Consider the following 87048-nt stretch of genomic DNA (forward strand, 5'->3'; position numbering starts at 1 on the left):
CCCCCGGGCGTGATCTGCCTCACTGCCGCCCGGTGCCGCCCGCCTCCCCGTCACGTACGCACGGCTACGACGACGACCTCGGCACCAGTTGCGTGGGGAGCATCAGCTGTGGCTGGGGCGGGCGCGGGGCGCCCACCGGGAGGGCGGGGCGGGCGATTTCGGCGAGGAGGGTCTGCGCCATCACGCGGCCCATCTCCTCGATGGGCTGGCGGACGCTGGTGAGCGGCGGGTCCATGTGGCGGGCGATGGAGGAGTCGTCGAAGCCGACCAGGGCGATGTCCTCGGGGACCCGGACACCGCGGGCCCGCAGCACCTGGCGGGCGCCGGAGGCCATGACGTCGGAGGCCACGAACACCGCGTCGGGGGCGGGGACCCGGGTGAGGAGGGTTTCCATGGCGGCCCGGCCGCTCTCCTCGGTGAAGTCCCCGGGGACGACGAGGGACTCGTCGAGGGGCAGGCCCGCTTCGGCGAGGCCGTCGCGGTAGCCGGTCAGTCGGCACTGGGCGCCGTAGATGTCCAGCCGGCCCGTGATGGCGGCTATCCGGCGCCGGCCGCGCGCGGCGAGGTGGGCGACGGCCTGGCGGGCGCCGGAGACGTTGTCGGCGTCCACCCACGGGAGGGGCTCGTCGGCGGAGCGCCGGCCGCTGATGACGGCGGGGATGCCCAGCTCGGTCAGCAGGTCGGGGAGCGGGTCGTCGGCGCTCAGGGAGACGACGAGGACGCCGTCCACGCGGTGTCCCGCCAGGTAGTTCGCGAGCCTGCCGCGCTCGCGGTCGTTGCCGACGATGGTCAGCAGGAGCTGCATCTCGGTGTCGGCGAGGGCGGCGCCGACACCGCGCAGGATGTCCGAGAAGTACGGCTCGACGAAGAAGCGGTGCTCGGCCTCGGGGACGACGAGGGCTATCGCGTCCGTGCGGTTGGCTGCCAGTGCGCGGGCCGCCCGGTTGGGCACGTAGCCGAGTTCGGCGACCGCTGCTTCGACGGCGGCTCTGGTGCGTTCGCTGACTCTGGGCGAGCCGTTGACCACCCGGGACACCGTGCCCCGGCCGACGCCGGCGCGTGCGGCCACTTCTTCGAGGGTGGGGCGGCCCGCGCCGCGTCCGCCGCGGGTGACCCTCGGGCCACCCGTTTCCCGTATCGCCATTGAATCGACCCCTCCCAGCACGTCCACGCGTCCGTACGCACGCTTCATTGCATTCGTACACACGCTTATGACGCCAAGTCTCGCCGTCCGGTGCCTTGACACCCGCGCGGGGAGCCACGAACCTTCAACACATCACACATGGGAGCGCTCCCACCGTACCTGACCCATCGGGCTTCAGGAGGACGCTATGCAGATCACCGCTGTGCGCAGGACAAGCTCCAGGTCCCGTTCCAGGACCGCCATCACCCTCTCCACGACCGCCGCTCTGCTGGGCGGCGTGCTGCTCTCCGGCTGTGCGTCGGACGACTCGCCGTCCGGCAGCAGCACGGGCAGCGCCGCCGGGCAGAAGGGGAGGACCGTGCTGCGGATCGGTGTCTTCGGGGCCTTCGGCATGAAGGAGGCCGGGCTCTTCGACGCGTACATGAAGGCCCACCCGGAGATCTCCATCGAGCAGAACTCGATCGAGCGCAACGAGAACTACTACCCGCAGCTGCTGAATCACCTGACCAGCGGCAGCGGCCTGTCCGACATCCAGGCGGTCGAGGTGAACAACATCGCCGAGATCACGGCCACCCAGTCCGCCAGGCTGATGGACCTGGGGAAGGTCGCAGGGGTACGGAAGGAAGCGTTCCTGCCGTGGAAGTGGGCGCAGGGGACGGCCCAGGACGGCAAGACGGTCGGGCTCGGCACGGACGTCGGCCCGATGGGCATCTGCTACCGGAAGGACCTCTTCCAGAAGGCCGGGCTGCCCACCGACCGCGAGGCGGTCGGGAAGCTGTGGGCCGGGGACTGGAAGAAGTACCTGGAGGTCGGCAAGCAGTACAAGGCGAAGGCGCCCGAAGGGACGAAGTTCCTGGACTCGGCGTCCGGGCTGCTGGCCGCGGTGATGGGCGGCAACGAGAAGCGGTTCTACGACACCGACGGGAAGGTCGTCTACAAGTCGAACCCGGCGGTGAAGGAGGCCTGGGACATCGCGGCCGAGTCGGCGACGGCCGGGCTGACCGCCAAGCACCAGCAGTTCCAGAAGGGCTGGGACCAGGGCTTCGCCAACGGCCAGTTCGCCACCGTGTCCTGCCCGCCGTGGATGCTCGGCTACATCCAGGACAAGGCGGGTGCCGCGGGGAAGGGCAAGTGGGACGTGGCCGCCGCGCCGAAGCCCTCCAACTGGGGCGGTGCGTTCCTGACCGTCCCCGAGGCCGGGAAGAACAAGGCCGAGGCCGCGAAGCTGGCGGCCTGGCTGACCGCCCCCGAGCAGCAGGCGACGCTGTTCGCGAAGCGCGGCAGCTTCCCGAGCGCCCAGACGGCGTACGCGGACCCGGTCGTCTCCGGGGCGAAGCACCCGTACTTCGCGGGCGCCCCCATCGGGCAGATCTTCTCGCAGGCCGCGAAGGGGGTGCCGGTGCAGATCCTCGGCCCGAAGGACCTCGTCATCAACACCAACATGGCGGACATCGGCATGCTTCAGGTCGACCAGAAGGGCCGCTCGCCCGAGGATGGCTGGAACGCAGCGGTGAAGGCGATCGACAACGCCCTGGACCAGTGAGCGGAATCGGCCACGGCGGCGGGAACGGTGACGGGATCGGTGACGGGGTCGGGAGCGGTGACGGCTGATGAGCAGTGTGAGCAGTGAGTCCGTGCCCGCCCCGCCCCCCGCCCCCGGCGAGGAGGCCGGGGGCGGGGCCCTGCGGACCGGAGAGCGGAAGCCGGCCCGTGCGGTGTCCAAGTGGCGCAGCCGCCGCTACCGCTGGGACATGAGGTTCAGTCCTTACGCGTACGTGGCGCCGTTCTTCCTCTTCTTCCTCGCCTTCGGGCTCTTCCCGCTCCTCTACACCGGCTGGGCGTCCCTCCACCAGGTGGAGCTGACCGCGCCGACCGACATGAGCTGGGTGGGCCTGCGGAACTTCAGCCGGCTGATGAGCGACGAGTTCTTCTGGAACGCGCTCCGCAACACCGTCACCATCGGCGTCCTCGCCACCGTCCCGCAGCTCGTGATCGCCCTGGGCATCGCGCATCTGCTCAACTTCAAGCTGCGCGGTTCCGCCTTCTTCCGGGTCGCCGTCCTCACCCCGTACGCCACGTCGGTGGCGGCGGCGACCCTCGTCTTCGTGCTCCTCTTCGGACGCGACTACGGAATGATCAACTGGGCGCTCGGTCTGGTCGGCATCGACTCCGTCGACTGGCAGAACGGCACCTGGACCTCGCAGCTCGCCGTCTCCACCATCGTCATCTGGCGCTGGACCGGCTACAACGCGCTGATCTACCTGGCGGCCATGCAGGCCATCCCGCACGACCTGTACGAGTCGGCGGAGCTGGACGGGGCGTCCCGCTGGCAGCAGTTCCGGCACGTCACGATCCCGTCGCTGCGGCCGACGATCCTCTTCACGGTGATCGTCTCGACGATCGGCGCGACCCAGCTGTTCGGCGAGCCGATGCTCTTCAGCGGGAGCGCGGGCGCGACGGGCGGCTCGGAGCACCAGTTCCAGACGCTGGGGCTCTACCTGTACGAACAGGGGTGGGTGAACCTGCACCTGGGGCGGGCGTCCGCCATCGCCTGGACGATGTTCCTGATCCTGCTGCTGATCGGGCTGGTCAACTGGCTGATCTCGCGGCGGCTGCTCAAGAGCGAGGAGGGCCCCCGGTCATGAGCACGACGACGGCACAGGACGTACGGAAGCCGGAGCGGGAGGTGCGCGGACCGGGGCGCGCCCGAGGGGTCCGGCGGGCCGGACGGCAGCGGCACGGCGGGAGGATCACCTACGCGATCCTGATCGTCTTCACGGTCGGCTCGCTCTTCCCGCTGGTGTGGACGGCGATCGCCGCGTCCCGCGACAACACCCGGCTGGCGCAGACCCCGCCGCCCTTCTGGTTCGGCGGGAACCTCTTCAAGAACCTGGGCATCGCGTGGACCGACGCCAACATGGGGACGGCGCTGCTCAACACGACGGTGGTGGCGGGGACGGTGGCCGCGGGCACGGTCCTCTTCTCGACCTTCGCCGGGTTCGCCTTCGCCAAGCTGCGGTTCCGGCTCAAGAGCCTGCTGCTCCTGCTGGTCATCGGGACGATGATGGTGCCGCCGCAGCTCAGCGTCGTACCGCTCTACATGATGGTCGCGAAGCTGCAGTGGACCGATCAGCTCCAGTCCGTCATCCTGCCGACGCTGGTGGGCGCCTTCGGTGTCTTCTTCATGCGGCAGTACCTGATCGAGGCGCTGCCGACCGAGCTGATCGAGGCCGCCAGGGTGGACGGGGCGAGCAGCATCCGGGTGATGTGGCACATCGTCTTCCCGGCGGCGCGGCCCGCGATGGCGGTCCTCGGCATGCTGACCTTCGTCATGGCGTGGAACGACTTCTTCTGGCCGATCATCGCCCTCACCCAGAACGGCAGCCCGACCGTGCAGGTCGCACTGACCGGGCTCGGCCGCGGCTACATCCCCGACCAGGCGGTGATCATGGCGGGCGCCTTCCTGGGCACGCTGCCGCTGCTGATCGCCTTCGTCGCCTTCGGCAAGCAGATCGTCGGCGGAATCATGCAGGGCGCGGTCAAGGGCTGAGCCGGCCCCCTCCATTTCCAGTGATGCTTCATCACTTCTCTTATCCACTACGGGAGTTGACGCATGCCTTCTGCGAGCTTTCCGCCTGCCCGCTTTCCGGGTGACTTCCTCTGGGGCTCCGCGACCGCCGCCTACCAGGTCGAGGGTGCGGTGCGCGAGGACGGCCGCACGCCGTCCATCTGGGACACCTTCAGCCACACCCCGGGGCGTACCGAGAACGGCGACACGGGGGACGTGGCCTGCGACCACTACCACCGCAGGGCCGCGGACGTGGCGCTGATGGCGGACCTGAACCTGACCGCGTACCGCTTCTCCGTCTCCTGGCCGCGCGTCCAGCCGACCGGCCGCGGCCCGGCGGTCCAGCGCGGCCTGGACTTCTACCGCGGCCTGGTCGACGACCTCCTCGACCACGGCATCACCCCCTCCCTGACCCTCTACCACTGGGACCTCCCCCAGGAGCTGGAGGACGCGGGCGGCTGGCCCGCCCGGGACACCGCCTACCGGTTCGCCGAGTACGCGGGGCTGGTCGCGGAGGTCCTCGGCGACCGCGTCGAGCTGTGGACCACCCTCAACGAGCCCTGGTGCAGCGCCTTTCTGGGGTACGGCTCGGGGGTGCACGCCCCGGGCAGGACCGACCCGGTCGCCGCCCTGCGCGCCGCCCACCACCTCAACCTCGCACACGGGCTCGGTACGCAGGCACTGCGGGCGGCGCTCCCGGCCAGGGCCCGTACCGGCATCAGTCTCAACCCCAGCGCGGTGCGCCCGCTGGACCCGTCGTCGGCGGCCGACGTGGACGCGGCCCGCCGGATCGACGCGCTCGCCAACCGGATCTTCAGCGGTCCGCTGCTCCAAGGGGCCTACCCCACAGACCTGTTGGCGGACACGGCCGCGCTCACCGACTGGTCGTTCGTCGAGCCGGGCGACGAGGCCACCGCCCACCAGCGCCTCGACATGCTGGGCATCAACTACTACACCCCGGCGGTGGTGTCGCACGCGCCGGACGCGGACGCCCCGCGCTCGGACGGCCACGGCTCCAGCGACCACTCCCCCTGGCCGGCCGCCGGAACCGTCGCCTTCCACCAACCGCCGGGCGGGCGTACGGAGATGGGCTGGTCGATCGACCCCTCCGGCCTCTACGAGCTCCTCGTCCGGTACGGGCGCGAGGCTCCGGGCGTCCCTCTCTACGTCACCGAGAACGGCGCCGCGTACGACGACAAGCCGGGCGCGGACGGCACGGTCCACGACCCCGAGCGGATCGCCTACCTGCATGCCCATCTGGCCGCTGTCCAGCGGGCGTTGGAGGTCGGCGCGGACGTGCGCGGCTATTTCCTGTGGTCGCTCATGGACAACTTCGAGTGGGCGTACGGCTACGGCAAGCGCTTCGGCGCGGTGCATGTGGACTTCACGACGCAGGCACGGACGCCGAAGTCGAGTGCGCGGTGGTACGCGGAGGTGGCGAGGACCGGGGCACTGCCGGACCTCTGAGCGGGGTGCCCCCTGGCGGTGGCCGGCGACCGTGCCCACCGGCACCGGTCACCGGCCGTGCTCACCGGCACTGCTGGTCGGCACTGCTGGTCGGCACTGCTCACCAGGTCTGCTTGCCGGTCCTACTGTCCGGTCCTGGCCGCCTTGCCCGTCATGTCGGCGGTCTCGGCGGCCGGGGGTGCCTTGACGTCGACCTTCGTACCGAAGTCGGAGAGTTCAAGGACCGTCCGCACGGTGACCTTCTTCGGGGTGCTGGAGTCGGCGCCCGTGCCCTTGGGTGCGCTGATCGTCATGTCGGTCTGCTGGCGGCGGATGCGGTTGTCCTCGTCGAGCCAGACGTCCATCGGGAGGGTCGGGCCGATCTGCTTCTTCAGCTGTTCGCCGTTGGCCAGCTTGGCGACGTCGACGTTGACGCGGTAGTGGGTGGTGTCGGTGTCGCCGATCTCCTCGGTGCCGAGCTTGCGGACGTCCTTGTCGGTGACGCCCTTCGCGAAGGCGGCCGTCTCGGCGGGGTTGCCCGCAGGACCGCTGCCGCTGCCGCCCTGCTGCTGTCCGGCCTTCTGCAGGTCGATCCTGATCCACGGCTTCTTGCCCGGCACTCCGGAGCGCTGGGACGCCGGGACCTTCTGGTAGAGGACCTGGTCGACGACGCGCTGTTCGACCTTCTCGCCCCCGACCCCCAGGGTCATGTCGCTGTTGCCGCCGACGAGGTCGACGACGCCCCGGCCGTCGACCGCCACGGACTTGCCCTCGGCGGTGGTCTGGACGCGCAGCACCATGCGGGCGGTCTTCTCGTCGTTGGTCTTCTGGTAGGCGGCGCGTACGGCGGGGGCTTCCTCGCCGCCGGAGGACTTGGCAGCGGCGGGCGACGACTTGCCGGGGCCCGCGTCGGGTTCGCCGCTGCCGCAGGCGGTCAGGGTCGTCACCATCGTCGTCATCGTGAGGACTGCGGCGCCGGCGACGGCCCGGTGTCGTAGGCGGAACATGTGAATCCCTCCCTTGTGGCCCCCCTGCGGCGGCCGGTAGGGACTCCGAGTGCCCGGCGAAGTGCGGATTACGCGGGTAATCGGGCGAGGGGAATCGGGTAGGCGCCACCGTGACACCGGAACACACCCGTCCCAAGGAGGATCCGCAGAATGTCGTCTTCGATCGTCGAGACCATTGACGTCAATGCCCCCGTGGCGGACAGCTGGGCGCTGTGGAGCGATGTCACGCTGTGGCCCACCTTCCTGTCGCACGTCGAGCGGGTGGACCCGATCGACGCCAACACCTTCTCCTGGTGGCTGCGGCTGCCGGGCGCGGACAAGGCGTTCACCGCCGAACTGACGGAGGTGGTGGCGGAGGACCGCATCGCGTGGCGGACGACGGCGGGCGTGCAGCACGCGGGCGTGGTCACCTTCCACCGGCTGAGCGACACGACGAGCCGGGTCGCGCTGCAGATCGAGTACGCACCGCACGGGTTCGTCGAGCACCTGGGGGCGCTCACCAACCTGGACAAGACCCTGGCCAACTACGACCTGGGCCAGTTCAAGAGGGTGGTCGAAGAACACGCCACCCACCACCTCACCTCCTGAGAAGCCCTCCTGGGGCTTCCCGGCTCGCGCCGGTGGGGCGGGCGTCCCGGGCTGCGCCCGGTGCGCGGCTGCGCCGCTTCGTCCTCGCACACCGGACGGGCGGAGGTGCGTACCTCGAACGCCGCACGGGCGGAGGTGCGTACCTCACACGCGGACGGGCCGAGGTGCGTACCTCACACGCGGACGGGCTAAAGTGCCGCCCGCCGCCTCCGCGCCACCCTGTGCCCCCTCCTCCCCGTCCGCACCGTGCGCCCCCCGTGCAGCGCCAGCCAGATGCGGATTTCGGTTCCGCCGAGTACCGAGTGGCCGATGCGGACGTCGCCGCCCGTGGATTCGGCGACGCGGCGCACGATGTCCAGGCCCAGGCCTGTCGATCCCGCCCGCTCCCCGCTGTTGCCACGGGCGAGCGCCGCCTCCGGGTCGGCGATGCCCGGTCCTGCGTCCGAGACCAGGACGATCACCGCGTCCTCCCCGTTGTGCACGTCCAGGGAGAAGGGGGTGCCTTCCGGCGTGTGCCGGAAGACGTTGCCGAGCAGTGCGTCCAGTGCCGCCGCGAATTCGGGGCGGCCCACCGGTATGCGGACCGGCCGGTCCACGCCCGCGAGGCGGACCTCGCGGCCCTCGTCCTCCGCCAGCGCCGACCAGAATTCCATGCGTGCGCGTACGACCTCGGAGGCGTCGCAGCCCGCCCCTGGGCCCGGGACGGGCTGGGTCTGCGGGCGTTGTTCCCGTGCCGTACGGATGATCGTGTCGACCTCGCGTTCCAACTGCTCGACGGCCGCCCGCGTCTGGTCGGCGGCCGGTCCTTCCCCGAGCGAGGCGGCGTTGAGGCGCAGGACCGTGAGGGGGGTGCGCAGGCGGTGCGAGAGGTCGGCGGCCAGTTCGCGTTCGTTGGCGAGGAGTTGGACCACCTGATCGGCCATCGAGTTGAAGGCGACGGCTGCTGACTTCAGTTCGGTGGGGCCCTCCTCGGGGACCCGCGCCCCCAGCTTGCCCTCGCCCAGGTCCTGGGCCGCGCCCGCCAGTCGCTGGGCCGGCTGGACCATGCGTACGCCCAACCGGTCCGCGACCGCGACCGAGCCGACGATCAGGGCGAGCCCGACCCCCGCCAGGACGAGCCACGCCGTCGCGACGCCGTTGCTGACGTCCTCCTCCGGGACGAAGACCTCGACGATGGCGATGTCACCGCTCGCGAGGGCCGTCGGCTGAAGCAGGACGGAGCCGCCCGGGGCCTTCGCCGTGTACGCGCGGCCGATCCGCCGGGTCGCCTCGACGTCCTCGACCGACGCCCTGCGGATGCCGATCTCCTGCGCCTGCCCTGCGGCCCCTGGCCCGTCGGAAGCGGGGACGTGGATCGCCATCCAGCCCTTGCTGCCGGGTTCGGTGATCGCCATCGCACGCGTCAGCTGCTCGCGGTCGGTGGTGATGGAGAGGGTGGGGCCGATGGAGGCCGCCTGGCGTTCCGCGCCGGAGAACGCCCGGTCCCCCGCCATTTCCCGGATGACCAGACCGAGCGGCACCGCGAAGGCCACCACGACCATCGCCGTGACGGCCAGGCAGACCTTGACGAGGGCCCACCTCATGCGGGCGGCGCGGGGGGTTCGAGTTTCACTCCGACACCCCGAAGGGTGTGCAGATAGCGGGGGTTGGCTGCGGTTTCACCCAATTTGCGGCGGAGCCACGACAGATGCACATCAATAGTCTGGTCGTCGCCGTAGCTCTGCTGCCAGACCTCTGCAAGGAGTTCCTTGCGCGGTACGACGACTCCGGGCCGCCCCGCGAGGAAGGTCAGCAGGTCGAACTCGCGCCGGGTGAGGTCGAGTCGGGCCCCGTCCAGCTCCGCCTGCCTGCGCAGCGGGTCGATGGCGAGCCCGCCCACGCTGATGACCCGCGACGGCGGCTCCACGCCCGCCGAGGCACGTGAGCGGCGCAGCACCGCGGCCATCCTGGCCGACAGGTGTTCCACCGAGAAAGGTTTCGTCAGGTAGTCGTCGGCGCCGTCGTTCAGCAGCCGTACGATCTCGGCCTCGTCGTCCCGCGCGGTCGCGATGATCACCGGTACGTCGGTGATTCCGCGCAGCATCTTGAGCGCTTCGGCCCCGTCCAGATCGGGCAGACCGAGGTCCAGGACGACCACGTCGAAGCGGAAATGAGCGACCTCGCGCAACGCCTCCAGTGCCGTCCCGACGCTCCGCACGGTGTGGGAGGCCTCGGTCAGGTGCCGGATGAGGGCGGAGCGTACGAACTGGTCGTCCTCGACCACGAGCACACTTGCCATGGAACGGCACCGTACGCCATACGGCGGACGCTCATCCCCGGGGGACAGCAGTGGGACGGGTGGTGCAGGATGGCCCGGATGCGACGAGGACTCATACATGCCGGGGCGTGGCTGCTGGCCACCGGTGCGGCGGTCACCTTTTCGTGGTGGGGCGTCCACACCGTGATGGCGGGCACGGCGTACGACCCGCCGCGCGCGCTGCCCATCCCCGGCTCGCCGCCGGAGCCGGGCCCCACCGCGCAGGCGTCCCGCCCGCAGTCCTCCTCGACGCACCGGCCCTCGCATGCGCAGACCCCGTCGCCGAAGAAGCCCTCGCCCCCGGGCCGAAGCCGCCGCTCCCCCTCCTCCGCGCCGCCCGCCACCGGGACCCGTCCGCCCGCCAAACCGCCCAGGTCCGCCCAGCCGTCCGGCGTCCCGAAGTCGGTCAACACGGAAGCGGGCCGGGTGGTCTTCTCGATGGGGAAGGACTCGGCGACCCTGGTGTCCGCGACGCCCGCATCGGGGTGGGCGATGCAGGTGTGGAAGGACCCGTCCTGGATCCGGGTGGAGTTCACGGCGGGCGGGTCCAAGCTGTCGGTCTTCTGCACCTGGTACCACCACGAACCGATGATCGAGATCATCAAGTCCTGATCCCCGCACCCTGTTCGCGGTTCCGCTCGGAGTGCTACTTGAAGACGGCGGCCGGCGGGCTCGGGGACGGCTGCGCGCTCGCGTCCGTGACCGGCGCCGCTCCCCCGGTGAAGTCCGCCAGGTCCCGCCCGTGCTCGACCCGTCCCGGGTGCGGGTCGGTCGCCACCCGGCGGGTCCAGTCGGCGATCGGGAGGGCCAGTTCCGAGCCGAGCAGCACCGCGTTCCCGAACCGCTTGCCGCGCAGTACGGCAGGGTCGGCGGCCAGTGCGAGGTGCGGGAAGACCGCGGCTGCGGTCGCGATCTGTCCGCGCAGGTGCGCGAGCGGCGGCCCGTCGGCGAGGTTCGCCGCGTAGTGCCCGCCGGGTTTCAGTACGCGCCGTACGTCGGCCAGGAATTCGGCGCTGGTGAGGTGTGCGGGGGTGCGGGCCCCGCTGAACACGTCCGCGATGATCAGGTCCGCCCAGCCGTCGGGGAGCTTGGCCAGGCCCTCGCGGGCGTCCGTGCCCCGCACTCGTACCCGGGCATTGGGGTCCAACGGCAGCTCCCTGCGCACCAGTTGGGCGAGCTGGGTGTCGATCTCGACGATCTGCTGCGTGGAGCGGGGGCGGGTGGCGGCGACGTACCGCGCCATCGTGAACGCGCCGCCGCCGAGGTGCAGGACCTGGAGGGGCGCTTTGGCCGGGGCGATCAGGTCGACGATGTGACCGAGCCTGCGCTGGTACGCGAAGTCGAGGTGCGCGGGGTCGTCGAGGTCGACGTGCGACTGGGGCGCGCCGTCGAGCAGGAGGGTCCAGCCGCGCGGGCGGTCCCGGTCGGGTATCAGTTCGGCGAGTCCGCCGTCGACCTTCTCGACGACGGACTCGGGGGCGCCGGTGCGCTCGCGCCGCCTGCCGCTGTGGGACCGGGCCGCCGACGTCGAGGCCGAAGCCTGGGATTTCTTTGCCACCCGGCCAGTATCGGCGTACGGGCGGACATCGGCGCACCGGCCGGTGCGGGACCTGCCTCCGCGCGTCAGCGGCAGCGGTCGGCCGCCTCGATCAGGCGGGCCGCCTCGCCGAGCGCCCTGCGCAGCACCGCCGGGTCGGTGACCGGGACGGTGTCGTCGGTGGGAGGCAGCAGCCAGCCCGTGCCGGTCACGGGGGGCTCGGGGACACGCGGGGCGGCAGGTGCCTCGACGTGCACGCAGGGAGCGGCGGGCGCGGAGGCGGCGGGTCCGTCGGCGCCGCCGCCCGTGCCCTGCCCCGGGATGTCGAAGGAGACCCCGCGCCCCAGCGTCTGCGTACAGGCACTGCCCGGCATGTCCCAGCCGTCGGCGGTGCCGGGCGGCACCAGGAAGCCGACCGTGTCGCACGGGCCGTCGTGCAGCACGGGCCCGACGGCGGACGGACCCGATCCGGCCGCGCCCGTACAGGCGGCGGCGGAGGCACGGCGCAGGATGTCGACGGCTTCCAGCCCCTGCCGGGCGGGGACGGTGACCAGATCGAGCGGCTCCGGACCCAGCAGCTCCGGACCCAGCAGCTCCGGACCCAGCGGCTCGGAGCCGGAGGAAGCGGCCGGGAAGGCGGACACCTCGGGCGCGGTGCTGCACTCGGCAGTGGGCCACTCCTGGGCGCTCGCGTGGGACGCGGGGGTGGTCGCGGGGGTGAATGCGGGGGGCGCGGGGGTGGATGCGGGGGTGGCGGTCACCGCGGGGGCGGTCGCCGGGGGGCCTGCGGCGGTCGCGGTCGCGGTCGTGCGTGGTGCGGACCCGGGCGTCCCGCAGACTCCTGCGGTTTCCGAAACGGCTTCCACGGTCTCCATGCCGGCCTCCAACAAGGGAACCCTCCTCGCTCGGGAGGGAGTCGCACCCCCTCCGTTCCCTGCTCAACGCGGAAACGGCGTCAACGGCTACGGCGGCTCGCCGCCGCAAAGGATGGCAGTTCATGGCAGATCGTGGGTGAGATATCCGGTTTGTAGGCAAACTCCGTGTGTCGATGTGGTGACAGCCGGTACGTTCATGCCCCGTCCGGGGTGCACGCATCCGCCCCGGCACAGCACCATCGCACCATCCGCCAGAGAGGGCACCGGCCATGGCGTCGTCATCAGCGAATCACCGGCCGTTCGATCCCAACCACGCCTTCCGGGCCCTGCGGGGACACCGCTCACCGGGGGAATTCGCGGCGGCGGTGCGCCGGGCCGCCCGCGAGATCGGCGAGCAGGTGGCGTGCGACGCCCGGTACATCGGACGGGTGGAGGCCGGCGAGATCCGCTGCCCCAACTATGCGTACGAACGGGTGTTCCTGCACATGTTCCCCGGTCTGACGCTGACCGATCTGGGCTTCACGGCCAGGGAGGCGGTACGCGGCCGGAGAGCGCTTCGTGGTGCGCACGCGCCGGCGCGTGCGCAGTCCGGTCCTGCCGGACCCGAACCACATGTTCCCCACAGCGACGAGGAGAGCGACGTGCTGCGTCGCGCGTTCATGACGAGCGGTTCCACCACGGTGGCGGTCGCTGCGACTCTCGGTCTCGGGTCCCTGGGGACCGCGTTCGCGAGTACGCCTGAGGGCCCGGCAGGCAGAGTCACCGGCACCCTCCCGGGCCGGCCGGGCGCGAACGACGCCGCCGCCCTGGAGGAGGCGGTGCGGCAGATCAGGCTGCTCGACGACCGGCACGGCGCCGACGCCCTCTACCGGCACGGGGGCAAGCCCCTGCGCACCGCCTACGCCCTGCTCGACGCGGGGACGGTCCGGCGCACGGTGTCGGACCGGCTGTACTCGGCGGCCGGTGAACTGGCCCTGACGGTGGGCTGGTTGGCGCACGACTCGGGCCGCTTCGACGAGGCCCGCTCGCACTACGCGGAGGCGCTGGCCACCTCGCGGGTCGCCGGGGACCAGGGGCTTGAGGCGCACGCGTTCTGCAACACGGCGTTCCTGGCCAGGGACGCGGGCCGCCCCCGCGAGGCGCTGCGGGCGGCGCAGGCCGGGCAGCGGGCGGCGGGCGGGCTCGGCTCGATGCGGCTGATGTCGCTGCTGACGCTGCGCGAGGCGGCCGGCTGGGCCGCGCTGGGCGATCGTACGGGCTGCATCGAGGCGCTCGTACGGGCCAAGTCGCTCTTCCAGTGCGGGCCTTGCGGGGAGGACCCGGAGTGGATGTCCTTCTTCGGGCCCGCCGAGCTGGCGGGTCTTGAGGCGCAGTGCTGGTCGGCGCTGGGCGACTGGCGGCGGGCGGCGTTGTACGCGCACCGGGCCGCCACCCTCCAGGACCCGCACTTCGCCCGCAACCTCGCGCTCTACCACGCCGAACTGGCCGACGACCTCGCCAGGGCGGGCGTGCCCGACGAGGCCGCGGCCGTCGGCCAGAAGGTGCTCGACCTGCTGGAACAGGTCCAGTCGTCGCGGGTGAGCGCATTGCTGGCCGGGACGATCCGGACGCTGCTGCCGCACCGGCGCTCCCCGAGCATCGGGGAGTTCCTGGAGCGGCACGCGGGCACGGCGCGGCGGGGGTGAGACCGGCTGCGGGGCCGCTATCCGTCCAGGTGGCCGGTGTCGTTCCACCGCTCGACGGCGGGTTCGCCGTACGCCCAGCCCAGTACGGACAGCGAGGTCGGGTCGAGCCGGATGTGGGCGCCGAAGCCGATGCCGAGGCCCAGCCAGCGGGCGCCGAGCGAGCGCAGGACGTGGCCGTGCGCGAAGACGAGCACGTCGCGGTCCTCGGAGCGGACCCACTCGATGATTCCGTCGACGCGGGCGGTGACGTCGGCGAGGGTCTCGCCGTCCGGGGCGCCGTTGCGCCAGATCATCCAGCCCGGCTGCTGCGCGTGGATCTCGTCCGGCTTGAGGCCCTCGTACGCGCCGTAGTCCCACTCCATGAGCGCGTCCCAGTCCTGGGCGCGGTCGCCGAACCCGGCGAGGTCGCAGGTCTCGCGGGCGCGGAGCAGGGGGCTGGTGCGGACCGTGACGTCCGGAAGGCCGTTCCACGGGGCGCGGTGCAGTCGTTCGCCGAGCACCTTCGCGCCGTGCCGGCCCTCTTCGAGCAGCGGGATGTCGGTGCGGCCGGTGTGCTTGCCGGACAGCGACCACTCCGTCTGACCGTGCCGGGCCAGCAGGATGCGGGGTGCCATGTCGATCTCTCCCTGGACGCTGAGCGAAAAAATGGGCCATGCGGAAATGGGCCATGCCATACAGAAATGGTCCATACAGAAATATGGCTTACGGCCCGGAATGGGACCGGCCCGTTCCATCATCGCTCACGGGGTGCGAGTACGGATGCGGGGGTGTTGTCGGTGGCGGTACGGAGGTGTTGTCAGTGGCGGATGCGAGACTTCCGAGGGTGAACGCAACCCTGGGCAGCGGACCCGAACCCACACCTCCGCCCGTACGGCGCGAACCGGCTGCTTTGGCGGCTGTTCCGGTGCGGCAGCGGCTTGCCGAGCTGCGGGGGGCCGCGGTCGCCCCGCACCCGCTGGACGCCCGCGCGCTGGCCGCACTGGCGGCGAACCCGGGGTGCGAGCGGCGGACGCTGCTGGACGGGGCGGGGGTGAACAAAGCGGTGCTGGCGCAGGCGTTGGGGTCGCCGGCCGCTTTCGGGCAGTCGCAGTTCGCGTTCATGCGCGGCAATGCGTTCGAGGCGCGGGTGAAGTCGGACGGCGGGACCGAGCTGCTGCGGCTGCTGGGGGTGGAGGATCCGTCCGGGGCGCTGACCCCGGACGTGTCGGCGGCGGGGCCCGAGGGGCGTACGGCACGCACCGCGCTCGCGCTGCGCGAGGCGACCGCGGCGAAGGCGTGGACGCTGCTCGACCATCCGATGCTGGCGCTGGAGGTCGCGGGCACGCCCGCGTATCTGGAGCCGGACGCGGTGGTGGTGCATCCGGACGGCCACTGGACGGTCGTCGAGATCAAGTCCTTCCCGATGCTGGACGGTTCGGCCGACGCGGCGAAGGTGGGGGCCGCCGCCCGGCAGGCCGCTGTGTACGTGCTGGCGCTGGAGCGGGTGGCGGCGAAGGTGGCGGGCGCGGAGGTCGGGCACCGGGTGCTGCTGGTCTGCCCCAAGGACTTCTCCAACCTGCCGACCGGTGCGGCGGTGGACGTACGGAAGCAACTGTCGGTCACCAGACGGCAGTTGTCCCGGATGCACCGCATCGAGGACCTGGCGGCGGCGCTGCCGCAGGGGACGACCTTCGACCCGTCGTCGTGCTCGGCGGACGAGCTGGCCGAAGCGGTCGAAGCGGTGGAAGCGGCGTACGCACCGGAGTGCCTGGCCGCGTGCGAACTGGCCTTCCACTGCCGGGAACGCTCGCGCGGGGCGGGCGCGGTGGAGACGCTGGGGCGGAGCGTGCGGGGTGAGCTGGGCGGGCTGACCACGGTCGACGCGGTACTCGACGCGGCGGAGGGGCGGGCGGGGGATCCTGCGGATCCGACGGTGGCGGCGCTGCGGAGGGCGGCGGCGTTGCGGGCGGAAGCGCTGGGGGCTGGAGGGTGAGGTGGGTCGGGTCCGGGGTGATCGTCGTGCGGGTGCGTCGTGGCTGGTCGCGCAGTTCCCCGCGCCCCTAAATGCCCTCCCCTGAGCTCCCTTGGGCAGCGGAGCCGCCCCCGCCCCGTGCTACCGCCACCCCTCTCTGAAAGGCAAGCCGACATCCCATGTCGCTGATCGACACCCTCGCCCGGCTGGAAGCCACCCGCAGCGGTCGTGCCCAGCCCCTCGCCACCGTCCGCCACCGGCACCTCACCGGGCGGCCCATGGTCGTCGTGCCCCTCACCACCGCCGGTGAGGCGGGGGCGCCCCTCGGGGCCCTCGTCGGGACGGACCGGGACGCGCCGCTGCTCCTCTCCGTCGCGCAGCCCCGCGACCGCGACCTCCGGTTCGCGTTCCTCGCCGAGCTGGCCGACGCCGTACTGCCGTACATCGACTCGTACGCCGACGACACCGAGCCCGCCGAGCGGGCCGAGACCGACCCGGGGACCGGCAAGCGCGTGAAGGTGGAGGTCGAACTCTGCCGGGACGCACCGCAGTTGATCGTGCCGAGCCGGGCCGGCATCGAGTACGTACGGCTGCTCGGGCGGTCGATGCGGTTTCGCCGTACCGCCGAGCAGGACCCGGACACGCCCTATCCCGCCCCGCCGCACATTCCCCTCCTGGGCCGCTGGCTGACGCACTACGGGGAGCGGGCCCGGGTGCCGGGATCGTCGCTGCTCCTCTCCGCGACCGACCTGCTGGGCCGGCACTGGGCGACCGGGCAGAGCAGCCTGGAGGACCAGCACCTGGGGGCGCTGCTCGCCTGGATCGACCCGCCGCAGGGGGCGGGCGGCGGGGCGGAGGCCGCGCTGCGGGCCGAGGCTGGGCGGGACGCGGGCGGGCAGTTGGTGTGCCCGCCCGCAGGACCTGCCACCGACCCCGCGTTCGACAACGCGCTGCTGGCCCCCGCCATCGACGCGTACGACCTGGCCAGGCAACAGTTCGCCGCCGCCGAGGACGGGATGAGCGCGGACACGGGGCTCGGCGCGCTGTCGGCCGCCGAGCGCCGCGTCCGGGAGCTGCTCGCCACCCAGCTGCGGCCCACCTGGGACTCCGTGTGGCGGGCCCTGGACCTGGTGCGGGCCCTGCCCGAGGGGGTGCGGGCGGGTGAGCGGTGGACCAGGGACCGCTGGTCGTACACCGGTCACCGGGACCGGGTGCGCGCCGGGGAGCCGCCGCAGCCGCGCCTGGACAGCGCGGTGGGCGCCGCCCAGAAGCTGGCCTCGCGGGAGACGGAGCAGGCGCGGCTGGAGGCGCAGGAGGCACTGGACGACCCGCTCGCCATGGCGGCCAGACGGCTGTCGGGCGAGGCGTTCACCAGCGAGGTGCTCGGTGTCGAGATGAGCTGGAGCGAGGGGAAGCGGCCGGGTCCGCGTCCGCTGGTGACCGTGCGGACGACGGATCTGCCGCAGCTGGGCGGCGGCGACGAGCGGGTGAAGGTGTACCGGTCGGTGGAGGGGAAGGCGCAGGCCGCGGAGTTCGTGGAGTGGGTGGGCGAGGGGGTGCTCGTGCTCCGCGTCGTCAACGGAATGGGCCGCTCCAAGGAGCCCGCGCCGGGGACGGTGCCGGCGGCCGGGGACCGCGTCTGCTGGACCCTGTTCGAGCACGACCAGCGCGGCGGACCGCAGCTTCCGGACCCGGAGGAGACGCCCTGGACGCACGGGGGGCCGCCGGGTGCGGAGGGCGATGCGGCGAGGGGCGGCGGCCCGACGCTGGCGGAGGCTCCGGATCCGGTGACTCCGGAGGATGTGCTGTGAGCATCTCGGCCCGTCCGGCGTTCGAGGACGCGCGGCGCAGCCGTGCACCGGACGCAGCCGTGCACCGGACGCAGCCGTGCACCGGACGCAGCCCGGGACAGCCGCCCCCTCCGGCGCCGACCGTGAAGCTCCCCAGCCCGCGGCAGCGGTTGAGGTGAAGGGGCGGGGGGCCTGCGCCGCAGGCAGGCTCAGCCACCCGCCAACCCGCACGCACACCGCCCCGCCCCGACCGTGCCCGAGCGACCCGCCCCGAAGGACCACCCGTGAAGCCCCACTCCCCGCACCCCGACCCCGGTTTCGACCCCTCCGCCGAAGCCGCCCGCGCCACCGCCGCGATCCTCCACGACACGCTCCACGGCACCCACCGGGGCGTCGTGGTGGACTCCCCGCCGGGTGCGGGAAAGTCCACCCTCGTCGTGCGCGCGGCACTCGAACTGGCCGCCGCGGGACGCCCGTTGATGGTCGTCGCGCAGACCAACGCCCAGGTGGACGACCTGGTGCTGCGACTCGCCGAGAAGCAGCCCGACCTCCCCGTCGGCCGACTGCACAGCTCCGAATCCGATCCGTACGACAAGGCCATCGACGACCTCGCCCACGTCAAGAAGTCGGCGAAGGCGGCGGACCTCGCCGGGATCGACGTCGTCATCTCGACGGCCGCGAAGTGGGCGCACGTCAAGGGCGTCGAGCCGTGGCGGCACGCGATCGTCGACGAGGCGTACCAGATGCGCTCCGACGCGCTGCTCGCCGTGGCGAGCCTCTTCGAGCGGGCGCTGTTCGTGGGCGACCCGGGGCAGCTCGACCCGTTCTCGATCGTCGGCGCCGACCAGTGGGCGGGGCTGTCGTACGACCCGTCCGCGAGCGCCGTCTCGACGCTCCTGGCGCACAATCCGGAGCTGCCCCAGCACCGGCTGCCGGTGTCCTGGCGGCTCCCGGCCTCCGCCGCACCGCTCGTCTCGGACGCGTTCTACCCGTACACGCCCTTCCGCAGCGGTACGGGCCCGGCGGACCGGAAGCTCACCTTCGGCGTGCCCTCGGACGGCTCGGCCGCCGACCGGGTCGTGGACGAGGCGGCGCACTCGGGGTGGGGCCTGCTCGAACTGCCCGCCCGGCACACGCCCCGTACCGACCCGGAGGCGGTGGGCGCGCTCGCCCAGGTCGTACGGCGGCTGCTCGACCGGGGCGGCGCCGCACTCAGCGAACGCTCCCTCGACCCCACCCCCCTCACCGCGGACCGCATCGCGGTCGGCACGGCGCACCGCGACCAGGCGGCGGCGGTACGGGCCGCGCTGGCCGCCCTCGGCGTGACGGGCGTCGCGGTGGACACCGCGAACCGGCTCCAGGGGCGGGAGTTCGACGTGACGGTGGTCCTGCACCCGCTCTCCGGCCGCCCCGACGCGACCGCCTTCCACCTGGAGACGGGCCGCCTGTGCGTACTGGCCTCCCGCCACCGGCACGCGTGCATCGTGGTGTGCCGCGAGGGCGTCGCGGACCTGCTCGACGAGCACCCGTCGACGGAGCCGGTGCAGCTGGGCGTGACGGTGAAGTTCCCCGACGGGTGGGAGGCGAACCACTCGGTGCTGGCACACCTGGCGGAACACCGGACCCGATGGACACCCTGACCACGGGACGCCGGACGGAGTCCGGCCGGCCGCCCGAAGCCTGCGAAGCAGTGCAAGGGCGGCAGCGAAAGAGGTGCCCCGACGGGTGGGAGGCGAACCACTCGGTACTGGCACACCTGACGGAACACCGGGTGCGCGGGCCCCACTGACACCGCCGGTGCGGCGGGCCGGCCCCACCGACCACCTGCGCGGTGGGCCCGGTGAGGCCTACTTGCGCGCACCCGGACAATGGATGGTGGCCATCTGCCCCCCGGGATGGCCGCGAATGGGAGGAAGCACATGGCGGAAACCGAGCCGAACGCGCGGCGGCTGCGCCCCGCACCGCTGCTCTTCGAGCCTGCGGAGGCGTCCGCCGATCCCGAGCACTTCTTCGACCTGGAGTCGATCGAGGACCCGAAGGAACTGCTGTCCCGGGCCACCGAGCTGACCCACGCGTTCCGCGCGGCGACGGACCGGGCGGTGGAGTTCCAGGCCGTCGCGGCGGCGCAGCTGGCGGACCCGAAGAGGTTCGACCGGCTGACCGCCGCGGACATCGCGGAGCGGGCGGCGTGGACCGAGGACTACGCGAAGAAGATGGTCGACTTCGGTCGGGGACTGCTGCGGGACGGGGCAACCGGACAGTAGGCCGGGCCGCCTGCGGGGCGGGGATCGCCCCGCAGGCCGGAGATTCACCCGCAGGCCGGGGATCGGTCGCAAGCCGGGGATCAGCCGCAAGCCGGAGATGCGCCCGCAGGCCGGAGATCGCCCCGCAAGCCCGAGATGCGCCCGCAGGCCGGAGATGCGCCCCCAGGTCGGGGATCAGCCCGCGAGCCCGAGATGCGCCCTCAGGAGGTGGAGCGCCGCGTCGATCCCCGGACGGGGATTCGCAGTTGGCATATGCGTCGGCGGCAAGATACTCCCCTCATGGGCACCCTGTCCCGGTTTCCGGCAACTCTCAGAAACGGAACGCTCACCCCCGGTAGACCTGTCACATGACCACCCACGCCCCCACACCCCTGCGTTCCCCGCTCCCCTCCCCCTCGCAAAGCCCCGCGCTCGACCGCGTCACCGCCTCCGGTGCCGCCTGGCTGGTCTCCGCCTCCTCGTACCCGCGCAGCACGCTCTCCACCTGGGAGGCGCGCCCCACCGCGCCCGCCGTGCTGCCCTGCGGTACCGCCTTCGACGTGGTCAACGTCCCCGCCGTCTTCGGCCGCCGGATGCTCGACGCGCTCTGGGCGGAGGGGCCGGGGTCGGGCCCGGTGGCCGGTCAGCGCGGGCGGATGCTGCTGTTCGCGACGCCCGGCACGGCCCAGCGGCTGCCCGCGCTCCTGGAGTGGGACCATCGCGCCGAGGACGTACCGCCGCTGCTCTGTCACGGGACGGGCGACGCGGTGACGGTGCCCGCGCTGGCACCCGGCCCCGGGAAGGGGCCCCGCTGGGTGGTCGCCCCCGATGTGCGGCACCCCTGGCTGCCGGCCCCCGAGGTGCTGTTCTGGGCCTGTGTGCGGGCCTCGCGGTTATCGATTTTTCCTCCCGCCGATCAGGGTGCTAATGTCTACGACGTCAGCAGGCGCCGCTAGCTCAGTTGGTTAGAGCAGCTGACTCTTAATCAGCGGGTCCGGGGTTCGAGTCCCTGGCGGCGCACAGACGGGAAAAGTCCCCCGAGCTTCGGCTCGGGGGACTTTTTCGTGCACCGGCCCACCCCTGCCCACGAAAACACGAGGTCACGAGGTCACGGGGCCTACGCGCGCGCCGGCGCCCGCGGACCCGTCGTGACCTGCACCGTCCAGCCGCCGGAGCCGGTCCGGTCCGCGACCTCCACCCGGGTGCCCTGGTCCGCCACCGTGTACGTCTCGCCGACGCCCAGCGGTGCGTCCGCGAGCGGCGGGTACACCGAGCGGTCCGCGCACGCCTCGGTGCGCGGGTGGGTGTCGACGACCTCGATCGGGCCGCCGCCGGAGGCCGCGCCGTTGCGCACCCGGTAGATCAGGACGCCCTCGACGCAGGCGCCCCGGTCGTTGCCGGAGCCGCCGCGCGCCTCGACGGCGAGGGCGGTGTTCTCTCCCGTACGGATGACGGCGAGGCGTGTGTTGCCGCGCTGGCCGCCGGCCGGGGCGGGGGCCGCCAGCGGGTCCAGGGTGAGCCGGGTGGTGGTGCCCCAGGGGACGCAGGCGACCTGGCCGGCGTCGAGCCAGCCGAGCTTCCACTTGTGCCAGCCGAAGGGCTCGGGGGCGAGCCCGAACTGGCTGCCCATGACGTCCCAGTCGCCGACGTGCGTGTCCCAGTCGCCCTTGCCGTCGGACGGCCGGTGGTAGAGGTCGGGGAGGTCGAAGACGTGGCCGGTCTCGTGGGCGAGGACGTTGCGGTCCGGCGGGTGCTTCTCGAAGACGGTGACGATGCGGCGGATGTCCTTGCCGTCGGCGCGCAGCGGGACGTCGAGGTTGACCACCTTGGTGGCGTCGGAGTCGACGCCGGGGGCGTCCGGGTCGGCGACCAGGTAGACGACGTCGTACCGGGAGAAGTCCACCCGGCCGTCGGCGGCGGCCACCGCGTCGCGCAGATAGGCGCTGCGCCGCTCGGCGCTCCAGTCGCGCTGTATGGCGTACGAGGCGGAGTCGGCCGGCATCCGCACCCAGTCGCGCATCGGGTGCGGCTTGAGGCGGAACTTGCCGTACGAGGCGCGGTGGAAGAAGTCACTGGTCGCCGGGAAGTGGTCGGAGGCCAGTTCGCCGGGGGTGACCAGGGGTTCGGAGTCGGGGAAGGACAGGAAGATCATCACGGCGTTGAGGGTCTGGACCGGGCGCGGGTAGCTCTCGTTCCAGCTGTCGAGGCCCAGCGAGTGGTGGGCGGAGGTGCGCGGCAGGGCGCACAGTGCGGCCGACTGGCCGGCGGCGGCTGCCGGGCCCGCGACGAGGCCCGTCGCGGCGAGCGCCGCGAGGGAGGTCACGAAGGCCGCCGTGCCGCGCAGCCGCAGCCGGGACCGGTCCGCCCCGCCGGACGTCCCCCCGGCCACCCCCTGCGGCGGCCCCTCGGGCACTCCCCCGGGTGTCAACTGGTCCAGCACATCGACCTCCGGGCCCTCCGCTGCGGAATTCGGAACACCTCACCCACATTGTTCTGTTTTGTGGGGGAATGCCCTGTTCCAGTGCGCCACTCGGGTACGCGGGGCGGCCTGCGGCGACACCCCGACAGATCACAGAAAGTCACAAGCGATCAGGAGGGTGGCAGGTCAAGGCACACCCGTGCAGAAACGATCGGCCAGTGGGGTGGGCCACCCGGGCGACCCGGTACCGGACCGGGATTGGGGGGCGAAGGAGCTGGATCGCCCGTCGGGGCAGCCTCTATGATCGGCACACTTTCCCGCCTGGGATCCGCATCAAGGCCGCCGACATCAGGACCCCCCGACATCGCCCGACGAAACCTGTACGACTCCATCGCCCTGCGGGAGCACACCGTGAGCGGAATCCCCGAAGAGTCCGGATCAGGCCCCGACCCCGCCTCCCTCGCCCCTCTCGTCCCGCCCTTCGTCACGGAGCGTCATCCGGAGTACGGCGAGTACGACGACGCACACGCCCGCGACTACCGGGCCGCCTTCCGGGCCGCCCCTCTCGCGATGGCCCTGATCACCCCCGGCGGCGCCGTCCTCGCCGCGAACACGTCGCTCGGCGCGCTGCTCGGCACCGACGCCGGACGGCTGGCAGGCACGGAGGCCGCCGACCTGGTGGACCTGGCATCGGACGCCCGCACCTGGAACGCGTACCGCGAGGTCCTGGACGGGCGGCGGACCAAGTTCCGCTGCACCCGCCGGCTCAAGCACCGCGACGGGCACGCCCTGTGGGTGGAGGTCGCGCTCGCCCCCGTACCGGACAGTGCGAACGTGCTCCTGTCCGTCGCCGACATCAGCGACTGGCGCGAGCTCCAGGCGCGGCTGCGCCACCTCCAGATGCACGACCCGGTGACCCGGCTGCCCAACCGCGCGCTGTTCTTCGAGCGGCTCTCGGCCGCCCTGGAGACGTCGACGTACGCACGCGGCGGGACCGGCCGGGTCGGGCTCTGCTATCTGGACCTGGACGGCTTCAAGGCGGTCAACGACACGCTCGGCCACCGGGTCGGCGACCGGCTGCTGACCGCGGTGGCGACCCGGCTGACCCGGTGCGCGGACCAGAGTGGCTACGGCCCCGGCGGCGGGTTCCTGGTGGCGCGGCTCGGCGGCGACGAGTTCGCGCTGCTCGTGGAGGACTCGACCGGCACCGAGCAGCTGTCGGAGCTGGCGCAGACGGTGCTGACCGCGCTGCAGCAGCCGTTCGACCTGGCCGGGCAGCGGCTCTCGGTGTCCGCGTCGATCGGCGTGGTCGAGCGGTCGGCCGCGGGCACGACGGCGACGGGGCTGATGCAGGCCGCGGACACGACGCTGTACTGGGCGAAGGCGGACGGCAAGGGCCGCTGGACCCTCTTCGACCCCGAGCGCAACGCGCACCGGATGACCCGCCAGGCCCTGTCGTCGACGCTGCGGCCCGCGCTGGAGCGGGGTGAGTTCGTGCTGGAGTACCAGCCGCTGGTGGACCTGGAGGGCGGTCTGGTGCGGGGCGTCGAGGCCCTGGTGCGGTGGCGGCATCCGCAGTTCGGGACGCTGGCGCCGAATCGGTTCATCGGAATCGCGGAGGAGGACGGGTCGATCGTCCACCTCGGGCGGTGGGTGCTGCGGACGGCGTGCCGGCAGGCGCGGCAGTGGCAGAAGGACCACCCGGAGACCGAGCCCCTGTTCGTGTCGGTGAACGTGGCGGTGCGTCAGGTCTGGGACTCGGACCTGGTCGCGGATGTGGCCGAGATCCTCGAAGAGACGGGCCTGGCACCGGAGTTGCTGCAGCTGGAGCTGACCGAGTCGGCGGTGATGGGCTCGGCGGGACGGCCGTTGCAGGCGCTCCAGGCGCTGAGCGACATGGGTGTGCACATCGCGATCGACGACTTCGGTACCGGCTACTCGAACCTGGCGTATCTGAGCCGGCTGCCGGTGTCGGTCCTCAAGCTGGACGGCGCCTTCGTACGGGGCTTCCAGGACGAGGCGCATGCGAACCCCGCCGACGAGACGATCGTCGAGGCCCTGGTGCAGCTCGCGCACCGCCTGGGCCTCACCGTCACCGCGGAGTGCGTGGAGACGGCGGGCCAGGCGGCACGGCTGCGGCGGATCGGCTGCGACACGGGCCAGGGCTGGCTGTACTCGCGGCCGACGGCGCCGGACCGGATCTCGGCGATGCTGTGCGAGCGGACGGCTTCCTAGTTCCCCGTACCCGAGGGGAGTTGGTACGCGTCGGCGATCAGTTCGTACGAGCGGAGGCGGGCCGAGCCGGTGTGCGCGTTGGCGGTGAGCATCAGCTCGTCGGCGCCGGTGCGCTTGGCGAGGTCGTCGAGGCCGGTGCGGACGGCGTCCGGGGTGCCGTGGATGACGTTCGCCAGCCAGCCGTCGACGAACTCCCGCTCCAGGGAGCTGAACGGGTAAGCGGCGGCCTCTTCGGGGGTGGGGATGAGACCCGGGCGGCCGGTACGCAGCCGGAGCATGCTGAGCGCGCCGGTGAGGACCTGGCGGCGGGCCTCGGACTCGTCGTCGGCGGCGAGGGCGGAGACGCCGATGACCGCGTACGGGGCGTCCAGGACCTCCGACGGGCGGAAGGACTCGCGGTAGAGGTCGAGGGCCGGGATCGTGTTCTGCGCGGAGAAGTGGTGCGCGAACGCGAAGGGCAGCCCGAGGGAACCGGCCAGACGGGCGCTGAAGCCCGAGCTGCCCAGGAGCCAGACCTGCGGGGTGTTGCTGTGGCCCTGCACCGGTCCCGGGACGGCGTGGATGCGGGCGTACGGGTGGCCTTCCGGGAAGTCGTCCTGGAGGAACCGGGTCAACTCGGCGAGCTGGCGCGGGAATTCGTCCGCGCCCTCGTGGGGGTTGTCGCCGCGGCGGAGCGCCGCGGCGGTGGCGCCGTCGGTGCCGGGGGCGCGGCCGAGACCGAGGTCGACGCGGCCCGGGGCCATCGCCTCCAGCGTGCCGAACTGCTCCGCGATGACGAGCGGGGCGTGGTTGGGCAGCATCACACCGCCCGAACCGAGCCGGATGCGGTCGGTGTGGGCGGCGAGGTGGGCGAGGATCACGGCCGGCGACGAGCTGGCGACGCCGGGCATGGAGTGGTGCTCGGCCACCCAGTAGCGGTGGAACCCGCGGGCCTCGCCGAGCTTCGCGATCTCGACGCTGGTGCGGAGGGCGTCACCGGGGGTGGCGCCGACGCCGACGGTGGCGAGGTCGAGGACGGAGAGGGGGGTGGGGGCGAGGCCGGTGGCGCTGGCACGGATGGGGTGAGGGGTGGGTTCCACCGGGGGTCCTCCTGGGGCGGGTGGGGCGTGTTCCGTACTTCCGTGTACGGAACGGGAGGGTGGCTCCGGTTATTCCCGGCGGGATGGGGAGGTGGGGAGGGTGATCTTCGTGCGGGTACGTCGTGGCGGGTCGCGCCCACGCGGCGGAGCCGCAGATCCGGTACAGCCCCGCGCCCCTGAAGGGGCGCTAGCCGCCGAACAGCACGCCCAGTCCCGGCGCCCGCACCCGCCGCTCCGCCAGGCGGAGGCCTTCCCAGACCGTGACCTGGTTGGCGGTCAGGACGGGTTTGCCCAACTCCCTTTCCAGGTCGGTCAGACAGGCCGCCGTGTGGAGCGCCGTGTCCGGCAGGAGGACCGCCTCCGCCGCGGGATGGTCGCCCTCGCGGGCCAGTGCCAGGACCTCGGCGTGACCCCAGGTGCCGACCTCGGCCGCCGTGACGATGCCGCTGCCGCGGGTCGAAACGACCTCCGTACCGTCCGACTTGAGGAAGTCGTGGAAGAGTTCCGCGACGTCCGACGGGTAGGTGGCGGCGACCGCGACGCGGCTCGCGCCCAGTGCTCGTACCGCATGGGCGAAGGCGAAGGACGTGGAGGAGGCGGGGAGGCCCGCGGTGCGGGCCAGGCGGCGGATCTGCTCGTGGGCCCCGTCCCGGCCGAACACGAAGCTGGCGCTCGTACAGGCCCAGACGATCGCTTCGGCGCCCGCGAGCCGCAGCTCCTCGACGCCCGCGGCGAGGCGGGCGTCGGAGCCCATCTCCAGGAGTGCGTCGACGCGGTGGGCGTCGGTGCCGATGTCGGTGTGGACCAGCGGCAGGCGGATGTCCGGGGCGGCGAGCATCATCTCGATGCGGGGGTAGTCGTCCTCGGCGGAATGGCCGGGATAGAGGAATCCGATCGCTGTCATGTCAGGTCAGACCTTCCTGCTCGGGGAGCGGAGGGGGATCCTGGAACGCCGCCGGCAGCGCGGGCGGCAGCAGCTCCACCGGCGGCAGCAGCTCCACGGGCTGCGGCACCTCCGCGGAGGGCAGCAGGTCCGCGGGCGGTAGCAGCTCCGCCGACTGCGGCTGCGGCTGCGGCTGCGACTGCGACTGCGGCCCGGAGGCCATCAGGAGCTGCTGGTACGGGCCGACCGCGTGCGCACCGAGGCACCGCAGCGCGGACCACATGGTGACCTGGTTCGCGGAGAGGACGGGCATCCGCAGCTCCGCCTCCAGCTGGGGGATCACGTCGTACGTGGGGAGGTTGGTGCAGCTGATGAAGAGGCAGTCGGCCGCGCCGACCACCGCCTGACGGGCCATGTCCACCACGTCCCGGTACGGAACCTTCCAGATGTGCCGGGTGAGGCCCAGGAACTCCCTTCCCGTGACGACGATGCCCGCTTCCGCCAGGAACTCCTCCAGCGACCGCGTCACCGATTCCGTGTACGGGGTGACCAGGGCGATCCTTCGTGCGCCCAGCTCACCCAGCGCCTCCAGGAGCGCGCCGGACGTGGTCACCGAGGGCAGGTCCCCGGCCTGTGTCTCGCCGGCCCGGGACATCGCCTCGCACATGGCGCGTTCCCCGTCGGTGCCGCCGACGAAACTTCCAGAGGTGCAGGCGTACGCGACGACCTGCGGTTCGACCGCGATCAGGGCCCGGACCGCCTCGCGCAGCGTCTGGTGCTCACTGACCAGCCGGGCCAGGTCGAGGCTGACCTCGACGGGGACGAAGGGGGTGCGGGTGAGGTGGAGGGAGATGCCGTCCGGCACCCACCGCCAGAGCTCCCGGTCGAGTGCGAAGTCGAAGGGGGCCACCACTCCCACGCCGCGTTGCGGCTGTGGCCCACCGAGAAAGTCAATGTCCAATGCGGCCCCCAGGTACGGGTGTTGACGACCGTAAGGTGCGGGTACGAGTGTGGTCAATCCGTACACCATCTGCGTATGTCAGACGTTACGAAACGGTTTCTCCGCCATGACTGATGTGACCCTTCTTGTCCTCGACGCCGAACCGCTGCCGCGTCTCGGCAGCCTGACCGGACGGACCCGCATTCTGCACGGTGACGATGCGACGATCCGGAGTCAACTGCCACAGGCGGATGTGCTGCTGGTGTGGGACTTTCATTCGGATGCGGTGCGGCGTGCGTGGCCGGGCCCCGGCGCACGCCCGCGCTGGGTGCACACCGCGAGCGCCGGGGTGGACCACCTGATGTGTCCGGAACTCGCCGCTTCGGACACGGTCGTCACCAACGCGCGCGGCATCTTCGATCAGCCGATCGCGGAGTACGTCGCCGGCCTCGTCCTCGCCTCCGCGAAGGACTTCCAGGGCACGAACGAGCTGCAGCGGCAACGCCGTTGGCACCACCGGGAGACGCGCCGGGTGGCCGGTACGCGGGCCGTGGTGGTCGGTTCGGGGCCCATCGGGCGGGCCGTCGCCCGCACGCTGGAGGCGCTCGGGGTGAGCGTCGCCCTCACGGGCCGCACCGCCCGGCCCGGCGTGCACGGCCCCGACGACCTGCTCCCCCTCCTGGCCCGCGCGGACTGGGTGGTGTGCGCGGCGCCGCTGACGGACGCGACCCGGGGCATGTTCGACGCGCGGGTCTTCGACGCGATGAACCCGTCGGCGTACTTCATCAATGTGGGACGCGGCCGGCTGGTCGTGGAGAGCGACCTCATGGCCGCGCTCGCCAAGCGCTGGATCGCGGGCGCCGCGCTCGACGTCTTCGCCCAGGAACCGCTCCCTCCACAGAGCCCGGTGTGGGACGTGCCGGGCCTGACCGTGTCCCCGCACATGAGCGGCGACGTGGTGGGCTGGCGCGAAGAACTCGCCGTGCAGTTCCTGGAGTTGTACGACCTCTGGGAGAGCGGGAAGCCGCTTCCGAATGTAGTGGACAAGAATGTTGGGTACGTCCCCATGCATGACCTCACAGAGGAATGAGCCGACCGCACTCACCGAATTCACCGCCCACCGGCTGCTCGCCGCCTACCAGAAGGGCGAGCTGTCGCCCGTGGAGGCGGCCCGTGCCGTGCTGGAGCGGGCCGAGGCGATCCAGCCGTCCCTGAACGCCTTCGTCTCGATCGACCACGAGGGCGCGCTGGCGACGGCGCGCGCGTCCGAGGAGCGGTGGCGCAGGCGGGAGCCCCGGGGTCTGCTCGACGGTGTGCCGGTCACGGTCAAGGACCTGCTCCTGACCGCGGGCACCCCGACCCTGCGCGGCTCCCACGCCGTGGCGGACACCGGGAAGTGGGAGGAGGACTCCCCCGCGGTGGCGCGGCTGCGGGAGCACGGGGCCGTACTGGTCGGCAAGACGACCACCCCCGAGTTCGGCTGGAAGGGCGTCACGGACTCGCCGCGCTTCGGCATCACCCGCAATCCGCACGATCCGACGCGGACCTCGGGCGGCTCCAGCGGCGGGAGCGCGGTGGCCGTGGCGGCGGGCGCCGGGCCGCTGTCGGTCGGAACGGACGGCGGGGGCTCGGTCCGCATCCCGGCCTCCTTCTGCGGGATCTTCGGCATGAAGCCCACCTACGGCCGGATCCCGCTCTACCCGTCGAGCCCGTTCGGCACGCTCTCGCACGCCGGGCCGATGGCCCGGGACGCGGCCGATGCCGCCCTGATGCTCGACGTGATGGCCGGGGCGGCGGACTGGCGCGACTGGTCGCAGTCGGCGGTGACGGCCGACACGGAGACCCGGGCCGGCCTGCGGGACGGGGTGCGCGGGCTGCGGGTGGCGTACTCGCCGACGCTGGGCGGACAGGTGAAGGTGGCGCCGGAGGTCGCGGCGGCGGTACGGGGCGCGGTGGCGAAGCTCGCCGATCTCGGCGCGTACGTGGAGGAGGCGGACCCGGACTTCGCGGACCCGGTGGAGGCCTTCCACACTCTGTGGTTCAGCGGGGCGGCGCGGGTGGCGCAGGGCTTCAACCGCCGGCAGCGCGAAGAACTGGACCCCGGCCTGCGCGAGATCTGCGGGGCCGGAGCGCGGACGAGCGCGCTGGACTACCTGGCCGCGGTGGACGCGCGCATGGAACTGGGCCGCCGGATGGGCCGCTTCCACGCGACGTACGACGTCCTGGTGACGCCGACGCTTCCGGTGACGGCCTTCGAGGCGGGGGCGGAGGTTCCGAGGGGGTCGGGACTGCGCAGGTGGACGGGGTGGACCCCGTTCACCTACCCGTTCAACCTGACGCAGCAGCCCGCGGCGACGGTGCCGTGCGGGACGGACGGGGACGGGCTGCCGGTGGGGGTGCAACTGGTCGCCGCCAGGCACCGGGACGGCCTGCTCCTGCGGGTGGCTCAGGCGCTGTACTCCGGCCCGTCCGGCGCCTGAGGGCGCACGGGGCGCGGCCCGGGACATCGGCCCCGCCCCACGCCGAGCGCCCCGTGCTCCGCGCCCCGCCTCCGCTCCTTCTCGAAGCCGTGATCGAACTCCTTCTTGAAGCCGTGGTCGAGCTACTTCTTGAAGCCGTGATCGAGCAGCCTGCCCGCGTCCTTCGCCCGGTTCACGTCCGAGGACGAGGCCAGCAGGGTCCCGTAGAGGGTCTTGCCGCCGCGCTTGGTGGCGAAGACCAGGCAGTACTTGGCGTTCGGGCCCGACCCCGTCTTGATGCCGAGGGTGCCCCGGTAGCTGTTGAGCAGCGGGTTCGTGTTGGTCCAGGTGACGAAGCGGTGGCCGCCGGACCCCGTGACGGTGCGCTGCTTGGTGGACCTGGTGGCGACCACGGCCCGGAAGGTGGCGTTCTTCATCGCGCTCACCGCGAGCTTCGTCAGGTCACGGGCGGTGGAGTAGTTGCCCCTGCCGCCGCCTCCGTCGAAGGAGTCGAAGTGGGTGTTCTTCAGGCCGAGCGAGCGCGCGGTGGCGTTCATCTTCCCGATGAAGGACTTCACCCGGGCGTCACGCGTCCTGCCCGTACCGAACTTGTCGGCCAGCGCGTACGCCGCGTCGCAGCCGGACGGCAGCATCATCCCGTACAGCAGCTGCCGGACGGTGACCTTGTCGCCGACGATCAGGCGGGCCGACGAGGCGGTGTTCCTGACGATGTAGTCGCTGTACGCCTTCTGGACGGTGACCTTGGCATCCAGGTTGAGGCCCTTGTCGGCGAGGACCACCTTCGCCGTCATGATCTTGGTGGTCGAGCCGGTGGGCAGGCGGGTGTCCGCCCCCTTCGCGAACAGGGTCCTCCCCGTGCCCGCGTTCATCAGGAAGGCACCCCTGGCGGTGACGGTGGGTGCCTTGGGGGCGGCGAGGGCGGGGGCGGCCGTACCGGCGGCCACGGGGGTGAGGGCCTGCGCCGGGGCGAGGGCCGCCCCGGCGACCAGGACGGACCCGGCGGTGGCCGCGGTGACGGCGACGGCCGACACGCGGCGCGCCCGAGCCTTCGTGTTCCGCCCGCCGGGCCCGGTTCTGGTGATGTCGTTGAGTACGTTCTTCACGCTGAATGCTCCAAATGCCCATATCGTGCGGCCACATGAGGATGTCGCCTACCCGCCTGACGAACGAGGCGGCACGGGGGCACGGGTTCCACCGGAATTTCCCACCGGAAGGTCACTTCCACGGTCGCCTTCCGGCCGGTTCCACGTCTCGCGGGAGCGCAGTGCGCCGAGGAGTCCCACCGCGCTGAACGCGACGGGCAGCAGCAGTGCCGGCCGGTACGCGTCCGGTGCGGGCGTACCGGAACCGGCCTGCCCGGTCAGGTCGACGATCCAGCCGAAGAGGGGCTGGATCATGGCCGAGGCGGCGAACACTCCCGTGTTGGCCACGGCGAGTGCGGTGGCCGCCAGGTGTCCGGGGACCAGCTCCTTGAGCGCGGCGAAGGACACCGTGACCTGCGCCGCGGCAAGCCCGACCAGCACGTACAGGGCCAGCCCCGACCAGCCCGGCCGCCAGGGTGCCAGAGCCAGCAGCAGCCAGCCGGCCAGCGCAGCCGCCGAGGACGCCAGCAGGAGGGGCTTTCGCCGTCCGAGCCGGTCGGAGACGAGACCGATCAGCAGGGCCCCGGTCCCGTAGGCGGCGAGGGCCAGGGTGGTGTAGAGCGTCGCGTGCGCGTTGGACAGGCCGAAACCGTCCGTGAGCACGGGCACGCCCCACAGTCCCGAGAAGGCGTAGAAGGTGCCGTTGGTGCCGATGGTGCACCAGAACACCGGCCACATCTCCCGTCGGCGCAGTACGTTCCTGACGCTCTGCCAGGCGCCTTCGCCGGTGCGCGCGGTCCTGGGCGGCACGGCGAGGAGCCCCTGCTCGCCGGGGCCGTTGCGGACGAGTGCGAGAACGGCCACGGCCAGGGTCAGGGAGACGACCGATGCCGCCACGAAGATGGTCCGCCAGGACATGTGCGAGACGAGGACCGCCGAAGGGCTGCCCGCGAGGATGCTGCCCAGGTTCGCCAGCAGCATGGTGAGGCCGGTGATCGTTCCGTAGTGCCGGGGCGCGAACCAGACGGCGTTGTTCTTCATGACACCGACGAACACCACGGACAGTCCGAGACCGGTGAGGAGCGGCCCCATGGAGGCCTGGACGAGACCGCCCGCGGTCGCCTGGGCGAAGGCCCCGATCGCGGTCACCAGTGTCCCGGCCGCCACGCACAGCCTGGTTCCCAGGCGGTCCACGAGGATTCCGGCCGGTATCTGGGCTGCGGTGTAGACCCAGAAGTGCCATGCGGCGAGCATTCCGAGCTGCGCCGCCGAGGTCCCCAGCGAGGCGCTGAGGGACTGGGCGAAGGTCGCCGGCGCGAAGCGGTAGAAGAACCCGGAGAGGAAACAGGCGGTCAGCACGGTGTAGCCGGACCAGCGGAAGAACCGGTGCCGGCGTGCGGCCGCCGCCTCGTCCGTCGTCCCTGCCGTGGTCTCAGTCGTCATCGAGGACCTGGTCGAGGATCCAGTTGTCGAGGCGGTGCACCACGTGTTCCTCCGGCAGGTAGCAGCCGGGCCCGGAGGCGTGCAGCCCCTTCTGCTGGTACTCGGTGATCCAGTCGTCCTCCGCGATGACCTGCTTGAGCCGCTGGTGGTAGCGCGGGGACACCTCGTCGAAGTCCGGGCGCGCGAGGGTCGAGGCGGGGAAGGCACAGCCCACGCGGACCCGGGTGCGGGACGCGGAATCGGGAATCTTGTGAATCCACCACATGACGTCCTGGGCGGTCACGAGAAAGAAGCCGGGCAGCAGGATGGAGAAATGGGCACCCTTGGCCGCGGCCCCGGTGAGTCCACCGGTGTGCGGAAACCCTTTGTCGCGTTCGCCCGGATGTAATGCGGGGGTGTGCTCCGACTCGTGGTAAACGCCGATCCAGTTTCCTTCGGAGGCAGCCGAGGTCACCGGCTGTTCGCCGATCGAGCCCCGGTGGATGTGTTTGGTGTGCAGCGTCTCCATGTCCACCTCGACATAGAGCTTCCAATTGGATTCGAGGACGTATTCGCGTTCCTCCACCGGAACCATCTGCACGGTCCGGTGCGGCACGGCGACGGAGGAGAGGTAGTTGCCGAGCCAGTCGTCCAGCGTCGGGGATTCCTCCTGGTTCCCGAGGTGGACGAAGATCAGCCCCTCCCGGACGCCGGAGGGCACCTCCAGCAGGTTCCTGCCGATCCCGGCCAGGTCTTCGCGGCGGTGGCCGTCCAGTCCCGGGGCGTGCTTCAGGACGCCTTCGGAGCTGTACGTCCAGGAGTGGTAGGGGCAGCGGAAACCGCGGCAGGTGCCCGAGGGGTCCTCGACGACCAACGCGCCACGGTGCCGGCAGGAGTTGCGGAACACCCGTACTTCCGAGTCGTCGCCACGCACCGCCAACAGCGGTTCGTCCAGCAGCCGGAGGGTGAAGAAGTTTCCGGGTTCCGGTATCGAGGAGGCAAGTCCCGCGAAATGCCATGCGGGGCGGAACATCGTCTCCATTTCGCGCTCGAACCACGACTCGTCGGAATAGACCCAGTGCGGCAGTGTTTCGGCCTGCGCGCGAGGAAGCCGAGTGCCTGCATAGAGGTTCGGATCAAATATGTCGTGAGGTTTTCGCATGACAAAACAACCCCTCTGTTGTCCTTCCTGCTCACTCACGCTAACCAAGACCATTCCGGCCCGTGTGCCCAAAAGGTGTAGCTGCTGTGTGAAATCATCCATCGCCGACGGCGTGGGAATGGCCGAGGATCGCCTTTCCCGTGCCGACCGCACCGTGTTGCGATGCACCCCATGGATCACTTCGTGCGCAAGGGATACGGGGGCACGGGCCCCGGAGCGATCACGCCCGACGGATGCGCGGTGGAGCTGTACCGGCGGCTCCCCGTCCTCGACGAACCGAAGTGGCTGGCGCTGGCCGCCCCTGCCCGGCCGGGCGCCCGTCTCCTGGAGCTGGGCTCGGGCGTCGGCCGCCTCACCCGCCCCCTGACCGAACAGGGCTTCACCGTCACCGCGGTCGACGAGTCCGCCGAGATGCTGGCGGAGATACGGGAGTGGCTGCCCCGCGTACGTACCGTACGCAGCCCCATCGAGGCCCTCGACCTGCCCGGCGAGCGCTTCGACGTCGTGGTCCTCATGTCCTTCCTCGTCCACGCGGGCACGGAAGGGATGCGCGAGGGCCTCCTGCGGACCTGCCGCCGCCATGTCGCCGACGACGGCGTGGTGGTGATCCAGCGGGAGGCGGCGGGCCGGCACGAGGGGCTGCCCGTCGAGCGGCGTTACGCCGGCGGGGAGCTGGTCCGCATCGTCTCCTCGGAACCCGCCCGGGGCGAGGGCCGCCCCGGGGCCCGGTCCCTGCACGTCGAGTACGAGTTCCCCGACGCGCGCTGGACGCAGACCTACCTCTCCTGCCCGCTGACGGAGCAGGAGTTCGAGACGGCGCTGGAGGAGGCGGGGCTGGCGGTGGACGCCTACCTGGACCCGGACCGGACGTGGGTACGGGCCGTGCCGGTGGGCGCCGGGCCCGCCTGAGTCAGCCCTCCTGCGGCGGGGTGGCGGTCAGTGCGGCGAGGCGGGCCTCCAGCCGGTTCTGGCGGGCCTCGACGCGCGCCGCCACGCCGAACGGGGAGGCCAGGTAGCCGCCCGCGGCGAGCAGCGCCACGCTGAACAGGACGTTCCCGGCGAGGAACTGCAGGAGCGCGATCAGCAGCGCCGCCGCGACGAGGACGGGGCGCGCCCACCCCGCCCCCGCCTTCTTGCTGTTCTGCAGCTTGATCAGCCGAACCATCGCGTGCCGGGCCACCGGATCGTTCGGTATCTGCTCCCGCCGGGAGAGCCTCATCACCGCCGCCAGTCGGCGGTGCGGGAGGCCGGTCTCGGAGCTGAGCCGGTTCAGCGCCCTGGTGTTCAGCCAGATCAGGAGTCCTGCCAGCGCCAGGGGGACGACGATCACCCGGATTCCGGCCCAGGGGCTGAACACCTGAGCCACCCCCGACGCGGCGCAGGCCAGGGCGAGGATCGCCGTGTTGCCGGCCCACCTCGCGTCGTGCCAGCGCCACTCCGCCTCCCAGTCCACGTCGCTGCCGCCGCTCTCGTACTCGGGTCTCGCGTCCACTGTCCGTTTCCGTCCTTCCGGTCCTGCCGGTCCTGCACCGGGGGCGGATGGTACGGAGCGGGCGCGCGGACGCCAACCGGGCGGCGATGTCGGACTTGTGGGACTCAGGCCGCCGTTGCCCGCCGGAAGCTCAGCGTCTCCCCCACCGCGCCCGCCCGCCACAGGTCCTGGCAGGCGTCGGCCATCCGGTCCAGGCCGTCGACGACCGCGCCCCAGACGATGCCCGGGACCCAGCCCTGGTCGCCGTTGAGGAGCAGGTTGTTGCGCTCGTAGAAGAGGGCGAGGTCGACGATGGCGGGGCGGCCCCGGTGGATGTGGTCGGCGGAGTAGCCGTGGGAGCCGGTGGCCAGTTCCGTACCGGCGAAGGTGAAGTAGCAGAGGTCGCCGGGGATGGGGGTGACGGTGGGGTTCTCCAGTGGGGGTTCCGTGGCGGCGAAGGACGGGAAGAGCGCGTAGATCTCGTTGCGCGCGTACTTCGCGTGGTAGACGTCGCCGCCGAGCGGGAGGGCGTCCCAGACTGCCCGGCAGGTCATCGGGGCCAAGTCGTCGAGGAGTTTCGCGGTGCAGTGCACACCGCGCTTGTCGAGCGAAACATCCACGAATCGGTCGGTCATCCTCCCATCGTGCTCAGAGGTTTGCTCCCGTCAAGGGGGCATCTGCGGCCCCGCGGGCCGGAATTGAGTGGAGTAATCCGTGCGGTCTCGGGTAGCCGCGCGCCCATGGCTCCAACGAGGAAAAAACAAGCCAGGAAGACTCGAACGCAAGACAGACGGCCGATAGCCAGGCGCTCGCTCCTGGCGGGCGGTGCGGCGCTGGGCGCGGCGGGGGCGCTCGGGGTCGCGGGGTGCAGCAAGGTTCCGACCGGGAACACGCTCGCCCGGCTCAAGTCGCAGGGCATCGTGCGGATGGGCATCGCCGGTGAGGCCCCGTACGGCTTCATCGACGACCAGGGGAACTTCACCGGCGAGGCGGTCGAGCTCGCCAAGGTGATCTTCAAGCGGCTCGGGATCGCGAAGGTGCAGCCGGTCGCCACCGACTTCTCGTCGCTGATTCCGGGGCTCAACTCCCAGCAGTTCGACGTCGTTTCAGCCGGTATGTACATCAACAAGGACCGGTGCGCGCAGGTCATCTTCGCCGATCCCGAGTACCAGATGCTGGACTCCTTCCTGGTCAGGAAGGGCAACCCGAAGAAGCTCCACACCTACCAGGACGTCAAGAAGGCCGGGGCCACGATCGCCACCGGCACCGGGTACGCGGAGATCGACTACGCCGTCGCCGCCGGAATCCCGGAGAAGGAGATCGTGATCCTCCAGGACGCGGTGGCGGGCCTGAACGCCGTCGAGGCGGGTCGCGTGGACGTCTTCGCCGGTACGGCACTGGCCGGGCGCGAAGTGGTCAGGAAGAGCAGGAAGGCGGAGGCCACCGCGCCGTTCGCACCGCTGGTCGACGGCAGGAAGAAGATCGACGGCGGCGGCTTCGCCTTCCGCAGGCTGGACGGTGAACTGCGCGACGCCTTCAACGTGGAGATCCACAAGATGAAGAAGAGCGGCGAACTGTTCCGGATCCTCCAGCCGTTCGGCTTCACGAAGTCGGAGATGACGACGCTGACGGCCAAGGAGTTGTGCCGATGAGCGCGGGACTGTGGCAGCACTGGATCCTGCCCGGGATCTGGACGACCGTTCAACTCACGGTCTACTCGGCCCTGTTGGCGGGTGTCGTCGCCTTCGTGATCGGAATCGCGCGGACCAACCGGCTGTGGATCGTCCGCTTCCTGGCGGGCGTCTACACGGAGGTGTTCCGCGGGACCTCGGCGCTGGTGCTGATGTTCTGGCTGTTCTTCGTGGTGCCGGGGCTCATCGGGTGGGCGTTCGTGCCCATGTGGGCCGCCGTGCTCGCACTGGGCCTTTCCTACGGTGCGTACGGTGCGGAGGTCGTGCGCGGTGCGCTCGCCTCGGTCACTCCCGCACAGCGCGAAGCGGGGGTCGCGCTGAGCTTCACGCCGTGGCAGCGGATGCGGCTGATCATGCTGCCGCAGGCGGTGCCGGAGATGATCCCGCCGTTCAACAACCTCTTGATCGAGCTGCTGAAGGGCACCGCGCTGGTGTCGCTGCTCGGCATCGGCGACGTGTCGTTCGCCGCGTACCTGGTGCGGCTCGCCACCCAGGAGAGTGCGCAGATCTACTCGATCACCCTCGTCATCTACTTCGTGATCGCGTTCCTCCTGACGCGCGGCATGAAGGCGCTGGAGCGCAGGTCCAAGGCCGGGATCGGGATTGACGTGAAGGCGCAGATCTCCGGGGGGACGCGATGAGCAACTGGGACTGGTCCGCAGTCGCGGACTTCATGCCGCGCTTCTGGGACGGGGTGCTGCTCACCCTCCAGGTGCTGGCGCTCGGCTCGCTGCTCTCGTTCTCGCTGGGTCTGGTGTGGGCCTTCGGGCTCAGGTCGGCCTCGAAGTTCGTACGGTGGCCGGTGAACGTCGTCACCGAGTTCATCCGCAACACCCCGCTGCTCGTGCAGCTGTTCTTCCTGTTCTTCGTGCTGCCGGAGTGGGGGATCCAGTTCTCGGCGATCACCACCGGCACCGTCGCGATCGGGCTGCACTACTCGACGTACACCGCGCAGGTCTACAAGGCGGGCATCGACGCCGTACCGGTCGGCCAGTGGGAGGCGGCGACGGCGCTCAGCCTGCCGACGCACCGCACCTGGTTCGCGGTGATCCTGCCGCAGGCGATCCGGCGCATCGTGCCCGCGCTGGGCAACTACGTCGTCTCGATGCTGAAGGACACGCCGCTGCTGGCCGGCATCAGCGTGCTGGAGATGCTCCAGCAGGCACGCCTGGAGAGCGCGGCCACCTTCCAGTACACCGAGCCGCTGACCGTCGTCGGCATCGCCTTCATCCTCATCGCCTACCCGGCGTCCCTTCTGCTGCGAGCCCTGGAGCGTCGTCTTGTCCGCTGAAACCGCTGATTCCGTCCGGGCCCCGGCCGCCGCCGACGAGCTGATCAAGTTCGACAACGTCACCAAGCGGTTCGGGAAGAACACCGTCCTGGACAACCTCTGCTTCTCGGTCCTGCCGGGCAAGCACGTCACCCTGATCGGGCCCTCCGGGTCCGGCAAGACCACCATCCTGCGGCTGCTGATGACGCTGATGAAGCCCGAGGAGGGCACCATCCACGTCAACGGGCAGCAGCTCTACCCCTCGCAGGGCGAGAAGCAGTTGCGGGAGGTGCGCAAGAACATCGGGATGGTGTTCCAGCAGTTCAACCTCTTCCCGAACATGTCCGTACTGCGCAACATCACCGAGGCACCGGTACGCGTCCTGGGCCTCTCCAAGGACGAGGCCGAGCAGCGGGCCCGCGACCTGCTGGACATGGTCGGGCTCGGCGACCGGTGCGACGCCAAGCCGACGCAGCTGTCCGGCGGGCAGCAGCAGCGGGTGGCGATCGCGCGTGCGCTGGCCATGCGGCCGCAGGTCCTCCTCCTCGACGAGGTGACGTCGGCGCTCGACCCGGAGCTGGTGGCGGGCGTCCTCGACGTGCTGCGCGACATCGCCCGTACGACCGACATCACCATGCTCTGCGTGACGCACGAGATGAACTTCGCCCGGGACATCTCGGACGACGTCCTGATGTTCGACTCCGGGCGGGTCATCGAGTCGGGGCCGCCGGAGAAGATCTTCGGCGACCCGGAGCACGAGCGCACCCGCGAGTTCCTGGGCGCGGTGCTCTGAGCCCCGCAGGGCCCCGTACGGCGCTGTGACACCAGCTGTCGCACGGCTGACACCGGCTGTCGCACCGGCCGAAACGCGACCTGCCTCCGGCATGTGCCAGAGGTGCGCAGGCCCAGCTCACGACCCTCGGGCCCGAATGCCCGCGCGAGCCAGTTTTGTCAACCCCCGCCCTTCCGGCGGGGGTTGACGGCTATCGTGGCTCGAAGGCACACGAACGACGCAGCGAACGCCACAGAGAACGACACGACGAACGACACCGAGCAGGACGACGCAGCGCAGCAGAGCTGGGGGAAGACCGTGGCACTGAAGCCCGAACCGACCACGCCGCGGCAGCCGCGGCACTCGGTGCAGCACGCACTGCGCGTGCTGGAGTCGGTGACCCGGCACAGTGACGGCGTCACCGACACCCAGCTCGCCCGCGAGACCCGCCTGACCCCCGCCGAGCTGCGCCCGCTGCTGCTGATGCTGCGCCGCGAGGGGTACGTGGAGCAGGTGTCCGACGGCGCGTATGTGACGGGTGAGGCGCTGGAGCTCGTCGGGGCCCCCGGCACCACCCGCCGCGAGCTGGTCGAGCTGCGCCTCCAGCAGACCCTGGACCAGCTGCGGGACTCGGTCGGCGCCGCGATCTACCTCAGCCGGTACGTCGACGGGGAGATCAAGGTGACCCGGGTCGCCGAGGGCCCGCTGACCCCGAAGGTCAACGAGTGGGTCGACTTCCGCTCCTCCGCGCACGCCAGCGCGATCGGGAAGTGCCTGCTCACCCAGCTCGACCAGAACGGCCGCCGGGACCACCTGTCCCGGCACAGGACCGCCCGGCTGACCTCGCGGACGATCACCGACGAGCGGGTGCTGTTCTCCAAGCTGGACAACCAGCCGCCGACCGTCCCGGTCCTCGACCTCCAGGAGTACGCGCTCGGCACGGTCTGCGCGGCCGTACCCCTGACAGCCGGTGCGGCCGTGGGCTGCCTCGCCCTGTCCCTGCCGGTCGAGCACGCGCACCGGCTGCGGGAGGCGGCGGACGCCCTGAACCGCCGGGCCACACCGATGGCGCTCTCCCTCTCGCTGTAACGGCCCGACCACCCCGCGTACCTGGTCGCGAGCACCCCCTCGGACCAGGTACGATTTACGAGTCAAGCGCCGCTAGCTCAGTTGGTTAGAGCAGCTGACTCTTAATCAGCGGGTCCGGGGTTCGAGTCCCTGGCGGCGCACAGGACGAAGGAAGGCCCCCGAGCGGAAGCTCGGGGGCCTTCCTCATTCCCCGCGGCCTGCCGCCCGGTACCACTCCACCGTCTGCGCCAGCCCCTCCTCGAACGGCACCTGCGGCGCGTACCCCAGCTCCTCCCGGATGCGGGTGTCGTCCAGCGCGTACCGCAGGTCGTGCCCCAACCGGTCGGCGACGTGCTCCACGAGGCCGGGCGGGGCGCCCGTCAGCCCGATCAGGAGGCCGGTCAGCCGGAGGTTGGTGAGGGCGTTCCCGGTGCCGACGTTGTAGACCCGGCCGGCCGTGCCCTTGGTGAGTACCAGGTGGACGGCGCGGCAGTGGTCCTCGACGTGCAGCCACTCGCGGACGTTCTCCCCCGAGCCGTAGACCGGGACGGGGCGGCCCGCGAGGAGCAGGGCGGTGAAGCGCGGGATCAGCTTCTCGGGGTGCTGGCGGGGGCCGTAGTTGTTGGAGCAGCGGGTGGTGCGGACGTCCAGGCCGTGGGTGCGCCAGTAGGAGCGGGCGATCAGGTCGGCGCCCGCCTTGGACGCGGCGTACGGGGAGTTCGGCGCGAGCGGGGACTCCTCGGTCCAGCTGCCCTCGGCGATCGACCCGTAGACCTCGTCGGTCGAGACGTGGACGACGGGGCCGACTCCGGTGCGCAGGCATGCTTCGAGGAGGCTCTGGGTGCCCTCGACATTCGTACGCACGAAGGCGCCCGCGCCCGCGATGGACCGGTCGACGTGCGATTCGGCCGCGAAGTGCACGACGGCGTCGTGGCCCGGCAGCAGCTCCAGGAGCAGCGGCAGGTCGCGGACGTCGCCGTGGACGAAGTCCAGGCGGGGGTGGTCCAGGGGCAGGTGGTCGGTGTTCCCCGCGTAGGTGAGCAGGTCGAGGACGGTCACCCGGGCCTGTTCGTGGCCGGGGAGGCGGCCGTCGAGAAGCATGCGGACGTACGAGGAGCCGATGAACCCGGCGCCGCCGGTGACGAGGATCTTCACGCCGTGAACCGTACCCGCGACCCGCTGCCGCCCCGGTGAGGGGCGCGGGGCCGTACTGGATCCGCGGCTCCGCCGCGTGGGCGCGGTCGGCCACTGCGGGGCCGCGGGCGGCCGGCCGCACCGCGCGGCGCACCCGGCGGAGCGCTCAGCAGCAGCCGCCCTCGCGCATCAGCGCCGTCACGGCCGCCCAGTCGCCGCCGGGGGCATCGGCCCGTTGCCGCGTCGGGCTCTTCTTCCCGTACGGCGCCTCCAGCCCCGCCCGCTCGTGGACGCGTCCGCCGACCAGTACGCCGGTGACCTTCACCAGGTCGTCGAAGTCGGCGAGCGGGTTGCCGTCGACGAGGGTCAGGTCGGCGATCTTGCCGGGCTCGACCGTGCCCAGTTCCTCTGCCGCGCCGAAGAGTTCGGCGGGCGAGGTGGTGACCGAGTGCAGGGCCTCCGCCGCCGTGAAGCCGTGGCGCACCATCGCCCGCAGCACCACGTGCAGGGTCAGGCCGACCGGGGTGATCGGGGTGTCCGTGCCGATCGCCATCCGTCCGCCGTCGTCGACGAGTGTGCGGTACGTGCCCATCTCGCGCCGCAGTGCGAGACGTTCGGTGGCGGTCGGGGTCCTGGCCGCTGCCGCGCGGACCGTCGCCGTGTCCCAGGGCGGCATCATGGCCGTCACCCTGGGGTCGTCGGCGAGGGCGGGGAAGTCGCCGATGAGGGGGAAGGCGACGAAGGGCGTGGCGAGGAGTTTCAGGCCGCCGCTCGTGTAGTGGGCGAGGGTGTCCTGGTAGGTGAAACCCTCACTGGTGGCGCCGTGTCCGCGGTCGGCGCGTTCGGTGGCGACGAGGTGGCTGGTCAGGTCCTGGCCGCTCTGGAGGCCCTGCGAGACGAGGTGCGAGCCGGAGAGGACGCCGAGGCGGTCGTGGCCGAAGCGGGCGGCCTGTTCCATGTACGCCATCGGGGCGCGGACGTACGTCTTCACGAAGTCCCAGTCCAGGGCGGCCCCGCGGGCGAGGGAACGCCGCAGGCCCTCCTCGGTGCGGTGGGCGCGGCCCATGCTGTAGGCGACGCGCGGCCCGTCGAGGAGTTCGCCGGTGGTGAGGAGGCGCGGTCCGGCGAGGTGCCCGGCGACGACGGCCTCCCGGATGCGGGCCTGTTCGTACGAGAAACCGGCGAGCGAGACGGTGGTGGTGATGCCGTACGCGAGGGAGACCGAGGTCTGGCGGGCGCCGTAGGTGTACTGCCAGGGGTGGGTGTGGGCGTCCCAGAGGCCGGGGAGGACGGTCCGGCGGGAAGCGTCGACGTGGCGGGCGGCCCGCCGTCCGGCCCGGTGCGGTTCGATGCCGGTGATGCGGCCGTCGCGGATCAGGATGTCGACGTCGGTGCGCAGCCGGCCGTCGGCGGCGGTGCCGTCCCAGAGACGGCCGGCGTGGACGACGGTGTCGACGGGGGTGGAGCGGCGGTATGCGAGGCGGACGGGAATCTCCCGGCCGGGGCCCGAGCCGCCGGATCCCGTCCCGGCGTTCCCCTTCCCGGCGTTCCCCTTCGCGTCGAGGGTGGTCAGCCGCACCTTCCCCTCCGCCAGGTACAGGAGCGTCCGCGAGTCGGCCGCCCAACTGGGGTGGTCGGCACCGTAGTTCGAGAGCTGTCGCGCCTCGCCCGCCGGGCTTCCGTCGTCGCCGACCGGCAGCACCCACAGTGCGGACTCGCTGACGCAGGCCAGCCACTTGCCGTCCGGCGACCAGGCGGGTCCCGACGCGTACCGGTCGGAGAGGGAGGCGAAGGCGGCGAAGGGGTGCAGGGCCGAGGCGCCGGTGGCCGTGTCGACGACGCGGATGAGGTTGTAGCCCTCGCGGTAGCGGAAGTTGAGCCGGTTGCGGTCGCAGTAGGCGAGGTGGCGGCCGTCCGGGGACCAGCTCGGCGGGCCCGGCAGTCCGCCGCCGCCGAGCGGGGTGGCGAGCACCTTCTCGACACCCGAGGCCAGGTCCCGTACGACCAGCCCGCCCGCCATGTCGATGCAGGCCAGTCGCTTGCCGTCCGGGGACAGCGCGGGGTGTGTACGCCCGCCGCCCGCCAGCAACTCGTCCTTCCCGGTGGCGAGTTCGAGGCGGCGCACCCCGTTCAGGCCCTCGCGGTCGTCGACGTACAGCAGCCAGCGGCCGTCGCGGCTGAAGGACGGGCCCTGGAGGTAGCTGGACGGCGTGGCGCGCACCACCCGACGGGGAGTGGGACGGCCCGAAGTCGGCTGGATCCAGAGGGAGTTGAGGGCGACGAACGCGAAGGAGCGTCCGTCGGGGGCGAGCACCGGCTGCTGGATGCCGCGCACCTTCCGGGTCCGCTTCGGCTCCAGCTCGTACCTCTTGATCCGGTACGAGGGCCGCTCGACCGGCAGTGTCGCGTCGAAGGCGACGACCTGTCCGGTGCGCGCGCGGTGCGGGCGGACGACCTGGAAGCGGCCGTCGAGGGTGACCAGCATCCGCTCGTCGTCGAGCCAGCGCGGCGGCGAGTCGGCGAGCGAGCCTTCGACCGGGGCCGGTGTTCCGTCGACGACCAGGGCGACGGGTTCGTACCGCTGGCCCGTGGCCGTGGTGCGCAGCCAGGCGGTGCGGCCGGCCGGGGAGACGGCGGGGGCGAGCAGACCGCCGGGCGGGGCGGTGTCCGGTTCGGCGTGGACGACGGTGACGGGGCCGGTCCCGTCGGCGGCGACGGCGGCGATCGTACGGGACTTGAGGGCGGTGCCCTCGACCGTGCCCCTGACGAACAGGACCCGGGCGCCGTCGGCGCTCCAGGTGGGGTCGAAGTCCTCCCAGCGGCCGCCCTGCCCCGGCCCGGACCGGCCTGCCAGGCCGGTCAGTCGGTGGAGCTTCCCGGTGCGTACGTCGACGGTCCAGATGCGGTACGGGCTGCCCTTGACCGGGTCGCCGCCGCGCTCGGAGGAGAACGCGACGCGGGTGCCGTCCGGTGACCAGGCGGGGGCCCGGTCGTCCCATGGGCCGTCGGTGAGGCGGCGCAGCCCCGAGCCGTCCGCGTGCATCACCCAGATGTGGAACTGGCCGCCCCTGAAGGCCGCCATCGCGACCTGCCGCCCGTCGGGCGACAGGACGGGGCGGTTGGGTTCGAGGTCGGGCGGGGTCAGGGCGGTGGCGGGTCTGCCGTCCTCGCCGAAGGACCACAGGACGTTGTGGACCTCGGCGACGTAGCGGCCGGCGTGGCCGCTGCCCGCACCGTTGGTGGCGGTGGTCAGGCGCAGCAGCCGCTCGCCGGGGGCGACGGCGGAGGCTCCACCGGGGGCGGCGAGGGAGGCGGCATCGGAAGCGGTTGAGGCGGGGGCCGCCTGGGCCCGGCCCGTCACCCCGCTCCCGACGGCCACGGTGGCTGCCGTGACGGAGGCTGCCTGAAGGAAGGTGCGGCGCGGCATGGACGGCAAGGTGCTCCCCCTGGGTTCTCACGTACGTACCTGGGCCCCCTCAGGAAACCGCCGCCCACCCCGCCCCGTCCACGGCAACGCGCCCGTCCCGTCGCTTTCCGGCCGACAATTCACGCTGCCGCAAAGCTGGTTGACCTGGCCGTGGCATCGGGGAAATCCGCGGATCCGCCCGGCGCCGGCGGAGCCCTCAGCCCCTGCCGAGCACCCCCAGCACGGAACGCGCCTGGTGGTCCGCGCCGAGGCGGTTGGGGTGGAACGGCACGGCGAGCCCCGGCGGGTTCGTCGACATCGGCAGGACGCCCTCGACCCACTTGGTGCCGGAGGCCTGGCAGACGTCGTGCCCCGTGCTGCCGCTGTAGGTGTCGACCAGCTCGGCGCCCGTCCCGGCGGCGACCTCGGCGAGCATCCCGTTGAGCTCCTTGAGCCGGGCGCCGAACCACTTCAGGTCCTCGTCGTACATCTGGACGTACGGGAAGCAGCCGCGGTCGGGGACGGCCCCGGCGAGGTAGTCCACCAGCAGGACCCGGGCCTTCGGGGCGCGCGACGTGATGCCCCGGACGGCCGCGGTGACCAACGGCCGCGACTCGGCGATGCGCTTCGACATGAGGTCGCTGCCGTCGGGGGCCGTCCACCGCGGCCGGCAGGAGACGCCGAGCGGCTCGGGCAGCAGGTTGATGCAGCTCGTGACCGCGCCCGCGAGCCCGGCGTCGTTGCCGCCGATGCCGAGGGTGACCAGGTCGGTGGTGGGCGTGAGCCGGTCGAACTGGGGGGCGTTGGTGCCCGTCGCGACGGGCGGGAAGACGTTGACGTCCTGTGCGGCGGTGAGGTGTTCGGTGGTCGCGGCCCCGCAGGTGGCGTCCCGGAAGGTGGGGATCGAGAGCTGTTTCGCGACCTGCTTGGGGTAGTTCCAGCTGCTCTGCGCGCAGCCGCTGGGCGCGTGGGTGGAGTCGATGCCGACGACGGTGACGTCGGCGGACCAGGAGTCGCCGAGCGCCACGTACTCCTTGTACTGCTGCGGCGCAGCGGCGGCGTGGGCGGTGGGGACGGCCAGTGCGCAGGAGGCGAGGGCGGCGGCAGCGGCGAGCGGATCTCACGGGGGACCTCCGGTGCGGCGGAAGGTGAACGGGGTTCAGCTTTGTCCTCCCGTACGCGTCCGGGCGCCGCCGCGCGCTCTTTCTCCGCACCCCGCCCGTGGATTCACCCGTACGGAGCGAGCCGCCCCGTCGGCGCCGGGGCGGCTCACTTTCCGTGGAAACGGATCAGAACTTCACGTCCGAGCAGGCGTAGAACGCGTTGGCCGTGTCGTAGACGTTCCACACCGCCAGCACGACGTGCTTGCCGGACTTGCCCGTGGGGATCGTTCCCTGGTGGGTCAGCGTCGCGGGCGGCTGCTGGCCGCCGTACGGCACGTTCAGGAACGGCTGCGGGTCGAGCGAGGCCCGGGTGATCGGCTTGGTCGGGTCCCAGCCCTGCTTGGTGATGTAGTAGCGGAAGTCCGACGTGCGGTGGCGCGCGGTGAACTGCCAGCGGAACGAGTAGCTCTGACCCGAACTCACCTGTGTGGCGGGCCAGTTGCCGCCGCGCGGGTCGTCGAGCTGCGCGAAGCCGCCGTTGCCGCCGGAACATATCTTGCCGTCGGCGGGTCCGGACGCCGGGAAGCCCTTGGGCCCCTCGACGCTCTGCGGCTCCCACTGGATGGCGCCGCAGCCGGTGACCGTGCCGTTGGCGCAGAGCTTCTGGCGGCTGATCGGGGAATCGGTGTAGCCGTGGCTGCTGGCACTGCCGGTGGCGACCACCGTGCTGCCCGCCATCGCGAGACCGATGACGGCAGCACTCATTGCCTTTTTTCGCATGCTTCGCTCCAGGAGAACGTGGGGGAGTCCGTCGAACTGTGAGCTGTGCCGGCACATGTGCGCGTGGGTGGTGCGCACGGGTAGAGCGGTGAGGCGGTGAAGCAGAACTTCCGGTCTAGACCAAGACACAATGTAGGGACGGCAGTTGAACATGTCCAGACCAATGTCCCAAGTAGGGAAGACTTGAGGAAACTCACCTCCCGCCGAGGTACGCCACCGTCAACTCCCGCACCAGTGACTTGCGTTCGTAATCGTCCAGCTCTCCCACGAGACCGCGCGCGGTCAGCCGCCGCACCGTGTCCTCCACCGCGTCGACCACCGAGGACAGCGCCCGGTCCCGGTCCCTGGCGTCCAGCGCGGCGAGGTTCCGGCGGCGCATCGCCTCGGCGACCTCGGGCGCGTACTCGATCCGTACCGGCTGCACCGAGAAGACCTCGATCCCGGCAGCCGCCGTCCGCGCCGACACCTGCCGGGTCAGCTCGTCCCCGACCGCCGCCGTGTCCCGCAGCGTCCGCGTCCCGCCGCCTCCCGGCGCGGCGCACGGCGCGTCCACCGGCAGCCGGGACGACGCCCGCGCGAGGGCCGCCTCGACCTGGCCGCGCAGATGTCCCGTGTGGTCGGCCACCGTGAGCGTCGCCCGCGCCGTGTCCGCGACCCGCCACACCACGAGGACGACGACCCGCAGCGCGATCCCGTTGCGGTCCACGGCCGGCAACGGCTCGCTCCGCCAGTGCTTCAGCCGTACGTCCACCCGCCTGCGCACCAGCAGCGGGCTCAGCCACACCAGCCCCGTCCGCCGCACGGTCCCCCGGTACGCCCCGAAGAGCGTGAGCACCGTCGCGCAGCCCTCACGCCCCCGCACCAGACCGCCGAACGCGCACAGCCCCACCACCACCAGAGCCGCGAGCGCACCCCCTCCCGCGGTCCCCATCCCGTCGTACGTACGCACCGGCAGCCCGAGCAGCACCCGCGCGGGACCCGGTACGAGACCCACCCACCACAGCACAGCACCGCACCCGGCCACCGCGCCGATCCCGGTGGCCACCGCGGCCCAGCCGGACCCGGCAGGGCCGGGGCGCTCGGCGGGCCCCTGCGCGACGGGAACGGAGGCGGGGGCAGGGCCCTCGGGGGCTGCGGCCACCTTCCGCTGCTCGCCCGTCCCCCTGCGCCGGCCGACGACGGTGGCCCCGGACGGCACCGACGAGACCCCGGCCTCGTCACGGAAGAGGAGGTGCACGGGAATCTCGGTCGTCGACTCGTTCTTGATCACGGGATGGCGCACCACGGGACCGTTCATCGCCATGGGACCGCTCATCGCCACGGGATCATTCATCGCCACGGGACCGTTCGTCACCACGGGACCGTTCATCGCCACGGGATCGTTCATCGCTGGGTCCCCTCCGCCACGACGGTCGTGAACAGCCGGCGCCAGGTCTCCGGCCCCGGATAGCCGTCCGCCTCCTTGCCCCGCCAGCCCTGGGCCCGCTGGAACGCCTCGACGTTGCGCCGGTCCGCCTCGCTCCAGCGCGGTCCCGGCCCCACCGTGTAGTGCGTGCCGAACCCCCGCTGCACGAGCCGCCGCCCCAGCTGTTCCACGTACGCACTGGAGCTGCCCGGCCGGAAGTGCCGCGTCCCCGGGAACACCGCCGCACCCGGCGCGCCCTGGACGACCGCGCCGCCGACGAGCCCCCGGTACCGGTACGCCACATAGCGGTCGGCGTTGTTCCAGTAGCCGATCGGGGTGGCCTGCTTGCGGGTCTTGGGGCGGGTCTGCTCGTAGGCGAGGTAGTGGCCGCGGGTGTAGTCCGTCCAGCCGCCGAAGATCGTCACGTGCGAGCCGTCGTGCGGGTCGGCCGTGTTGTGGAAGAGGAGGATGTCGCCCGGCTCCAGCTGGTCGCGGCTCACCTTCACCCCGTAGTCGGCGAGGCTGCCGGTCCACTCGTTGCCGCCGAGCCCCCAGGCCATCGAGACGTACCCGGAGCAGTCCTGCCGGTATCCGTCCGTCCAGAACCTGTCCATGCTGTACGGGACGCCGGCCGCGACCCACCGCTTGGCCCGGTTGATGATGTCGGCCCGGGTGGCGGGCTTGAACTTCGGCGCCGCGGCGACCCCGCCCGGCCCCGGCGCACCTGCCGCGCCCGATCCCCCGGGGACTCGGGGACCGCCGTGCAGCGGAGCCGTCCGGCCCTGCGGAGCGGGAACGTCCAGCAGCTCGTCCCCCTCTCCCCTTCTCCCCTTCTTCTCCGCCTTCTCCGCCTTCTCCGCCTTCTCCGCCTTCTCCGCCTTCTCCCCCGGCCTCTCCCCTGCCTTCTCCTCCACCCGGTGGGTGCCGTGCTCGTGGTGCCTCTCCCCGTCCGGGCAGTGGCCCGCCGCCCCGGCCGCTCCCCCGCTGCCCAGCACCACCCCGGCGGCGGTGACCAGCAGCACGGCACGCCGTGCGCCGTGCGCCGCCGCGTGACCTCCGTCACGCGCCGGAAGAGACCTCGTCCTGCGGACCCGGCGCCGGTCGGCGCATCCGGCACAGGGACAGTCGACTGCGGGCTGAATCTCCTGGAACTCGATCACGGCCACAGTGTCCCAACTACCCGGACATAACGCATCTTGACGGTTCGAATGATGAACAAATGGACATCACGGGCGGCCACTGGTTCAAACCACTCCGGAGAGTCCGGTAGAGTTCTCCGAGTCAGCAGGCGCCGCTAGCTCAGTTGGTTAGAGCAGCTGACTCTTAATCAGCGGGTCCGGGGTTCGAGTCCCTGGCGGCGCACGCGCAACCGAGACCCTTCCACCACCGGTGGGAGGGTCTCGGTCATTCCCACGGTTCCGGGCCCTCCCCGGGACCGCCCCGGGACTCCGGCAGCCCTGCGATCAGCGACCCTTGCGATCACATGAAGAGTCGGGGAACCTATCCTGGAGCCCATGGCTCCAATGGGGCGGACGGTACGACGAGTTGAGACTCGGAGGGCCGACGAGGGGACGGCAGGGCCATGCGGGGTGCGTGAAGCACCTCACGGGTGGGGCCCCTTTCACCGGCAAATGTCGGGACGGGCATCATGCAACCGGAAGGTTGCCGTCCTGTGTCTGTGGTGATGGCGGGCCGACCAATGATGCGTTCGGGACGGTCGAGGGGGACCGCCAGCGAGCGACCAGACCTACGAACACACGCAGCCAGCCTTGCGTGCGGGGGGATGACTCATGACGTCGACGCCGAGCGGCGCCGGGCAGTACCACGACCCTACCCATGACCCCACCCAGACGACGCAGCTCCGGGTCCCCCCGCAGCCTGGGTCCGACGGCCAGGGTCGCCGAAAGCAGAAGGCGCTGCCCAGGTACGACTACGAGCACTACAGCCGGCTGGCGGGACCGCTGACGCAGCCGGACCCCAGCAAGCCGTACAAGGTCCAGTACAGATCCCTGATCTCCCAGGAGCCGCACCGCATCAGAGCGGCCCTGCTGCTGGGTGCGGCGCCGCTGCTCTCGCTGGCCCTGTTCATCTGGCTGATGCAGCCGAGCCACTGGACCGACCGCGACCCGAACCTCCAGGACGACCTCCTGCGTGCGCTCGACGTCGTGATGCTGGTGTCGATCGGTCTCATCGAGCTCTTCCGCACCATGAACGTGCTCTCCAACGCGCACGCCACGCTCGTCGCGCGCGACCCGATCCCGGTCGTCCCCGAGACCGGCACCCGGGTCGCCTTCATGACCTCCTTCGTGCCCGGCAAGGAGCCGCTGGAGATGGTCACCAAGACCCTGGAGGCGGCCGTCAAGATCCGCCACCGGGGCCTGCTGCACATCTGGCTGCTCGACGAGGGCGACGATCCGGCCGTCAAGGCCGTCTGCGAACGCCTGGGCGTGCACCACTTCTCCCGCAAGGGCATCGCGAAGTGGAACCAGAAGAAGGGTCCGCACCGCGCGAAGACCAAGCACGGCAACTACAACGCCTGGCTGGACGCGCACGGTGACGACTACGACTACTTCGCCTCGGTCGACACCGACCACATCCCGCTCCCGAACTACCTGGAGCGCATGCTCGGCTACTTCCGCGACCCGAACATCGGCTTCGTCATCGGCCCGCAGGTCTACGGCAACTACGACACCTTCGTCACGAAGGCCGCCGAGTCGCAGCAGTTCCTCTTCCACGCCCTGATCCAGCGCGCGGGCAACCGCTACGGCGCCCCCATGTTCGTGGGCACGTCCAACGCGGTCCGCATCAAGGCGCTGAAGCAGATCGGCGGTCTGTACGACTCGATCACCGAGGACATGGCGACGGGCTTCGAGATCCACCGCGCCAAGAACCCGGCCACCGGCAAGAAGTGGCGCTCGGTCTACACCCCGGACGTGCTGGCCGTCGGCGAGGGCCCGACCGCCTGGACCGACTTCTTCACCCAGCAGCTCCGCTGGTCGCGCGGTACGTACGAGACGATCCTCAAGCAGTACTGGAGGGGCTTCGGCACGCTGCCCCCCGGCAAGATGTTCAACTACACGATGATGATCATCTTCTACCCGATGTCCGCCATGAACTGGATCCTGGCCGCGCTCTCCTGCGCGCTGTTCCTGGGCATGGGCGCCTCGGGTGTCCAGATCGACCCGGTCATCTGGATGATGCTGTACGGCAACGCCTCCGCCCTCCAGATCGGCCTCTACATCTGGAACCGCCGCCACAACGTCTCGCCGCACGAGCCCGAGGGCTCCGGCGGTCTGGCCGGCATGGCGATGTCCGCGATGTCCGCACCGATCTACGCGCGCTCGCTGATGGACGCCGTGCTGCGCCGCAAGTCCAGCTTCGTCGTGACGCCCAAGGGCGACTCGTCCAGCCCGGACACGCTCACCGGCACCTTCCGCATCCACATGTTCTTCATCCTGATCTTCGGCGGGTCCATCGGAGCCTCGTTCGCCCTCGGCCACATGCACCCCGCGATGGTCCTCTGGGCCTCGCTCGCCCTGCTGGTCACGGCGGCGCCCATCATCGCCTGGCGCCTCGGCATGCGGGACGAGAAGAAGAAGGGCAAGCCGGGCCCGCAGCAGGGTCCTGGCTCCGCGGGCAGCACCCCGGAGTACGACGACCCGGCCGCCTACCCCGGACAGCACCCCGAGGGCCACACCCCGCAGCAGAAGCCGAGCTGGGCCGCGGCCGACCAGACCATGCAGATTTCTTCCCTTGGGGGACGTAAGAAATGAGTTTCCGTCCGAGCCGCCGGGCCAAACGACTGTCCATCACGGCCGCGGTGGTTGTTGCTCTGGCGGCGTTCAACGGGCCGGCGCTGTACCGCTTCGGTTCGGAGCAGTACCACGAGTACAAGATCAACCGCCCTGAGTACAAGGCGGAGAACGGCCACTGGGACTTCCTCGACGTCCCGACGGACAAGAAGATCAACACGATCCACTCGGCGCTGCTGCACACCGGCAAGGTGCTGATGATCGCGGGCTCGGGCAACAACCAGAAGAACTTCGACGCGGGCAAGTTCGAGTCGATCCTCTGGGACCCGAAGGCCAACACGTACAAGATGATCGCGACCCCGAAGGACATGTTCTGCTCGGGTCATGCGCAGCTGCCCGACGGCAAGCTGCTCGTCGCGGGCGGTACGAAGCGGTACGAGAAGCTCGAAGGTGACGTCACCAAGGCCGGTGGCCTGATGGTCGTCCACAACGAGAACCCCGACAAGCCGATCACGCTGCCCGCGGGCACGGTCTTCACCGGCAAGAAGAACGGCAAGACGTACGTCACCAAGGACCCGGTGCTCGTCGAGAAGGCCAAGAAGGTCTTCGACAAGAGCACCGGGAAGTTCCTGCGCAACGACCCGGGCCTGGGGCGCATCTACGTCGAGGCCAGGCAGTCGGGCAAGCAGTACGAGTCGGGCACCGAGGACAACTACAAGATCGCCGGTCTGAAGCCCACCGACGCCCGCAACACGTACGGCATAGCGCAGAAGCTGGCCCTGGACAAGAAGGACTTCCAGGGCATCAGGGAGGCCTACGAGTTCGACCCGGACACGGAGAAGTACGTCCCGGTCGACCCGATGAAGGAAGCCCGCTGGTACCCGTCGCTGACCACGCTCAAGGACGGCAAGGTCCTGGCGACGTCCGGTCTCGACGAGATCGGCCAGATCGTCCCGGGCAAGGACGAGATCTACAACCCGAAGACGAAGACCTGGAAGTACACGGGCTTCGAGCGGCGGCTGCCGACCTACCCCTCGCTGTTCCTGCTCGACGACGGCAAGCTCTTCTACTCGGGCTCCAACGCCGGTTACGGCCCGGCCGACGTCGGCCGCGAGCCCGGCATCTGGAACCTCGACAACAACAGCTTCAAGAAGGTCCCGGGCATGAGCGACCCGGACCAGCTGGAGACCTCGGCCTCGGTCATGCTGCCGCCCGCGCAGGACCAGAAGTTCATGGTCATCGGCGGTGGCGGCGTCGGCGAGTCCGAGAAGTCCTCGGAGAAGACCCGGCTGGTCGACACCAAGATGCCCAACCCGGCCTTCAAGGACGGGCCTTCGCTGGACAAGGGCACCCGCTACCCCAGCGCCTCGCTGATGCCGGACGACACGGTGCTGGTCACCGGCGGCTCCGAGGACTACCGAGGGCGCAGCGACTCCAACATCCGCGAGGCGCGTACGTACGACCCCAAGTCCAACCAGTTCAAGCGGCTCGCGGACCCGAACGTGGGGCGCAACTACCACTCGGGCTCGGTGCTGCTGCCGGACGGACGGGTCATGATCGCGGGTTCCGACTCGCTCTACTCGGACAAGGCCAACACCCGGCCGGGCGTCTTCGAGCAGCGCATCGAGATCTACACCCCGCCGTACCTCTACCGCGACTCGCGGCCCAAGCTCTCCGACGGGCCGAAGAAGATCGCACGGGGCGCCTCCGGCACCTTCAAGTCGCAGCACGCGGCGTCGATCAAGACGGCGAAGCTGATGCGGCCGAGCTCCGTCACGCACATGACGGACATGGACCAGCGCAGCATCGCGCTGGACGTCAAGAAGACGGCCGACGGCATCACGGTCACCGTCCCGGCGAACCGCGCGCTGGTGCCTTCCGGGCACTACATGCTGTTCGTGACGGACGACCAGGGCACGCCTTCCGAGGCGGTCTGGGTCGAGGTTCCTTAACCACGGCACACCACGCACCGCGCACATGAGTAAGGGGCACCCTCCTGGGAGGGCGCCCCTTACTCGTTCTGGTACGGAGATCGTGCTGGTACGGAGATCTACTTGGCGTTCTTCGCCAGCTCCAGCGCGTAGTCCGCGAACCAGCGGCCGGCCTGCGGGCCGCCCTTGCACTCGCCGTCGGACTCACCGGGGCGCTTGACCCACAGGAAGGCGTGCACCTGCTTGTCGCCGGTGTTCGTGGTGGGGGCCTCGCCCAGCGCCCGGCCCGGCGGGTTGCACCAGCGTTCCTTCGGGTCGCCCTGGGTGTAGGGCCCGTTGCCGTTGCGGCTGGTGTCGATGACGAACGGCTTGTTGCCCACCTTCGCGGAGAGCTCCTTGCCGTACTTCTTGCTGTCCTCGGTGGAGTAGAAGTTGGAGACGTTCACCGAGAAGCCGTCGGCCTGCTCGATGCCCGACCACTTCAGCGGCTCGAAGATCTGGTCCGGCTTGCCCCAGCCCGCGTTGCCCGCGTCCAGGTAGACCTTGGTCCTCGGCTGCTGCTTCAGCGTCTTGATGGCGCCCTTGAGGAGGTCGTAGCGCTCCTCGTGGAACTTCTCCGGGGTGCACTGGTCGACCAGGTGCAGCACCGCGTCCGGCTCCAGGATCACGGTGGCCGGGCGGTCGCCGATGCCCTCGGCGACCTCCTTGATGAAGGCCCGGTACGCGTTGCCGTCGGCGGCGCCGCCGCCGGAGAAGTTGCCGCAGTCGCGGTGCGGGATGTTGTAGACGACCAGGATCGCCTCGCGGTCGGCCTTCGCGGCGGCCTCGGTGAAGCCCTTGGCCTGCTCCTTGGCGTTCTCCGGGATCAGCCATTCGCCGGCCGGCTGCTGGGCGATCTTCTTGATCAGTTCCTGCTTGCCCGATTCGCCCTCGTCGGCGAGTGCCTTGGCCGCCTTGGCGTCCGGGTTGACCCAGTACGGGTCGTCTCCCTTGGGCAGCTGGGAAACCGGCGGATTCTTCCCCGCGGTCCCGCCGTCGCCCCCTTCGCCCCCCGAGGTGCAGCCCGTCAGGAGCAGCGCGGCCCCCACCGCGACCGCTCCCACTGCTCGCACACGTCCGCTGTAACTGCCGTACATCGACTCCCCCTTGGGCGCCTTTTGCGAAGACCGACCTTCTCGAAGACCTCTCGAAGGTGACCGTCTCGAAGTGGAAAGGAATTCCGAGGCAGCCCCCCAGGCGCCCCTGCCCGGACAGATCCGGTCGAATCCAATCCTGACACACCGGCCCCCGGCCCCACGAGGCGTGCCCTGCTTCGTGGAAATCCTGTGGCACCGCGTTCAGTCAGCTTGTTCGAGGACACACGGATACGATGAGACAGCCTTGCCGACACACTTCAGACCTCGTTGCAGCACACTTCCATCACACTTCGTAGCGCCCCGCACAGAGCACTTCAGGAGGAGGGCGTGGTCAGCACCCGCTTGACCGCCCTGCTCGACGAGCTGGCGGTCCGCCACACAGCCGGACTCGACGAGTTCTTCGCCCGCCACTGCGCCGACGTACTGGGAGTGGACGGGCTGGCCGTCACGCTCTCCGGCGGTGTCCCTTCGGAGCAGAACGCCGGCGGCGAGCCCGTCTGGTTCTCCGGTCCGGTGGGCGTCGCCCTCGAAGACCTCCAGTTCACGCTCGGCGAGGGTCCTGGCACGGACGCGCTGCGCACCGGCCGGCTCGTCCTGGAGAGCGACCTGGTGCAGGTGCCGCGGGAGCGCTGGCCGGGTTTCCTGCCCGGCGCCGAGAAGCTCGGGGTGCGGGCGGTGTTCTCCGCACCGCTGCAGATCGGTGCGATCCTGGTGGGGTCCCTGACCTGCCACCGGGCCGAGCCCGGCCCACTGGGCGGGCGGGCGTTGGCCGATCTGCTGGTGTTCGCGGACGCGCTGACCCTGACCCTGCTGGGCAGTGCGGAGTCCGCCGCGCCCGGCTCGGGCGGCTGGCTCGCGACGGACGCCACGCTGTACCGGGCGGAGGTGCACCAGGCCACCGGAATGATCTCGGTACGGCTCGGGGTGCCCCCGGCGGCAGCTCTCGTACGACTGCGCGCATATGCATACGCCGCCGAAGAGCCCATCCTGGAAGTGGCCAGGGATGTGGTGGCGCGGCGGCTGCGTTTCACCCCCGACGGAGCACTGCGCGAGGGCGACGGATCGGGAACGGCACGATGACTCATGGGAAGCGCTCCGGGCGCCCCACCCGGCAGCACGACAGATGTAGGTGACAGGCATGGACAGCAGCGTGCGCGAACGGAAGATCGCGACGGCCTTCGTCGAGCTCGCCGACACTCTGGTCGACGACTTCGACGTGATCGAGTTCCTCCAGCGGCTGGCCGCCCGCTGCGTGGAGCTGCTCGACGTGTCGGCCGCCGGGCTGATGCTGGTCGACCAGCGCGGCCGGCTGCAGACCGCGGCCTCGTCCGACGAGCGCGCCTGGCTGCTCGACCTGCTGGAGATCCAGCACGACGAGGGCCCCTGCCTGGACTGCTTCCGCAGCCGTACGGTCGTCCTGCCGGTCTCCCTGGACACCCCGGAGGTCCTGGAGCGCTGGCCGGTGTTCACGCCGCGCGCCCGGGAGTACGGGTTCCTCTCCACGTACGCGATCCCGCTGCGGCTGCGCGAGACGGTGATCGGCGCCCTGAACCTGTTCGTCACCACGCCCAGGCTGGAGCTGAGCCCCGGCGACGTCGAGCTGGCCCAGGCCCTCGCGGACGCCGCGACCATCGGCATCCTCCAGCAGCGCACCGTCCGCCAGGGTGAGTTGCTCGCCGGGCAGCTCCAGTCGGCGCTGACCAGCCGGGTGCGCCTGGAGCAGGCCAAGGGGATGCTCTCCGAACGGTGGACGGTCTCGATGGACGAGGCGTTCAGCGAGATGCGGGCGTACGCGCGGCGCAATCAGCTGGCGCTGTCGGAGATGGCGCTGGACATCGTACGGGGAACGCTGGACTCGGAGGAGATCCGCACGAAGCCGCGCACGAAGTCCCGTAAGGAAACCCCCGCGACGCCCCTCGCCCTGGACAAGGACGGAAAAATGGGTCCACTCTGACCCGACCGCGACCACCGGGCGACACCCGTAGCTACTTTGCTGTGACATTGCGTCAATTACCCTCTGGAGAACGGAGCTTCACCCCTCTAGAGTGGTGATGCGGCCCCAGCCCCCGGCCCGCAATCCGAGTTGGTTTTCCCAGAACCTCCCGCGACTGCGCCGGGCTTCTCCCGCAGTTCGTGCGCGCGCGGTCGAGGACCAGCCCGGCCGACGGCTCCGGGGGGAGCGAGCAGTCGGCCGGGCCAGGTACTTCCCCGCCGCCGCAGCCCTCTTGGGCCTGTTGACAGTGCACAGCCGGACTGGGACTCTCCGGAGGACAACTCCACACTTCGAGGCGACGGTGAACAGGAACTCCGGTGCGATTCCGGGGCGGTCCCGCCACTGTGACCACATCCCCCACAAGGGTGTGGAAGTCAGGAACTGACCCGTCGTCCTCCTGCTTCGGGGCGTGGAAACCCCAGAAGGAGGCTCACCCGACATGTCTGCGTCTGCCCAGCAGTCCGCACGGTCCACCGACCTGGCGTCGGCGACCACCCGCACCCGGGATCTGCTGATCCTGGCCGCTGCCGTGATCGTCGCGCTGATCGCGCTGTACGCCGTGTTCATGGACAACGGCCACATCATCTCCGCGACCGGCAGCTACCTGCACGAGTTCTCGCACGACGGCAGGCACCTCTTCGGTGCCCCTTGCCACTGATCGGGGACGCGCGCACCATGAGCAACCCCACTCTCACCCTGCTCGGCCGCGGCGTCGCGGCGGGCGGGGTCGCCGGCCTGGTCACGGGCCTCTTCTCGCTGCTGCTCGCGGAACCGGTGATGGACCGGGCGATCGTCCTCGAAGAGGCGCGCTCGGCCAAGGAGGAGGCCGCCGAGCACGCCCACGCGGCGGCCGGTGCGGTCGCCGAGCACCACGAGGAGCTCTTCACGCGCGGCCAGCAGCACTTCGGCCTCGTCATCACGGCGATCGTCGCGGGCCTGGCACTGGGCGCGCTGTTCGCGGTCGCGTACGCGCTGGTCCACCGTCGTACGGGATATCTCGTACGGGCCTGGCCGCGCGCCCTCGCGTTCTGCGCGGCGGCCTTCGTCGCGGTGGCCCTGCTGCCGGGGCTGCGCTACCCGGCGGCCCCGCCCGGCGTCGGTGACGCCAACACGGTCGGCGAGCGGCAGCAGTTGTGGCTGGCAGCCGTCGTGATCGGCATCCTCGGCATGCTGCTCGCCTGGCAGTGGTACGTACGGCTGGCCCGGAAGCCGGAGCCGCTGCGGCACGGTGCGGTGTTCCTGACCGGGGCCGCCACGCTCGCCGTGCTGTTCCTGCTGCCGGGCAATCCGGACGAAGTCCCCGTACCCGCAACGCTGTTGTGGGACTTCCGGGTGCTGTCGCTCGGGTCGCAGCTACTGCTGTGGGCCGTGTTCGCGGCGGTCTTCGGCGGGCTGGGGCTACGTGCCGCGAAGAAGGCAGACTCCCCTGCCCCCGCTCATGACTTGGCGGCTGCCGGGGCCTGAGTGACGCCCGTCAGATAGGCGGAGACGACCACATTGGCCGTGTAGGAGCGGGCGTTGTGGTCGTAGGTACCGCCGCAGGTGATCAGTCGCAGTTCGGCGCGGCCGGCCTCGCGCGGCCCGTACGCCTTCTTCGCGTCGAACTTGTCGCGGCTGAAGACCTGGACGTCCTCGATGGTGAATTCGGTGACCGATCCGTCCGACCCGGTGATCTTGACCTGCTCGCCGGGGCGGGCGGAGCTGAGGCCGTAGAACACGGCCGGCTTGCTCCTGGTGTCGACGTGTCCCACGAGCAGCGCGACGCCGCTCGCTCCGGGGCGGGCGCCGTCGCGGTACCAGCCGACCTCTCGCGGCTGGTCGTACGGCGGCGGGTCGACCGCGCCGTCGGCGTCGAGGCCGCGCGGGCCGACCGGCGCCCCGATGCCGAGCGAGGGGACGTCGAGGCGGCCGGGGCGCACGCCCGCGACCGGTTCGTGCGCGTCGGGCAGTTCGACCTGTAGCAGTGGGCGTCCCACCGCGGCCACGTCACCGGTGGTCGGAGCGGCATTGCCGCTCGGGCCGTTGGTGATGTCGCGGCCCCACAGCCACAGTCCGAGGAGCAGCACCGCCCAGGCGATGCCGGTGAGCATCCGGCCCTTGCCGGAAGCGGGGTGGTCGGTGCTCAAGGTGGTGTGCTCCCGTCGTGCTTCGCGCGGGTTCGTTGTGGCTGGGCGCGCAGTTCCCCGCGCCCCTTACGGGGCGCCTCCTGAGGGGCGCTCCTCTAGCGGGAGGAGTTGCGGCGGCGTACCGAGCGTCCGGCGATGGCGATGGCTGCCGCACCCGCGAGGCCGAGGCCGATCAGGGTGTGCGAGGTGCCGGGGCCGTCGGACTCGGCGGCCAGGGCGGTGCCGCCGCCGCCCGCGCGGACGGGGGCGGTCGGTTCGGTCCTGTGGTGGACGACGGTGACGTTGCCGTTGGCCTGGCCCGAGCCGTCCTCGCACTTGACGTGGATGCTGTAGTCGCGGCCCTGGGCGTCGGAACGGATCCGCGCCTCGGCGAACAGACCGCCGCCGCCGTTGCCGGGATTGAAGTACACGGGCGAGGAGAACGCCTCCGACGTGCCGACGGCCTTCTTGTGCTTCTCGCACACGTCGATCCGCAGTTCCACCTCCCCGCCGGCCGCGATGGTGGACGGGGTGACGGTGACGTTGCCGCGGGACTCTTCGTTGTCCGTGACGGCGACCGGCGCGGGGGCTGCCGGTGGGGCGGCGAGGGCGGCGGGCGCGGGGAAGAGTACCGCCGCGAGTACCGCACCCGCACACAGAGTGAGCTCTGATGAGCGCATGGTGAACCTCCTGGTACTCCGAAGATTCACCCGGGCGCGAGGTTCCGCATCCGCAGGGGCCCGTCACTGCGCCGTACGGGCCCCTGCCGGGCCTCTGCCGGGCCTCTGCCGGGTTCCTGCCGGGTTCCTCAGATGCGCTCGACGAGGTCCGCGATCGAGTCGACGACGGTGGACGGCCGGAACGGGTACGTGTCGATGTCGTCCTTGCCGGTCAGCCCGGTGAGCACCAGGAACGTCTCCATGCCCGCCTCCAGGCCCGCCAGCACGTCGGTGTCCATCCGGTCGCCGATCATCGCGCTGGTCTCGGAGTGCGCGCCGATGGCGTTGAGGCCGGTGCGCATCATCAGCGGGTTGGGCTTGCCCGCGAAGTACGGCTTCTTGCCCGTCGCCTTGGTGATCAGCGCGGCGACCGCGCCGGTGGCGGGCAGCGGGCCCTCGGCGGAGGGGCCGGTCTCGTCGGGGTTGGTGCAGATGAAGCGGGCGCCGCCGTTGATCAGCCGGATCGCCTTGGTGAGGGCCTCGAAGGAGTAGGTACGGGTCTCTCCCAGCACCACGTAATCGGGCTCGTGGTCCGTGAGGACGTACCCGATGTCGTGCAGCGCGGTGGTCAGCCCCGCCTCGCCGATGACGTACGCGGTGCCGCCGGGGCGCTGGTCGTCCAGGAACTGGGCGGTGGCCAGCGCGGAGGTCCAGATGTTCTCCACCGGCACGTCCAGGCCCATGCGCGCGAGGCGTGCGTGCAGGTCACGGGCGGTGTAGATGGAGTTGTTGGTGAGCACCAGGAAGGGCTTCCCGGTGTCCCGGAGCTTCTTGATGAAGGAGTCGGCGCCGGGGATCGGGACGCCCTCGTGGATGAGGACTCCGTCCATGTCGGTGAGCCAGGATTCGATCGGCTTGCGCTCTGCCATCTGGTGGGACTCCCGCCGTACGTACACACATGAAGACAAGGGGCGCGCACAACCCTGTGCACGCCCCCAGCCTAGTGTCAGGAGGTGATGTTGACGCCGTCGATCGTCCAGTACCAGTTGTTCCCGCCGGTGTAGCGGAAGCGGACCCGGGCGGTGGTGGCCCCGGCCGGGACCTGGAGGCGGACGCTCTCGACCCGGGAGGAGCTGTTCGCGGTGTACGTCTTCACGGAGACCGGCGCCCCTTCCCCGTACGAGACGAGGACCTCGGCCTTCTGCGGGGCCTCGTGGCGGTAGTACGAGGTGTACGTGAGCGTGGCGGCCTGCCCCGCCTTCACCGGGAACGCCGGGCTGACCAGCGTCGAGTCGAAGGTCCCGGTGAAGGTCTTGTCGGACCACTCGTCGCCGTCGCACACCGCGAAGACGTTCCGGGCGCGGACGTTCAGCTCGCGCTCCTGGCCCTTCTCGGCCTTGGTCCAGAACTCGTCGGTGGTGAAGGACCAGCCGCGCCACTCGGTGACGCCGCCGGTGCCCATCTTCGAGTTGTCGACCGACCAGCCGGCGGGTGCGGCGTGGGTGAAGCCGAGGACGTCGGCGCCGATGCCGCTCTCGTCGACGGCCTTCCGGAGCTGGCCGCGCAGCGGGTCGAAGGAGTCGGTGACGGGCTGCTGCACGGCCCGTCCGTCGAGCTTCCAGGCCGGGTCGACGGTGATGCCGAGGTGGACGAGGGCGGAGACGGCGACGTCCGGCATCAACACGTCGTACCGGGTGACGCCGGCGGGCAGCCCCGCCCCGGTGGCGATCAGGAAGGTCTGGCGCTCGTCCCAGGAGTTGCCGCCGTGGCCGCCGGTCGCGGTGTGCCCGTGGTCGGCGGTGACCATGACGAGCCAGTCCTCGTTCCCGTACGTGGCACGGGACTTGACGGCGGCGAGGATCTCACCGACCTGGGTGTCGACGCCGTGCAGCGCGTCGAGGTACGCCTGGCTCGCGTGGCCGCTCGCGTGGCCCGCGTGGTCGACGTTGTCGAGGTGGACGAAGACCGCGTCGACGTCCGCCTTGACCCTGGCGACCGCGCGCTTCGTGGTGCCGACGTCGTACTCGGCCCCCGGGGTGGAGACGCGCTCGTCGACCTTCGCGGAGAAGATGATGTCGGTGATGGGGTTCCAGGACGCCACCGCGTACGTCTTGAGGGCCGGCTTGGCGGTCTCGACGCGGGTGAGGAAGTCGGGGTACGTGGCGAAGTCGGCGCCGGTGAACTCGTTGTTGACGACCTTGTGCTTGTCCGGCCACACGCCGGTGATCAGCGTGGACCAGCCGGGGCCCGAACTCGTCGGCGCCATCGGGTTGGTGTAGATCGCGGAGGGCGCGGTGACCCCGGCCGCCATGAGCGCGTCCAGGTGCGGGGTGTCGGCGTCCTTGATGCGGCGCACCATCGCCCCGTCGACTCCGACGACCAGGACCTTCGGGGTTCTGGCCGCACGGTCCTGCCGCTCGGCGGCGGAGGCGCGGGTGACGGAGGCGAGGGGGCCCGCCGCGGTGGCGACGGCGGCGGCGCCGAGGAGCACGGCGCGACGGGAGATGCCGGAGGACATGTCTCTCTCCAAGGGGCAGGTGGTGTGGGGAATGGGTGTCTGTGCACCGGCCCCGTGCCGCGCGGGAGCGAACCGGGGCCGTACGAACCGGGGCCGTACTTGCCTCAACGGCGTGACATACCTCGGGGCATGGCGATCCTCCAACGGGAAGGGGGCTCCGGAACGCAAGAATCTGGACCAGACCCGTTACCTTTGCGTGATATCAGCGCCTGGTCCAGACTCTTGTGGTGAACCTTGGCCGAATGGTTACCGACAGCCGTCGGACCGGCTCCCGGCGGACACAACTGATCCTGCGCCAGGCGTCGTTCAGCTTCCGGTGGCGGTCTTCCAGGCGTCGACGTAGCTCTTGAGGTTCTTGTCGATGTCGGCCCAGTCCGGCTGGAAGACCTCGACTCCGTCGAGCAGCTTGGTGAGTTCGATGGCGTTCGCGTCGGTGGGCTTCACGTCGCCGCGGGCCGGGAAGCCGCCGCCGACGGAGCTGACCTCCTTCTGCGCGCCCTCGGTCAGCATGAAGTCGAGGAGCTTCTTGCCGTTCTCGGTGTGCGGGGCCTTGTTGACGAGCCCGGCGGCGTACGGCAGCGCGAAGGTCGTGGGCTTGCCGCCCGCCTTCGCCGGGAACCAGATGCCCAGGTTCGGGGCGGACTTCGACTGCGCGAAGTTCATCTGCACGTCGCCGTTGGCCACCAGGATCTCGCCCTTGTCGACCTTGGGCGCGAGCTTGGAGGTGGAGGAGGACGGGCCGACGTTGTTGACCTGGAGCTTCTTCAGGTACGCCATGGCGGCGTCCTTGCCGCCCAGGTCGTGCATGGCCTTGATGACGACGGCGGTGCCGTCGCCCGCGACACCCGGCGTCGAGTACTGGATCTTCCCCTTGTACTTGGCGTCCAGCAGCTCTTCCCAGGTCTTGGGGGTGTCGCCCGGCAGCTCCTTCTTGTTCTTGATGAACCCGAAGTAGTTGTTGACGACCGAGGTCCACTTGCCCTCGCCGGACTTGTCGCCGCCCTTCACCTGGTCGGACCCGGCCGGCTCGTACTTCTGGAGCAGTCCCTTGGAGTCGGCCTGCTGGATGAACGGCGGGAGCGTGACGATGACGTCGGCCTGCGTGTTGGACTTCTCGCGGACGGCGCGCTGCACCATCTCGCCGGAGCCGCCCTCGACGTACTTGACCTTGATGCCGGTCTTCTTCTCGAAGTCCTTGAAGACCTTGTCGTACCAGCCGTCGCCCTTCTCGCCCTTGAGGCCGTCGGCGCTGTAGACGGTGACGATCTTCTCGTCGGCGGAGGCGGCGGACGACCCGCCGCAGGCGGCGAGGGAACCGGCGAGGACGAGGCTGCCGGTGAGGGCGGCGAGCGGCTTGAGGGTGCGCTGCATGACGTTTCGTATCCCCATCTGTGGAGTGGCGTTCGGCATCGGTGGAGCGACGTTCAGCGGAAGGAGGCTTTGGTGCGGATGCGGGAGACCGCGAGCAGCACGAGCAGCGTGGTCCCCATGAGGACGACCGCGACGGCCGATCCGCTGAAGAGGGATCCCCGGTCGGTGGCGGTGAAGATCTGCACCGGCAGCGGCATCCAGTCCGGCGGGTAGAGCATCATCGTGGCGCTCAACTCGCCCATGGACAGGGCGAAGCAGAGTCCGGCCGCCGCGTTGAGCGACGGCAGCAGGAGCGGCAGCTTCACCCGCCACAGGACGTACGAGGGCCTGGCGCCGAGCGACGCGGCGGCCTGCTCGTACATCGGGTCCAGTCGGACGATCGCGGCCGAAACCGACTGGTAGGCGAACGCGGTGACAAGAATGGTGTGCGCGAGGATGACGATCCAGCGCGTCCCGTTGAGCAGGAACGGCGGCTGGCTGAAGGCCACGAGCACCGCGAGCCCGACCACCACCGAGGGCACGGCCACCGGCAGCATGAACAGCGCGTCCAGCACCCGCTTCCCGCCCTTCCTCAGAGCGGCCGCGGCGAGCGCCGCCCAGCTCCCGAAGGTGAGCGCGAGCACGCTCGCGGCGACGGCGGTGACGAGACTCGTGGTGAGCGCCTGAAGCGATTCCCCCCGCACGGCGGCCCCGTAGTTCTCGACGGTCGGCCCGGACGGAAAGGCCCCCGACCAGTGCGTCGAGAACGAAGCCCCGAGAATCACCAGCAACGGCAGCGCGAAAAGCGGTAGGAAGAGGAGGAAGAAGACGACCCAGGTCGTCCATTTCCCGGCCCGGCTATGCACCAACACGACGGCTCACCACCCGGTAGATTCCGTAAAGCCCGACGGATATCGCGATGTTGACGACCGCGACCACGCACGCCGCCGGATAGTCGGACTCCAGAATTGCCTTGCTGTACACCAGCATCGGCAGCGTGGTGACCCCCTTCGCCCCCGTGAAGAGGACGATCCCGAATTCGTTCAGGCACATCACCAGCACGAGCGATCCGCCGGCGGCGAGCGCGGGCAGCGCCTCGGGAAGGATCACCTGCCGTACGATCCGCCAGGTCCGCGCCCCGAGCGAGGAGGCGACTTCCAGCTGTGCCGTGTCGATCTGTGAGAAGGCCGCGAGCAGCGGACGCATCACGAAGGGCGTGAAGTACGTGATCTCCGCGAGCAGCACCCCCCACGGCGTGGTGAGGAAGTGGAACGGCCCGTCGGCCGCCCCGGTCACCCCCGTCCAGACCCCGTTGGCCATGCCCACGCTCCCGTAGATGAAGAGCAGCGCGAGCGTGATCAGGAAGGACGGAAAGGAGAGAAAGACGTCGATGAACTTCGCGACGGCTTTCCCACCCGGGAACGGCACGAAGGCAATGACCAGCGCCAACGCAAACCCGAGGACAAGACACCCGACAGTGGCCCCGAGAGCGAGCCACACGGTGGTGGTCAACGCTTCCCTGAATGCCTCCGAGGCAAATACATCCCCGTAGGGCGCAAGGGAGACCTCCCCACTGTCCGCAGTGAACGACTGCTGCACGACCAGCGCGAGCGGATAGAGAAACACCAACCCAAGAACAGCAACGGGCGGCAACGCCCACACCCACCGCGGAATCCCCCGCCCACCACCGCCGTCCCCGTGGGCAGCAGGGCCACCGCCGTCCCCGCGGGCAGCAGGGCCACCGCCGCTGCTGTGGGCAGCAGGGCCGCCCCTGGGGGCGGAACGGGTGGGCACAGGGGCGGCCCCCGGCGGAGCCGCACCTCCCGTTCGGCCCGCGCTCGCCACCGCCACGCCCGCACCCGCACCCGCACCCGAGCGCACGACCGCCCCCTCAGCCACCGGAAACCCCCGCCCCCAACAGCACCGCGTCCTCCGACGCAAAGTGCAGGACGACCGAGTCCCCCAGCACCGGCGTCTCCCGAAGCTCCCGCACGTCCGCCTTCACCCGCTGCCCCGCACCCACATCCACGTACAGCCGGTGCGTGGACCCCCTCCACTGCACCTCGCTGATCGTCCCGCGCAGTGCATTGGGCCCTTCTCCGAGCCCCACCAGGTGCGGCCGGACACAGAGAGTCGCCGTGGCACCTTCCGTGATCCCCTCGGTGGAGACCTTCAGCTCGACCCCGTCGAACCGGACTCCCTCCGACCCCACCTCCACCGGCAGCAGATTCGCGTTGCCCACGAAGGAAGCCGTGAACTCCGTCCGAGGCCGCCGATAGAGCTCCTGCGGCGTACCGCAGTCCTGCAACCGCGCCTTGTCCATGACCGCGATCCGGTCCGCCAGCGTCAGCGCCTCGACCTGATCGTGCGTCACATAGAGAATCGACACATCCGGCAACTCCCGGTGCAGCCGCGCAAGTTCGGCCAGCATCCCCGACCTGAGCTGCGCGTCCAGCGCCGACAACGGCTCGTCCAGCAACAGCACCCCAGGCCGGATGGCCAACGCCCGCGCAATCGCGACCCGTTGCTGCTGCCCACCCGACAACTCCCGTGGATAGCGCCGCGCGTAGGCAGCCATCCCGGTCATCTCCAGCGACTCCGCGACCCGCCCCGGAATCTCCGCCTTGGCGACCTTCTGCGCCTTCAGCCCAAAGGCGACGTTCTCTTCCACCCGCAGATGCGGAAAGAGCGCGTACTGCTGGACGACCATCCCGATGCCCCGCCGGTAAGGCGGCAGCCCGGTGACGTCCCGCTCCCCGATGAACACCCGCCCGGACACCGGCTGCACAAAGCCCGCCACCGCCCGCAGCGCCGTCGTCTTCCCGGACCCGGAAGGGCCGAGCAGGGCCATCACCTCGCCCGGCTCCACGGTCAGGTCCAGCGAGTCCAGGACGACGTTCTTCCCGTACGAAACCGATACGGACTCGAAGCGTATGCCGCTGCTCATCGCCCCAACTCCGCGAGCAGCCCGGGGAGTTCGACGACAGATCCGAGCACATGACTCGCCCCGTGCGCGAGCAGCGCGTCCCGCCCGTGCGCCCCCGTCAGCACACCCGCGACCACGCCCGCCCCGGCCCGTACGCCGCTGAGCATGTCGTACGAGGTGTCACCGACGACCGCGACGTTCGCCACCCCCGCCACCGCGCCCGTACGCAGGAACGCGGCGAGCACCATGTCCGGGTACGGCCGGCCCCGGCCGCCCGCATCGGCGGGGCACAGCGTCAGCCCGACCAGGTCCTGCCAGCCCAGGGCGGCCAGGATGGCGTCCTGGGTGACACGGGCGAACCCGGTGGTCAGCACCACGGTGCGGCCGTCGGCGGCCAGCTTCTCGATGACCTCCCGAGCCCCCGGAATCTCCTCGATCCGGCCCCCGTCGACGAGCCGCCCGTACGCCTCCTCGAAGGCGGCGTTGGCCTGCTGCGCCTTGGCCTCGTCCCCGAAGAGGTGCCGGAAGACGGAGATCTTGGACTCGCCCATGGTGGCCCGTACGTACGCCAGCTTCTCCTCGAAGTCGGCGGACCCGGGCTCCACGCCCAGCCGCTCGGCAGCCGCCGCGAAGGCCTGCTCGACGAGGCCGCCGTCGGCGACGGTCGTACCGGCCATGTCGAGAACGACAAGGTCGATGCGGCTGCTCTGCTTGCTGTCGTTGCTGTCGTTGCTCTGCTTGCTGTCGTTGCTGCTCATAGTGGTGCTCACCAGCCCAATTCGTTCGCGGTCTTCTCGGCGATGGCCGGGGAGCAGGTCATCCCGCGCCCGCCGGGCCCGGTCACCAGCCACACGCCGCTGCGCACCTGCTCCCGGTGCACCACGCGGGTCTTGTCGGTGCACTGCGCGTACACCCCGGCCCAGCGTCGCTGGATCTTCGGAAGCGGACGCCCCAGGAAGCTCTCCGCCACGGCCTGCACGTGCGCGTACGGCTCCTCCTCCACATCGAAGCGGAACGGGTGCTCGTACTCGTGGGTGTCGCCGATGGTCAGCCCGCCGTCGCGCCGCTGCACCATCAGCAGCTGCATCTTGTGGGCGGCGGCGGTCGGCGCCTGCTCCTGCCCGGCATTGAGGGCGTCCAGCGCCTCCCCCGCGTACGCGGGGTAGTAACGGAAGCTGTCGCCGTCGGCCACCGAGGTGGTGAGGGCCTCGCCGAGGGGCTCGGTCTGCATCATCTGGAGCCGCACCCGCCGCACCGGCAGCGAGGGCACCAGCTCGCGGACGAGCCCGCCGAGCCATGCTCCCGTGCAGAGGACGACGGCGTCGCCCCGGTGCACGACTCCATGGTCGTCCCGTACGGCCCCCTCGCCGACCACGTCCCGCACCTCGCGCCCGCCGAGGAAGGTGTACCGACCGGACGCCAAGAGCGCCTGCTTCAAGGCGAGTTGAGCGGTACGGGGCTCCACGGCCGCGTCCCGCTCGCACCACAGCGCACCGAGGAACTCGCCGCGCAGGGCGGGGTTGACGGCCCGGGCCTCGTCGGCCGTCAGCAGCTTGTAGCCACGGACGGCGGCGTCGTCCCGCTCCAACACCCCTTCGGCTACGCCGAGTTCGAGTTCCGTACGTACCGGCGTCAGCGACCCGTTGGCCCGGAAGCCCAGCCCGGGAACGCGGGCGCCGATGCCCTCCCACAGTTCGCGGGCCCGCAGCGCGGTGTCGAGCTCCTCGCCGCCCGCGCGCCCGCTGACCCATATCTGGCCGAAGTTGCGCAGGCTCGCGCCGCGTGCCTCGCTCTCGCGCTCGATCTGTACGACCTCGTGGCCGCGTTCCACTGCGTGCCAGGCGTGCATGGTTCCCACGACGCCGGCTCCAACGACTATGACTCTCACGGCGGCCACGTTCCTCGGGGCGGATGACGCGGCCGGATCCGGACGGCAACGGCACGGTGAACAGCCCCCCAAGGCTGGCCCAGACCCGTTATCGTTCCGTTACTTTCATGGCTGTGGTCATACCCGCGAAAGAGCCGTCCCCGCCTAGGTCAGGAGCTGCGTGGAGAAGCTGAACCTGTCCCCCCGGAACAGCATCCGCACCCGCTCCAGCGGGCGCCCGGCGACGTCCTGCGACCACCGGTGCATCAGCAGCATCGGCAGCGCGGGCGGCGTCCCGATGAGCAGCGCCTCGCGCGGAGTGGCCAGGACGGTCTCGATGCGCTCGTGCGCCCGGCCGAGCCCCACCCCCACGCTCTCGCGGAGGTAGGCGTAGAAGGAGGAGTCCGGCTGGAAGTCGACGTCGAGACGCGGCACGCGCTGCACGGCGACGTAACAACTCTCAAGCCCCACGCGCTCGTCGTCGGCGAGCAGCACCCGCTCCAGGTGCCAGACGGGCTCCCCCGGCTCGACCCCGACGTCCGGTGCGAGCCGGGCGGGGCAGGGGAAGCGCTCCAGGCCGATCAGGTTCCGCCCGGGCCTGCGCCCCTGCCTGCGAACCCCTTCTGTATAACTGGCCAACGACAGGGGCTGTTCGAGCTTGGGCCCCGCCGCCACGGTGCCGCGCCCCTGCCGCCGCACCCGCCCCTCCAGCAACAGTTCACGCAGGGCCTGGCGGACGGTGTCGCGGGCGACCTCGTAGCGCAGGGCGAGGTCGCGCTCAGTGGGCAGCAGCTGGCCCTCGGCCAACTCCCCGACCAGCTCGGAGAGATGCGCCTTGACCGCGTAGTACTTGGGGATGCGTCCGTGCTCCGGGATGCCGGACCGGACGGGCGCGCCGGGGTCCTGGTGGTGCGTGTTCGGGTGGTCCACGTCAAGGATCGTCGCAGATGACGGTGCGCGGGGGCCCGCCCGGTACGCGCCGGAGCCGCCCGGTAGGCGCCGGAGCTGCCCGGGTACGCCTCCTGCTCCTCCTGCTCCTCAGCTCTCCGGCTGCGCGCGCCGCACCGCCCTCGGCGCCGTCAGAAACCGCCGGGACCCCGCCAGCAGGGCTCCGCCACCGAGGAGGAGGGCGGCGGCGGTGCCCCCGAGCCCGAGCAGAGGCCCCGGACCCGACTGTGCGAGCTCGGGCCGACTCCCGGCAGCCTGCGAGTAACTTCCGTCTCCTGTAAGGGCGTTGCGGTCGACGGCGAACCGGTAGTCGGCGGACTGGCCGACCCATTCGCCGTCGTGGTCCTTGCGCTGGACGACGGCGGTGTTGGCGACGACGGAGTTGGTACGGGCGGCCCCGGTGAACGCGAGCCGCACCCGCACGCTCACCGTGCGGCCGGCCCCGACCGTGAAGCCGGGGATTCCGTCGCCGAAGACGCCGATGAGCTCGTCCTCGTCGGTACGGACGAAGGGGACGGGGTGCCGGCCGCCGGAGGCGGTGTCGTAGAACTCGGCCCGGACGTGGTCGGGCCGAAGGTTTCTGCCCCGGTCGACGAGGACGAGGACGGGGTGGATGTCGTGGCAGGCGGCGCCGGTGTCATTGGTGAGGTCGACGTACCACTCGGCACTGTCACCGCCGGGCTCGTAGGTGCCGGGCCCGCCGTGGATGCGCGTACCGAGGGGGAAGTCGACACTGTGCGGATCACCACAGGACGGCTGCTGCTGGTCGGCGCGGGGTGCGGTGGTGGTGATGTGACGGGCGGCAGCCCCGAGGTGGCGGGAGGCAGCCCCGATGTGACGGGAGGCAGCCTCGATGCGGCGGGGGACGGTGGCTTCCTGCGGGCGGTGGCCCTGCGGAGGCGCAGGCTCCGCGCACTGCGAACCCCGCCGCACACTCGCCCCCGCACTCACCCCCCACTGCAAGGACACGGCGCAGCTCTCCCGGTACGGAAGGCCGTCGGCCACGGCGGAGGGGGCCGGTGCAAGCGTCGCGGCGGCGACCCCCAGCACAAGTGCACAGCGCAGTCGCATGAGTTGGCCTCTCCACATCAGGCGGTAAGCCCACCGAGCAAACGCGCGGCCGAGCGCCCGCGCCCGGCCATGGTCCGTGACCTTGCCATGCGGACCAGTGACGCGTGCAGCGCCACACCCGGTACGGCCGAACAGCGTCCAAAATCCCCCCTACCAGCCCAATTTCAGCAATTCAGACAGCATGGGTCCTGGGTTCGCCACATCCGACGCCCCGAAGCCCGCGCACGGGCATCCACCCACCACCCACCCTTTTGCACTTCCCCACCTGCGTTGTTTAAGTGGAAACCATGACGCCCACACCTGCCCCACCCGTACCCGCCTCCACCCCTACCGCTCCCCTCCGGGTGGCCCTGATCGGCTACGGACTGGCGGGTTCCGTCTTCCACGCGCCGATGATCGCGGCGACCGAGGGTCTGGTCCTGGACACGGTCGTCACGTCGAACCCTGAGCGCAGGCAGCAGGCCCTCGCGGAGTTCCCCGAGGTGCGCTTCGCGGACTCGCCCGACGACCTGTGGCCCCGCGCCGAGGAACTCGACCTGATCGTCGTCGCCTCCCCGAACAAGACCCACGTCGCGCTCGCGAAGGCCGCCCTGAACGCGGGCCTGCCCGTGATCGTCGACAAGCCGCTCGCCGGCACGGCCGCCGAGGCCCGCGACCTGGCGGCCCTCGCCGCCGAGCGGGGCCTCCTCCTCTCCGTCTTCCAGAACCGCCGCTGGGACAACGACTTCCTCACCCTGCGCGCGCTGCTCGCGGAGGGCGAGCTGGGCGACGTACAGCGCTTCGAGTCGCGGTTCGAGCGGTGGCGTCCGCAGCCGAAGGGCGGCTGGCGCGAGTCCGGCGACCCGGCCGAGATCGGCGGCCTCCTCTACGACCTGGGCAGCCACGTCGTCGACCAGGCACTGACCCTCTTCGGCCCGGTGACGCAGGTGTACGCGGAGTCGGACGTACGACGCCCTGGTGCGGCGGCCGACGACGACACGTTCATCGCCCTCACCCACGCGAACGGCGTCCGCTCCCACCTCTACGTGAGCGCGACCACCGCCCAGCTCGGCCCGCGCTTCCGCGTCCTCGGCTCCCGCGCGGGCTACGTGAAGTACGGCCTGGACCCGCAGGAAGCGGCTCTGCGCGACGGCAGGCGCCCGTCCCCCTCCGCCGCCTGGGGCGAGGAGCCCAAGGAGATGTGGGGCCGCATCGGCTCCGGCGAATCCCCCCTCACGGGCGGCGGCCTGCCGGTCCCGACCCTGCCGGGCGACTACCCCGCCTACTACGAAGCGATCGCCAAGGCCCTGCGCGACGGCTCGAACCCCCCGGTCACAGCCCTGGAAGCGGCAGCAGCCCTCACCGTCCTGGAAGCCGCCCAGAAATCAGCCACAAAGGGCACAACCATCCACCTCTAACCCACTCAACCCCTCGGGCAGCGAGGCCGCCCCTAATCCCCACCCCGAGCCCCCTCGGGCAGCGAGGCCGCCCCTATCCCCACCCCAAGCCCCCTCGGGCAGCGGGGCCGCCCCCTAATCCCCACCCCGCCCTCTTGGGCAGCGGGGCCGCCCCCCGGGGGCGGGACGGGTGGGCAAGGGGGCGGCCCCCACGCGAAGCGCACCCTCTCCGCGACCGCACACGCCCCGCCCCCGCCCCACGGGCACGCCGAACGAAGGCACGAAAGGGCCGAACAACCCCTGCCCGGAGCCAGGGTTCCGCTGTGCCCACCCGTTCCGCCCCTGGCGGAACGCATGCCCACAGCGGTACCCCTACGCCCCCTTCAGCTCCTGCCTCTGCCTCCCCAACCCCCCCACCTCCAGCTCCACCACGTCCCCCGCCCGCAGATACGGCTTCGGCTCCGCCTGCCCCATCGCCACCCCCGCCGGAGTCCCGGTATTGATGACGTCCCCGGGGTAGAGCGTCATGAACTGCGACACGTACCGCACGACCTCCCCCACCCCGAAGATCTGCTCCCCGGTGCTCCCGTCCTGCTTCAGCTCCCCGTTCACCCACAGCTTCAGCCCCAGCGCCTGCGGATCCGGCACCTCGTCCGCAGTCACCAGCCACGGCCCCAGCGGGTTGAACGTCTCGCAGTTCTTCCCCTTGTCCCAGGTGCCGCCCCGCTCGATCTGGAACTCCCGCTCGGACACGTCGTGCGAGGTCGCGTACCCCGCCACACACGCGAGCCCCTCCTCCGCGCCGTCCAGGTACCGGGCGGTCCGCCCGATGACGACCGCGAGCTCGACCTCCCAGTCCGTCTTCTCGCTCCCCCGCGGCACGAGCACGGTGTCGTAAGGACCGACCACCGTGTCCGGCGCCTTGAAGAAGAGGATCGGCTCCTCGGGAATCGGCGCCTCGGTCTCCCGGGCGTGGTCGTGGTAGTTCAGCCCGATGCACACGATCTTGCCGATCCGCCCCAACGGCGGCCCGATCCGCAGCCCCGCCGTGTCCAGCACGGGCAGCGTCCCCGCCCGCGCCGCCGACCTGATCGCCTCCAGGGCGGCGGCGTCGGACAGCAGGGCTCCGTCGATGTCGTTCACGACACCGGACAGGTCCCGTACGGTCACGCCGTCGCCGTCGAGCAGCGCCGGACGTTCCGAACCGGCGGTTCCCACACGCAGCAGCTTCATACCGACTGATCTCCTCGTGGTCGAGGTCGCGCCCAACCCGGCCGCTGATCATCATGTGCCGCGGCCCGGCCACCGGAGAATTTGTCCGATCCTCCAAGGTCGACGCCCGCTCCGCAAGACCACGCCCACTGCGTGGACCGCTCCCCCTGGCTTTACGCCGGTACGGGAACTTCCCCCGCACCCTTCCGCTCCCTGTGCAGCCAAGCCCGCTCGGCCACGGTCCACGCGGTGGTCGTGGCCACGTACAGCCCGGCCGCCAACGGCAGCACCATCGCCGAGACCAAGGTCCCGAACGACAGCAGCGGCATCCACTTGACCAGCCCGGCCCCGGCCCCCTCGCTCATCCCGCCCGGAAGCTGCGGAACATCGGAATGGGCCGCATTCCGCCGCGCCCGCAAGAACGACCAAGTGGCGACCCCGGCCAGCACCACGAAAAGCCCCACGTACACAAGTCCCTGCGCCCCGAAGAATCCCCCGTGCGCCAGCGCATCGCTCCACCGCGACCCCAGCGGCGCGGCGAACAGCCGGTGACCGAGAAGCTCGTTCGCCTTTCCCCCGACCTCCGCCGAGGAGAACACCCGGTACATCACGAAGAAGACCGGCAACTGCACCAGCATGGGCAGCATCCCGGAGAAGGGCGAAACCTTCTCCTTCGTATGCAGCGCCAGAATCTCCTTCTGCATCCGCTCCGGATTCTTCGCGTACTTCTTCCGTACGGCGGCGAGTTGCGGAGCGATCTTCAGCCGCGCCTTCTCACCCCGTACGGCAGCCCGGGCCAGCGGATGGAAGGCGATACGTACCAGCATCGTAAAAACAACAATGGCGGCAGCGGTGGCGGAGACGGCGAACACCGGCTCAAGAAGCGCGGCAAGCCACTCGACAAGGGAAGCGAACAGGGAATACACGGAAAGAGCCCTCCGGGCGTCTCGTCGTACCGAAGATTCAGAAAAGACATCGGTATGACGACCCACGAGAGGCCTGCACAATCCTGAGGTGCCCCTACGCGGCCGTCGGAGACAGCCGGCCCGGCGCTCGCGGCCGGGGCCTGCCCGCCGCATCGGGGTCACGCTGGGCCAGGAAGGCGGTACGCCGCTCCCGGTCGCGGATGGCGGTGCGCACCTTCGTACGCGGAACCCTCGGCACCGTACGCCCGGAGATGAGCGCGCAGGCGATGAGCGCGGCACCGGCGGTGGCGGTCGCGGCGAGCGCGACGGCGCCCGCGAAGCCGAAGCCGCCGAGGTCGAAGAGGACCTGGGCCAGCAGGAAGAACATCAGCAGCGCATAACGCGCACGCCCGGCATTCCTGATCACACCCACCCCTCCCCACTCTCTCTCCGTGACTGCCCCGGCACTCACCGCGACAGTCTTCGCGACTCAACTCACGTCAGCTTGCCACGAGTTCGTCGCCCTTGACCAGTGGGCCCGATTGTGGATCACGGGCCAGCACTTCGTCGTCGGGCCGCTCGTCGCGATCGCGCGGCCCACGGAAGGAGACGGTGAGAGCGACGAGAAGGTTGAGTGCGAGCGCCAGAATTCCGGCGTTCATCCCCCACACGGGATCGTGCCCGCTGAACACCAGCGCACACACGGCTCCCACCCCCACCACCAGCCCGCTCAGCGCCCCCGCCAGAGTCAGCTTCCGCCACACCAGCCCCAGCAGCAGCATGGGCAGCAGTTGCGCCATCCCCTCGTACGAGATCAGCGACAGCCGTACGAGGGTGTTCGGCGCGGTGTACGTGAGCACGAGCGCGAGCGCCCCCGCGACGACCACCACGACCTGCGAGGCCAGTTTCTCCCGCCCCTGCCACCTGGGCACGAGCCCGAGCACGCTCCGCCCCCACATCGTCCCGATGACCAGCATGAACACCGCCATCGGAACGATCGACGACAGGGCAGCCGCAACCCCGACCACCCCCACCACCCAGGCCGGCAACGAGTCGACGACCAGCTTGAAGAGCGCCAGGTTGGAATCCGCCCCGACAAGCCCGGGCACCACGAACAACGCCGCGATCCCCAGCAGCATCGGAATGAACAGCAGCACGTTGTAGGCGGGCAGCCACATCGCATTGCGCCGCAGCCCGTCGGCGGACCGCGCCCCCAGATATCCGGCCACCGTCGTCGGAAAAATCACCACCGTCAAGGAATTCAAGAACGACGTGGTGATGAACCACAGCTGCCCGAACCCGCTCTCCCCGTGCCCGGGAAAAGTCAGCCACTCCCCCTTCTCCGCCACGACCCGGTCCAGGAACGGCTCGTACCCCCCGAAATAATGCAAAGGCACATACACGGCCAGGAACCCCAGCGTAAGAATCACCATCCCGTCCTTGAGGACGGAAACCCAGGCGCTCCCTCTCAGCCCGCTCACCACGACAAAGCCAACAGTCACCGCAAAGCCGATGAAATAGGCCCAGTTGAGGCTGATCGCGCCATAAGAAATCGTCGACACGACCACCCCCATCCCCGTGATCTGCAACTGGATGTACGGCAGCAGGAAAACCGAAGCGAGCACGGCCACCACCGCCCCCACCCACTTCTTCCCGTACCGATGGGCCACCATGTCCGTAATGCCCACCAGCGAATGCCGCCGCGCATAGGCCCACAACATCGGCCCCACGACATAACCCACCGCATAACCACAGGACATGTAAGCCACGACATACAGCACCGGAGCCCCGTAGTTGTACCCCCACCCCGCCGCGCCCAGATAACTGAAACTCGTATATCCCTCCCCCGCCATCAAGACCCAGATGAAGACGGCCCCCAGGCTCCGCCCGCCCACGGACCACTCGGCAAGCCCCCCGCTCCCGCCCCCACGCCCCCGCATGGCAAGCAGCCCGAGCCCGACCGTCCCCACCATGAAAACGCCGAAAATGGACGTGGCCACCACAGCAGAACTCATCGCCTGTGATCCCCCCGCCAGGTCAGCCACACGGCAAAGGGCGTGAGCAAGGTGGCCCCCAACAGCCACACGAACAAGAACGGCAACCCCAGAACCACCGGTTGCACCCGATTCACCCACGGCAGCACGCCCAGATACAGCACATAGGGCACGAGCAGCCACAACAACTGAGGCCGCCGCCGGAGCACATGAGGCCTACGGGACGCGGACGCCGCCTGGAACGTACGCGAGGCAGGAGGAAGATCACTGGACACGCCCGCGACCCTAAGGCCTGAGCCCGCAGCGACCTGTCACCGACCTGTCAGCGCGGCCTCATCCGCACCAGCTTCCCCCACACCACCAGCCGGTACTTGGACGTGAACTCGGGGGTGCAGGTGGTGAGCGTGAGGTAGTACCCCGGCTCGCGATACCCGTACCCCGCCTTGACCCCACTGCGCGGCACGGCCCCGATCACCCCCACGTCCCGGGCCGAGGTCTGCGGCACACCCCCACTCACCACATACGTATAGACAGCCTCCCGCGTCTCCACGGTCACCTCGTCCCCCACCCCCAACCGGTTGATGTACCGGAACGGCTCCCCGTGCGTATTGCGATGCCCGGCCAGCGCGAAGTTCCCGGCCTGCCCCGGCTGAGCGGTCCCGGGGTAGTGCCCGACGTACCCCTTGTCCAGCACGCCCCGCTTCCCGACCCCCTGAGCAACGGGCGCCACCACCCCCACCTTCGGAATCCGAATCACGGCATAGGCCTGATCCCAACGGGGCGGCCCGATACGCTCCCTCCCGGCCCCGCCCCCTGCGCGGCCCCCGGAACCGGCCTCCCCTTCCACAGACGCACCCCCTGAGGCCCCAGCCGCACCCGCGGCGCCCGCTGAACCCGAGCCCGCTGAACCCGAGTCCCCGGAGTCCGAGCCCCCGGAGGAACCCGAGCCCTCCACTCCTGCCCCAGCCGCAACCCCACCCCCGACCCCGACCCCGACCCCGGCCCCCACTCCCACTCCCGCTCCCGCTCCCGCTCCCCCGCCGGGCCCCTCCCACTCCCTCACCAGCTCACGGACGGTCTCCTCCGCCCCACCCCTCGCCTCCCGATTCGTCCACCACACCTGATGCGCGACGAGCAGCATCAGCACCACCCCACAGGTAACAAAGACCTCACCCCCCACCCACAACCCACGGGCCACCCGCCCCCGCCGCCGCCCTGGCCTCCACCGCACCCCGGGCCGACGCCGCCGCACCGCCACCACTCCCACCCCCACCCCTCGCCAAGGCGCGCAAGATAGACCCTCCCCCCTCAACTCACCACCCCCACGAGCGACGTTCCCACCCCGCCCCACCGGGGAACGCTCCCCCCATGCACAACGCCACCCCCACCCCTCCCACCGCCTCCACACCCACCCCGAACCCGGACCCCCATGTCCCTCTCACCCGCACCCCGTACAGCAGTACGGTGTCCCACATGCGCCCCGACACGCCTTCGCCCGCCGACCACACCACCGAAGCCGAGCGTCTGCTGCGCACCGCGGCGCAGTACCCGGAGGACCAGGAGCCCCTCCTCCTCCAAGCAGCGGCCCACCTCGAACTCGCCGGAGACCGGACCCGAGCCGGCACCCTCTACGACCAGCTCCTGACCTCGACCGCTCCGACCCCCGAGAACCCGCCCCTCATCAAGGCCCTCATGGCAGCGAACCTCTGGGAGTACGGCCACGAGGCCGAGGCCCGCGCGATCATCGACGGGATCCGCGCCGCCGCTCCCCGTACCCCGGAACCGTGGGACATCATCGCCGAGGCCCTCGAACAGCACGACGACCTCCAGGCCTCCCACGACTGCTACACCACGGCCCTCACCCTCCTCGTGGACCCCGCCGAGGAAATCCCCTACGCAACCCAGTCCCTCCTCGCCGGCCGCCACCGAGTACGCCGCATGCTCGGCAAGGCCCACGACAACTGGGACGCCCTGGCCGACCGCACCCACACGTCCACCCACACGGACGGCATCACCCTCGACGAACTCCACGACCCGAAGCGCCTGTGGGCCCTGGGCTCCGACAACCCGGCCGAACTCAAAGCCGAAATCGCCCGCCTACGCGCCGAGTTGGGCAGCTACCGCACGGCGCTCTCCCGCCCCTTCCCGGTAGCCCTCCTCCACTGGCCGGCGGCCGACCTCGCCGAACTCCTCGCCACGTACCCCGGCCTCCAGGCCGAGTACCCGTCCCACGAGGCCCACCTCACCCGCCTCGAATCCTCGCTCCGCGAACTCGCCGCCACCGGCACCCCCAACCTCGGCATCGTCACGGGCTCCATCCCCTCCTACGAAGCCTTCGCCGCCTCGGAACGCACCACCCCGGACTCCGTCCCCCTCCTCGCCGAATACACCACCACCCTGGCCGCCCGCGGCAAGGCCACCCCGTGGCCCCCGGCAAGGACGGCGGAATGCTGGTGCGGCTCGGGAGACGCGTACAGGGACTGCCACGGGGCGCCGGGTCCCGCATAGAGCCGGGCCCGGTGCGGCCCTCTCCCCGTACGTCCTCACCGCTGACGATCCACCCCTCGCCGCGACGTACGGGGACACGCACCGGGCACAATGCCTCCGTGCCCCCCGAGCCCCGTCCCGTCCCCTCCTCCGCTGCCGTGTCCGCCCGAATGAGCCGCCAAGGCAGGCGCGACACGGCCCCCGAAGTCGCCGTCCGCAAGCTCCTCCACGCAGCCGGCCTGCGCTACCGCGTGAACGTGCCCGTCCCCGGACTGCGCCGCCGCACGATCGACATCGTCTTCGGCCCCACCAAGATCGCCGTCTTCCTCGACGGCTGCTTCTGGCACGGCTGCCCGGAACACGCGACCCGGCCGAAGTCGAACGCCGAGTGGTGGCGCACCAAGCTCGACAAGAACATGGCCCGCGACCGGGAAACGACCGAGCACCTGGAGGCGGCAGGGTGGACGGTCCTCCGGTACTGGGAGCACGAGACGGCACCCGGAGTCGCCGACGAAGTCATGGACAGGGTTCTCCCACACCACTCGGAGAAGCGATCAAGCTTCCGCCCGACCCCGAGTCTCGTCCACCAGTATCGGCCTTGATCATCGATCACTGATCGCTTGTCAGCGACACCTGTTATTAATCAAGGTGTCGACTCACAGGAGGCCACAGCGTGTCCGCAGCGACCAGCGCATCCCAGCCCGTCCCCGGAATCTACGAGCAGCTGATCACGCTGCGCCTCACTCAACAGCTCAGTGACCTTAAGGCGAGTGGGTGGCGAGCGATCGACGACGAGGTCGGCTCCGAGTCAACTCCCCATGTCCTCGCGCGCCATGTGGCCGAGACTGTGCGCCGACTCCTCCAAAGCTTGCCCGACGTTGATCGCGTACACGCCGCCAACCACATCCTGGAATCGCTCAACACGCTCGAAGGGGCCCGGGAATGGGTTGACTTGATCGCAGACGGCCCGCGGCAGCTGCTCTCCATCGCGGAGCAGGAAGCTCCTGGCGTCTACGCAATCAGGCCGGCCACCCCGCTCTCCGAGACAGCGCTGATCACCAACTCCCCTGAGGACCCCAACCTCGGCTTCGAGTTGCGGGCCGAACTGGCGACCGCCGACCGGGTTGACCTGCTCTGCGCGTTCGTGAAGTGGCACGGCCTGCGGGTGCTGGAGCAGTCCCTCCAGTCGGCGCGTGAGCGGGGCATCCCGATCCGGGTGATCACGACCACGTACATCGGCGCCACCGAGCGCCGAGCGCTCGATCGCCTCGTGCAGGACTTCGGCGCCAAAGTGAAGATCAATTACGAACTCCGGTCGACCCGGCTCCATGCAAAGGCCTGGCTCTTTCGGCGCAACAGCGGTTACGACACCGCATACGTCGGCAGCTCCAACCTTTCCAAAGCCGCGCTGCTCGAAGGCCTGGAGTGGAACGTCCGGCTGTCCTCCGTTGCCACTCCCGCCGTCCTGCGGAAGTTCGAGGCAACCTTCGACTCGTACTGGAGCGAGCCCGCTTTCGAGTCGTACGACCCGGAGCGTGATGGGGAACGTCTCTCAGAGGCCTTGCGCGATGCATCCGGCAGGATGGATCGGACGGATGGCAATCGCCGCATCCAGCTCTCTGGCCTCGACGTACGCCCCTACCCACATCAGCGGGACATGCTGGAGCGCCTTGAGGTGGAACGCACGGTTCACGACCGGCACCACAACCTGCTCGTCGCTGCCACCGGCACAGGCAAGACAGTGATGGCGGCACTCGACTACAAGCACCTCCGCCAGAAACTCGGTCGTGATCTTCGCCTTCTCTTCGTCGCTCACCGTCAAGAAATCTTGCAGCAGTCACTGCGCACGTACCAAGATGTGCTGAACGAAGCGGAGTTCGGTGAGCTGCTTGTCGCTGGGGACATCCCAGAGCGCTGGACCCATGTCTTCGCAAGCGTCCAGTCCCTCAACGCACGCACACTGGAACGGCTCGCCCCGGACCACTTCGACATCATCGTGATCGACGAGTTCCACCACGGAACCGCGCCGACCTACCGGCGCATCATCGACCACTTCCTACCCGAAGAGCTCCTCGGCCTGACAGCAACCCCCGAGCGCATGGACGGGAAGAACGTCCAGGACGAGTTCTTTGACGGCCGGATCGCGGCGGAGATGCGCCTGTGGGAGGCCTTGGAGAACGAACTCCTCAGCCCATTCCACTACTTCGGCATCACCGACAACACCGACATGAGGGCTGTGGAGTGGAAGGGCGGCGGCTACGTCAGCAGCTCCCTCAACAACGTTCTCACCGGCAATGACGCACGTGCCCGCCTCGTCATCAAGGCGGTCCGGGACAAGGTGACCGACCCCGGCTCTATGCGCGCCTTGGGCTTCTGCGTATCCGTCGCCCACGCACACTTCATGGCTGAGGCCTTCCGCTGTGCAGGCCTCAACGCTGCGGCACTTTCCGGCGAGAACACTCGCATGGAACGGGCGCAGGCACTCTCCGACCTCAAGAATGGAAAGCTCCAAGTCCTTTTCTCCGTGGACCTGTTCAACGAGGGCTTGGACGTACCGGACGTCGATACACTGCTCCTCCTGCGGCCGACCTCCAGCGCCACTGTGTTCCTGCAGCAGCTGGGTCGCGGGCTGCGACGCAGTGACGACAAAGCTGTTCTGACCGTTCTCGACTTCATCGGCCAGCACCGCAAGGAATTCCGCTTCGAGAACCAGTTCCGAGCCCTCACCAACCTGACGCGCAAGCGGCTCCAAAAGAGCATCGAGAACGACTTCCCTCAGCTCCCTTCCGGCTGCCAAATCATCCTTGAGCCCAAGGCCAAGAAACTGATCGTGGACAACATCAAGAACCAGATCGGGGTGAACGTCACAGTCCTCGCCGGCGAGGTCGCGTCATACGCAGAGCTGGACTTGGCCACGTACCTCGACGAGAGCGGTCGCGAACTCAAGGAGCTCTACCGCGGAAATGGCAACTCTTGGACGGGGCTTCTCCGCAAGGCAGGGCTGCTGGACGGGCCTGCGCCCGAGGGTGAACCGGCCCTCCTCAAGCGCATGTCGTCGTTCCTCCACGTGGACGATCCGGATCGAGTCCGGGTCTACAGCAAAATGCTGCGCGAAGATGCTCCGTCGTACGCCGACCTGTCAGAACAGGAGCAGGCATACGCACGGATGCTGTTCTTCTCTCTCTGGCCGTTGAGCGGCTTCGACAGCTACGAGGCGGGCTTCTCGTCCCTACACCCGCACGACGCTGTTCGTAACGAGCTCCTTCAGATGCTGGCCTACAACTTGGCACACACGGAGCACGTTCCCCGCCCGCTGGACGGCGAGCTCGCCGGGCTCCCCCTCACCGTGCATGCGTCGTACACCCGCGAAGAAATCCTCCCGGCCCTCGGACAATCCACCTACAACAAATTCCTTCCCGGCCACTTCAGGGAGGGTGTCAAGTGGTGCGAGGCCATCCAGACGGACGCTCTCCTCATCACGCTGGAGAAGGACGAGAAGGACTTCTCTCCGGAGACCCGGTACCGGGATTACGCGATGAGCGAGACGAGGTTCCATTGGGAGTCCCAGAACCAGACGTCCGAAACGTCTCCGACGGGCAAGCGATACCAACAGCATGCCGCGGAAGGAAGCCACGTCCTGCTCTTCGCCCGCCGCTACAAGACCACGGACGTCGGTAGCTCTCAGCCGTGGACGCTGCTTGGACCTGCCGAGTACGTCAAGCACGAGGGAAGCAAGCCGATGGCCATCACTTGGGACCTCCAGCACGAGATGCCCGCCGCGGTATGGACGTACTCGGCAATCGCCGCAAGCTAAATACTCTCGTCCACGATCTTCCAAAAGCGCCGGTGGGCACGTGCGAATCGGGCTTGTACTCGGTGTTCTGCGACGGTCCTGAGCTCTATCGGCGTGACCTGGCCTTCAGCAAATCGATCCACCACACGGAGACCGTTGGTCAGGTACAGCGCGCCACGATCCAACCGGACATGGCAGTTGGGACAGAGACACAACACATTTCCGTCAACGTCGGGGCCCTCACCGGCCCCCAGCGACTGGATGTGAGCTCCCTCTGCGTAGCTCTTCCCGTCTGGCCCCACGGGGAGAGCTACGCGACATATTTGGCACGTATTCCTGTGCCAGCCTTTAACTCTCTTACCCACTGCTGTGTCCCGGATAATTCGGGAAACCGTCGCGGTCTTCCTGCGGGCCGCTCCTGCAAGAACCTCCTTGAACTGCACTTCAAGGGAGGTAACTTCCTGCTTTTCCGCCATGAGCCGCTTCAGTCTGAACCGGCATATCCGAAAACCGTCCACCCCGCTCTCGTCCCAGGCGTCGACAATCTCGTAAAGGCCGTCATATCGATAACCCTTCACAGGGGAGTAATTCACATCCCCCCGATACCCTCGGATTACACGAACCGGGTAGCCCTTGTTCCAGCTCTGGCGAAGCCCTTCGTTTCCATCCCTCTGCCAGGACTGGTCCTCAATCTGCTTCTTCGTCGACGGGTCGCGACCCCCCACACCCGTGTAAACAATCTCGTCCCAGAGGTCCTCGTCGTCGACGTACCCCTTGTTCAGAACGATGGCGTCAGCCGCGCGCGATCCCGCACTGTCAAGCCCCCAGGAAATGCCCGCTTGCGCCTCTTTGTGGAGACCTGCGACCTTTACCTCACTGCGGGAAGTGAACAGGGTTCCGGCGGGGGTCGCATTTATATGGCCGAAGCTGGCTCTGTACGCAGTCATCCGAACATGCTGCCGAGATCAGGGAAGAACTCGATCACTCAGACGAGTTGGTGGACAGATGAGGCGAAAAGTCATCTACCTGTGGCCAGAAACATGCCACCCAGCCCACCTGTATGCCTTCTTCCGATATCAGCATGAATAGCTACAAGTAGCCCATGGCGCCGTGAATCACTTGTCCATCTGAGCGACAGCCCTCGCAAAGGACGCCCGAAGGTCCTCCACTACAGATTCCAGTTGTGCGAGCACATGCAGGACAGCGCCCTCACCACGGCAGCCCAGGGGCGGTGCCACGGAGCACCATTGGATTGGCGCCGACGTCACCACCACCTCGCTCACAACCTCTACCCCCACCAGGAACGGATCGTCCCGACTATCCGTCGAAGCGAGCGGGAAGATCGAGACATCTGAGAGAAACCCGGTCGCCTGAACGGACTTCACGAGGAACCAGAGGTCATCCGTGTCGTCGAATTCGTAATGGCCGTTGCCGAGCTCTTGGAGGAACTCAGCAACGCGCTCCGGCGCGTAAGCCATCAACCGGCCTTCTTGTACTCGGCGTAGAAGCGGTCCTCCGCCTGCTCCAGCGCCGACACCGGGTCACTCCCCTGGATTACGAGGCAGTGCAGGAGGTCCGCGATGAGAGACGTCGCCGAGTCCTCCAGCACGGGGAGTCGCGCCAGACCGAGGGCTGCGGCTGCTTCGTCACCGCGATAGGTGTCCAGGGCTGCCAGAGCCCGTTCCACCCGAAAGCGCTGCCCGTACGCGCTCCGCGAGAACTCGCACCACACGGCCTTGCCCGTCGCGGTCTGCACCGTTCCCCAGTCCAGAGCCATGCCGGCCAGCAGGTGCAGGCCGCGGCCACACTCCACACCGCACTCGGGGTCGCCGAACGCGGGAGGCCGATGGCTCGTGTCGTGAACCTCGACCCGCAGCGTGGTGATGCTTGCCTCCATGACGAGGGTCGCCGCCGAGTGCTCGCCCACGTGCTTGATGACGTTCGTCGCGAGCTCGGTGACTGCCAACTCCGCCTCATCGACGAGGTCGGGGACGCCCCACTGCGTGAGTTGCTCGCGCACCGACTTGCGGAGAGTCCCCATCTTCGCCGGTTTCGCTTCGAAGGCCAGCACACAGCGGGCCGGGGATCGGGTGATGGTGACGGCGTTGTCGCGCATGGCCTCACTCCCTCTCGTCGCCACGACAGCACTGCACCTGCTGTATCCATACAGCTGCGCTGCGTAGCGGTACGTCTGCGAGTATGACTCTTGAGATGTCGCCTTGTGTAACTTCTCGCAGAAACTTCCCCCGAAAGACTCACGGAGGCGCCAACTCAGCTTGAAATGGACCTAATTGAGTAGATCTACGTATCAGGCAAACCAGAGCAGAGATCGGAGAGCTTGCTCCATGCCTTCTGGACCCACTACTCGCAGGCGCCAACTCGGGGCGACGCTGCGCAAGTTGCGTGATCGCAAAGACATGACACTGGAGGAGGCCGGGAAGCTGATCGGGGTTTCCAAGGCCACCATCAGCCGCTACGAAACGAAGGAAGGGCCGATCAAGTGGCCCATCGCGGACGCTCTTTGCAGGGCGTACGGCGCCAGCGACGCCGAGCGTGAAGCGATCATCGACCTCGCAAAGGAAGCCAAGGTCCAGGGCTGGTGGACCTCGCTCGGCAGCAAGATCCCCGAGTCGATGAACTTCCTTCTGACCCTTGAGGACGATGCCGTCCGGGAGGACCACTTCGCCTGCGCATACGTGCCCGGCCTGTTGCAGACCCGCGGATACGCGGAGGCGATCGTTCGGGCGTCCGACATGCGGCAGCCTGCCAAGGAAGTCGAACGCCAGGTGAGCATCCGCCTCAAGCGGCAGGAGATCCTCAAACGCTCAGATCCACCCCACATTTGGGCGGTTCTGGATGAGTCCGTGGTCCGCCGCAGTGTCGGAAGCGCCAGCATCATGCGGGAGCAACTGGACTACCTCCTGGCCTGCGCGAACAGTCCTCATGTGACGTTGCAGATCCTGCCGTTCGCCTCGGGTGCCCATGCCTCCGCCATGGGCAGCTTCGTTATCCTGGGCGGCCCACAGCCTTCCTTGGATGTCGTGTACCTGGACATCCTCACGGGGGCGCTCTTCCTTGAGAAGGAGGAAGAGTTGGACCGCTACCGCCAGGCATTCGATTACCTGCGCGCACAGGCGCTCGACATCACCGCCTCTGCGGCGCTGATCAAGAGGGCCCACAAGGAGATGTGATGACGAACGACGCCCTTGACTGGTTCAAGTCCTCGTACAGCGGGGGCGCGAACACCGAGTGCGTAGAGGTCGCGGACTTGCAGGCCGGAGCAGCAGTCCGAGACAGCAAGGAAGCTGAAGGCCCCATGATCACCGTCGGTAGTGGTTCCTGGCTTCAGTTCATCGGCGCCCTTCGAAGCAACAGCCTGTAGAGATGCACGGCGCTGCTGTGCTGTGACACCAGGAACCATGCAGCAGCAGTGCTGTCCCGGTCCCTCCCCGTCGCGCCCTCGGAGGAACACTCCCGATGACCTGGTCCGCTGAACCGAGTTGGCAGAAGAGCAGCTACAGCAACGGCACGGGCGGGTAGTGCGTCGAGGTCGCCCCGCGCCCCGCATGCACCGCCGTACGTGACTCGAAGGCACCCGACGGACCCCGGATCACTTTGCGACGCGCGACGTGGACGGGGTTCATACGGTCGGTGCAGGGCGGGGAGATGTCGTGACGGCCGGCACTGGGGACTGGTTCAAGTCGTCCTACAGCGGCGGCAGCGGAACCGAGTGCGTCGAGACTGCGTACGCGGGCGGCTCGGCCGCCGTGCGGGACTCCAAGTGCGTCGGCGGGCCGATCGTCTCCGTACGCAACGCCACCTGGGCCGAGTTCGTACGGGCGGTACGGCGCGGGGACCTCGGACCGGCGTGAGTGGGGTGGCACTCAGCCCGGGCCCGGGGTGACGTGTAGGCCCAGCAGTGCACCCCGCTGCTCACTCCGGTCCGACTTCACCCGTAGCGCCCCCACCCGCACATCCGGCTGGGTGGGGAGCGGCGCATGCGGTGGAGTGCGAGGGGGTAAACGGCTTCTTCAGGCCAATTGGGCACCAGTTCATTACTTGACCTTCACAAGACTGCCATCATCGGCCTCTCAGTTCACTACCCATGCCTGGGGGGCACGAGTTGTTGAGGAAGAGTGCGATGCGTCAGCGCGCGGCGTTGACGAGTGGGGTTGCCGTGGTCCTGGCGGTGACGCTGGCGGGGTGCGGGGGCGGTACTTCGACGGATGCCAAGCCGGTGGGGGCCGAGGCAAGCAAGACCGCTACGGGGACGGCTGACGCGACTCCTTCGGCCACGGCCACGCCCTCTCCGGCAGGGGATGTGCTCGGCCTCGTCGACGACACCGCGAGCGTGAAGAGTGTCAAGCCGATCATCGTGAACGTACTGGCGAACGACACCTTCGCCGCGGCCGGTGGTGCCGCCGAACCCTTCAAGGAGGCGGTACGGAAGGGGAAGTTCACGCTCTCGCTCGACACGCGGCCCACCACGGGGGCCGCCGTCGTCGGCGCGGGCGGGAGCAGCTTCGTCTACACGCCGCAGGCGGGGTTCGGGGGCGAGGACCAGTTCACGTACAAGATCGTCGTTGACGGTGCCGGGGTTGGCGCCGGGGGTGAGGGTGCAACTCCTCTCACAGGTACGGCTGTTGTTCGGCTCACCGTGTCCGCGCCCAAGCCTGCACCGGTCAAGACCAAGAAGCCCGCGCCGACGGTCTACTACAAGAACTGCGCCGCGGCACGCGCCGCGGGCGTCGCACCGATCAGGAAGGGCCGGCCCGGTTACGGGCGCCACCTGGACCGGGACGGGGACGGCGTGGGCTGCGACTCCTCCTCCGGGGGAAGCGGAGGGAGCGGCAGCACCTCGGGGAGCGGGGGAAGCAGTGCCTCCGGTGGGGGCGGAGGCGGCAGCGTCTCGTACAAGAACTGCTCCGCCGTGCGCGCCGCCGGCGCCGCACCGATCAGGGCGGGCGATCCCGGTTACGGACGTCATCTGGACCGCGACGGGGACGGCGTGGGCTGCGAGTCCTAGGGGGTGTGCCGGGGGGGGGGGGGCGCCCCCGGCCCCCCCCCGTCCGGGTGGGGCGGGCCGCCCCCGG

78 protein-coding genes, 3 tRNA genes, 2 pseudogenes and 1 riboswitch are annotated in these 87048 nt (G+C 70.3%); of the genes and pseudogenes, 39 read left to right on the plus strand and 44 right to left on the minus strand.

Translation table 11 applies throughout. The annotated features are described in order from the left end of the window. Nucleotides 1–64: 64 nt before the first annotated feature. The gene (locus ACWGIG_RS02395; protein ID WP_453319608.1) at nt 65–1144 is read right to left on the minus strand and encodes a LacI family DNA-binding transcriptional regulator; all 1080 of its coding nucleotides are present in this window, start codon (nt 1142–1144) and stop codon (nt 65–67) included. A gap of 187 nt (nt 1145–1331) precedes the next feature. Here ACWGIG_RS02395 and ACWGIG_RS02400 point away from each other — a divergent pair, with 187 nt between their 5' ends. The 4 genes from ACWGIG_RS02400 to ACWGIG_RS02415 all read left to right on the plus strand — a co-directional run bounded on the left by ACWGIG_RS02400 (nt 1332) and on the right by ACWGIG_RS02415 (nt 6179). Next, nucleotides 1332–2687 carry an ABC transporter substrate-binding protein gene (locus tag ACWGIG_RS02400; RefSeq protein WP_453319609.1) on the plus strand — a complete coding sequence of 452 codons (1356 nt, stop codon included), beginning with the start codon at nt 1332–1334 and terminating at the stop codon, nt 2685–2687. 67 nt (nt 2688–2754) lie between these two features. After that, entirely contained in the window at nt 2755–3789 is a 1035-nt protein-coding gene (locus ACWGIG_RS02405) for a carbohydrate ABC transporter permease (protein WP_453319610.1), read from the plus strand. Next, a complete protein-coding gene (locus ACWGIG_RS02410) occupies nt 3786–4694 on the plus strand; it encodes a carbohydrate ABC transporter permease (protein WP_453319611.1) in 909 nt (302 codons plus the stop codon). Before ACWGIG_RS02405 ends, ACWGIG_RS02410 begins: the two co-directional genes overlap by 4 nt. 63 nt (nt 4695–4757) lie before the next feature. Further along, a complete protein-coding gene (locus ACWGIG_RS02415; RefSeq protein WP_453319612.1) occupies nt 4758–6179 on the plus strand; it encodes a GH1 family beta-glucosidase in 1422 nt (473 codons plus the stop codon). 122 nt (nt 6180–6301) lie between these two features. On the opposite strand, the gene ACWGIG_RS02420 is transcribed toward ACWGIG_RS02415, so the two are convergent. Beyond that, a complete protein-coding gene (locus ACWGIG_RS02420) occupies nt 6302–7165 on the minus strand; it encodes a hypothetical protein (RefSeq protein ID WP_453319613.1) in 864 nt (287 codons plus the stop codon). Nucleotides 7166–7315: 150 nt separating this feature from the next. On the opposite strand from ACWGIG_RS02420, the gene ACWGIG_RS02425 reads away from it, so the two are divergent. After that, the gene (locus tag ACWGIG_RS02425) at nt 7316–7753 is read left to right on the plus strand and encodes an SRPBCC family protein (protein ID WP_453319614.1); all 438 of its coding nucleotides are present in this window, start codon (nt 7316–7318) and stop codon (nt 7751–7753) included. Nucleotides 7754–7941: 188 nt separating this feature from the next. Here the strand turns inward: ACWGIG_RS02425 and ACWGIG_RS02430 are convergent, their stop codons facing one another. Both ACWGIG_RS02430 and ACWGIG_RS02435 read right to left on the minus strand, forming a co-directional pair. Continuing rightward, entirely contained in the window at nt 7942–9336 is a 1395-nt protein-coding gene (locus ACWGIG_RS02430) for an ATP-binding protein (protein ID WP_453319615.1), read from the minus strand. Beyond that, nucleotides 9333–10031, minus strand: coding sequence for a response regulator transcription factor (locus ACWGIG_RS02435; protein WP_453319616.1), 699 nt, complete (start codon nt 10029–10031; stop codon nt 9333–9335). The genes ACWGIG_RS02430 and ACWGIG_RS02435 overlap by 4 nt, the downstream gene beginning before the upstream one ends. 78 nt (nt 10032–10109) lie before the next feature. Here ACWGIG_RS02435 and ACWGIG_RS02440 point away from each other — a divergent pair, with 78 nt between their 5' ends. Then, complete coding sequence (locus ACWGIG_RS02440; protein WP_453319617.1) at nt 10110–10661, plus strand: hypothetical protein; 552 nt, start codon at nt 10110–10112, stop codon at nt 10659–10661. A 34-nt stretch (nt 10662–10695) separates the two neighbouring features. Here ACWGIG_RS02440 and ACWGIG_RS02445 read toward each other — a convergent pair whose 3' ends face one another. Further along, the gene (locus tag ACWGIG_RS02445; protein ID WP_453319672.1) at nt 10696–11484 is read right to left on the minus strand and encodes a spermidine synthase; all 789 of its coding nucleotides are present in this window, start codon (nt 11482–11484) and stop codon (nt 10696–10698) included. 188 nt (nt 11485–11672) lie between these two features. Then, the gene (locus ACWGIG_RS02450) at nt 11673–12191 is read right to left on the minus strand and encodes a hypothetical protein (RefSeq protein ID WP_453319673.1); all 519 of its coding nucleotides are present in this window, start codon (nt 12189–12191) and stop codon (nt 11673–11675) included. A 539-nt stretch (nt 12192–12730) separates the two neighbouring features. Between ACWGIG_RS02450 and ACWGIG_RS02455 the strand changes: the two genes are divergently transcribed. Continuing rightward, the gene (locus ACWGIG_RS02455) at nt 12731–14146 is read left to right on the plus strand and encodes a hypothetical protein (protein WP_453319618.1); all 1416 of its coding nucleotides are present in this window, start codon (nt 12731–12733) and stop codon (nt 14144–14146) included. Nucleotides 14147–14163: 17 nt separating this feature from the next. Here ACWGIG_RS02455 and ACWGIG_RS02460 read toward each other — a convergent pair whose 3' ends face one another. Next, nucleotides 14164–14760, minus strand: a complete 597-nt coding sequence (locus ACWGIG_RS02460; protein ID WP_453319619.1) for a histidine phosphatase family protein — start codon at nt 14758–14760, stop codon at nt 14164–14166. A gap of 209 nt (nt 14761–14969) precedes the next feature. Here ACWGIG_RS02460 and ACWGIG_RS02465 point away from each other — a divergent pair, with 209 nt between their 5' ends. The 6 genes from ACWGIG_RS02465 (at nt 14970) to ACWGIG_RS02490 (ending at nt 21150) form a co-directional block, all read left to right on the plus strand. Further along, nucleotides 14970–16118: a hypothetical protein gene (locus ACWGIG_RS02465; RefSeq protein WP_453319620.1), complete on the plus strand. Its 1149-nt coding sequence runs from the start codon at nt 14970–14972 to the stop codon at nt 16116–16118. 158 nt (nt 16119–16276) lie between these two features. After that, a complete protein-coding gene (locus ACWGIG_RS02470; RefSeq protein WP_453319621.1) occupies nt 16277–17908 on the plus strand; it encodes a hypothetical protein in 1632 nt (543 codons plus the stop codon). 263 nt (nt 17909–18171) lie between these two features. Then, nucleotides 18172–19527: an AAA domain-containing protein gene (locus ACWGIG_RS02475; RefSeq protein ID WP_453319622.1), complete on the plus strand. Its 1356-nt coding sequence runs from the start codon at nt 18172–18174 to the stop codon at nt 19525–19527. Nucleotides 19528–19806: 279 nt separating this feature from the next. Then, nucleotides 19807–20151 (plus strand): hypothetical protein, encoded by a 345-nt coding sequence (locus tag ACWGIG_RS02480; protein ID WP_453319623.1) that lies wholly within the window; start codon nt 19807–19809, stop codon nt 20149–20151. Between the two features lie 347 nt (nt 20152–20498). Continuing rightward, nucleotides 20499–21086, plus strand: a complete 588-nt coding sequence (locus ACWGIG_RS02485) for a bifunctional DNA primase/polymerase (RefSeq protein WP_453319624.1) — start codon at nt 20499–20501, stop codon at nt 21084–21086. Then, nucleotides 21077–21150, plus strand: a tRNA-Lys gene (locus tag ACWGIG_RS02490). Before ACWGIG_RS02485 ends, ACWGIG_RS02490 begins: the two co-directional genes overlap by 10 nt. Nucleotides 21151–21247: 97 nt before the next feature. Here ACWGIG_RS02490 and ACWGIG_RS02495 read toward each other — a convergent pair. Next, on the minus strand, nt 21248–22543 hold the full coding sequence (locus ACWGIG_RS02495) for a M6 family metalloprotease domain-containing protein (protein ID WP_453319674.1): 1296 nt from the start codon (nt 22541–22543) through the stop codon (nt 21248–21250). A 417-nt stretch (nt 22544–22960) separates the two neighbouring features. Here ACWGIG_RS02495 and ACWGIG_RS02500 point away from each other — a divergent pair, with 417 nt between their 5' ends. Next, nucleotides 22961–24784, plus strand: a complete 1824-nt coding sequence (locus tag ACWGIG_RS02500; RefSeq protein ID WP_453319625.1) for a putative bifunctional diguanylate cyclase/phosphodiesterase — start codon at nt 22961–22963, stop codon at nt 24782–24784. On the opposite strand, the gene ACWGIG_RS02505 is transcribed toward ACWGIG_RS02500, so the two are convergent. The 3 genes from ACWGIG_RS02505 to ACWGIG_RS02515 form a co-directional block, all read right to left on the minus strand. Continuing rightward, nucleotides 24781–25863, minus strand: coding sequence for an LLM class flavin-dependent oxidoreductase (locus ACWGIG_RS02505; RefSeq protein WP_453319626.1), 1083 nt, complete (start codon nt 25861–25863; stop codon nt 24781–24783). The two genes, ACWGIG_RS02500 and ACWGIG_RS02505, sit on opposite strands and share 4 nt — an antisense overlap. A gap of 187 nt (nt 25864–26050) precedes the next feature. Then, nucleotides 26051–26767, minus strand: coding sequence for a maleate cis-trans isomerase family protein (locus ACWGIG_RS02510; RefSeq protein WP_453319627.1), 717 nt, complete (start codon nt 26765–26767; stop codon nt 26051–26053). Between the two features lies 1 nt (nt 26768). Beyond that, entirely contained in the window at nt 26769–27707 is a 939-nt protein-coding gene (locus ACWGIG_RS02515; RefSeq protein ID WP_453319628.1) for a maleate cis-trans isomerase family protein, read from the minus strand. 106 nt (nt 27708–27813) lie between these two features. On the opposite strand from ACWGIG_RS02515, the gene ACWGIG_RS02520 reads away from it, so the two are divergent. Together ACWGIG_RS02520 and ACWGIG_RS02525 are read left to right on the plus strand one after the other, a co-directional pair. Further along, nucleotides 27814–28776, plus strand: coding sequence for a D-2-hydroxyacid dehydrogenase (locus tag ACWGIG_RS02520; protein WP_453319629.1), 963 nt, complete (start codon nt 27814–27816; stop codon nt 28774–28776). Next, nucleotides 28757–30166 carry an amidase gene (locus ACWGIG_RS02525; protein ID WP_453319630.1) on the plus strand — a complete coding sequence of 470 codons (1410 nt, stop codon included), beginning with the start codon at nt 28757–28759 and terminating at the stop codon, nt 30164–30166. The genes ACWGIG_RS02520 and ACWGIG_RS02525 overlap by 20 nt, the downstream gene beginning before the upstream one ends. A gap of 122 nt (nt 30167–30288) precedes the next feature. Here the strand turns inward: ACWGIG_RS02525 and ACWGIG_RS02530 are convergent, their stop codons facing one another. The 3 genes from ACWGIG_RS02530 to ACWGIG_RS02540 all read right to left on the minus strand — a co-directional run bounded on the left by ACWGIG_RS02530 (nt 30289) and on the right by ACWGIG_RS02540 (nt 33703). Beyond that, complete coding sequence (locus ACWGIG_RS02530) at nt 30289–31197, minus strand: D-alanyl-D-alanine carboxypeptidase family protein (RefSeq protein ID WP_453319675.1); 909 nt, start codon at nt 31195–31197, stop codon at nt 30289–30291. Between the two features lie 120 nt (nt 31198–31317). Then, the gene (locus tag ACWGIG_RS02535) at nt 31318–32691 is read right to left on the minus strand and encodes an MFS transporter (RefSeq protein ID WP_453319631.1); all 1374 of its coding nucleotides are present in this window, start codon (nt 32689–32691) and stop codon (nt 31318–31320) included. Continuing rightward, nucleotides 32681–33703 (minus strand): aromatic ring-hydroxylating oxygenase subunit alpha, encoded by a 1023-nt coding sequence (locus ACWGIG_RS02540; RefSeq protein WP_453319632.1) that lies wholly within the window; start codon nt 33701–33703, stop codon nt 32681–32683. The genes ACWGIG_RS02535 and ACWGIG_RS02540 overlap by 11 nt, the downstream gene beginning before the upstream one ends. A 300-nt stretch (nt 33704–34003) precedes the next feature. Between ACWGIG_RS02540 and ACWGIG_RS02545 the strand changes: the two genes are divergently transcribed. Then, on the plus strand, nt 34004–34741 hold the full coding sequence (locus ACWGIG_RS02545; RefSeq protein ID WP_453319676.1) for a class I SAM-dependent methyltransferase: 738 nt from the start codon (nt 34004–34006) through the stop codon (nt 34739–34741). 1 nt (nt 34742) lies between these two features. Here ACWGIG_RS02545 and ACWGIG_RS02550 read toward each other — a convergent pair whose 3' ends face one another. After that, nucleotides 34743–35324: a hypothetical protein gene (locus ACWGIG_RS02550; RefSeq protein ID WP_453319633.1), complete on the minus strand. Its 582-nt coding sequence runs from the start codon at nt 35322–35324 to the stop codon at nt 34743–34745. Nucleotides 35325–35428: 104 nt separating this feature from the next. After that, on the minus strand, nt 35429–35938 hold the full coding sequence (locus ACWGIG_RS02555) for a DUF3830 family protein (RefSeq protein WP_453319634.1): 510 nt from the start codon (nt 35936–35938) through the stop codon (nt 35429–35431). A 105-nt stretch (nt 35939–36043) separates the two neighbouring features. Between ACWGIG_RS02555 and ehuB the strand changes: the two genes are divergently transcribed. From ehuB to ACWGIG_RS02585, 6 genes are all read left to right on the plus strand, one after another. After that, the gene (gene ehuB / locus ACWGIG_RS02560) at nt 36044–36955 is read left to right on the plus strand and encodes an ectoine/hydroxyectoine ABC transporter substrate-binding protein EhuB (protein ID WP_453319635.1); all 912 of its coding nucleotides are present in this window, start codon (nt 36044–36046) and stop codon (nt 36953–36955) included. Further along, nucleotides 36952–37635: an ectoine/hydroxyectoine ABC transporter permease subunit EhuC gene (gene ehuC / locus ACWGIG_RS02565; RefSeq protein WP_453319636.1), complete on the plus strand. Its 684-nt coding sequence runs from the start codon at nt 36952–36954 to the stop codon at nt 37633–37635. The genes ehuB and ehuC overlap by 4 nt, the downstream gene beginning before the upstream one ends. Next, nucleotides 37632–38285: an ectoine/hydroxyectoine ABC transporter permease subunit EhuD gene (ehuD, locus tag ACWGIG_RS02570; RefSeq protein ID WP_453319637.1), complete on the plus strand. Its 654-nt coding sequence runs from the start codon at nt 37632–37634 to the stop codon at nt 38283–38285. Before ehuC ends, ehuD begins: the two co-directional genes overlap by 4 nt. Next, a complete protein-coding gene (gene ehuA / locus ACWGIG_RS02575; RefSeq protein WP_453319638.1) occupies nt 38275–39057 on the plus strand; it encodes an ectoine/hydroxyectoine ABC transporter ATP-binding protein EhuA in 783 nt (260 codons plus the stop codon). Before ehuD ends, ehuA begins: the two co-directional genes overlap by 11 nt. 297 nt (nt 39058–39354) lie before the next feature. Then, on the plus strand, nt 39355–40125 hold the full coding sequence (locus ACWGIG_RS02580; RefSeq protein WP_453319677.1) for an IclR family transcriptional regulator: 771 nt from the start codon (nt 39355–39357) through the stop codon (nt 40123–40125). Between the two features lie 66 nt (nt 40126–40191). Beyond that, nucleotides 40192–40265 (plus strand) — tRNA-Lys (locus ACWGIG_RS02585). Nucleotides 40266–40308: 43 nt separating this feature from the next. Here the strand turns inward: ACWGIG_RS02585 and rfbB are convergent. The 6 genes and pseudogenes from rfbB to ACWGIG_RS02615 all read right to left on the minus strand — a co-directional run. Next, entirely contained in the window at nt 40309–41259 is a 951-nt protein-coding gene (gene rfbB, locus ACWGIG_RS02590) for a dTDP-glucose 4,6-dehydratase (protein ID WP_453319639.1), read from the minus strand. Nucleotides 41260–41404: 145 nt separating this feature from the next. Continuing rightward, entirely contained in the window at nt 41405–44665 is a 3261-nt protein-coding gene (locus ACWGIG_RS02595; RefSeq protein WP_453319640.1) for an amidohydrolase family protein, read from the minus strand. 196 nt (nt 44666–44861) lie between these two features. After that, nucleotides 44862–45671, minus strand: a complete 810-nt coding sequence (locus tag ACWGIG_RS02600; protein ID WP_453319641.1) for an SGNH/GDSL hydrolase family protein — start codon at nt 45669–45671, stop codon at nt 44862–44864. Nucleotides 45672–45933: 262 nt separating this feature from the next. Continuing rightward, nucleotides 45934–46527 (minus strand): lytic polysaccharide monooxygenase auxiliary activity family 9 protein, encoded by a 594-nt coding sequence (locus tag ACWGIG_RS02605; RefSeq protein WP_453319642.1) that lies wholly within the window; start codon nt 46525–46527, stop codon nt 45934–45936. Between the two features lie 193 nt (nt 46528–46720). Further along, nucleotides 46721–47914 (minus strand): SPFH domain-containing protein, encoded by a 1194-nt coding sequence (locus ACWGIG_RS02610; protein WP_453319643.1) that lies wholly within the window; start codon nt 47912–47914, stop codon nt 46721–46723. Nucleotides 47915–47940: 26 nt separating this feature from the next. Further along, a pseudogene (locus tag ACWGIG_RS02615) lies at nt 47941–49098 on the minus strand (peptidoglycan-binding protein); the annotation flags it as partial. A 122-nt stretch (nt 49099–49220) separates the two neighbouring features. On the opposite strand from ACWGIG_RS02615, the gene ACWGIG_RS02620 reads away from it, so the two are divergent. From ACWGIG_RS02620 to ACWGIG_RS02630, 3 genes are all read left to right on the plus strand, one after another. Then, nucleotides 49221–49294 (plus strand) — tRNA-Lys (locus ACWGIG_RS02620). Between the two features lie 428 nt (nt 49295–49722). After that, nucleotides 49723–51705 (plus strand): glycosyltransferase family 2 protein, encoded by a 1983-nt coding sequence (locus tag ACWGIG_RS02625; protein WP_453319644.1) that lies wholly within the window; start codon nt 49723–49725, stop codon nt 51703–51705. Next, a complete protein-coding gene (locus tag ACWGIG_RS02630; protein ID WP_453319645.1) occupies nt 51702–53636 on the plus strand; it encodes a galactose oxidase-like domain-containing protein in 1935 nt (644 codons plus the stop codon). Before ACWGIG_RS02625 ends, ACWGIG_RS02630 begins: the two co-directional genes overlap by 4 nt. A 98-nt stretch (nt 53637–53734) precedes the next feature. Here the strand turns inward: ACWGIG_RS02630 and ACWGIG_RS02635 are convergent, their stop codons facing one another. After that, nucleotides 53735–54751 carry a glycoside hydrolase family 6 protein gene (locus ACWGIG_RS02635; protein WP_453319646.1) on the minus strand — a complete coding sequence of 339 codons (1017 nt, stop codon included), beginning with the start codon at nt 54749–54751 and terminating at the stop codon, nt 53735–53737. A gap of 327 nt (nt 54752–55078) precedes the next feature. Here ACWGIG_RS02635 and ACWGIG_RS02640 point away from each other — a divergent pair, with 327 nt between their 5' ends. From ACWGIG_RS02640 to ACWGIG_RS02655, 4 genes are all read left to right on the plus strand, one after another. Next, nucleotides 55079–55831: a GAF and ANTAR domain-containing protein gene (locus tag ACWGIG_RS02640; RefSeq protein WP_453319647.1), complete on the plus strand. Its 753-nt coding sequence runs from the start codon at nt 55079–55081 to the stop codon at nt 55829–55831. Between the two features lie 58 nt (nt 55832–55889). Further along, complete coding sequence (locus ACWGIG_RS02645) at nt 55890–56705, plus strand: GAF and ANTAR domain-containing protein (protein WP_453319648.1); 816 nt, start codon at nt 55890–55892, stop codon at nt 56703–56705. Nucleotides 56706–56988: 283 nt separating this feature from the next. Beyond that, a riboswitch (cobalamin riboswitch) is annotated at nt 56989–57148 on the plus strand. 35 nt (nt 57149–57183) lie between these two features. Then, nucleotides 57184–57402, plus strand: a complete 219-nt coding sequence (locus tag ACWGIG_RS02650) for a CbtB domain-containing protein (RefSeq protein WP_453319649.1) — start codon at nt 57184–57186, stop codon at nt 57400–57402. Between the two features lie 17 nt (nt 57403–57419). Beyond that, entirely contained in the window at nt 57420–58208 is a 789-nt protein-coding gene (locus tag ACWGIG_RS02655; RefSeq protein ID WP_453319650.1) for a CbtA family protein, read from the plus strand. On the opposite strand, the gene ACWGIG_RS02660 is transcribed toward ACWGIG_RS02655, so the two are convergent. The 12 genes from ACWGIG_RS02660 to ACWGIG_RS02715 form a co-directional block, all read right to left on the minus strand. Then, complete coding sequence (locus ACWGIG_RS02660; protein WP_453319678.1) at nt 58181–58834, minus strand: class F sortase; 654 nt, start codon at nt 58832–58834, stop codon at nt 58181–58183. The two genes, ACWGIG_RS02655 and ACWGIG_RS02660, sit on opposite strands and share 28 nt — an antisense overlap. Nucleotides 58835–58965: 131 nt before the next feature. Further along, nucleotides 58966–59529 (minus strand): hypothetical protein, encoded by a 564-nt coding sequence (locus ACWGIG_RS02665; protein WP_453319651.1) that lies wholly within the window; start codon nt 59527–59529, stop codon nt 58966–58968. A gap of 128 nt (nt 59530–59657) precedes the next feature. Beyond that, nucleotides 59658–60437, minus strand: a complete 780-nt coding sequence (locus ACWGIG_RS02670; protein WP_453319652.1) for an HAD-IIA family hydrolase — start codon at nt 60435–60437, stop codon at nt 59658–59660. A gap of 77 nt (nt 60438–60514) precedes the next feature. After that, a complete protein-coding gene (locus ACWGIG_RS02675; RefSeq protein ID WP_453319653.1) occupies nt 60515–62026 on the minus strand; it encodes an alkaline phosphatase family protein in 1512 nt (503 codons plus the stop codon). Between the two features lie 306 nt (nt 62027–62332). Beyond that, nucleotides 62333–63397: a 2-aminoethylphosphonate ABC transporter substrate-binding protein gene (locus tag ACWGIG_RS02680; protein ID WP_453319654.1), complete on the minus strand. Its 1065-nt coding sequence runs from the start codon at nt 63395–63397 to the stop codon at nt 62333–62335. Between the two features lie 53 nt (nt 63398–63450). Beyond that, nucleotides 63451–64248: an ABC transporter permease gene (locus ACWGIG_RS02685; RefSeq protein WP_453319655.1), complete on the minus strand. Its 798-nt coding sequence runs from the start codon at nt 64246–64248 to the stop codon at nt 63451–63453. Next, a complete protein-coding gene (locus ACWGIG_RS02690; RefSeq protein WP_453319679.1) occupies nt 64235–65050 on the minus strand; it encodes a 2-aminoethylphosphonate ABC transporter permease subunit in 816 nt (271 codons plus the stop codon). Before ACWGIG_RS02690 ends, ACWGIG_RS02685 begins: the two co-directional genes overlap by 14 nt. Before the next feature lie 217 nt (nt 65051–65267). Next, nucleotides 65268–66323, minus strand: coding sequence for an ABC transporter ATP-binding protein (locus ACWGIG_RS02695; RefSeq protein ID WP_453319656.1), 1056 nt, complete (start codon nt 66321–66323; stop codon nt 65268–65270). After that, the gene (locus tag ACWGIG_RS02700) at nt 66320–66979 is read right to left on the minus strand and encodes an HAD family hydrolase (RefSeq protein ID WP_453319680.1); all 660 of its coding nucleotides are present in this window, start codon (nt 66977–66979) and stop codon (nt 66320–66322) included. The genes ACWGIG_RS02695 and ACWGIG_RS02700 overlap by 4 nt, the downstream gene beginning before the upstream one ends. Nucleotides 66980–67068: 89 nt before the next feature. Beyond that, nucleotides 67069–68190, minus strand: a complete 1122-nt coding sequence (locus ACWGIG_RS02705) for a TIGR03364 family FAD-dependent oxidoreductase (protein WP_453319657.1) — start codon at nt 68188–68190, stop codon at nt 67069–67071. A gap of 144 nt (nt 68191–68334) precedes the next feature. Further along, nucleotides 68335–69099, minus strand: coding sequence for a GntR family transcriptional regulator (locus ACWGIG_RS02710; protein WP_453319658.1), 765 nt, complete (start codon nt 69097–69099; stop codon nt 68335–68337). Between the two features lie 108 nt (nt 69100–69207). Continuing rightward, nucleotides 69208–70188, minus strand: coding sequence for a hypothetical protein (locus ACWGIG_RS02715; protein WP_453319659.1), 981 nt, complete (start codon nt 70186–70188; stop codon nt 69208–69210). A gap of 287 nt (nt 70189–70475) precedes the next feature. Here ACWGIG_RS02715 and ACWGIG_RS02720 point away from each other — a divergent pair, with 287 nt between their 5' ends. Continuing rightward, nucleotides 70476–71585, plus strand: a complete 1110-nt coding sequence (locus tag ACWGIG_RS02720; protein WP_453319660.1) for a Gfo/Idh/MocA family protein — start codon at nt 70476–70478, stop codon at nt 71583–71585. 351 nt (nt 71586–71936) lie between these two features. Here the strand turns inward: ACWGIG_RS02720 and ACWGIG_RS02725 are convergent, their stop codons facing one another. The 6 genes from ACWGIG_RS02725 to ACWGIG_RS02750 all read right to left on the minus strand — a co-directional run bounded on the left by ACWGIG_RS02725 (nt 71937) and on the right by ACWGIG_RS02750 (nt 76816). Further along, nucleotides 71937–72797, minus strand: a complete 861-nt coding sequence (locus ACWGIG_RS02725) for a fumarylacetoacetate hydrolase family protein (RefSeq protein ID WP_453319661.1) — start codon at nt 72795–72797, stop codon at nt 71937–71939. A gap of 152 nt (nt 72798–72949) precedes the next feature. After that, nucleotides 72950–73702, minus strand: a complete 753-nt coding sequence (locus ACWGIG_RS02730) for a YidC/Oxa1 family membrane protein insertase (RefSeq protein ID WP_453319681.1) — start codon at nt 73700–73702, stop codon at nt 72950–72952. 94 nt (nt 73703–73796) lie between these two features. Continuing rightward, the gene (locus ACWGIG_RS02735; RefSeq protein ID WP_453319682.1) at nt 73797–74069 is read right to left on the minus strand and encodes a DUF6412 domain-containing protein; all 273 of its coding nucleotides are present in this window, start codon (nt 74067–74069) and stop codon (nt 73797–73799) included. Nucleotides 74070–74181: 112 nt separating this feature from the next. Then, nucleotides 74182–75696, minus strand: coding sequence for a sodium:solute symporter family protein (locus ACWGIG_RS02740; protein ID WP_453319662.1), 1515 nt, complete (start codon nt 75694–75696; stop codon nt 74182–74184). Continuing rightward, nucleotides 75693–75854, minus strand: a complete 162-nt coding sequence (locus ACWGIG_RS02745) for a DUF3311 domain-containing protein (RefSeq protein WP_453319683.1) — start codon at nt 75852–75854, stop codon at nt 75693–75695. The genes ACWGIG_RS02740 and ACWGIG_RS02745 overlap by 4 nt, the downstream gene beginning before the upstream one ends. Before the next feature lie 143 nt (nt 75855–75997). After that, nucleotides 75998–76816, minus strand: coding sequence for a class E sortase (locus ACWGIG_RS02750; RefSeq protein ID WP_453319663.1), 819 nt, complete (start codon nt 76814–76816; stop codon nt 75998–76000). 332 nt (nt 76817–77148) lie between these two features. Here ACWGIG_RS02750 and ACWGIG_RS02755 point away from each other — a divergent pair, with 332 nt between their 5' ends. The 3 genes from ACWGIG_RS02755 to ACWGIG_RS02765 all read left to right on the plus strand — a co-directional run bounded on the left by ACWGIG_RS02755 (nt 77149) and on the right by ACWGIG_RS02765 (nt 81976). After that, a complete protein-coding gene (locus ACWGIG_RS02755; RefSeq protein ID WP_453319684.1) occupies nt 77149–78183 on the plus strand; it encodes an SEC-C metal-binding domain-containing protein in 1035 nt (344 codons plus the stop codon). A 149-nt stretch (nt 78184–78332) separates the two neighbouring features. Beyond that, nucleotides 78333–78764: a very short patch repair endonuclease gene (locus tag ACWGIG_RS02760; RefSeq protein WP_453319685.1), complete on the plus strand. Its 432-nt coding sequence runs from the start codon at nt 78333–78335 to the stop codon at nt 78762–78764. 71 nt (nt 78765–78835) lie between these two features. Beyond that, nucleotides 78836–81976, plus strand: coding sequence for a DUF3427 domain-containing protein (locus ACWGIG_RS02765; protein WP_453319664.1), 3141 nt, complete (start codon nt 78836–78838; stop codon nt 81974–81976). On the opposite strand, the gene ACWGIG_RS02770 is transcribed toward ACWGIG_RS02765, so the two are convergent. From ACWGIG_RS02770 to ACWGIG_RS02780, 3 genes are all read right to left on the minus strand, one after another. Further along, entirely contained in the window at nt 81973–82902 is a 930-nt protein-coding gene (locus ACWGIG_RS02770) for a YDG/SRA domain-containing protein (protein WP_453319665.1), read from the minus strand. The two genes, ACWGIG_RS02765 and ACWGIG_RS02770, sit on opposite strands and share 4 nt — an antisense overlap. Before the next feature lie 168 nt (nt 82903–83070). Next, nucleotides 83071–83433, minus strand: coding sequence for a hypothetical protein (locus tag ACWGIG_RS02775; RefSeq protein WP_453319666.1), 363 nt, complete (start codon nt 83431–83433; stop codon nt 83071–83073). Next, on the minus strand, nt 83433–84071 hold the full coding sequence (locus ACWGIG_RS02780; RefSeq protein ID WP_453319667.1) for an ATP-binding protein: 639 nt from the start codon (nt 84069–84071) through the stop codon (nt 83433–83435). Before ACWGIG_RS02780 ends, ACWGIG_RS02775 begins: the two co-directional genes overlap by 1 nt. A gap of 229 nt (nt 84072–84300) precedes the next feature. On the opposite strand from ACWGIG_RS02780, the gene ACWGIG_RS02785 reads away from it, so the two are divergent. From ACWGIG_RS02785 to ACWGIG_RS02805, 5 genes and pseudogenes are all read left to right on the plus strand, one after another. Then, nucleotides 84301–85146: a helix-turn-helix domain-containing protein gene (locus ACWGIG_RS02785; protein ID WP_453319668.1), complete on the plus strand. Its 846-nt coding sequence runs from the start codon at nt 84301–84303 to the stop codon at nt 85144–85146. Then, nucleotides 85146–85337 carry a DUF397 domain-containing protein gene (locus ACWGIG_RS02790; RefSeq protein ID WP_453319669.1) on the plus strand — a complete coding sequence of 64 codons (192 nt, stop codon included), beginning with the start codon at nt 85146–85148 and terminating at the stop codon, nt 85335–85337. Before ACWGIG_RS02785 ends, ACWGIG_RS02790 begins: the two co-directional genes overlap by 1 nt. Before the next feature lie 170 nt (nt 85338–85507). Continuing rightward, nucleotides 85508–85630, plus strand: a pseudogene (locus ACWGIG_RS02795) (DUF397 domain-containing protein); the annotation flags it as partial. Next, complete coding sequence (locus ACWGIG_RS02800) at nt 85627–85827, plus strand: DUF397 domain-containing protein (RefSeq protein ID WP_453319670.1); 201 nt, start codon at nt 85627–85629, stop codon at nt 85825–85827. The pseudogene ACWGIG_RS02795 and the gene ACWGIG_RS02800, both read left to right, overlap by 4 nt. A gap of 269 nt (nt 85828–86096) precedes the next feature. Then, the gene (locus ACWGIG_RS02805) at nt 86097–86981 is read left to right on the plus strand and encodes an excalibur calcium-binding domain-containing protein (protein WP_453319671.1); all 885 of its coding nucleotides are present in this window, start codon (nt 86097–86099) and stop codon (nt 86979–86981) included. Nucleotides 86982–87048 lie beyond the last annotated feature (67 nt).

Source organism: Streptomyces sp. NPDC054863 (assembly GCF_053610825.1).

What these genes read in the sequence shown, in the direction of transcription:
- ACWGIG_RS02395 (WP_453319608.1), bottom strand. Translation starts at nt 1,144, where the DNA reads ATGGCGATACGGGAAACGGGTGGCCCGAGGGTCACCCGCGGCGGACGC.
- ACWGIG_RS02400 (WP_453319609.1), top strand. Translation starts at nt 1,332, where the DNA reads ATGCAGATCACCGCTGTGCGCAGGACAAGCTCCAGGTCCCGTTCCAGG.
- ACWGIG_RS02405 (WP_453319610.1), top strand. Translation starts at nt 2,755, where the DNA reads ATGAGCAGTGTGAGCAGTGAGTCCGTGCCCGCCCCGCCCCCCGCCCCC.
- ACWGIG_RS02410 (WP_453319611.1), top strand. Translation starts at nt 3,786, where the DNA reads ATGAGCACGACGACGGCACAGGACGTACGGAAGCCGGAGCGGGAGGTG.
- ACWGIG_RS02415 (WP_453319612.1), top strand. Translation starts at nt 4,758, where the DNA reads ATGCCTTCTGCGAGCTTTCCGCCTGCCCGCTTTCCGGGTGACTTCCTC.
- ACWGIG_RS02420 (WP_453319613.1), bottom strand. Translation starts at nt 7,165, where the DNA reads ATGTTCCGCCTACGACACCGGGCCGTCGCCGGCGCCGCAGTCCTCACG.
- ACWGIG_RS02425 (WP_453319614.1), top strand. Translation starts at nt 7,316, where the DNA reads ATGTCGTCTTCGATCGTCGAGACCATTGACGTCAATGCCCCCGTGGCG.
- ACWGIG_RS02430 (WP_453319615.1), bottom strand. Translation starts at nt 9,336, where the DNA reads ATGAGGTGGGCCCTCGTCAAGGTCTGCCTGGCCGTCACGGCGATGGTC.
- ACWGIG_RS02435 (WP_453319616.1), bottom strand. Translation starts at nt 10,031, where the DNA reads ATGGCAAGTGTGCTCGTGGTCGAGGACGACCAGTTCGTACGCTCCGCC.
- ACWGIG_RS02440 (WP_453319617.1), top strand. Translation starts at nt 10,110, where the DNA reads ATGCGACGAGGACTCATACATGCCGGGGCGTGGCTGCTGGCCACCGGT.
- ACWGIG_RS02455 (WP_453319618.1), top strand. Translation starts at nt 12,731, where the DNA reads ATGGCGTCGTCATCAGCGAATCACCGGCCGTTCGATCCCAACCACGCC.
- ACWGIG_RS02460 (WP_453319619.1), bottom strand. Translation starts at nt 14,760, where the DNA reads ATGGCACCCCGCATCCTGCTGGCCCGGCACGGTCAGACGGAGTGGTCG.
- ACWGIG_RS02470 (WP_453319621.1), top strand. Translation starts at nt 16,277, where the DNA reads ATGTCGCTGATCGACACCCTCGCCCGGCTGGAAGCCACCCGCAGCGGT.
- ACWGIG_RS02480 (WP_453319623.1), top strand. Translation starts at nt 19,807, where the DNA reads ATGGCGGAAACCGAGCCGAACGCGCGGCGGCTGCGCCCCGCACCGCTG.
- ACWGIG_RS02485 (WP_453319624.1), top strand. Translation starts at nt 20,499, where the DNA reads ATGACCACCCACGCCCCCACACCCCTGCGTTCCCCGCTCCCCTCCCCC.
- ACWGIG_RS02510 (WP_453319627.1), bottom strand. Translation starts at nt 26,767, where the DNA reads ATGACAGCGATCGGATTCCTCTATCCCGGCCATTCCGCCGAGGACGAC.
- ACWGIG_RS02520 (WP_453319629.1), top strand. Translation starts at nt 27,814, where the DNA reads ATGACTGATGTGACCCTTCTTGTCCTCGACGCCGAACCGCTGCCGCGT.
- ACWGIG_RS02525 (WP_453319630.1), top strand. Translation starts at nt 28,757, where the DNA reads ATGACCTCACAGAGGAATGAGCCGACCGCACTCACCGAATTCACCGCC.
- ACWGIG_RS02535 (WP_453319631.1), bottom strand. Translation starts at nt 32,691, where the DNA reads ATGACGACTGAGACCACGGCAGGGACGACGGACGAGGCGGCGGCCGCA.
- ACWGIG_RS02540 (WP_453319632.1), bottom strand. Translation starts at nt 33,703, where the DNA reads ATGTTCCGCCCCGCATGGCATTTCGCGGGACTTGCCTCCTCGATACCG.
- ACWGIG_RS02545 (WP_453319676.1), top strand. Translation starts at nt 34,004, where the DNA reads ATGGATCACTTCGTGCGCAAGGGATACGGGGGCACGGGCCCCGGAGCG.
- ACWGIG_RS02555 (WP_453319634.1), bottom strand. Translation starts at nt 35,938, where the DNA reads ATGACCGACCGATTCGTGGATGTTTCGCTCGACAAGCGCGGTGTGCAC.
- ehuB (WP_453319635.1), top strand. Translation starts at nt 36,044, where the DNA reads ATGGCTCCAACGAGGAAAAAACAAGCCAGGAAGACTCGAACGCAAGAC.
- ehuC (WP_453319636.1), top strand. Translation starts at nt 36,952, where the DNA reads ATGAGCGCGGGACTGTGGCAGCACTGGATCCTGCCCGGGATCTGGACG.
- ehuD (WP_453319637.1), top strand. Translation starts at nt 37,632, where the DNA reads ATGAGCAACTGGGACTGGTCCGCAGTCGCGGACTTCATGCCGCGCTTC.
- ACWGIG_RS02595 (WP_453319640.1), bottom strand. Translation starts at nt 44,665, where the DNA reads ATGCCGCGCCGCACCTTCCTTCAGGCAGCCTCCGTCACGGCAGCCACC.
- ACWGIG_RS02605 (WP_453319642.1), bottom strand. Translation starts at nt 46,527, where the DNA reads ATGCGAAAAAAGGCAATGAGTGCTGCCGTCATCGGTCTCGCGATGGCG.
- ACWGIG_RS02610 (WP_453319643.1), bottom strand. Translation starts at nt 47,914, where the DNA reads ATGAACGATCCCGTGGCGATGAACGGTCCCGTGGTGACGAACGGTCCC.
- ACWGIG_RS02625 (WP_453319644.1), top strand. Translation starts at nt 49,723, where the DNA reads ATGACGTCGACGCCGAGCGGCGCCGGGCAGTACCACGACCCTACCCAT.
- ACWGIG_RS02630 (WP_453319645.1), top strand. Translation starts at nt 51,702, where the DNA reads ATGAGTTTCCGTCCGAGCCGCCGGGCCAAACGACTGTCCATCACGGCC.
- ACWGIG_RS02635 (WP_453319646.1), bottom strand. Translation starts at nt 54,751, where the DNA reads ATGTACGGCAGTTACAGCGGACGTGTGCGAGCAGTGGGAGCGGTCGCG.
- ACWGIG_RS02645 (WP_453319648.1), top strand. Translation starts at nt 55,890, where the DNA reads ATGGACAGCAGCGTGCGCGAACGGAAGATCGCGACGGCCTTCGTCGAG.
- ACWGIG_RS02650 (WP_453319649.1), top strand. Translation starts at nt 57,184, where the DNA reads ATGTCTGCGTCTGCCCAGCAGTCCGCACGGTCCACCGACCTGGCGTCG.
- ACWGIG_RS02655 (WP_453319650.1), top strand. Translation starts at nt 57,420, where the DNA reads ATGAGCAACCCCACTCTCACCCTGCTCGGCCGCGGCGTCGCGGCGGGC.
- ACWGIG_RS02660 (WP_453319678.1), bottom strand. Translation starts at nt 58,834, where the DNA reads ATGCTCACCGGCATCGCCTGGGCGGTGCTGCTCCTCGGACTGTGGCTG.
- ACWGIG_RS02665 (WP_453319651.1), bottom strand. Translation starts at nt 59,529, where the DNA reads ATGCGCTCATCAGAGCTCACTCTGTGTGCGGGTGCGGTACTCGCGGCG.
- ACWGIG_RS02670 (WP_453319652.1), bottom strand. Translation starts at nt 60,437, where the DNA reads ATGGCAGAGCGCAAGCCGATCGAATCCTGGCTCACCGACATGGACGGA.
- ACWGIG_RS02675 (WP_453319653.1), bottom strand. Translation starts at nt 62,026, where the DNA reads ATGTCCTCCGGCATCTCCCGTCGCGCCGTGCTCCTCGGCGCCGCCGCC.
- ACWGIG_RS02680 (WP_453319654.1), bottom strand. Translation starts at nt 63,397, where the DNA reads ATGCAGCGCACCCTCAAGCCGCTCGCCGCCCTCACCGGCAGCCTCGTC.
- ACWGIG_RS02695 (WP_453319656.1), bottom strand. Translation starts at nt 66,323, where the DNA reads ATGAGCAGCGGCATACGCTTCGAGTCCGTATCGGTTTCGTACGGGAAG.
- ACWGIG_RS02700 (WP_453319680.1), bottom strand. Translation starts at nt 66,979, where the DNA reads ATGGCCGGTACGACCGTCGCCGACGGCGGCCTCGTCGAGCAGGCCTTC.
- ACWGIG_RS02715 (WP_453319659.1), bottom strand. Translation starts at nt 70,188, where the DNA reads ATGCGACTGCGCTGTGCACTTGTGCTGGGGGTCGCCGCCGCGACGCTT.
- ACWGIG_RS02720 (WP_453319660.1), top strand. Translation starts at nt 70,476, where the DNA reads ATGACGCCCACACCTGCCCCACCCGTACCCGCCTCCACCCCTACCGCT.
- ACWGIG_RS02725 (WP_453319661.1), bottom strand. Translation starts at nt 72,797, where the DNA reads ATGAAGCTGCTGCGTGTGGGAACCGCCGGTTCGGAACGTCCGGCGCTG.
- ACWGIG_RS02735 (WP_453319682.1), bottom strand. Translation starts at nt 74,069, where the DNA reads ATGTTCTTCCTGCTGGCCCAGGTCCTCTTCGACCTCGGCGGCTTCGGC.
- ACWGIG_RS02740 (WP_453319662.1), bottom strand. Translation starts at nt 75,696, where the DNA reads ATGAGTTCTGCTGTGGTGGCCACGTCCATTTTCGGCGTTTTCATGGTG.
- ACWGIG_RS02750 (WP_453319663.1), bottom strand. Translation starts at nt 76,816, where the DNA reads ATGCTGCTCGTCGCGCATCAGGTGTGGTGGACGAATCGGGAGGCGAGG.
- ACWGIG_RS02755 (WP_453319684.1), top strand. Translation starts at nt 77,149, where the DNA reads ATGCGCCCCGACACGCCTTCGCCCGCCGACCACACCACCGAAGCCGAG.
- ACWGIG_RS02760 (WP_453319685.1), top strand. Translation starts at nt 78,333, where the DNA reads ATGAGCCGCCAAGGCAGGCGCGACACGGCCCCCGAAGTCGCCGTCCGC.
- ACWGIG_RS02770 (WP_453319665.1), bottom strand. Translation starts at nt 82,902, where the DNA reads ATGACTGCGTACAGAGCCAGCTTCGGCCATATAAATGCGACCCCCGCC.
- ACWGIG_RS02775 (WP_453319666.1), bottom strand. Translation starts at nt 83,433, where the DNA reads ATGGCTTACGCGCCGGAGCGCGTTGCTGAGTTCCTCCAAGAGCTCGGC.
- ACWGIG_RS02780 (WP_453319667.1), bottom strand. Translation starts at nt 84,071, where the DNA reads ATGCGCGACAACGCCGTCACCATCACCCGATCCCCGGCCCGCTGTGTG.
- ACWGIG_RS02785 (WP_453319668.1), top strand. Translation starts at nt 84,301, where the DNA reads ATGCCTTCTGGACCCACTACTCGCAGGCGCCAACTCGGGGCGACGCTG.
- ACWGIG_RS02790 (WP_453319669.1), top strand. Translation starts at nt 85,146, where the DNA reads ATGACGAACGACGCCCTTGACTGGTTCAAGTCCTCGTACAGCGGGGGC.
- ACWGIG_RS02805 (WP_453319671.1), top strand. Translation starts at nt 86,097, where the DNA reads ATGCGTCAGCGCGCGGCGTTGACGAGTGGGGTTGCCGTGGTCCTGGCG.